The organism is Carboxylicivirga sp. M1479, assembly GCF_007097485.1.
Classification (GTDB): domain Bacteria; phylum Bacteroidota; class Bacteroidia; order Bacteroidales; family Marinilabiliaceae; genus Carboxylicivirga.
Genome location: NZ_VKDE01000004.1, coordinates 230,685 through 346,027, shown reverse-complemented (window position 1 = coordinate 346,027; position 115,343 = coordinate 230,685). Strand labels below are relative to the sequence as shown.

Genomic DNA, 115,343 nt, shown 5'->3' with positions numbered 1-115,343 from the left:
TATTAAATATTCACATAACGGAGGGAATATATATTGCAATTGCCTTCAAAAAGAAAATGAACTCGAAATATCAATTGCTGATGAAGGTGTTGGCATGGCAAAAGAACAGATAGAGCAGCTATTTGAACTAAATAATACCACATCCATCAAAGGTACAGCAGGTGAAGTAGGTAGCGGCCTTGGCCTTCAGATAGCAAAGGAATATGTGGAGAAACACGGTGGTAAACTATGGGCAGAAAGTGAGCCTGACAAAGGATCTGTATTTAAATTCAATATTCCTTTGAACCCGAAATAGACATTTAAACTTAGTAATGATGAGTGAAGATGCAGACGCACAAGAATATCACGATAAACATAACAACACAATAATGAGTTGAAACAATTTACTAGCTAAATAAAACCTGCGAATTCTTACTTTTATGTCTAAAAAAGTACCTACTAAGCATCAAAGCCAATGTCTGCCGCAAACTTTTAGCTCATTCAACACACTAAAAAGTAGTTCTGAAGTACTTTTTAATACTCGTATAACAACTAATTAATACCATGCCAGCTCAGTTCAAGTCACTAATAATATTTAAGCCAATGTTCTAGAAGTGAAATTAGTTGCTTGGTGGTACCTTTAAATAGTTAGAGAAAAGTAATTAATAGTTATTAACTACTTTATTAGATTTCAAACCCCAGAAGAGATAAATTGGGCACAGTTATATAAAAGCTACCTATAGTTCAATTACAATTGGGGTGAATAAAAAATCCGGAGGTCTGCATCCGGATTATCAGCTTTATTCTGCTACTTCTTTCTTTTTAGGTCGTCCGGGAAATCGGCTTCTTAGATCGTCATAGATTTCTTTGGCTCCCGGCACACTATTTTTGGCGGCCAACTTAGCATTGTTGTAAAATAACAGTGCTTGCGTGTACGCTTCACTTCCTGCTAACATAGATGTATCATTAATCTGACTGGCCAACTTAGTCAATAAGCTTTCAGCCGGCAGTAAGTTAGTTGCATCAGCCACATCAATATCAAAATCTTCCTGCGTTGAAAATGATGGGCGTAACTCGGGATGCTGCTGACTGTAATCGTGAGCCTTGGTGACAAAAGCCAACGTCTTCTCTCCCATTTTCGGTAGCGTTTGACGCTCCTCTTTTGTTAGGGTAAACAAATGTGTTTCTAGCAAGGTGTTTACCTCTTTTAATTTGCTTACCACCTCGTTAAGCACCTCATTCGGGATACTGGTAGAATGATTATTCTTCATAAATTATTATTTTTGAACCATTAAACATGTGCGGAACACATAAGCCGGAAAGTTTGCAGACCCAAGGCCTATTGTGCTCCGCATTTTTATTTAGCGATTGAATTAACAATAAATATTTATAGCAACAATAGTACTATTGACGAACAAGCAATAAAACATGATTAACAAACCTCAATCTTTGACAAAGGGCTTTTACCACAAAATTTCGACCAAGACAATAACCTTAATGTGTTAAATACGCGCCCATTAATAAACTCAAATAAAGGCACATACACAAACCTGAATTAATGATTTTAGTCAGCATCATCCACGAATTTTACATCTTAAAAGGAATTGAGAATACTCAGCACACCCAAGCCCTGAAGGTCTGATTAACGACCATTATGTTGCATAATTCACTACGTCACAAAAACATTTCCACCAATAACTTGTTGCAAAATCAACAAGACAAGTATAAAAATGAAAATAGTCCTTATTAATTCCATCTTACTACTGGCTTTTTCAACATTTACTTATTCACAGGTTGAAAATGACACGATTAAATCGAATGATTTAATAAGAGCAGAGTGGCATGACGAGGCTGGGAATGCATACCTTACACTCAACCTTATTAATGGCATTCCAATTGCCGACTTTTCATCGCGTTATTCAAAAAAGAACTTGTGGGGTTTCGGTACCGACCTGGTTATTAGTCCAATTATAAGTGCTCTTTTTTGGCAACCTGGTATACAATACCAATACTACCATGGAGGAAAAGATTGGGCTGATTGGCATGGTTTAGAATTGGCTACCAGCGTACATTTCCATCAACTCAATTTCATAAACCGCTTCCGATTTGCATCTCGAAAGAAGTTTTCGCCCTACCTTGAAATTGGGATGGGCAAAACATGGAGTAAAGCAAGATCATGGTATACCATTGTAGATGAAGCAACATTTTTTGAACAGCTTTTTTTTAACGCAGAGGACGAGGTAGAAACGCATCAAATGAAGAAGTATACTGACAACGTTTCTAACCTATCTTTGGGGGTAGGCTTTATGTTGTATAACTGGGTAAATATTCAGATTAAATATGTTTCCAGTCAGGAAATAACCTATGTACAAAAAGGAGACATAAGAGTTTCTGCCCCAGACATTACCTATATAAATAGCAACTCAACAATTGAGATGATTGTATTAAGCCTGGGAGTAAGTACGGAGTTGTTGTATCGCTATTAACAGACAGGCAAGATATAAGCTGAGATTTGCACAATACCATTCGACTCATCACTATAAAACCTGAACTAAAAAAATAGCATTTACTAAGCAAAGTGCTTCCAAAGCCTTTTCTATTATAAGGTCACACTTTTATCTAACCATTCCCATTCATTTAGACATAAAAACGTTTCAAACTTATTTTTCTGACAAATGGAGTTTCTTCAATAACTTCCATAACTTTATATAATTCGGCATACCATCAGTGATAAATGAAAGTTGTTAGCGTAAATATTTTCCAATGAAAAAGCTACAAAAATCTGATCAATTAGCTCTTCAGATGAGGCATAAGGTATATAACTATTTATTAGAAACCAGAGCCTGGAAGTACCGAAGTTTCCTAATTTATTTGCGTTTATTTAAATATATATCATTTAGTCCTTCCAGAGGAAATTTTCTGGAATCGTATTATACATTGATGCGTTATATTGATGATATTGTTGATGGCGATGCACCTGTACCAAAAGGTTATAAAGATTCAGAAGAATATATCCGTTCGAAGCAGGCATTTTCCAAGTTATTGATCAATCCTGCAGATGAGGTAGACTATTTAATGATATACTGCATGGAGCTGGCCAACAAAATTGGTGAGGACTTTACAGGTGAAACAGATGATATATTGTCCAGCCTTTTGTTTGATGCTAAAAGAAGGGGAAAGTATATTATTTTTCCTGAGAAAGAATTATTGCATCATTTTCACATCATGGATGTGAGAGGTACTATCAAAGCAACACTCAAATTATTTAAAGAAGAACCGGATAAATATACACTTCTTCAGCCGCTTGGATTAGCTACCAGAATTCATTACGACCTACAGGATTACGAGTCCGATTTGGAAGCTGGCTATGTCAATATAAGCAAAGAAGATTGCGAGCGTTTTGGCATCAGGCCAGATTATATTAGAGATCGTTCACACCCTTCAGTCCAAGCTTGGTTCGTTCATCAGGCAAATAAGGGTTTAAAATTAATTAATGAGCACCATGAGAATATGAAAAAAGCCGATTTTTCATACTTAACCAAGTGCACTTTGCCAGTTGTGTATGAATGGCCGGCTAAAAAGTTCCTCATGGATGTACTTAATAAAAGGTCAACACAATCATTAGAGATTAAAGACTATGATGAAGTCAATAAACAAACATACCACTAATCAAGCCAACACAGAGTTTAGCGTTTCTAAATGGTTTATGGATTGTGTATCTGAAGAAGGCACTTGTATTATTGCCTATGCTGCTGAAATGAGAAAAAAGGGAATTGTTATACCCTACAAAAGTCTGTTAATTTCAGAACCAGGCAAGGAAGCTGTCATAAAAACAAAATTTAAAACTAGTAAATGGCCTCAGCTTAAAGGAGAATGTATCCAATGGGATGATGAAAGCCTGGGCATAAAAGGCCATTGGAAACAAAAAGGAAGTAGTTTAAAATCCAGGCTGTATGATTCAGAAAAAGGAAAGCTTGACTGGCATTGTTACCAAAGCAGTTCGTCAGCTAATATAGGCTTAAACAATCAACTTGATTTGAAAGGCTATGGATATATTGAACATCTTTCACTAACAATTGAGCCATGGAAACTTAAGATTAAAAAATTACGCTGGGGTCGGTTTATTTCTGATAACATAAACCTTGTTTGGATTGACTTTACCGGAGCCCAAGCTCAACGCTGGGTATGGCACAATGGTGATTATGTGGTGGCCAGTGTGTTAAATGATGAGGAAATAATTATTCCCACAATGGAACTAAAGCTAAAATTGAAGCTGGAAAGAATACTGGAAAGGGGGCATAAAATGCTTAAAGTAGCAAGAGGTATCCTACAATTTATTTCCGGTTTTAATAAACAGATACCCGATTTGTTTCTAAAAACGAATGAAACAAAGTGGCTAAGCAAAGGTACACTCTACCATCAAGAGAAAGTAATATCTGAAGGGTGGGCAATACATGAATTGGTTGATTTTAATTAGACATATTTTGAGGCAATGCTTAAGGCAGAAAATATTAAAAAATCATTCGGTAAAAAAACGGTTTTAAACAGGATAAATCTGGATATAGGTCCTGCTCAACTAAAAGCGATCGTGGGCGAAAATGGCGCAGGCAAATCTACACTTGTCAAAATTATTGTTGGATATTGGAAAGCTGACGAAGGGAAGTTAAGCACAAAATGCTCAATTGGTTACTGCCCGCAACAAACTTTGGTATTTAAGCAACTAACGATAGAGGAGAACTATCGGTATTTTGCTGCAGCTTATGGTCTCCAACCGGACGAACGAATCAATCAAGAGCACTTTAATTACCTGATGAAACTGTTTAAGTTTGAACAATACAAGAACCAAAAAGTGATCCAATTGAGTGGTGGCACGATACAGAAACTCAATCTGGCGCTTGCTTTAATTCATCAACCAAATTTATTAATACTTGATGAGCCATATAATGGTTTTGATTGGGAGACATACCATTCTTTCTGGGAGTTTATAAGCTTATATAAGGATATTGGCAACAGTGTACTACTAGTCTCACATTTGATAACTGACAAGTCTTTGTTTGATAGAGTGTATCAACTTAATAATGGAAAATTTGATGCGTAAAATACGTTTATATATAAGCAGTGGCATGGTACTGAGAATGATTCTACGAAAAAGAATTATTCCATTACTATTGATTGTAATACCCAGTGCTTTCTTCTATATGGTATACCTAACCACGTCGGAGAGAATCATGCCTTTTGAAGTAGCATCTATTGCTGATAAATTAATTCTGCAGGTTTCAGAACGCAATAGTTCATTCGTCTTTTTTGCAGTTGCTACGGTGGGTTTCTTATCATCGTATATTGGTCTGAGTCTTATTCAGGAAATGGTTGACGTGAATAAACGGCTGATTATATGTGGCTATCATCCAATAGAGTTAATGGGCAGTAGCTTTTTAGTTCTTCTTGTTGTCATTATTTTTGTTTCCACCTACATCAGCTTATCCATGCTTTTGTTTTTTACACCTGTTAGTTTTGCTGGCTTTTTTATATCCATGGTGATGTCTGGCTTAACCTACGGCTGCTATGGTTTACTGATTGGCAGTGTATTTAAAGGAGAACTGGAGGGAATATTGCTGATTGTTTTACTGGCCAATATTGATGCCGGATGGCTACAAAATCCATTGTTCTATTCTGGGGCGCAAAACAAAATGATTATACAAGTATTGCCGGCATATTACCCTTCGCAAATGGCTATTGTTTCGGCCTTTAGTAGTTATTCAACTACTAAAATATTATTCGGATCCATCGCTTACTTCTGCTCTTTCGGAGCATTAGCTGCAACAATCTATTATCAAAAAATGAAGAAAAAATAACACAGGACATTATGGTTAATATTAAGAGTGTGTATAAAAAAATTATTTATAGCGCCTTTTTCACCATCGTTTTACCAGTAGCACTATTCTATTGGAGTAAAACAATTGATACCTTAAGTGATTGGTCGGTTATTTACTCAGTAAAATGGGGTGTAGCGTTATTTGCATTGGGCTCGATAATGCTTCTTTGGGGAATGATTGCAATAATGTACTTTGGCAAAGGCCTACCACTCAATGCGTATCCACCAGAAACATATGTAAAAAAGGGGCCCTACTATTTATTAAGGCATCCTATCTATTGGGGTTTTGGCTCAATGTTATTCGGTGCATCCATATACTTTGGTTCTTCTGGGGGATTTTGGCTTGTTTCACCAATACTTATTTTAAGTATGACAGCTTTGGTGTGGGGTTATGAGAGAATACAACTTAAAGAACGATTCTCTGATTACGATGAGCCAGTTTTCTTTTCCTGGCCGGCCAATAATAATCAAAAACCATATTGGAATCATCGCTTGAATGCGGCATTATTGCCATTACTATTAATACTGATAACCAAGATGATATTTTTGACATTTGATCCAATTGGTGACAGTACCAATACTACCAATTGGATATTTAAAAACATTCCTGAAATAGTACGCATTGACTATGTTGCGATACTTCTTATCCTTTTAACGCCCATCTTACCACTAACTCAAAAAGAATTACGGGATTGGATTAAGTCAGTCACTCTATTAAACATACTGGTAGTCTACACCACTTTAGTCTGTCTTCCGTTTGCAGAAATAAATCTGTATAACTCGGTTTCTTTTTCATGGCAAAATATCTTTTGGGCTGATGCCTTGTCAGACACGAATCGATGGCTATTTAATGGTTGTTGGTTACTGCTTATTGGAAACACATATGCCCATGCTTACCCCCGATGGCGATATTTCATTGGCTTACTATCACTATTGCTATTAATCATTATTGTGGGTTCAACTAAACAGCCGCCCGTTAACTTACTTACCTCCTTAGTGCTATATGGTTTAATTGTAAAGAGCAAAAGAATTTGGAATGTTTTGAGAAGTACATCGGAGAAAATCGCTAATTCATGGAAAGAGTGGGAATTTGGTTCGATACGTATTATTAACCATGGATTTTATGTTGGAGCAGGAGCTTTCTTAGGGGTTGCATTATCGGGTTGGTTAGTCGGAGTAGAATATGTGTGGGCCATCGTGATTTTTGGCATTATTGTCATCGTATTCTCCGCCTTGTGGGCACAATTTATTGAAGGATCTGAAAAACTTAAAAGACCATATGGCTACTATGGTGCACTCGTCGGAATTATATTCTCAGCATGGGCAATGCACTTAATTGGATACCAGGTTTGGGTAGTTATTGGAGTGATCTCGGTTTTCATGCCATGGATTCAGGCAATTGGTCGATTAAGATGCCTAATTAACGGTTGCTGTCATGGAAGCAAGGTAAAGACTACAGACATAGGTATACGCTACTTTCATCCACGATCAAGGGTTTGTGGCTTATCGCATATGAAAGGAGAAGCACTCCACCCGACCCCCCTATATGCAATCATTTGGTTATTCTTTGTCGGTTTTGCTCTTCTTTCAATGTGGTTCAACAATGTATCATATTCTATGATATTTGGGGTCTATCTTTTGCTTTCAGGAATCGGTCGTTTTGTTGAGGAAGCCTACCGTGGTGAGGTTCAAACACCCTTCTTATATGGATTGAGACTTTACCAATGGACAGCCATGATATCGATGTTAATTGGAGCAATAATAACTCTTATACCGGTTGAACGTGAATTGCATGCTCCTGTATATACTTGGGATATCCTATATAGTGCTTTTACATTAGGGATGTTTACATTCTTTGCAATGGGAGTTGACTTTCCAAAGTCTAATAAACGCTTTTCGCGTTTAGTTTAACCATTTTAATTTGAAATCATGAGTGAGGTTTCCAAATATCAAAAGTTCAATACACCTGTATACATCTACTCAAAGGATCAGCTCTCAGCTAATTACAAGTTACTTGAGGCATCATTCCCTTATCAGCATATGCAAATTCATTATGCGGTTATGTGTAACAACAACAAAGATGTATTAAGGGAAATCAGAAAGCTTGGGGGCTCAGTTCAGGTCAACTCACTTAATGAGCTTGAGTTAGTTAAAGATATTGGCTTTGATAAAAGGTGTATTTCATTTACTTCTATTGGTCTTGATAAAGATTCTCTAAGACATTTGATAAACGAAGGTGTACAGCTAAACCTTGATTCGATAGAAGAAGTTGAGAAACTATGCCAACTGACTTCTAATTACTCTTTTGGCATTAGAGTAAATATAAAGGATGATATCATACTAAACAAAGATCATACAAATTCGTACAAACATTCTGATGTTGGAATTAAAGAAGAAGACTTTAAAAGAGTTACACAAATTGCCCGCCAGGCATCTTGCAAAATTAACGGTGTACATGGCTACTTAGCATCTAACATACTCGATACTGTTCCCTGTATGAAATTTGGAGATTACTTAGGACGTTGTGCCAGTTCTTTTAAAGATTTGGAATATCTAAATTTCGGCAGTGGCTTTGGTGTATTTTGCGAGTGCAAAACCAAACACTTTGATTTTGAAACAATAGGGCGACACTATGCAAATATTACTGAAGATTTAAGTACCAATTTCAACAGAGATATTCAACTTAAAATTGAACCGGGTCGATCAATTGTAGCAAGTGCCGGCATACTATTGGCAAAAGTCACAAATATCAAACAACTGCAGGATAAAAAACAGGTTGCTATTGACGTTGGCTTTGGCGGCTTTGCAAGACCTATACTATATAATGCATGCCATTTAATTGAAGTATTAGGTAAAGAAAACGGTGCAGAACATTATGATGTAAGAGCTGCCACGGTTTTACAATCTGATTTTATCGGAAGAGACCGGTACCTTCCCTTAATTGAAGAGAATGACATTGTAGTGATACATAATGCAGGTGCTTACGGAATGGTTATGGCGTCTGGCTTTCCCGGACGTAAAAAACCGGAAGAAATCATGATTACTTCCTTTGCAGACTTGCTATAAATATTTTATGTCCAGGTCTATTATTGAAAATGAGAAACTGATAACCTTAGTTCGATATCAGCTTTAAGATTCTGTTTATTAATCTCAGTTCGACATAAAATTAATAGCTCAGACCGCTTGTAAATAATTGGTTTCAAGGAATCTTTGCGAAGGCATAGCGGGCTATGGTAAGCAATTATGACGAAGAAAACAGTTGTTTACAAGTGGAAATCCATGCTTTTTATTAAATAACAGATCTACTTCTCTAAATTTTATCACCATAGCTAGCTATGCTTCAAAAATTTATATTGTATATCAGTCATTTAATAAAACCTGAGCTGTTTAATTTTAATCGAACTGAGGTTATTACAAAAAAGCTGATTAGTAATTCTAATTTGAAATGAGACTTAAATTATTTTGAATATTCTGGACTTATGTGAGGCAAAAAATGATGCATAGCCATAGTTATGCCGATATATTTCAACAAAACACATGTTCAAAAGAACAAAAAAAATAAGGCGCGTTTCAATGTAGTATTGGTATAAGATCAACATTATAAAACACAAATTAGCTTGCTATCGTTAGGGTAAAAAAATCCCTGAATCGGCCTAAAGACTTCATCAGGGATGTATTGTTTATATCGCTATATCAATTACTTATGGCAACTTACTCACATCAACATCGGGTTGTTGTCCTATTGCGCTACGTGTATGCTCACTATCAATTGCTGTTGTGTGGTTAAAAAAGCCACAGTTCTGCATAAAAAAGCTACCCTCTTCAACACCGCCGGCATAATCCATGCGCGACTCCTTACGTGCTGTTGCATCGGCCGTAAAGCGAGCCTTCACCATCTCGTACCACTGCCCGTTGGTAGCTCGAACCCATTGATTGTTATAAAATGCTTTGCGTGTTTGAGCCCCAGTTTCTGTATGAAAATTCTCAAGAAACGAATGCGGTCTCGTCAACCAGGTTTGTGTTTTTGGTCGCTTAAAGCTGGCTATTAATTGCCACTCATTAAATTCCGGTCCGTTAAACCAGGCTGTATACTGGGTATAACCATTATCAACTGGTTCACCTTTTAGTAAAAATTGATAGGTATTACCCGTTATCCAATTGTACTTCCAATAACTTTGGCCACCCGAACCTTCGTTACCAAACTCGCCTGTTGTTACACCATCGCCCTTTCGTACTAATTTAATTCTATCCTCTTCAGGTATAGAACTTGGGTCATCGGTTTGATAAGGACTCCAAACGGAAAACAATATGCGGCGCTCGGTATTTGAATTAACCTGAATACCAAAGTATCCTTCGCCAAAGCCATTGGCCATGTAGTACGATCCTACTTTATCCTGTCCCTCTGGCACTGTTATCTCATTGTAAAAGTATTCCACATCACTTACGGCAGTTGGTACTTCGTATGAGAGATGTACCGATGGACCACGACGTCCCCAATAAAACTCTTCATTAACAAAGTACACTTTACCTTTTGTTGCTTCTCCTCCCAACATCACATCCTTGATCTCGGCAAAGGTTGCTGCTTCTTTTGACAAGCCTTCAATTTCTATACAATAGTACCCAGGTTCGTTAATGGTATACGCCCCCACATAAGTATTACTTATACGCGTCGATTTTAGTTCCACTTCGTTAGACACCCCATTGAGGGTGCATTTCAATTGCGATTTACCACTTATGACTTTGGCATTTAAACCAAGATGCAATTCCCCTGTAGCCGGCAACTTAAAGTAAATACGAAAAACATCTGTCTTTGAAGTCCAATTGGCAACTCCCTGCTCACTTATTAGTTGCGCGCCTTTATCAACATTACCCACCAGCCACGTATTGCCACCTGCAGGCACACGGATATCCAAAGTGGGTATTTTATCATCAGGCGTTGTTTTGCCATCATCACTACAACTGACGCAGCCCATCAAAAGCATGCCAACAGTAATAAATAATGTTAGTCCTATAATTTTCATTTTATATCTTTTATTTTTAATCATCTATTACTATATACTCACTCTAGGACTTCATCCCTAAAGCATAAAAAAAGTTCCCATTCTGTATGCCAATCCGTATAAAAGTAAAAATCGCAAAGCAGATAAATTCATCTTACAATTGCGACTTTCACAATATCATTAAAGAAAGAGCTCACTTACATCCCTACCTTTAGGCCAGCAATACTAAACTAATTGCTTTTAGTGCACATTCAATTGCTTACCAGAATCGGCTTCTTTTAAGTTACGAACACCTGTTGTGCCACCACCTTTTAGGGTTAACTCAACTGGCTTATTCGTCTTCCATTTTCCGCGTGTAAAATCAGGTATATCAATTGGCTTGGAGCCATTCAATATCGACCACTCACTCAAAGGCGTAATACACGACCATGAGGCTGCGTCATACACATCCATGTCCATTGGTAAACCATTACGCAAACAGTCGATCAAGCGCCAATCCATCATAAAGTCCATACCTCCGTGGCCTCCAACCTGCTTAGCCATCTCACCGATACGACGTACAATTTCAGGAGTATATTTCTCTTGCAATTCTTTCATTTTGGCATCATCAGCCTTCGAATGGCCAAATGCTATGTGTTGTAAAGGCCACTTCTGAGCAAAGCACTTAGTACCGCTCAACATGTGTATACGTGAATATGGACGTGGCGAGCTGATGTCATGCTGAATCATCATAGTACGACCTTTGGCCGTACGAATCATTTGCATATCCATGTTACCACGCATTTCCTTACCAATAAACTGCTGCAAATCGGGTCTGTCAGGAGCCAGCTCTTTAATACGATGCTTCAAAGTGAAATCATCCGACATCATGGCCGTTAAGTAATCCATACGGTCGCCACGATTAATATCCATAGCCTGACAGATAGGTCCTAAACCGTGCGTCGGGTATACATTGGCCTTACGGGTATTTTCGTGCAAACGCCACAATTTGTCATAAGCTCCATCGCCACGTGGTTTATCGTCCTTTGGCTTGTTGAAATGCCAATAATCCAAATCGTGGATATAAGCTCCTTCACCGTGCACCAAATCACCAAAAGCACCCTGACGTGCCATATTCAAGGTCAATAACTCAAAGAAATCGTAACAGCAGTTCTCCAATATCACACAGTGTTTTTTGGTCTGCTCCGATACTTCAACCATCTCCCAACATTCGTCCATGGTTTTAGCAGTAGATACCTCAACGGCTGTATGGCTTCCACCTTTCATGGCAGCAATAGCCACTGGCACGTGCCATTCCCAAGGTGTAGCGATGTATACTAAATCAACCAAACCACTCTCACATAACTCTTTAAAGGCAGTATCGCTACCTGTAAATTCTTTGGCTTTTGGCAAACCAGCCTTAGCCAGCGAAGCCTGTGCGCCATCTAGTGCTGCCTGACGGGTATCGCAAATGGCTGTTACCTCAACTCCTTCGATAAAACCCATGCGGTCAACAGCGCCAATGCCTCGGTCGCCGATTCCCACAAAACCTACTCGCACAGTTTCCAATTTGGGAGCAGCGTAGCCACACATGTTAAAACTCATGGCAGGCAAACGCTCTGCCGATTTACGAATATGACCAACAACCTCGTTAGTTTTGGTGTTAGTAGTACATCCTGCCAAAGGAGCCGAAGCGATAACGCCTGTTCCAATAGCCATATTTTTCAAAAACGACCTTCTACTTGATGACATGGTGTTAATATTTTTAGTTTGTTATAAGTTTTTGTCTTCTTTTATTGCTAAATCAGCTTTTTCAGCCAGTTTTAATATCTGCTTAACAATCTTCGGGTGCTGATCAGCCACATCGGTCTTCTCTCCGATGTCATTATCCAAATTAAATAATTGCGCTTGAGCCACATTTCCAGTCCAATGCTTACCCGGCATTATCAATTTCCAGTTTTGATAGCGCACACTCATTAAACCACCTCGTGCTTTAAATCCATAGATAGCTTTATGTGGCGAAACAGCCCCATCCTCTTGCCTCATTAAGGGTAAAATATTCTTCCCATCAATAATTCGATCAGTAGGTATTTGAGCACCTGCTACATGAGCGAATGTTGTAAATAAATCCATGGCTGCCACAGGCTCGTCACAGGTCGTTCCCTGCGGAATATGATTGGGCCAACTCATGATACACGAAACACGAATCCCCCCGTCAAAACGTTCTTGATACTTTCCTTCACGCAAAATATGCTGACGATTTGGATCTGTATACCCAAATTTGCCATAACAATTCTCTAATTCTTCATCCTGATGCACCAAAGGTCCATTGTCCGATGAAAACACGATGATGGTATTATCTTCTATTTTCAAGCGTTTTAAGGTGTTAACAATAATGCCAACCGAACGATCTAAGTATTCCACCGCATCGCCATAAGCCGCTGCTTTACTTTGCCCCTCGAAGCCCTTTGGCACAAACCAAGGGGTGTGCGTTTCAATATTGGCATATTGTAAGTAAAAAGGTGTTTCTGCTTTTACCGATCGAAAGATAAATTTACAAGCCTCACGCGTAAAAAGGGCAGGTAATTCGGCAATGTCATTATTATCGCAACGCTTGATAACTTGTGCTTGCTCAATCAATGGAATGGCCGGATCGCTCACTCCGTTAGGCCTCCAACCACTGTTACCAATACGCTCTGGTCCGTGATCATTGGGGTAAGGAATACCTAAAAACTCATCGAAACCGTGTACACATGGCAAAAATTGAGGCAGATGTCCGAGGTGCCACTTACCGTACAAAGCAGTAGAATAACCCTGTTGCTTTAACAGTTCGGTAATGGTGACTTCTAACTCATCCTCCAAACCAGTTTTCGAATGAGGAAATAAAACATATAAACCCTCGCCATTATTTACTCTGGGAGCATAGCGCCCTGTTAGAAGAGCTGCCCGAGATGGCGTACACGTACCATGTGGAGCGTAAAAGCTGGTAAATTTCATACCCTTGGCTGCTAAAGCATCCAAATTGGGCGTGTTGATATCTTTTGAACCAAAACAACTTAAATCGTCATACCCTACATCGTCGGCTAAAATATGAATGATGTTAGGTTTACTAATTGTTTGTGCTTTGCTAGTAAGAGCACATGCGAATAATACTGTTGAAAGAAAAAGTACTTTGTTAATTCTGTTCATAACCATTCGTTTGTTGTTAATCAGCTTATCACCCAATTAAATCAGATTTCCTTATTATTTCAGTTTAAAAATAAGGCGATAATCGCTTATCGCCTTATTCATTTGTAGGTATTATGGATTTTGAATTAGGTCTGGTTGTGCTTGAATCTCTTTTTCTGGAAGATACTCAACAATGTCAAACGACGTTGGTAGCATCTCATAAAAAGGTTCGTTACCACGTAGGTGTGTACCTGGGTAATGGCGATTCATTGTTCGACCGTTACGGAACACATCAAATTTACGATGCCCTTCATAAGCCAACTCTAAACGACGCTCTTTAAGAACGATATCCAACAATGTCATTTCAGGTGTTATGTCTGAAGAAGTATACTCAGCTTCAGCACCAATTGCACGACGACGCACCTCATTGACATTCATTAAAGCATTGCCAATATCACCTTTTTTAGCATATGCCTCTGCTTTGTTCAGATACATCTCAGCTAAACGCACAACCACTGGTGACCACAAGTGACCTTTCCCCTCTTGACCCGAACACTTTGTAACAAAGTATTTTGGATAGGTTTGACGACTTGCCAATAGCTTATTAATACGCAATTTAACAGGCGCATCGAGCATAGTTGTTGCACCAGTTGATGTATTAACCATGTATGGTGTAACACTATAGTTAGTAACACCTGTTTTAGGATCTACCTGTGCAGTAATAGTTGACTCTTCGATAACAGTTGTTTCGTCTGTTCCATCACCATCCAAATCTATTTCCCATGTTTGTTTTAAAGTGGTCATATCAACTGACACTTCATCTTGGTGAAATAAGTAACTGTTGTATTTCATATTTGCATCAGAATCGTCGTTGTCGTATGCATTTAAACCATACCACTCGCCAAACAAACTCTCGCTACTTTCGTCTAGCACCATGCCAGTAACAAAAGCGCCACGTGCATCATCCGGCCACTCATCAACCAAATTGCGGTAACTCACCGAAGCATATAGCTCACCCCAACCAGCACCAGTTAAAGACGGATAACCCTGTGCATCCACAGAAGCGTACATCCCCGGGAATGTATACCAATCATCCCATTGCCCCTGATTGTCTGCTCCATCAACATAACGCAAAGCAAAAATAGTTTCAGAGTTATCATCTGGCGTAAAACGCGGGTACTTTTTAAAGTCATCTTTCGACAACAAAGCATAACGACCCGAGGTAAATACTTTATCGGCATATTCAATGGCCTTATCATTGTCTTCCATATATAAATACACACGCGACAACAAGGCCTGAGCAGCTTCTTTTGTTCCGTAACTAGCTGTTTTCTCAATGGTCATTAACTCTTCTGCTTTTAATAAATCACGAACGATTTGATCGTAGCAATCTTTCACAGAAGAACGAATTGGCTGATCATCAACATCAGTCGTTAATTTTAATGGCACTCCAAGGTTCGACACTGGGTCTTGATTATAAGGACGACCAAACACATTGGTAAGGTAAAAATAAACCATACCTCTTAAGAAGTAGTTCTGACCAATCATGTGATCAATTTCTTCGGAAGCACCAGCTTCAGCTCGTTCAATAACGGTATTGCATCCTACAATTGTTTTGTACGAAGCAGTCCATAAAGCTTGTTTACGATATCCTGTTGTTTGACGTTTGTAGTTGTAAATAAACATCAGCGGATCGGTTGTACTTCCACTTAAAGCCACATTATCACCTGGATATTCGGCAAAACGATAGAAGTTATTTACCCAAGAATACCCATCGGCAATACCACTACCCTTTAAGATAGCGTAATTACCCAAGGTCAATGCTTCTAATGAATTACTCGATGAGTACACATCGTCTTTTTCGATTGTCTCGAATGGTTTTCTATCTAATTCGCAGCTAAAAAGCCCCAGAATGACGGCAGGAATTAGGAACCATGTATATATTTTCTTATTCATTTGTTTTAACTTTTTTTGTTAGCATTTTAATTACCATAACCGGTGTGCTTAAAAGGACATATTAACACCAAACATAAAACGCTTTGGAATAGCATAATCATCATAGGCATCACCACTACCCTCTTCACCAACTTCGGGGTCGATACCTGAATAATCAGTGAATGTCACTAAATTTTCAGCTGAAACATACACACTTACATTTTTAAGAAAATCAACTTTCTTAATATTACCTAAAGAGTAATTCAACATTACGTTACGCAACCTCAGGTAACTTCCATCTTCCATATAGCGTGAAGACGTTTTGTTCGAAAGGTTGATACCACCATTGTATGGCTGTGGATGTGTTGCATTATCGCCAGGCTTTTCCCAACGACTCCAGCCATCGTGTAACGACATGGCATTAAAGGTTGAGTAGGCGCCATCGTTATCATACAACTCACGTGCATAATGGTAAATATCGATACCAGAAACGTAATCCAAATTCATCGTTAACGTTAGATTCTTATACGACATAGTAGAATTAATACCACCAAAGAAGTCAGGTGTTGAAGCACCTACATTTTGCAAAGCGGCTTTGTTGTAATCAGTCGTCAAACTACGGTTACCATCGTCATCAATCGTTTCCCACTGAGGCATACCATCATCAGGGTTCACGCCCATCCACTTACGCATGTACCATGTATCAATATCTTCGCCAACACTGCGGATTTTATTACCAGAAATAATGTCATTTCCTTCAAATAGTTCAGTAATTTCGTTACGATTAACACCGATATTGGCATCTAAACGCCACTCAAAACCATCAGAAGCAGATGTGATAATATCAGCACCTAGTACCACCTCAAAACCTTTGTTTTTAACAGCTCCAATATTCTCCCAATAACCTTCAAAACCAGAAGTTGCAGGAAGAGTAACGTAGTACAATAAGTCTTTCGTATCCTTAATGTAGTACTCCAAACTTAAATCAATGCGGTTATAAAAACGGGCATCTACAGCAATGTTAGTACTGTATGTTCTTTCCCATGTCAAGTCTTCATTACCTAATTGACTAGCTGATATAACCGGCACTTTGTTATATTGGTTGGTTACCGAGTACAATTCTTTACTTGGGTAATAATTACCAGGTGTATTACCTAATGCTCCATAACTGGCTCTTAACTTCAATACATTGATATTATCAAGTGTGAAAAACTCTTCGTTGTGAATATTCCAACCACCACTAAAAGAGTAGAAATTACCAAACTGTGAGTCTGTACCAAATTTTGAAGAACCATCGCGACGGAAAGAGAATTGTGCCATATAACGCGAACCATACGTATAGTTAGCATTAAATAAATACGACTTAAAGGCATAACCTGCTTTTGTACCCTCAATGCGTTTCATTTCAGAACCTGCGTTTAAAATTTCGGTTCCAGAAACAATCCCCTTTTGCTGAGCAAGTGTTGTTGAGTATTCAAAATCGTTAAACTCATAGGCCACTAAACCTGTGAAATAATGCTCACCAAAACCTTTTTGATAACGCAACAACTGGTTGGTAAAGCGGTTTAAGCTTTTATAATGGTAATTGGTTACCGAACCAACATCATTACGACCTGCTGTTGACTGAGGATCGATGTAACTCGACTGATTATTATGCTGGTAATCAAAACTGTTTGACGACACAAAGGTTAATCCTTCAGCTAATTTAATGTCAAAACCAAAGTATGGAGACAAACGTAATTCCGTTGTTTCTGTGTAATCCCACTGCAAATTATAAATAGAGTTACTCTTATCACGGCCAATCCATCCAGACTCAGGATCTGTTGGATCTATAATGGTACCATTATCATCGCGCGGACGATCGTACGGCATATTTAAAAACATTTCGCCAACACTCTGCTGTTTGTTTAAAATATCGCGGTATGAGAAACCTAATTTTGGATGCAAGGTTAACCAAGGCTTAATGTCATAATCGATGTTCATACGACCTGTATAACGCGTATAATCATAACCTTTAACAGCACCAGTTTCATCATATACATTACCTGATATATACGTTCTCAAACGCTCATTACCTCCAGAAAATGAAATACCATAATCTTGTACAATACCCAATTGAGTTCCTTCATCGAACCAATCAGTATTACGAGCTTGCGCTTCATTCGTAAACCAATCTAAATCGCCATATCCATTGGCAAATGACTTAATATAGTCAGTCATTTCAGTGTTGTTCATCACACCAAAGTTCCCAAGTGATAATTTGGTAACACCTGCCTTAACAGCAACATTAATGTTATCAGTTCCTTCTTTGGCAGAACGGGTTGTTACCAAAATAACACCATTGGCAGCACGTGATCCGTATAAAGCCGTCGCAGAAGCATCTTTTAAAATGGATGTTGACTCAATATCTTCTGGATTTAACTGAGGTGCTTCGGCCTGAATAACACCATCAACTACCCAAAGAGGATCAACACTACCACTCAAGGTTGACTTACCACGAATACGGATAGTAGGCGCATCTCCAGGACGACCTGAACTTTGCGATACAAATACACCAGCAGCTTTACCCTGAAGCATGTTACCAACATTAGGTGAAGTAATTCCTTTAAGGTCTTCCGTTTCAAGATTAGCAACAGAACCAGTCAGGTTAGATTTCTTTTGAATACCATAACCCACAACAATTACTTCGTCCATTTCTTCGTATGCCGATAATAAAGTAATATCAATATTACTTTGGCCGGCAAAGGCAACTTCCTGGTTTTCCATGCCGATGAAAGCATAAACGATTGTTTGCGCTCCAGCAGGAATATTAAGCTCATAGCGTCCCTCCACATCTGTGATGGTTCCAATTGTATTATCTTCTTTCAGGTAAACAGCAGCACCTGGTAAGGGATCGCCCGATGCATCAACGATTTTACCTTTAATGGTAACAGCCTCTTGTTGAATATCTTTTGCCATTTTAGGCGCGCTTGGAGTGATGATCACTAAATCGCCCTTTTGCACAGTATAGTAGATATCTGTGTTCTCTAATACCTCTTGCAATACACTTTCTAAATCAACATTACGTTGCTTAATGTCAACCTTTTTACTTAAATCAACTAAATCGGTCTTATACAAGAAACGATATGAACTTTGTTTCTCAATATTAGTGAACACCTCTTCAAGAGAAGCATTCTTTAGCACTACATTCAGCTTTTCTTGCTGACGCGCATGCGTGTGTGTTCCAACCAACAGCATGCTCACGATGAGTAAGCTTGTGACTTTCCACCTGTTAACAGATGTTAAAGCACTTCTCAATCTGTTTTTTTTCATAGATCTGTTATTTGTTATATGAATTATTTGAGCATCTATTCATCCGGCCAGGGATGAGGGTGCTCATTTTTACTTGAAATTTTTCTTGGGGGTAACTATTATTTTTCGGCCGACAGTTTCCACATTAAAAGGTGTGGCAATAGCAAAATGATTCATAACAGCCCACACTGTTTCTTCGTTTATTTCACCTGTATAACGTTCATACTTTAGACTTTCATCTATTTCTATCTCCACATCATAAAGTCGTTCTATCTTTTTAGCAAGCGCTACAAAAGGCAAATCTTTAAACTTAAGTTTTCCATCCTTCCATGCCGAGGCATCATTTTGCTCTTCCGTTTTATGTATTTTAAACAAGCCACTTGATTTATGGTAATGAGCGGTTTGACCTGGCTTCAGGTATCGTCCGTTAACGGTATTATTATTAGCACCAGAAAAACGAACACTGCCCTCATCCAAGGTTGTTGTCACCAATTCATCGTCGCTATAGCACGACAAGTCAAAACTTGTACCTAATACTTCAATGGTGATACTTTCTGTCTCAACTAAAAAAGGATTTTCCACATCATGTACAACAGAAAAATAGGCCTCTCCGTTTAATTCTAAGCGCCTGTTTGTGGCAGAAAAATTTGACGGTATCCGCACGCGTGAATCCGCATTAATAAATAAGTGAGTACCATCTGGCAATAACAATTCAGACTTCTCACCTTTGGGAACATATGTTTCAGTATAAAAAACGGCGGATTGATCATCAACAGCATTTTGCTGCAACAAATACGCTACACTACCTAATAACAGAGCAAACATTACGGCTGCTGCAACTTTGTAGCTATTTAACTTAATACGTAAACGTTGATGACCTTTGTCCAATCCTTTCGCAGTATTAAAACGATATAAAAAGGTATTGACATTACTTTCGCTTGCATGAGTAGATGTTCCAATCGAAGAGCTTACAGCCCACAAATTCTTTTGCTTAATAAACTCCCTCTTCAGATTAACATCGTTTTCTAAGGCTGAATAAAAACGAATCTTTTCGCTTTCTCTCATTCTACCTGACAAATACTGTATGATATTTTCTTGATTCACTCTATTTCAATTGTCGATTCAACAGTATAACACCCAAGTCAAGCTTACCCCCCAAAGAAATTTTACATTTTCTTTCTACTTAGACCAATCTCACATCCCTACACCTTAATATAGTGCACATTAGCATACGTAAAATATTTCTTTTAAAAGCGTCTATATTTAAATTAGCCATGGTATGCACTAAAGAAAATAAGCATCCAACCTTTTTTAACACTACAACAGCCTATAATTCAACTATTCTTTCTAATTTTGCGCCCTGAAAAACGGAGATGTAACATGATTACAGTATCAAACTTAGCCATTCAGTTTGGCAAAAAACCTTTATTCTCAGAAGTTAACCTAAAGTTTACTCCTGGTAATTGTTATGGTTTAATCGGTGCTAATGGCGCCGGAAAATCTACTTTCCTACGCATTTTAGCTGGCGATTTAGATTCGACGCAAGGTGGTATGAAAATGGAACCAGGCGAACGCTTATCTGTTCTTCGTCAGGACCACTATGCCTATGATGAATTTACAGTAATTAATGCTGTAATGATGGGCCATAAAGAGATGTGGGAAGTAATGCAAGCTAAAGATGCTTTATACATGAAGCCTGATTTTAACGAGGAAGACGGCATGAAAGCAGCTAAGCTTGAAGATGAATTTGCTGACATGGGTGGCTGGAATGCCGAAAGTGATGCTGCTGAATTATTAAGTGGCTTAGGCATCAAAGAAAACCTCCATAATCAGGAAATGAAAAACCTGACCGGTAAGGAAAAGGTACGTGTTCTTTTGGCGCAAGCTCTTTTTGGTAATCCAGACAACTTACTACTGGATGAGCCTACCAATGACCTGGATCTTGAAACAGTGCTGTGGTTAGAGAATTATCTGGCTAACTTCCAGAACACTGTAATTGTTGTATCCCATGACCGTCACTTCTTAGATAATGTTTGTACTGACATTGTGGATATTGATTTCGGAAAAATTCGCATGTTCTCAGGTAACTATACTTTCTGGTACGAATCAAGCCAGTTAGCAGCCCGTCAGCAAGCGGCACAGAATAAAAAAGCTGAAGAAAAGAAGAAAGAACTTCAGGAATTTATTTCACGCTTTAGTGCCAATGTGGCCAAGAGTAAGCAGACTACCAGTCGTAAAAAAATGATTGAAAAGTTGAACTTCTCTGAAATTCAACCTTCTACTCGTCGATATCCTGGTATTATCTTTCAACCCTCGCGTCAATCGGGTGATCAAATACTAAAGGTCGAAGACCTTAGTTGCACTATTGATGGTGAGGTTATGTTTAAAGATGTGAGCTTCAACGTTGAAAAAGATGAAAAAGTAGTATTTATATCCAAAAGTAACCGTGCTGTAACAGCATTCTTTCAAATTATAAATGGAGAAAGAGAGCCAGATACAGGTAAATTTGAATGGGGTCAAACCATTACTAGCGCTTATTTGCCAATGGATAACACCTCTTACTTTCAAAAAGAGATTAAACTTTATGATTGGTTAGGCCAATTTGCAAAAGACACATCGGAAGATTACATGCGAAGTTTCTTAGGAAAAATGCTTTTTTCAAATGATGATATCGAGAAGAAAGCATCTGTACTTTCAGGTGGTGAGAAAATGCGTTGTATGATTGCTCGTATGATGATGGAAGAACCAAATGTTTTGATTTTAGATCACCCAACAAACCATTTGGATCTGGAATCAATTCAAGCATTTAATAACAACATGAAAACATTCCCAGGGCAAATATTAATGGCATCTCATGACCATGAATTCATTCGCACAACCTGTAGCCGTGTAATTGAATTAACGCCTAAAGGGATTGTTGATAAATTAATGGATTTTGAAGAGTACCTGGCTGATGAAAATATCAAAGCCGTGCGTGCTGGCAAGTACGAATAAGCACACAATAAACCACTATATTTACACAAAAAGGGATAAGCTACATCAGTTTATCCCTTTTGTTTTTTCACTCTATTCTTCAATTTGCTTGAGCTCCCTAACTGTGTTAAGTACAACAGTTGTATCACTGGGAACAATCGTTACATCACTCCTTACGTTGGTAAAGTAAACATACGTACCGTTATCTAAGAAACGGTAAACTTTACATCCATCATGCTCAAATAGATATGCAACCTGGTAGTCCTTATTGTTCTCGGCTATGTTGGTACTAACTGGTTGTTGAAGAGCACATGAAGTAAGCATGAGAGCGAATAGTAAAAATGAATACATCTTCTTCATAACAAATTATTTAGGGGTTAAAACTTAAGCAAGACAAGACGTTTAGAGGTTGCCGTCACATTTAAGACGACTATATACATTTAAATCAACAAAACGATCATTCGAAAATCGCTCTCCTTGCCTTTCAACTCCTTCAAGCGCAAAGTTCAAACGAACTGGTACCTGTTGACTTTTAACGTTCTGCGTGGCACATTTAATTTGAATACGATTCATCCCCATTAAATTAAATGCATGATTACATAAATACTTGGTACAAGTAGTTGCTATGCCGTTTTTCTGATAAAGTTCGGATAACCAATACCCTAATTCAGCACGACTATTGGAGCGATCAATTTCTTTAAAACCGATCAAGCCAGCAAAATTATCATCGTATAAAATGGTATAAACAATTGAGGACGGTTGTTGATATTGAACTGAAATAGATCGAATAAACTCCTCTGTATCTTGCTGTGTTTTGGTGAATGCAACAAAGGGTAGCCATTCTCCAAGGTAGACTCGCTGGGAATCAATAGTTTGGAAAATAAGAGGAGCATCTTCCAGACCAATCGGTTTCAGCTGTAGCCTGTTATTTACTTTCAATAGCATAAGTAATCGTGTTAAGGGTTTACAATATAAGAAAACAACTGTTACTCACGTTTCTTCAGTGTTATTAAAATTGACATTAAAGCTAAAAGCATATTAATTGCAATTTATTTATCGCATTTGCCCTTTCTGAATATCAACTTTAGCCGATTTTTTTGTTTTTTTGTGCTTTTAAATTGATAACAAGAATAATACAATGAAATCAGTACTCGGTTTTTTATTAACACCAATTTTTCATCTTTACTATGGATTAGTGTTAGTTATTTTCCACCCAATTCAGGTTTTATCCAATCTATTAATTGGCGATGGTGCACGGCGTAAATCAGTTGATGCGCTAAACTTCTTTCTAGTAAACGGTCTGTATATTATGGGTTGTCGAATTAAGTTTAAAGGATTTGGCCAACTTCCTGAGGGACGTCCAATCATCATTGTAGCGAACCACCAAAGCCTATTTGACATACCAGCTGTAGTGTACAAGTTCCATAAATACTATCCTAAATTTATTTCTAAAATTGAGCTAGCTAAAAACTTGCCAAGTATATCATACAACCTTAAGCATGGTAAGTCAGCCTTAATTGACCGCAAAAATGGTTCACAATCCATTAAAGAAATTTTTAAATTAGGTCGACTAATTCAGGCTAATAACTATGCGGCCTGTATTTTTCCCGAGGGTACCAGAAGTAAAAATGGCAAGGTTAAAAAATTTATGAGTGCAGGACTCAACACATTATTACGAGCGGCTCCCGATGCCTTAATTATCCCTTTTGCGATAGATGGGCACAGCCGAATGATGGAAAAGGGCATGTTTCCACTTAAATTTGGTGAGAAAATTACCTACACCGCATTGGATCCAATCGAACCTAAAGGCAAAGACATTGAGCAGTTGGTAGCTGATATTCAGCTAATAATTAAAAAAGAACTGAATCAGTAAAATCGAACTTAGCAAAATAATATTCTAAATTATTGAAATATAATAAGAAACGACCCTCGGGTCGTTTTTTTTGTCTCATATAATAACGTATCTTCGTGCTTATAATTTAACAGGATTAATCAATGGATTTTTTGAAAAAACACACTTTTCATATTCCCGTTTTGGGACTTGGATATACCTTGGACACGCCAATTAATGTGGCACCCTATGGCATATCATCGGTAATATCTTTGGTGGATGATAAACTAATGGAACAAATGCGCGAGTTCTATTGTCAAAAATTCGACCTCCCATTTAAAGCCATTTCAGATAAAGTAGAGGATTTTAGAGCCAAGCGAATTACATCATATCTTAACATGGTGGATGACATCGTTAGTTCTAAGGTTACAGAACTGAAGCAATCAGCCATTGAAAAAGGCAGTGAGTTAGAGAAGTATTTTAGCATGCTACCTGATTTATCAGCAATCAAAGAAAAACTTAATCTTGCTGAAAAAAGTCGTCAGTTAAAGGATGATTTAAGCAATTGGATTAGCGAACATCTTCCTGTTGGCGAAATTGATGTTAACATCATGACGAAATTGGACAAGGTGAACTATAAAGATGGTGAACAAATGCCTATCGAATTTAATGATGCTCACGCTGCTGTACGAGGTTTCGCTAATAGTAAGCTGACTTCGTCATTGGTTCTTTCTGCTGGCATGAGCCCTCGCTTATACAGCTACCTTGAGAAATTCAAAGATTTCTTTCCAGACATGAACGGTGAGTTGAAAAAGAAAATCGTACTAAAAGTTAGCGATTTCCGTTCTGCTCTTGTACAAGGCAAAATGCTAGCAGCAAAAGGGATATGGGTTTCTGAGTATCGCATTGAAAGCGGTGTTAACTGTGGAGGACATGCATTCCCAACCAATGGTATTTTATTTGGGCCAATATTGGATGAGTTTAAAAAGAACCGCGATAGACTGATTGACACTTGCATGGCAGCTTATGAAGCAGGTCTTTCTAAAAAAGAACTGAATATACCTGCTGAAACACCTGCTATTAAAGTAACAGCACAAGGTGGTGTAGGTTCTAACGAGGAGCACAACTTTTTAATGGATCATTACCAGATGGATGCAGTAGGATGGGGAACACCATTTATGCTTGTTCCAGAAGCTGTAAGCATCGATACTGAAACCTTAGATTTATTAAAGCAAGCAAAAGAGGAACAACTATATTTTAGTGGTTTATCTCCTCTTGGCGTTCCATTTAACAGCGTTAAGTGGGCATCAATGAGCGAACAACGTATTGCAAATGCTGAAGCTGGAAAACATGGTATGCCTTGTACTAAGCAGTTTTTACAGTACAATACCGAGTATACCGATAAACCAATTTGTACAGCATCTAAGCAATATCAAAAAAAGAAGCTAGCTGAAATTGATGAGCAAAACTTATCAAAGGAAGCATATCAGGCAGCCTATAACACCATTATGGAAAAAGAGTGCCTGTGTGTAGGTTTGGGCATTTCTTTGCTTGAGTCGAAGAACATTGCAGTGGGTAAAACAGATAAGGTAACTGTATGCCCTGGTCCAAATTTAGCTTACTTCTCTAAGGAAGCAAGTTTAAAGGAAATGGTAGATCACATCTACGGCCGCACTAACCTGCTGGATAATCGTCATCGTCCGCACATGTTCTTAAAAGAGTTGGGTATGTACCTCGAAATTTTTAAAGAACGAATGGATAAATTTTTAGGCCAGCCTGATGATGCGAAAGAGAAGAAGCAACTTAAAGCTTTTCAAAAAAACATTGCTGATGGTGTAAACTATTACAGAGAATTATTTATCGAGAAGAAAAAGGAAATTGTTGAAGAGTTGGAAACAATGATCAGCAAATATCCATTGCTCAATAAAGAATTATAAAACACATCTAAAGACCTTAAGAAAATAACCTTAAGGTCTTTTTTTACTTCAGCTCTATCTCTAAAATACGCTTCGTACGTTTAGTTACTTTAAAACGATCATCGATACGACAGCCTGCAAGCCAAATCACATCTTCTCCACTTATCACCAACCAGGCATCTTCCTTATCCTTTAAACTATACTTTTTATCGATAAAAAAGTCGCTTAATTTCTTAAAGCCTTTCATACCTAGTGGCATAAACGAATCACCTTTCTGCCACTTACGAACTAAGAGCGGCAAATCCAGGAGTTCAGCATCTAAATGGATGCGTTGTGGATCACGAGAAAACTGAAAATCTTCTGGCTTACTATAAATCGATATATCCATAGGTAGCTCAACATTATTAAAGCCTTCCTCAACCCAGAAGTGAGGCACCTGAATCTCCTCAATAGGCATAACAAGTAGGTTATGACGATCTTTTATAAGGCGATGTGTTGCACTAAAAAACTGCTTCCCAGATAAGCCATGCAAGTGAGTGCTTACCTCCTTTACTACTGTAGTATTAAATCCATATGGTCTCAACACTTCAAACAATAGGGATTGATGATGTGGGTAATTTTCCAATTTAGAAATCGGAATTATCATCTTACCATGTTCATCCACAACTTCATCCTTCATAAAACGCTTCACTTCCACTTCCAACATCAGCTCCGCATCCATAAGGTGGGCCATATTAGCTAGCATGGTATCAAAAAAAGCGGGGTTAATCGACTCCAACACAGGAATCACTTCGTGCCTAATTTTATTACGAATGAATTTAGTATCGTCATTAGAGGCATCGTGGCAGAAAGAAATTTCTTCCTTTTTGCAGTAAGCTTCAAGCTCTGAACGCTTAAAGCCTAGTAAAGGGCGTACAACATTTCCGTTTCGAAAGCTAATTCCAGTAAGCCCTTTCACACCCGTTCCTCGAACCAGGTTTAAAAAGAATGTTTCAATGGAATCGTTGCCATGATGACCAGTGACAATGGAGCTAAAACCATATTTATTTAATAGTTCACTAAACCACTCATAACGCAGCTGACGAGCTGCCATTTCAATGGATACTTTACGGTTTTTAGCATATTCCTCGGTTGCAAAACTAGTGGTCAGTAATTCAATTTCGTGCTCACGACAAAAGTGAAGCACCAACTGCTCATCTCTATCAGATTCTTCTCCACGTAAGTTAAAATTACAATGTGCAGCCGCCAGCTCAAAGCCTAATTTGTTAAGAATATCCAAAAGTGCCATAGAATCAGCACCGCCACTTACAGCCACTAACAACTTATCGGAGGATACAACATTGCACATCTCCTCCAATATTGTGTAAACTTTACTCTTTGTTAGTTGACTCATATTGATGATTTAAGCACCTCCCCACTTCATTCGTGAAGTGAAGATTAGTACATATTTTAATTCTTAATATTAAAAACTTTCATAATAGCAGAAGCCTTTAATAAACACTCATCATACTCCTGTTGAGGATCCGACTGATTAGTAATAGCTCCACCCACCATAAAGGAAGCACATTGCTTTTTACGGTTATACAATATACTTCGTATGACCACATTAAAATCAAAGTCACCCTCAGGACTTACATATCCTACTGCGCCGCTATAAACACCCCTTTTGCTACACTCAAACTCCTCAATCAACTCCATGGCACTTAACTTGGGCGCACCAGTCATTGATCCCATAGGAAAGGACGTTTTGATAGCATCCATCCAGTTTCGTTCATCGGAAAGCTGGCATGAGACTGTAGAAATCATTTGATGAACCTGCTCAAAAGAATAGATACCACATAATTCATCAACCTTAACCGTACCCCGCTTAGCTACTCTCGATAGGTCGTTACGCACCAAGTCGGTAATCATGATATTTTCGGCTTGTTCCTTTTCCGACTTCCTGAGATATTGCTTGTTAGAGTTATCAATAAACCAATTCGAATCGCGCGGCGAAGTACCTTTTATGGGTTGAGAAATTAATTGGCTCCCCTCCTTCTTTAAATAGCGCTCGGGCGATGCGCCCATTAAAAATTTATCGTGGTATTTTATAAATGACGAGAACGGCGTTGGCGATACCTCTTTTAATCGTTGATAAATAAACTGTGGCATTAAATCCACATCATGAATAAAAAACTCCATGCAATAATTCAGCTCATAAATATCGCCTCGCTGAATGTGCCAAAGTACTTTTTCAATGGCTTGCAAATACTCCTGGTGCGAAACCTGATGATTTAATTTAATGTTTTCCAATGGCTCTTCAACAAGACAAATATGATTTAGATCCTGGATATAGTTCAACACATCATCCTTGGTATCCATTTCATCTAAATAGCCGACTTTCCAAGACTTACCATCATTTAAAAACAAATAACGAGGCCTAAAAAAATGCATATCAGGCATGCCTATCCTATCTGGATTATTCGAAACCAAATCCTCTAGTTGATTCTTAACATCATAGGCTAAAAAGCCCAATAGCCAGTCTTGGCATTCATCATGAAAAGCACCTAATTTTTCAATATCATCACTACAGCTATCAACACTTTGTAAGCCAGCAATAAAATCGTAATTGTTAGTTGTTTCGATGCAATCGGATGCTTTGAATCCATTACCATCTAGGATAACAGCTGTTCCTTCATTTCGTGAAGCCTGACACAGTTGCTGCTTGAATAATTGCTCATCATTCGGATGAATCTCAAAATATTGACGCATGCTACAAAAGTAAGAAAAAACAACTGTTTGCCATTTTGTCAAGGCTTGATTGTTATCAATAAAAAAAGCACCTCCAAAGAATGGAAGTGCTTTTTAGCTCAGTATATATCTTAATTATTTAGCTCCTAAATAATCGGCAATACCATCTTGTGTAGCTGTTAAGCCTTTGTCACCTTTGTGCCAGTCAGCTGGACACACTTCACCATTTTCTTCGAAGAACTGTAAAGCATCAACAATTCGGATAGCTTCTTCAACACTACGTCCCAATGGCATATCATTTACCACCTGATGGCGCACTAAACCTTCTTTGTCGATTAAAAATAATCCACGATAAGCCATTGGCGTTCCGTTAAAAACGATCTGACCATCGTCATTATAATCATACTCACCTGCAAGCACATCGTAGTTTTCTGAAATAGTTTTGCTATTATCAGCAACTAGTGGATATTTAACACCCTTAATACCACCATCTTTTGGCTCAGTCTGTAGCCATTTCCAGTGCGAAAATTCTGAATCAACAGAAACTCCAACCACCTCAACATTACGCGCTTCAAATTCTTTCATTTTATCCTGAAAAGCGATAATCTCTGTTGGACAAACAAAAGTAAAGTCAGCTGGGTAAAAATAAAGTATTACATACTTTTTTCCTTTATACTGCTCCAATGAGAAATTCTCAACAATTTCTCCGCCATTTACAACAGCGCTAGCGCTAAATGAAGGGGCCTGTTTTCCTACTAATACAGCCATAATCTTATTTTATTTAATCGTTAAACTTATTTCCTTAGTATCTTAAATCAACAGTCAAACAAAGATGCTCAAGGGATGTTCAAGCAATTAGTGTTTTTTTGCAACTAATTCAGAAATTTTAAGAATTACCTCAACTGCCTTTTGCATACTCTGCACGGGAACAAATTCAAAACGCCCATGGAAATTATGGCCACCAGCAAAAATATTTGGACATGGCAATCCCATATATGACAAACGCGAGCCATCTGTACCTCCTCTAATTGGCTTAACAATTGGCTTAACGCCAACCTCTTCCATCGCTTGCTTGGCAAAATCAACAACATGCATCACAGGCTCCACCTTTTCACGCATATTATAATACTGATCATTTATTTCAACAGCGGCGGTACCAGCACCATATTCAGCATTAATTTTGTTGATTAAATGCTGCATTTCGCGCTTACGATCCTCAAAACGATCACGCTTAAAATCGCGAATAATATAAACCATTTCTGTCTTCTCCACATCGCCATTGAAGGACATAAGGTGGTAGAAACCCTCATACCCATCGGTATGCTCTGGCGTTTCGTGACGAGGCAACATGGTCATGATTTGATTGGCGATACGAATTGAATTGCGCATTTTGTTTTTAGCATATCCAGGGTGCACCATTCTTCCGTTAACCGTTACTTGGGCTCCAGCAGCATTAAAATTTTCGTATTCAAGCTCTCCAATCTCAGATCCATCGAGTGTATAGGCAAATTCAGCCCCGAACTTTTCAACATCAAAATGATCAGCACCAGCTCCAATCTCCTCATCTGGAGTAAAACCGATACGAATTTTACCATGTTTAATTTCAGGATGATTTACCAAATACTCGGCTGCTGTAACAATCTCGGCAACTCCAGCCTTGTCGTCGGCACCAAGTAAAGTCGTTCCGTCTGTTACGACTAGGTCTTGATGAATATATTTCTCTATCTCAGGGAAGTCATCGGTTTTCAAAACGATGTCTTGCTCCTCATTTAAGACCACATTTCCACCCGCGTAATTTTCAATCACACGAGGTTTCACATTACGCCCCGAGAAATCGGGACTTGTATCCATGTGCGCTACAAAACCAATAACAGGCACTTCTTCGTCAATAGTAGCAGGCACAGTTGCCATTACATATCCATTTTTATCTAACGATACATCTTCAAGTCCGATGGATCTTAACTCTTCCGCTAAAGATTCTGCAAAAGCCATTTGACCAGGTGTTGATGGCGTTAATCCAGTATCAGTATCCGACTCAGTATCAACCACCACATATTTCAAAAATCTATTTAATACTTGTTCCATAAGAAAACTATTCGCTAAAAGCAGCTTGCTGATAGCTTATTATTATTTAGTTATTTTTTATTTATCTTCTTCGTCACTTGCAATTATTGCTGCACATCATCAGCATTATAAACAAAACCCAAACGCTTACCTGTTTGCATTTTCGAGCTTAAAATCTCACCATTCATTTGCATCATCGAAATGATTTTAACATCATCGTATGGGGGCACCAACAAATCAAACTCCAAAGAGTACAAAATGGCTGTTTCAATAATGTTTTGCCAACTATCAGGCTTCAATATCGAGGTTCCAAAATGATTAATGCCAGTCCCTTTCTGTCGTTTTCCCTCAACAAAATAGTGGCCTTCTTTATTTATAAAAATGCGTGCAATTAAATAACCTGCATCATTCTCTCGATTATACCGAAAGGAATCGTGCAGGAAATTGTAAATATTAACAACACCACAATACGAGTTGTTCTCATCGCTTTTAACATACTCGTTTTTCCACACCTCATGATCGCGATCAAATTCAAATGTATTGGTATGCATATGAAATACCAATACATCACCTGCTACCTTTAATTGAGCTACAAATTCACCTTTATCTTCAAACAATAAATGAATGCGTTTGTCATCAGCACCCAATTGCGTATTGTATTCTTTCTCAACTTTCTGAAGCACCGTTTTCAACAGGTCAAAATTTGCCTTTGTTGACTCAAATACATCCTGCTTTACCACTGCTTTGGTCTGCAAAATTCCAACAATCCCTTTCTTTATTGTGTCGTTATTCATGAAGAGTGTTTTTAAGATGAAACGAAATTACAAGGCTACAATTTAAACTTTTTCGCATAAAAAAAGAGAGATCAATATCATTGTCTCTCTTTTCTCACTCTTAAATTAAGTATTTTTAATAGGCTCTGGCAAACATCACTCGTTTTGACGATGGTTTACCTGACACCATACAAACGCCTTCTTCATCTGGCTGATCCAAAGGAATACATCTAATAGTAGCCTTTGTTTCATCTTTAATTCGCTGCTCTGTCTCGGGCGTACCATCCCAGTGAGCCATTATCAACCCACCTTCTTCCAAACGCTCCTTAAATTCATCGTAAGTATCAACCGACACTGTGCTCTCCGCTCTAAAGTCTAATGCTTTCTGGAATATATTTTCCTGAATCTTATCAAGTAAGTCCGTGATATGCTCTACTACTCCATCAATTGCCACAACTTCCTTACTTAATGTATCTCGTCGCGCAACCTCAACAGTTCCGTTCTCCAAATCGCGTGGTCCCATAGCCAAACGCACTGGTACACCTTTTAGCTCGTACTGAGCAAATTTCCAACCTGGTTTACGGTTATCATTATCATCAAACTTAACATCAATACCTTTATCGCGTAATTGAGAAATAATACCGCTAGAAGCTTCCTTTATCTTAGCCAATTCTTCTGGCTTGCGAAAAATAGGAACAATCACAACTTGTATCGGAGCTAATTTTGGAGGAAGTACCAAACCATTGTCATCTGAGTGAGCCATAATTAATGCTCCCATTAAGCGAGTTGAAACACCCCATGAAGTAGCCCACACATAATCTTCTTTCCCCTCTTTACTGGCGAACTTAACGTCAAATGCTTTCGCAAAATTCTGCCCTAAAAAGTGTGAGGTTCCAGATTGCAATGCTTTACCATCCTGCATCAATGCTTCAATGGTATAAGTTTCCAAAGCTCCTGCAAAACGCTCATTAGCCGATTTGATACCTTTGACTACAGGCACAGCCATAAACCTTTCTGCAAAATCACCATAAACATTAATCATTGTTTCGGTTTCTTCAATGGCCTCTTGTTTAGTTGCATGAGCTGTATGCCCTTCCTGCCACAAAAACTCTGCTGTTCGCAAAAACAAACGTGTACGCATCTCCCAACGAACAACATTAGCCCATTGGTTACATTTAATTGGCAGATCTCTATACGACTGAATCCAGTTTTTATAAGTATTCCAAATAATTGTTTCCGAAGTAGGTCGAACAATCAATTCCTCTTCCAACTTAGCCTCTGGATCAACAACAACACCATCACCATTCGGGTCATTCATTAAACGGTAATGCGTAACAACCGCACATTCTTTTGCAAATCCCTCAACGTGATCAGCTTCTTTACTAAAAAAAGACTTGGGAATAAAAATCGGAAAATAGGCATTTTCATGTCCCGTATCTTTAAACATACGATCCAATACATTTTGCATTTTTTCCCATATGGCATAACCGTAAGGCTTAATAACCATACATCCACGTACTGCTGAATTTTCTGCTAAATCTGCTTTTAGTACAAGATCATTGTACCATTGTGAATAACTTTCACTCCTAGGCGTTAAAACTTTTGCCATCTTCTAATTCTTTATTAGTATCCGTTTCTTTACAAGAGGCACAAAAATAATAAAAATAACGCCAAATCATTAGGCTAGATGTGCTGTTTTATTAATATTGCACACATCTAGTGGTAGATGAGAAGCCTATTAAAGAAATTAACATTTATTTGAAAATAATTTACATTTTTTAATACTACGGCATGTTTTTTGCTTATTTCACCACGTATTTAAACCATCAAAATCCGGAGGATTAGTAATGAAAACATATACATTATTTGGCTTATTTATCACACTCCTTTTAAGCGGATGTAGCTCTTCGCAGTGGGCGGACAACAGTTATTACGATGATGACTTGTATCACAAACCAAAGAGTAAACCAATGGTGGTTGATAATGCCTATGCTCCTATTCAAGAAAATAAGGATCTTAAAAAAGAAGATAACAAGGATCTTCAGCAACTTCAGAATGACTATAACAAATCTGAATTAGCAGTTGAAGACAATCGAAACTTCTCTCAGATACAAGCCGATTATTTAAGCCTGTTGGAAAGTGACTCAATTACTCAAATGGATACCTTGGTTTATTTCAATGAAGAAACCGGCTATTGGGTAGATGAATTTAATGGTTCAAATATGGATCAGGATTATGCTGAACGACTCATTAAATTCCATGGCCCTTTTAACGGTATTCCATACTGGTCTCCTTTGTACAATGACATGGTTTACTTCAATAATTGGGACTGGAATGTATATGTTGATGGCAATTATGCCTACGCATTTCCAACTTGGACCAACCCCATGTACAACAACTACATGTTTAACTATGGCTATAATTCATCATGGCATTGGAACTATTCTATGAGTTGGGGATGGGGTTATCCTGGTTATGGTTTCTATGACCCATGGCACAGTCCATGGTGGAGCCCCTATTACAGTTACCATCATTGCTACCCATATTATGGAGGCGGAGGTTACTATCCACCTTATTATCCACCAAGTGGAGGTGGAGGCATTGGGTATGCAACTGATTATAGACCAAGAGGTGGACAAGCGACATCGGTTCGTCCCGGCGGAAGTAGAGTTGCCCCAACAGACCGCACATCTGGAGGAAGAACAGGTTCTGTTCAAAACCCCTACATATCAACATCTAACAACAAAGAAGCTTATTCTGTAGGTAATAGCAATATATCGTACAATAACAACAAACAACGAACGATTACCAATTCCAATACCGGTAGAACTTACACTTACAGCAATCAACAAAACAATAAGGTAAGTAATACATCGAATAATAAAACAAACGTTAGTAGCACAAGTAATAGAACCGGAACCAGCCGAAGGGCATACACACCAAGCTATTCTAATTCAAGAAGTTCATCGAGCAGATCGAGTTATAACAAAAATGCAAGCTATACACGGCCATCTTCAAGTTCAAGAAGCAGTACAAGTAGAAGCAGCAATAACTCATCTAGCTCCCGTTCAACATATACACCTAGCAGATCCTCAGGGAGTAGCACTAAAAGCACCTATTCGCCTAGTCGATCGAGCAGTTCGAGTAAAAGTTCTTATACACCCAGCCGATCATCCGGCAGCTCAAGCAGCAGTAGAAGTTCTTCAACTAGCTCAGGCTCCTCCCGGTCATCAGGTTCTTCCGGTTCATCAAGTGGAAGTAGCCGAAGCGGTGGTGGGCGTAGATAAGCACCTAACCTTTTTCACCCTATAAAAACTTGTACAATGAAAAAAGCTCTATATACTCTATTGATAGCATTTGCTATTATCAACATAGGTCATTCACAAAATCTGGATGATGTAATACGATTTAACAAGAAAGAACTAAGTGGTACATCACGCTCTTTAGCAATGGCCAACGCATTTGGTGCACTTGGTGGTGACTTGAGCGCCATCAGTATCAATCCAGCAGGTATTGCTGTGTATCGAACTTCTGAATTTGCATTTACGCCTTCGATTTCATTTAACCAGTCAAAGGCTAACTATCAAAATTATAACAGCCAGGATGATAAATACTCGTTTATTTTTAACCAAGCGGGTGCCGTCACAACCAATCGTCCACTGAGAGAAAAGGACAAGGGCATGATTAGCACACACTTTGGTTTTACCTACAACAGAACAGCTGATTTTAACGAGAATACATCCATGCTAATCGGTACAGGCGTGAAAGATGGCCTTTACAACGAAGATGGTCAGATTACAGATGTGCGTACATTACTAAGTACCATCAGAAATGAAGCACATGGATACTACGATCAAAATGGCAACTTCGTGCCCATTAATGCAACTCCGGGGAATTTAGAAGGCAGAGCCCACTGGGCTTATGAAACATACTTGTTGGATCCTCTTTTTGATGGGAGCACACAATATTTTAGTCAGTACGAAGATGTAATAGACTATGACGACGGAACCAGTGAAGTTTATAATAGAAATGTGAATGGTATAACTCAATACAACATTATTGAAAGAGATGGTTATTCGGGTGAATACGGACTAACATTTGGAGCAAACATCAGCCACATACTATTAATTGGAACATCTTTAAACTTTCAAACATTTCGATACGAACAGAAAGAAAGTTTTAGAGAAATTAATGTTAATAGCTTTGATCCATCAGGGCCATTGGATGTTGACTATTTCGATGCCTACAATAAATTAGAGCAAAAAGGATTTGGCATTAACGGTAAGTTTGGTCTAATCCTTAACCTCCACCCCATACGATTAGGAGGATCTGTTCACACACCTACTTTTATGGAAGTAGAAGAGGAGTATTATTCTGGCATTACATCATACCTTGTTAACTACGATCAATACAATCAACCATCAAACAGAGGAGAATACAAGTATAAATACAGAACCCCTTATCGGGTACAAGGCAGTTTAGCCATTGTATTAGGAAAATTCGCTTTACTGTCTGCCGATTATGAAATGACTGACCACACATCAGCCAAGTTCACTTCTAATAGTAGCTATGCCACCTTATTCAATCAAATAAATACAGATATTAAAAACCAAATGAAAATATCACATGACCTTAGGGCTGGTATTGAAATAAAACCTGTACCATACCTGGCTTTTAGAGCTGGTGCTGCCTATTTCGATACGCCAATTAAGGAAGAATACACAGATGTTGAACTTGTTAAGTGGATGGCCACAACAGGTATTGGCATTCGTAATAAAAGCTTCTTTTTTGACGTTGCCTATGCCTATAAGTTCAATGAAGATAATTACTACCCGAATACAAGTGACGGCTCAATGCTTGAAGGATTAAGTTTTGCTGATCCAATTTCATTAGAGTATCGTAACCATCAGGCTAGTTTTACCTTTGGTTGGAAGTTTTAACCTTCTCCAACCTATTCTTAACCGTCCGAAGGAGCCTCTAACCAAGGCTCCTTTTTTTTTTGCAATGAAGAGCGACTCCTCAAACAACTTTTTTAAGCGTTTACAGGTTTGGTAGTGGACTATCATTAAACTAAGTCGCAAGTTACATCCTATCAATTAGTACCTCCATGCCCAGTAAAGTCGGTTAGAACTGAAATCACAACTTAGTTTTAAATTCAGTCCATAAAAAAAAGATGTTCGAGACTACACGCTACCATCATCGTCCCAACAATGAGCTTACATTGGTTCAAGCTCGCTAGGAGCGTGGTTGAACCGATGCAGGTACGATGCAAACCCGAAGAAGATACGACGACACCCCAAAGAGGATACGAAGAAACTTTAACAGAAAGTGTTGAGCATGCGAATAAAATGGACACTCAACCATACCTTACGCACTCAAATCGTAGTTACCTAAAGCTTAAAAACAGAAAGGCCGCTTCTCAATATGAAAAGCGGCCTTTTATATGTGATATAATTCTATTCTTAAATAATCATACCAGCAGCAACAGTTTCATTGGTAGCCTCATCGACCAAAATAATACTACCAGTAATACGGTTACGATTGTATGAATCAAAAAACAATGGTTTAGTTGAACGAATTTTAATTCGAGCTATATCATTCATGTTTACATCATTGTTTTCTTCGTCTTTTTCAAGGGTATTGATATTCATTTTATATTGAATCTCAGTAACCATACAACGTGCTTCTGATGATGTATGACGAATAACGTATTTACCTCTCGGCATTAATTTACGCTCGTTAAACCAACAAACCATCGCCTCAATATCCTGACTGTTTTTAGGCTCTGTTCCGTTGTTTTTCTTCACCAACATATCGCCACGACTAATATCTATTTCATCTTCCAACGTAATAGATACCGACTGAGGTGCAAAACCAATCTCTAATGGTTCTTCCATCATATCAATGGTTTTCACCTTAGAAGTAAAACCACTTGGCAATACGCTCACTTCGTCGCCTACCTGAATAGCGCCACTTGCAATACGACCACCATAACCTCTGTAATCAGGCCATTCGGCTGATTGAGGACGAATTACATTCTGTACTGGAAAACGGAAATCATCATGATTAATATCGCTACTAATATGAATATTTTCCAACAAATACATTAAGGTAGGACCATCGTACCATGCCATTGGCTCTGAACGATCAACCACGTTATCACCTTTCAAGGCACTAATCGGCACAAAACGGATATCTTTTACAGATAACTTAGACGATACAGCATCGATATCAGCTTTAATTTGCTCAAAACGCTCCTGGCTATAGTCCACCAAGTCCATTTTGTTAATACAAAAAATAACGTGCGGAATCTGCAATAGAGATGCAATATAGGCGTGGCGCAATGTCTGCTCAAGCACACCATGACGTGCATCAACCAATATTAAAGCCACATTAGCCGTACTGGCACCAGTAACCATATTACGGGTATATTGAATGTGTCCTGGGGTATCGGCAATAATGAATTTACGTTTTGGTGTAGCAAAGTAACGATAAGCAACATCAATGGTAATTCCCTGCTCGCGCTCTGATCGTAAACCATCGGTAAGAAGAGCTAAATTAACTTCTTCGTGCCCCGATCGCTCACTCACACGCTCAATAGCCTCCATCTGATCTTCAAAGATGGCTTTGCTATCATACAGCAAGCGACCAATCAATGTACTTTTACCATCATCTACACTTCCTGCTGTGGTGAAGCGTAAAAGCTCCATATCTAAATATCCTGATTCTTTTCCGGACATATTATTGATTTTTCTGATTTGACAAAAGTTTAAAAATAGCCTTCGCGTTTACGATCTTCCATGGCTGACTCAGATCTTTTATCATCTGCTCTTCCGCCACGCTCGGTTGTGCGTGTAGCTGCTACTTCGTGTATAATATCTTCTAAAGTGTTGGCTTTTGAAAGCGTTAAGCCCGTACATGTAACATCACCAATTGTACGGCAACGCACATCTAAAGTCTCTAACTTTTCGTTCTCTTTCAATTGCATAAATGGTAGTTTAGCCATCCATACACCATCACGATTGAAAACCTCGCGCTTGTGTGTAAAATACAAACTTGGTAGTTCAATCTGCTCCATGTAGATGTATTGCCAAACATCCATCTCTGTCCAGTTACTGATTGGGAATACACGAAAATGCTCTCCCATATTCTTACGACCGTTGAAGATGTTCCAAAGTTCAGGACGTTGATTCTTAGGATCCCACTGCCCAAACTCATCTCTATGTGAGAAAAAACGTTCTTTGGCACGTGCTTTTTCTTCATCACGACGTCCGCCACCCATGGCAGCATCAAACTTATTGCCCTCAATAGCATCGAGCAAAGTTGTTGTTTGCAATTTATTACGGCTAGCAGTAATACCTTTTTCTTCTACTACCCTACCTTGATCGATGGAATCCTGAACCATTGCCACAATGCATTTTGTTCCGGTTTCTTCCATTACACGGTCACGGTATTCTATTGCTTCAGGAAAATTATGCCCTGTATCGATATGCATCAAAGGGAATGGCACTTTAGCAGGCCAAAAAGCCTTACGGGCCAAGTGAAACATAACAATCGAGTCTTTTCCTCCAGAGAATAACATCACCGGATTTTCAAATTGAGCAGCAACCTCTCGAATAACATAGATAGACTCTGCTTCTAGTTCCTTAAGGTGATTTATTCGGTATTGATCCATGATTACTTTATTTGTCAACAATATATTTCGGCATTACGTTAAAACTGCCATATTCTCAATAAAAACGTGGCCAAATTTAATGATTAAAACACGACAATAAAAATATTTAGAGCAGTGCTTTTAAGTTAATTAAACCTATCAAAAAAGGGTGCTTTCAGCACCCTTTCTCAATTTTAGTATTTTGTTTCCAAGTCATCTTGGTCAAAACTCTTATTATACTGAGTCATGGCCCTTAAACTCATTCCCACATTAGAGAACCCACCATCGTGAAACAGATTCTGCATGGTTACTTTTTTCGTAAGATCGGAGAACATTGTAATACAATAGTCGGCACAATCAGCAGCATCAGCATTACCCAAGGGCGACATACGATCAGAAAAGTCAATTAAGCCATCGATACCTTTTACACCACTACCAGCTGTTGTTACAGTTGGTGATTGTGAAATAGTATTGATTCTTACTTTACGTTCGCGACCATAAATATATCCAAAGCTACGCGCGATAGACTCTAATAATGCTTTCGCATCTGCCATATCGTTATATCCGTAAAGGGTACGTTGGGCAGCAATATAGCTTAAACCTAAAACAGATCCCCATTCACTAACAGCGTCCTTTTTGAAAGCTACCTGTAACATTTTATGAAAAGAAACTGCAGAAATATCTAAAGTTTTGTTTAGATAATTGTAGTCCAAGTCATGATAAACCCTCTTTTTACGAACATTTAATGACATTCCGATTGAATGCAAAACGAAATCCACTTTTCCGCCAAGCACCTCCATTGATTTATCGAAAACATTCTCCAGGTCGGCTACATTTGTAGCGTCAGCAGGAATAATTTCAGCCTCACACTTCTTACCCAGTTCAACTACCTCACCCATACGGCAAGCAACCGGCGTATTAGACAATGTAAATCGGGCCCCTTCTTCGTAAGCTCTTTCAGCTACTTTCCATGCAATAGACATGTCATTAAGGGCTCCAAAAATAATCCCTCTTTTTCCTTTTAAAAGATCAAATCCCATATCAATTTATTTTTGAGCGCACAAATATACATCATATGTTGCACAACACAAGTTTCAACATTAATATTATATACCTAACCTATTACAACAAGCAATAGGCAAAAAGGTTTTGTAAGTTATAAATACCTGATTAGTTATTCAATAGCGACCTTGCATTCTCGATAGCAGCTTCTGATAAAGTTGAGCCACTTAGCATCTTTGCAACCTCTACAACACGATCTTCGTGGTTTAATTTCCGGATATTTGAGATTGTTTTATCCGCATCATCTGTTTTATACACTTTAAAATGATGATCCCCCTTAACCGCAATTTGTGGCAAATGTGAAATGCTGATTACTTGCATAGAACTACTCATGTGAGCCATTATTCCACCCATTTGATCGGCCACTTCACCAGAAACACCCGTATCAATTTCATCAAAAATTATGGTTGGCAAACCTTTACTTGACGATAACAACGATTTAATTGACAACATCACTCTAGAAATTTCGCCACCAGATGCTACTTTATTAATAGAAGATGGCTGACCTCCTTTATTACCCGAGAATAGAAATTCTATCTCGTCTTTACCATTGACACCATACTCATCACTTATATGATGTTGTATAACAAAATTGGCATGGGGAATTCCCAGCACCTGTAATTGTTTTTCAATATTACTCTTAACCTTGCTAAAAACCTTGCTTCGTGTTTTACTTAAATCAGCACATGCCTTAGCCAGCTTTTTTTCGATGCCTATTAAGTTTTTTTGTTTTAGTTGCAGTTCATCGTCAAAGAAATTGACCTTATGAATACGTTGCTCAAAATCATTCCTTAATTCAATTAATTCTTCAACAGACGAAACACGGTGTTTCTGCTGAAGACTGTATATATCATTTAGCTTTTGCTGCATCTTAGAAACCACCTCTGGATTATACTCCAAATTCTCAGAACGCGCTTCTAAATCCTCAGCCAAATCCTTAAGATCAATGCGAGCTGACTCTATTCGTTGAATCAACTCTTCACCACCATCTATAAAACCACTGATTCGTTCTAACTTATTAACCGAATCAACTAAGAGCTCTAGAACAGGCGATGGTTCGTGATTTAGATTATTTACCACATCTACTAAGGATGTTTTTATTTCCTCGGCATGCGTTAATTGCTCTAATTCCTGCTCTAATTCTGCCTGTTGCCCCTCTTTTAAATTAGCATCTTTGAGTTGCTCATATTGAAATTGCATATAATCAAGATCTGCTTTTTGCTTATCATTTTCAGCAATCATAATCTCAATTTCTTTACTCAAAGATTTATAATTCTTATACTCATTTTTGTATTGATCCCGAAGCTTATTATTGTCGGCTAGGGTGTCAATAACGGTCATATGAAAACCACTATCGTCAAGCAATAAGTTTTGATGTTGCGAGTGAACATCGATTAACTGGGCACTGATACCTTTAAGAAAGCCCAAATTCACGGGCGTATCATTAACAAAAGCTCTTGACTTCCCCGATGGCAATAATTCACGTCTGATGATTGTTACCTCTTCGTAATCAACATCATTTGCTTCGAAAAAATCAATCAAACCATAATTACCAATAAAAAACTCTCCTTCTACAATGCACTTCTGTTCTTTACTAAGCAATGCATTAACATCGCTGCGCTGACCTAAAATTAAGGACATAGCACCAAGCAAAACCGACTTTCCAGCCCCTGTTTCTCCAGTAATAACAGTTAAACCACCTTCAAAGGCAACTTCTACCTTATCAATTAAAGCGTAATTAGATATAGATAATGACTTGAGCATATTATTTTGACGATAAAATCTTTTCGTATTTCTTACTATTTGGAGGATCCACCTCCAGTAAAATTTCAACTACACGACCTTTTTCCATAGAAAAAGACTCCTCAAATATCTTGACTAGCTCATCGGCTTTGGCAGTAAAAAAAACTTGAGTGAAAAATGAACTCGGTCGCTGCCTATGCACCTTTCGAGTCAACTCCAATGCCTTGACGACTTCCGCACGTCCTTCTTCTACTTTATCACCCATGCGATCTAAACCTTTTCGATGATACTGATACATGCATTGACGTAGCGGACGGTGGTACTCATTTAAAATATTCTCGACTAACCAATACCTATTCCTTTGGCCCTCAAATGACTTCCAGCCACCCTCACGAGCACTCTGCGCCCTATTTACAATTCTTTCTGCTTCTTGGAAATAAGGTGTACCTCCATTATTTTTAAAGGAGTCGTAATCTAAACCCAGTACGATATTAGCATAGTAGGCTAATACAGCAATAAGATTAGAATCAAAGTTATTAGGATTATAAATCAATGGTTCGAACTCCACGTACTTAAAATGAAAATCCTGATCTTGATGATTGAACAATACCGTATAGTAGTTAGTGTTATATACCGGACGACGTGCCTGTATTTGAAACGTTCCTCTAAACTCATCAATGGAAATCATTTCAGAGATGTTGATCATTATATTACAATCAATTCTCTCTTCAGGCGCAAACTTATCATTTGTCCATTTCTGATTATTCATAAACTCCATAATAGATGTTTGAAGAGTTTCGAACACCTTTTTATTAGAACTTTGAATTTGTGAAGAAACAACCTGCACAGCACACTGAAACTCTTGCGCTTGAGCTCTCATCCCCAAAAAAACAAATAGAATAATCAATACGTATTTCATAGCGATCTTGTAAGGTTATGGTGCGACACCATTTATGCGAGTAAGCAATTCATTAACAATATCCTTGGCTACTTCCACTTTACTCTTTAACGGAAAATTCTGCGTCTTATTATCCTTATCGATAATTGTGATTTTATTAGTATCAGAATTAAAACCTGCACCTGCATCTTCCAGACTGTTTAAAACAATAAAATCTAGATTTTTCTTTTCTAATTTCTTACGTGCATTCTCTTCAGCATTTTGCGTTTCCAAAGCAAAACCAACAAGTAACTGATTCTTTGTTTTTGTGGCACCAAGCGTCGCAGCAATATCAACTGTTGCCTTCAATTCTATGGATACTTTGGGCGCCTTTCGCTTTACTTTTTGCCCTTCCACAATTTCAGGCGTATAATCTGCTACTGCAGCCGACATAATGGCAGCATCGGCACCTTCGTACTCCTTAACACAAGCATCGTGCATTTCCGCCGAACTTTGCACATCAATGCGTTTAATATTTTTATGAATAACACTCAATTGACTTGGACCACTTACCAACGACACTTCTGCTCCACGCTCCGCTAATTCTTCTGCAATAGCATATCCCATTTTACCCGATGAGTAGTTACCAATAAACCTTACCGGATCAATTTTTTCGTGTGTTGGACCAGCGGATACTAGTACTTTCTTCCCTAGTAACTCTTGTTTATCCTGATTTTGAAAAAAATTCTTTAACTCACCAACGATCTCTTCCGGTTCTGCCATTCTACCCTTTCCAACTAAACCACTCGCCAATTCTCCAGCATTGGGTTCAATTAAATGGTTACCGTATGATAGAAGTGTTTGCATATTGCGCTGGGTAGACGGATGCTGATACATATCCAAATCCATAGTTGGCGCAACAAATACAGGACAACGAGCAGACAAATAAGTTGTGATCAATAAATTATCTGCTACACCATTGGCCATTTTGCCCATGGTATTAGCTGTAGCTGGAGCAACAATCATAGCATCGGCCCAAAGGCCACTATCAACATGACTGTTCCAATCGCCATTTTCAGGATTAAAAAACTCAACTAAAATAGGACGCTTCGATAAAGTTGCCATGGTTAAGGGAGTTATAAACTCCTTGGCCAACTTAGTCATAATCACCTGCACCTCTGCCCCTTCTTTAACCAGCAAACGAGTTAGTTGAGCACATTTATAAGCTGCAATACCACCAGCTATTCCAAGTATAAACTTTTTTCCTTTTAGCATATCCCAAAAATAAAAAAAGATAAAAGAGAATACACCATTCCCCTTTACCTTTATATTTTTAAATCAGAAAGGTTTTATTAAAATAATAGAAACCTAACCTTTTTACTCTTCAGAACCTTCTCTATCAGGATTACGGTGGTAAACCTTACCCTCAACAAATTCTTGGGTTGCAATACAAACCGATTTTGGCAAACGCTCATAAAAGCGCGAAATCTCAATCTGCTCACGGTTTTCAAAAACTTCCTCTAAATTATCCGTGTAAGAAGCGAATTCTTGTAGCTTCTTATTCAACTCTTCCTTCATTTCTGAACTTATCTGATTGGCTCTTTTACCCATCACAACAAGTGATTCATAAAGATTCCCGGTTGGTTCAGATAATTCGTTCTTATCCCAAGTTACTGTTGAAACCGGTGCATTTGTTTTCTTGTAGTCGATTGACATATGATAATTTTTAATTTACTGCAACTTCTTTATTATACTCTTTAAGCATTCGATCTGAATCTTCGAAAATACGCTCTGCTTTGCGTCTCATTTTCCCTTCAGGAAACTCATTAACAAAGGAGTAATATTCATCTAATGTATCACGAACACGCTCTTCTTTTTTCTCCTCCACACTGTTTACAGCCTGGATATATTTTGATTCCAAAATCAAAAATGATAATTCTTCTCGATATTTGGTGTCTGGAAAATCACGCAAACTGTTTTGAGCAGCGATAACCGCTGACTTGTAGTTATTACCTAAATAATCACCCAGGTTGTAATACAACTTAGCACTTAGGTATGACTTATAAACCAACTTATCCCTCAATTCATCCATCAATCGTGTTGATTCCTCAACCCGCGCACTATTGGGGTACATATTAATAAACAACTGAAACTCCTGAATTGCTTCCTCAGTTGTCGTTTGGTCAAGACGTGGCTTTGGCGATCGCATATAATAGCAATACGCACTCATGTACTGACATTCCTCAGCATAATCCCCAGCTGGAAAACTTTTTACATACTCACGATAAAAATGACCTGCAGTCATAAAATCATTTAATCCATACAAACAGTTAGCATAAACATAGTTCACTTCTTCGGCCTTATCTGTACCACGATATATGTTAACCAATTGATTTAATAAAGTTGCTGCACGTGTGTAGTCTTCCTTTTCGTAATACCTCATTGCTTCGGTATACCACTGCTCATAATCCTGACTCTTAAGCAGTTTTTGATATTTACTACAGCCAGAAAAAACAAGCCCTATTAAGGCAAAAACAAAAACCAAGTGCTTCAACTTCATATATTTAATCTTAACAAGATTCAATTATTAAATAAAAACAGCACTAATTACCACCATTTTTACAACATGCAAAGATAAACTTTAGTATTCAACCTCACAACACCCAATTTGATATATTCAACAAGCACAATAATTTGCATCTATCATCGTCAGTAATTTATCAATCAAAAAATCACGAGTATTAGCATATTTTAAGAACAGGTACTACATCAAGCCAAGCTACGAACACAAGCGCTACTTAGCAATCAACCACACACTCTACCAGACACTTACACCCATCCTTAACTCAAGCTACATTCTTTTTTAATAAGGTTTCCTTTATAAAGATAAGTAAAAACACTACATTTGCACGGAAAATTTTAAAAGCTCAGTATAGTGGACATTTTCGATAGAATAAAAGAACATATGGGTCCTTTAGGACAATATGGCAAAGAGGCTCATGGATATTTCACATTCCCAAAATTAGAAGGTGAAATTAGCCCAAAAATGAAATTCCGTGGTAAAGAAGTTTTGACCTGGAGTTTAAATAACTACCTAGGATTGGCTAACCATCCTGACGTAAGAAAAGCAGATGCTGATGCCGCTGCCGATTACGGTATGGCGTACCCTATGGGTGCTCGTATGATGTCAGGACAGACTAGTAAGCACGAAGAGCTAGAAGCTAAACTTGCTGAATTTGTTGGAAAAGAAGATTCTTACCTACTAAACTTCGGCTATCAGGGAATGGTTTCTATCATTGATGCATTAGCAACTAGAAATGATGTTATCGTTTATGATTCTGAGTCACATGCTTGTATCATGGATGGTATTTTCATTCACAAAGCTAAAGGTGGTAAAAGCTTCGTTTTTGCTCACAATGAAATGGACAAGTGTGAAAAGATGCTTCAGTTCGCCACTAAGCGCGTGAAAGAAACTGGCGGAGGTATCCTTTTGATTACTGAAGGTGTATTTGGCATGGCTGGAGACCTTGGAAACTTAAAAGACATTGTTGCTTTAAAGGAGAAATACGATTTCCGTATTTTGGTTGACGATGCACACGGATTTGGTACAATGGGTAAAACTGGTGCTGGTGTTGCAGAACATTTTGATGTAGCCGACCAGATTGATGTTGTATTTAACACATTTGCAAAATCAATGGCAGGCATTGGTGGCTTTGTAGCCAGTAATGAGGAAGTTGTTAGCTTCTTACGATACAACCTACGTTCACAAATCTTCGCGAAGTCTCTTCCAATGCCGATGGTATTTGGTGCTCTTAAACGACTAGAGATGTTACGCGACCAACCTGAACACAAAGAAAACCTTTGGAAAGTTGTTAACGCGCTTCAGAAAGGCTTGAAAGATGCAGGTTTTAACTTAGGAAAAACGGAATCGCCAGTTACACCAGTATTCTTAGAGGGTAATGTTGGTGAAGCAACTCAGTTAACAATGGATTTACGTGAAAATTATAATATTTTCTGTTCTATTGTCATCTATCCTGTTATACCTAAAGATCAAATTATGCTTCGTATAATACCAACAGCAGTTCACACAATGGAAGATGTGGATTATACGATTAAAGCATTCCGTGAGGTTCAAGAAAAACTAAAAGAAGGAAAATACAAGAGTGATAAAATTGCTAGTGTAATTTAATCCATTTCAGAATATTATAAAAGAGGGTAATCCATAACGGATTACCCTCTTTTTATATAATAAACTCAACACTAATAATCACTCAACTTTAATACTGCGTCGACGCAATATTAAACCAATTAATAAAAAGCCCAGACTAAAGTACTTTAACTCAATCCAACGATCGAAAACCAGATCAATATCCACAAGATCATCTGCAACACTTCCGTAGTATTGAGTCTGGGATAACGCAATAACCCAACCTTTTATCTTAAAATTATTATCCAGACTTAATTCCACATCCTCAAAGTCTTCAACGGTATTAAAAACCCTCACACTCGCTTTACTAATCTGCGATTCAATAGACTCATCCACAATACTAGTAATCAACTTAACAGCAAATGGCAGTTGGTAATATTCGTCTCCGTCGACCTCATTAGCTTCAAAAATAGCACGTTCAGAACCAATTCTCATCGCTAATTGATAGTAGTCGTTTTTTCCCACAACAGTTCCAAAAATAAAAACAAGAGACACAAGCGATAAAACAATACTCGACCACCTATTTTTGAAGGATGAAACATTTAATGCCACATAAATACCACTACTCAAAAAAACATATACAGCAGCTAAAAAAGCAGGCACCTGAAGCAATGGACTAAGCCACTCCTTACCAACAGCATCGGGATGAAGCATTAACCATGCACCAATGACCATTAAAAACATTAGCGTTGGCAATATGAAAGCAACACTTTTAAAAAACCATAATCGTTGAGAATTAGCAATAAAACCAATACATAAACCAAGGACCAAGGCAATAGAAATCACGATTAAGTTTTGAGGCCATAACATTTTCACAAATCCAAACAGGCCAATCGTAGAGTTTAAAAACAAACCTAGCAACACAATCGCCACCAGAATGAGAGTACCTTTTAAGTACTCTCTTTTAATCGATATTTCTTCCATATTTAATGAGATTCGTGATATCCGTTAATAATACTTTTAAAATTAGAGCTAAAACTGGCACCCATCGTTGCAAAATACAGGTGGATTACCAAAAATAGACTAGCAAAAAATCCGGCACTGGCATGCACGAGCGCAGTTAATAAGGTACCTCCTATTCCGAAAAAATCATCGATGATTACTTCTGGAAACATCAAAGGCAAACCAGTAAATATCAATACAGGAAACAGCACGAACAGTACGCCAACATAAGTAACTTTCTGAAGTGGATTAAACTTACTCTCTTCAGTAGAGGGATATGGCGATTCTTCGCCTTTAAAAACACCAAATAGGTAATACCTCATTTGTGTTATCAATTGACCTATTAAGCCTTTGCATTCGATCTTGTAATGCTTTTTATTGCTAGTAAATACAAATCCAATCAAATAAATAAAATAAGCAATGGATATGCCAATTCCAGCCACATTATGACTTGTTACTGCAACATCAAAAGGCATTAACATAAAATCAGGACTTGCGTATTGCATACTTATACCTGACAATAATAACACAAGAAAGAAAACGGCATTAAAAATATGCCAAATACGAATCCATACTGGATATAAATATAATTTATCACTCATCTTATTTCTTTTTTATCAGGATAAAACGTAAAATCAAATGAACCAATAAACCCAAAATCATTAATGAGAATATTCCAATACTAATATTATTGAGGGTTTGATTACGATTGGCTCCAATCATATAGCCCTCATTAAGTATAACGGCATTTAAAAATCCTGAAGACTCCCTACTTTCTTTAGCACGATACGCATACAATGACTCCATTAAAACAGAATTAGCACTATGGCATTGCACACAATTTTTTAAAGCTTTTTCTTTTGGCAAGATGTTGTGTGATACCAACACATCCTTCTGAACGTTTGTGTGGCAGTCAACACAACGAACCTTTTTAAAGTGACTATCCTGATTAGGTAACCAAGCGTGTATTTCGTTGATCTGCTTTGGTTGATCATCGGAAATTAAGCCATATTTAAACTTATTATCGTGGCAGCTTAAGCACATATTATTGCTTAATTCAACAACCTCAACAATGCTTTTATCATTTCGCAATGCTAATTCATAACCATGTGCATCATGACAGCTCCAACAGTTAAAGCGCTCTTCTGAGGCTTGAAAATGCACACTTTCCATAAAAGCTTCTTCAATACCCTCAAAATTATATTTAGCATAGGTATCGTCTCCTCCATGGCAATCCATACACGTGTATTTAGCTTCTAACCTTAACTCTCCATCGTGCGGAAACGTTTCATAATCCATCGAATGACAATCGATACATGCAAACATCTTATGAACAGACTGATGCATCTTCACACTGTCAATATGATGAAATGGATTTAGTGGTTTACGATCTACTTGACCGGTCCATTCATTATCATACTCGTAAAACACCTGACCATGACACTTCAGGCATTTGCCATTATCGGCAACATCTTGAGCTATACTTTGAGAACCACCTAAAAACAAGCAGGCAAAAAGACATAGAATTACTAATTTGTATTTATTTACCATTGTAATATGTTTGAAAATAGAACAAAAAAACTGCCGGCAGAAAAGAATCAATTCTTTTTCACGGGCAGTTTTTTAATAATGGTTATTTCTTTACTTCTTAAGAGTACGCATATACGTCACTATTGCCCAACGATCTTCATCATCAGGAATTTTCTTTTCAAAGTTCGGCATCTCATCACGTCCAATAAAAGACTGATAATAAATCACACCATCTTTTTGAGCTTGGAATTCAGCTGTTGTAAAATCGCCTAAATCAGCATCAATACTGCGCGCCTTTGGACCATTACCCTGACCAATGTTACCATGGCATGATTTACAGTGGCGAGAGTAATTCATCTTACCAATTTTAATCATGTCTGCATCATCAGCCGATTGAGGATTAGTCATCGCCTTATACTTAGCAGGTATATCCCACGGCTTCTTTTCTTGCGTAAACGACATTAAAACAATACTAAGCATTAGCATTGCGCAACTCATAAAAACTGTCATTTTTAACTTTCTCATAATACCAGATTTACTTTAATCAATTAGAAATTCCACAATCGAGTTATATTAAATCCGAAGCGTATACTCTTCGCATCGAACTCGCTCAAGTTAAACATATATAACTCTTGAGGCAATATTCCTAAACCATTTGTTACAAAAATTTGAAATGCGTGTGTACTTGTCGAAACTTCATAACCAATAGAAAAATGTGGCTTTGGGTGATCTGTAAAAGACGAGTACTGAGACAAACTCTCAATTTTAAGTGGCACACCAACTTCCAAAGTTAGTGATGATTGTGGACTGAACTTGACACGTCCGCCAAAACCAAGTCCCATCTTATCATTATCCAACAAAGTATCGACAGCGTTATAATGTGTAAAGTTAGCACTTGCCTGTACCGACAGCCAATCATTTACCTTACGACCAACTATTACTTCTGAGAAGTACGATAGACGATCAGTAAATTCATAATTAACGCCAAAAGTTTCCTCAGCACGTGCATCAATAGCTGCATTACCATAAATAGTTAAGCTAACAGGTATTGTATTTTCTCTTGTTTGTTGAAAAGGCGTATACTTAGCCTGAAAATCCTGATATTTTTTTTGACTATTAGTACCAAAACCAACACTCAAATCATCAAGAATAGTATAGTTAAATCCGATTCGAATATTAGCTCCTGGAGCCATAATTCCAAAAACATCACTAATACCATTTTCAACCGGTCCAAAACGGTGACTAATCACCATTTCTAATGTATTTTTATATTGCGTTACACTTGTTTGGTGATTAACCAGTGTACCAGATTCCCATGGTGAGCGAACCGGCTTATCAACTTTCTTTTCTACTGGTGCTTCTTCCTGAGCCCAAATTAATTGACCAGAAAACAGAACCAAAACAATCAGATATATTATTTTTTTCATGTTAATCGTTTTTAGTTATCCTCTGCCCCTTGATCAATCCAAGTAGTAATTATAAGCTCTTGATTACCAGAATACGTATAACCACTATGCAATCCACTGGATCCCGGAACTGTAACAATCTTACTATTTGCAGAATTTTCCAAATCCAATAAACTATTGTCTATTAATGATTGATAAGCTTCACCTTGTTTTAAGCTAAATAGACCATTTCCGCTATGGCAGTTTACACAACTTTGACTTGTCCATATTGGTTCTACTTCAGCAGAGAAACTAATTGGATCATCAGGATCTACTGGAGCGCCTGTATCGGGCGTTATATACTTATAATCGCAACCTATTGCCAAAACGAGCAATAAACTAACGATTACTGTTTGTAATGCTTTCATATGACTTAATTAGTTAGTTGAACAAAAAAGGGTGACTATAAAACAAGCCACCCATTAGACTTTTTTTAGTTTGTTCCTAAATACGTTCTTGCAGCATTAATTAAATCTTGAGTATACTGCTCGTTATGAATACCATAACTATGATCATTTTTAACTAAGGCATAATTCCAGTATGCTGACAATTGTTTGTGAGTCCAAGTACCACCTAATAAGTGTCCATCAGCATCAATAATTTGCAATCCTAATAAATCAGCATGTAATGCATCAATTAAGATCTTATTCGAAGCCATTTTACCAGGTAAATCTATTGTGGCACCTCTATCAGTATGACACTCGTCACAAGCAGTAAATACAGGCTCTCCATCGCTACCTGACATATTCATTGAGTGGCCACCTACATAAGATCCATAGTTTCCAGTTAATGAATTAAAAGACATATGACAACTCTTACAACTATGGTGCCCTTTCGTTCCTGACGGCGCAGTTGGATCTGTTGTACCTATATAACCACCAACGCCTCCGAAAATAGCACCTTGTGCACCATAATGAGGCCCCCAGTGAGCAGCGGCTCCATCTGATATAACAATAGTTCCATCCAATGATGGATCAGGCTGTGTCGTACCTCTATGTCGTGGTTGGTGACATTTGATACATGTATTACTCATTCCTTCAGGATCACTATACTGACTAGTGGCATCTACTTCTAAACCGGTAAATACACCATTATCATTTTCATTCAAATAAAAGTTCACTGCATCTGTATAGTGCATTCCATAATCTTCTCGAGTGTAACTTGTGTGAATTTCGTGACATGTATAACAAGACATGGCTGCAGCCTCAGGATGTAAACCTCCAGAGTTAGTACCGTCTTCAACAGCTTGCATAAATCCATTGTGTGAGTGACACATTGAACATGATCCACCGGCATAATTGGCGTATCCTACGTGTTCAGCTCCTCCTGTATAGTGTAAAGACTTCTTAAATTGTGTAGTCTTCATTGCCAGATCAGTATCATTTGTATGACAAGTAATACAACCTGATGTTCCATCAATACCATTAGTACCATCTAAACCGTTGGTACCATCAGCTCCAGGAGGGCCTTGAGGACCTTCTTTTGTACAGCTAGATAACACCGTAGCAACAGCTACAACTATAAGTAAAAGAACTTGATTAATTTTTTTCATAACGTATGGACTTAAAAACATTACTGCTAATTCTTCATTTTAATTATCAATACAATTTTAAACATTTACAAGTGAACTAACACGATGTAAGTTATACTCACAAAAATTGACAAATATCAATACAAAACACTTATACTCCTCACTATGTGGAACTTATGAATTAATAATATTTAAAGAAGTAATTCCTTATTTAAATTCAATCCAACTAAGCTTTATGCTGACACACTGTATGCCTGAACATTAAACCAACTCCACACAAAACTAACATATACCCGGCGACGTTAGAAGCTTTGGTTATATCACTTATTCTTACTATTTTTAATTTTACACGCATCTCAAAAAACCAAATGAGTATAACAAGAGATATTTCAAACGATTGCAGTTTATGCCATGTAAAATTCAATGGCTTTGACACCTTAAGTGAAGATGAATTAACTTCATTTAAGAAGTCACATTGCAAGGTCATTTACCAAAAGGGCGAGACTATTATTAAGGAAGGTACTAGATGCACTAGTATCATTTGCATTAAAAAAGGTTTTGCAAAACTTTACATCAATGGGCTAGAAAACAAAAAAATAATTATAAAAATACTAAAGGAAGGTGATTTCATTGTTAGTCCAGGGCTATTCACAGACGATCTTAATCATTTCTCAGTTAGCGCCATAACGGAGGTTGACACCTGCTTGATTAGTATTGAGGCCTTTACTTCAGCCTTTCGCAACAACAATCGTTTTGCAGAACAAATCCTTCAGCTTAATCATCATATTACACAAGATTTGTATAATCAATTAATAAATTTTTCACATAAAAAAATGACTGGTAGAATTGCTAGTACCATCATTTATTTGTCTGAAAAGATATACAACTCCAAAAATTTCCACACCACATTAAGCCGTCAAGATATAGCTGATTTATCAAGCGTTTCAAAGGAAAGCCTAATCCGTGTATTAAAAGATTTTAAGGAAAGTAACATCATTGCAATTAACGGAAACCACATTGAAATAAACTCATCAAAAACCTTACATGACATATGTCGGGTAGGTTAACAGGCCTTTTTAACAACCTCAAAAAATCACCTCACATATTCTAGCACATGGGTGGCCTTGGCTTTGGCATGTAATTACAAGCTTATATCTTTTACCACTAATGATACCAGTTTCAATAATTTCTTAGTGTGTTTTGGAATTGGCTTTATTGGGTATAATTATATTTATTGGTCAGTATACTTTATATCATCGAGTAATTTACAATACGAACGCTACTTATGGATGAGAAAAAACAAAGTAATAATGCTCATAGTTACTGGCCTAATAAGCTTTGCAACTATTACTTTTATTATACATAGCCAACTTTACCTTAATCTAAAGTTTATAATCCTTGCTCTACTTTCGCTGTTCTATATTCTCCCAATAAAAAAAGAATTTGGCCTAAGATGGATCCCCTCGATTAAAATATTCATCATTTGTACTTCATGGTCACTATTATGTTTGTCGTTAATTGAGACTCCGCTTGATTACCCAATTACACCACTTATAATCTGGCTATTTGTTTTTGCCATTACCTTGCCTTTTGATATAAGGGATTTAGAATCAGATGGATTAGATTTAAGAACAATACCACAATTGATTGGCTCAATACAATCAATTAGGCTTGCACAGTTATGTCTACTTCTATCAGTTATAGCATACACTACCATCAAGCCTAATACTGTCATCGCATCCACCATATTTGCGCTTGTTGGATTGATAGCACTCGAAAAAGTTAAGAAAAACAAAACCCAAGCATACATCAACTTTTATATTGAAGGTTTACCAATTTTATGGATCATACTTATCTGTACTTCATATATGTTTTAAAATGCAAACTCCAAACCCAACTTAAATGCCCAATTATCCATTGCATCAGGCAACTGATAAGCTCCATATCGATAGTGCACTGACAAGCCATATTGGAAAATAAAATTAGAAAACAGATTCTTAAGGTATAAACCCGACTCATAATAACCATTTTCAAGCCCTGAAATACCATCGGGAGCCTCTCCATAAACCACATTGGTTCCTAATACTATTTCTGGCTTTATACGCTTATCCGTATTTAAAGACAAAGGAATACCATGTGATAAATACAAAGCTCCAAATCGCTCCAAACCAAACTCATTCAAGCGCATGGTTCCAAAGGTATAGGGCACCAAAATAGTGAAAGATTTATAACTCCCTAGTGCACTATATAACATTGTATTGCTATACTTTCCACTTAAAATACCACCCTCTACCCTCAATGTTGTATACATCGAATTAGAATAATTAAAGCGCTTATGCAAGCGAGTTTCAAAACTACTGTAGCGAAACATCTCCTCAAACTCTTGCTGTCCAACTGCTGCATTAACCCATACTGTCGGCCAATTCGTTCCATTGGAAATCATTCCCAATGGTGTATGATTAAACGTTTCTTTATGAGCCCATTTTAGTTTTACACCTGTTTCTTGCAAATCAAACATTGGCGCAAGCACATCGCTCCCCTCAAATAAATATGGTTTTAAAGGCTCAATAGAGTGCTTTTTAAAATAAAGACCTGCTTTGAAGTATTTCAAGAATTTAAAATTAACACCAGTTGTTACACCCGCACTCAAATCCATTGTTTCGGTTAGAAATCGACTAAAACGCTCGCTTGACATTTCTTTAACGCCGTCAAGAAATTCGAAAGATCCAGTTGCAAATACATCATCTTTATAATTGATATAAAAACGATTGTACTTTTCGTCGAAAGGTGTAACAGATAAGTTAAAGCCGTACTTGCTGGCTTTGTCACCAAAACCATAGGTATAATAACCACCAGCTGTAAATTTATTCGAAAGCTGATTTCCAGTATAAAGCCCAGCCCCTAACTTTAATCCTTCGTAGTCGTTATAGTCTATCAATTTAGATAAATCAAATTGTAGCACACCAATAGGCACATAACCCTTAATTAATGATACTTGTGTTTTTATCAAGGCATCTAAATGATTTTTACGCCCTATACTATCCAACAATTGATAGGTTAAAGAATCCTTAGCCGTCAATGGCTCATACCTATACACGCCAACATCAGGCGACGATTTGGAAATAGCCACATCTTCCATAACAACATTATCAAAATCTTTAGGATTGAACTGCGCTTGGGTGTTTATCGCAGTTACATAACTCTTCCCTTTGCCTATCATGGGCAATGGAAACTGGCGAGCTACACCAATCCTCCCAAACTCTAAGCTACTTTCTAACTGTTTTGGAAACCAAAGGCCATTCTGCAATGGTTGATATTTTTGCTTAATAAATAAACGCATGCCATTTTCAGTACCCGTTGTAGTAGCCGAAACAGTTTGAATAGCCAATGAACTACCGTGAATATGAAAAGCGCCAGTAAGCCCTCTAAAGTTTTTACCTTTACCTGGGCGGTAAGAAATATAATAAACAGAGTCACCTTCTAAATTAACATAGGTATCTTCTAAAATAAATTGATACGCCGATAAACCTGGTTTTGATGCAGGATTCAAATAGGCATATCCCAGTAATTTAATATACTGATCGTAAAATGAGAATGGCTGCAACATGGCTGGAAATGAAGCCAACATCGGATCTTTCAAGCCACTAACTCTTCCAGAAATTACTTTTTCCTTTTCAACTCCTTTTTTCAAATGCTTTTTTTCTGAAACCGACTCAAATAGAAATAAATAACTATCATCTTTTAATCCTAAGGAATCCTTTAATTCTCTTCTTTCTTCGGCATTTAAATCGGCGGGCCAATCAAAATCTAATGTCATTTTATGATAAATAATACAACTAAATGGATTGTAATGACTTGGATCGTGTTTAACTTTTTGATCCACTACCCTTTTCATAATGGCTACGGCTGGGTTTTCACTGGGCAGTACATTTACAGTTGGCAATCTATATTTTAATGGATGTAACAGAACTTTACCACCAACAAAATTATCTATAGCAAGCGCTTGCGACTCGTAGCCTAAGCAACTAAAGCGCAACTCTTGAATGGCAACATTTGTACGTATTTCAAACTTGCCATCAATATCAGTTACGGTACCAGCTCCTTCGCTATAAACCACGTTCACAAAAGCAATCGGAAGTAATGTTTCAGCATCAACAACTTGCCCTTTTACATTCTGCGCTTTTACATGCGACAGACTCACAAAACAAATTAGTATTATAAAAAAGAAGCGAGACATAAAGTTCATTTGATATTAGGTTAAGCTTGATTCGCTCTTCGAAATTAAGAAACACCATGTAATATAAAAAGAAATCCCTTGTCATCTTTTAAGTTTGACAAGGGATTACATAATATCATTTGAGCATCTTACTTAAGCATTCCTGCTTTTAGACGCGTTACTTCTTTATCCGAAAGATATCTCCATTTACCACGAGGAACATTTCGTTTGGTTAAACCCGCAAAGAAAACGCGGTCTAACTTCATCACCTTATAACCAAAATGTTCAAACATACGTCGAACGATTCGGTTACGGCCTGAGTGAATTTCTATGCCGACTTGCGTTTTATCGTCTTTCTCAACATAGCTAACAGCATCGGCATGAATAGGTCCATCTTCAAGTGTTATACCGGAAGCAAGTTGATCTACATGATTCGCAAAAACAGGTTTATCAGTAAAGACGTGATAGATTTTTTTTGCATTGTATTTAGGATGCGTTAACTGCTTGGTTAAATCCCCATCGTTAGTTAACAACAATAAACCCGTAGTTTGCTTATCCAAACGTCCTACCGGATAAATTCGTTCATCACACGCATCTTGCACCAAATCCATTACGGTTTGCTTGGCATGCTTATCCTCAACTGTCGTTACGTAGCCTTTGGGTTTATTAAGCAATACATAAACTTTTGTTTCAGGATTAAGACGCTTACCATTAAAACTAACATTATCTGTTAATTCAACACTTGTACCAAGCTGGGTTACAACTTTACCATTTACACTTACCTCACCCTTTTCAATTAACTTGTCGGCCTCTCGGCGACTGCAAACACCGGCATTTGCGACATATTTATTAAGTCGAATTTTACCTGATGAATCAGCAATATCTTTGCTTTTTTCTGTTTTCTTAACTGTTTTCCTATTCGGAAAATCAGATTCACGCTCCTCAGCCCTTTTGTTACCAAAAGATTTCTTTTCCTTGTTATTGAACGGGGCGTCTTCACGACGTTGTCTTCCGCCTCTTTTATTTTGTTCTCGTTTCATTGTCGTACAATCACTATACTCACTTGCAAGCACTTGCAAGTAATAATAAATATTTTTGCAAAGTTGATAAAAAAGAGTTTAAAAAAGGCCTAATACACAAACTAAATATTCTTTAAAGGATAATAACTTATTCTTCATAACGCAATATTGCAATTCGTAAGGATACGCAACCAAATTAAATGAATATTGCATCAATATAAAATGTTTCGTAAGAAACTGTTGGCTTTTAAAAAAATTACCACCAATTTTGCACATTCATCATTAAACGCAATTTAATATGACCTTAATTAAATCCATTTCAGGAATTAGAGGAACTATCGGAGGTAAAGTAGGAGAAGGTCTTTCTCCCTTAGATGTTGTTAAATTTTCATCGGCATATGGCCAATGGGCTAAACATCGTCATCAAGGACGGTTAAAAATAGTTGTTGGCCGCGACGCTCGCATATCGGGTGACATGGTTAAAAACCTAGTAATTGGCAGTCTTCAAGGCTTGGGCATTGATGTTATAAATATTGGCCTTGCCACTACTCCAACTACTGAAATTGCTGTTACAGAAGGAAAAGCTCACGGTGGAATAATACTAACGGCAAGTCATAACCCAAAGCAATGGAATGCACTTAAGCTTTTGAATGAAAATGGTGAATTTTTAACAGCTGCAGACGGAGCTGAAGTTCTGAAAATTGCTGAAGACGAAAGTTTTCAATTTGCTGAGGTAGACGATTTAGGTACTGTTACCGAAAAAGACAACTATACCGATTTGCATGTTGAGCATGTACTAAACCTAAAAATGGTAGATGTAGAAGCAATTAAGAAAGCCAACTTTACGGTTGCGATTGATTGTGTAAATAGCGTTGGTGGTATTGCCATACCTGCTTTATTAAATAAACTAGGTGTAAAAAACACTTTAGAATTATACTGTGAGCCAAATGGACACTTCCCACACAACCCTGAACCATTACCTGAGAATCTTACTGAAATCTCGCAACTTATAAAAGATAAGAAAGCTGACGTTGGTTTTGTCGTTGATCCGGATGTGGATCGCTTGGCAATCATCAATGAAGATGGCTCTATGTTTGGCGAGGAATACACTCTAGTAGCGGTAGCAGATTATTTATTATCTAACAAAGTGGGTAATACGGTTTCTAACCTTTCATCGTCGAGAGCTTTGGCAGATGTAACCCATAGCTTTGGTGGCAAATATGAACCTGCAGCAGTAGGCGAGGTAAATGTTGTTGCTAAAATGAAAGAGACCAACGCTGTGATAGGTGGTGAAGGAAATGGCGGCGTTATATATCCTGAAAGCCATTATGGACGCGACTCACTGGTTGGCATTGGACTGTTCTTAAGCCATTTGGCAAAAAGTGGAATGAAGTGTTCTGAATTACGAGCCAAGTACCCTGAATATCATATCTCAAAAAACAAAATAGAACTAACTGCCGGAATTGATGTAGATGGCATTTTAAAAAGCATCGAAGAGAAGTACAAAAACGAGAACATCAACACTATTGATGGTTTAAAAATTGACTTCCCGGAAAAGTGGGTACAGCTACGAAAATCTAATACTGAACCAATCATCCGTATATATGCAGAAGCACAATCTATGGATGAGGCAAGTCAACTTGCACAAACAATAATTGAGGATATTAAAGCGCTTATTTAACATCGTCACTTAACAATATTTAACAAATGGCTCGTTTAAATAAACGAGCCATTTTTATTTATATCTACAAGATTTTAAGTAATATCGTGCTATCTAAACCCCACTAAGAAAGCATGAATAGAAAGATTATTATCATTACAAGTTGCGTATTAGTAGCTATTGTATTACTTGTCATCCTAATACCGCAAACCCAGCAAACCAAAACCTACCTTACCACCAAAGTTCAAAATGGCCCTTTTTCATCGATGGTTTATTCAACCGGGCAATTGCAAACTGAAAACTCGGAACTTATTGTACTACCCAAAGAAATGTCGAGTCGTAACATAGACTTGTATGAAATTAAGGTAAGCCATATTATTGAGGAAGGCAGCGTTGTTGATTCGGGGAGTTATGTGGCGAGTCTGGATCATGCTGCGGTTGAAGAACTCAAAACGAAGGCATCTGACGAACTAGAAACAGCCCTTAACGCCTATGAAGATGCTAAAATTGATACTAACCTTAATTTAAGCACTCTACGCGATGAGTTATTAAATGCCGATGTTGATTTAGAAGAAAAAATGCTCATTCTTGATCAATCGCTATACGAATCTCCTGCTGTAAAAAGGCAGGCCAACCTAGATGTAGAAAGAGCGAAACGCGACTTGGAGCAAAAAAAACGCAACTATACCTTAAAGCAAAAACAAGACGAACACCAGGTATACAGAGCTTGGGAAAAGGTTAAAAAGCGACAAAGTAAAGTTGACGATATAGAAAAGTTATTTAAAGTATTAGAGGTTAAAGCGCCAAAACCCGGTTTGGTCATTTACAGTTACGATCGATATGGTAAAAAAATAAAAGCCGGATCAACCATTAGCCGCTGGCGACCCAAAATTGCAGAATTGCCAGACTTAACTTCAATGATTTCGAAGACTTTTATAAACGAAATTGACATATCCAGAATCAAAGCTGGACAAAAGGTAACGGTAGGCATTGATGCCTTTCCGGAAAAGCAATTTAATGGAGAGGTAATTTCCGTTGCCAACATAGGGCAAGTCATTCCTAATGGTGACGCCAAGGTTTTTGAAGTAATTGTTAAAATTAACGGTACAGACAAAGACCTGCGCCCAGCCATGACCACCAGTAATATTATCAGCACAGCAGTTTTGAATGAAGCTCTTTTCATTCCTTTGGAGGCCATGTTTACAAATGATTCCTTAAGCTTTGTATTTATTGAGGATGGAAGTAAATATGTCAAACAAATTATAAAACCAGGCATTAGCAACGAAAATCACATTCAGGTTATGGATGGAGTTGAAGAAGGAGATATTCTTTTATTGAATAAACCCACCGATGCTGATAAAGTGAATTTTGATGGAATAGACATCTATAATCAGATGAAAACAATGGAGTCAGACAGCACCAGTACCAATTAATTTTAGGCAGCAACATACGTATACATGAGAAAATCACCACACCAATTATATTTACGTTACGCGCACAATATTACAATTGCTATTGAAGCCATTTTATCCAATAAGGTTAAATCATTTTTAACGGCCCTGGGTATAATGTTTGGAGTTGCAGCCGTTATTAGCATGCTGGCAATAGGAAAAGGAGCGCAACAGGAAGTACTTGAGCAAATAAAACTAGTAGGAGTTAATAACATTATTGTTACGCCAGTAGACCAAGCCATTGAAGCCAATGGCAATAGCGCGAGTAATGGCGACACTAAAAAAAAGAAATTCTCAAGAGGACTTCATCTTTTAGATGCACAAGCCATATTACAAACCCTTGAATCGGTTAAAAAAGTTAGTCCTGTGGTGTCGCTTAATTACCATGCTATCAAACAAGGGAAAAGTTATCCGGTTACCTTGGAAGGTGTTTCGAGCGATTATTTTGACATGCTTAACATGGGCATCGATAATGGTAAAATTTTCAGTCCCCAACAATCAGAAAAAGGCGTTCCCGTTTGTGTGATTGGCGATAATATACGCCATCAATTTTTCAATCAGCTTGATCCGATTGGTCAATACATCAAATGTGGGCAGGTGTGGCTGCAGGTAATTGGAGTTATTGAAAAACGAGACTTCACAACTTCTGCCTCAGACGAAATGGGTATCAGTTCCAGTGATAATAAAATTATCATCCCGATTAAAACCATGCTTATGCGTTTTAAAGACAAAGGGGCTATTAAGCCTGAAGTGATGGACAATATGGCAGGCGGTGGCTTTGTCTTTTTTATGGGTGGTAACGATGAGGAGGAAGCACCCAAAGAAAGCAATCCCACCTTACACCAGTTGGACAAAATAATTGTACAAGTTGAAGATACTGAGCAACTATCTGCCACTGCAGATGTTATCAATCGAATGATACTGCGCCGTCACTCTAACACCTATGATTTTGAGGTTACAGTACCTGAGTTATTATTAAAACAACAGCAGAAAACCAACGAAATTTTCAACATTGTTTTGGGAGCTATTGCCGGTATCTCGTTAATTGTTGGAGGAATTGGCATTATGAATATTATGCTGGCTTCGGTTTGGGAACGTATACGAGAGATTGGTACCCGACAAGCCATTGGCGCATCGCGTATAGATATTATTGTCCAGTTTTTGGCTGAATCGACACTCATTAGCATATCAGGTGGCTTAATTGGTATAGTATTAGGCGTTGTATTAGCGCATATTATTCATCTAACAGCTGATATTAAAACAATCGTTTCTATGTTTTCGGTACTTATAGCTTTTAGTGTATCGGCAACGGTAGGAATAGTCTTTGGGTATATTCCAGCAAAAAGAGCGGCTAGTCAAGACCCTGTTGAATCATTAAGACATTAAACCATGCACCAAATAAAAATCACTATCCTCTTTTGCTTTTTTAGCCTGATTAGTCAAGCTCAGTCTGTCCCTGATTCGTCAAAGCAAATAATACGTCTTAATTTAAAAGAGGCTATTCAAATGGCTAAGCTTCAATCGCTATCCAGCTTTCGATCAAAGAACATGTACATTGCAAGCTATTGGGACTTTAGAAGCTACAAAGCATCGCAACTGCCTGGTATGCGACTAAGTACCACTCCAATCAACTATAATCGCTCAATTTCAAGAGAATACAATTCCAACACCAATACCTACGAATTCATTAGTAATGAAACGCTTTCGTCCAACTTAGGTGTATCAGTTGATCAAAATCTAACAATAACAGGTGGTCAATTAAGTGTAGCATCCAACATACGACGCCTGGAAAACATGGGTTCAGATAACATTAGCTTTACAACAGTTCCCATTAGTATACGCTTGAGTCAGCCCTTAAATGGTTACAACAAGTTCAAGTGGCAATCAAAACTTAAACCTTTAGAATTTGAAAAAGCCAAGAAAACGTTCTTAGCTGAAATGGAAGCCCTGTCGGAACAAGCTGTACGCATATTTTTCAATTCAATTGGTGCCGAAATTGACTTGAAAATTGCTGAGACCAACCTTGCTAATGCTGATACACTATTCAACATAGGGAAAGGCCGCTTTCAAATAGGTACAGTTACGCAAGATGAATTACTTGATTTGGAGCTAACCTATCTCAATGCCAAAATGGCAAAAACCAAATCGCAAGTGAACCTACAACAGGCACGCAACCTGCTTAACTCATTCCTAGGATTTGATAAAGACATTGTGATTATCCCATTAATTCCTGATGAGATACCTGAACTAAAAGTTAATTCTGACAAGGCATTAGAACTTGCCAAGTCAAACAACCCACAAGTGCTGGAGTTAGAATCAAAAATGATAAGGGCAAACGAGAACATTGCCAAAACGAAATCAACAAGTGGACTCAGTGCCGACTTAAATGCCAATTTAGGTATCAATAAGCAATCGGATGAATTGCAAAATGTGTATGCTCCTCCTTTTGGCGACGACAGAGGGTTGGGTGTAACGCTTAATGCGCCAATTATTGACTGGGGCACACGACGAGGCCAAATTCAAATGGCTAAATCAAATAAACAGGTTGCTGAAGCAGAAGTAAAACAGGCTATGATAGATTTTGAGCAAGATATCATCATGCAAGTTCTACAATTTAATTTGCAGGAAGAGCAAGTGCTTATATCATCGAAAGCCGACAACGTAGCTCAACTAGGCTATAATGTGACTAAGCAACGTTTTATGATTGACAAAGTAGATGTAATCAGGTTAAATGCTGCCCGTAACTCATTGGATGGAGCTAAAAGAAGGTACATCGATGCCTTATCGGAATACTGGCGTGGTTACTATAACATTAGACAGATTACCCTATTCGACTTCGAACAAAATCAATCCTTAATTAAATCGCTGGACTACCTGCTTGAACAATAGTGCTATGAACAAAACTAAACTAGGCATATCGGCTACAGTTATCATTGTTATCCTACTCATCTGGCAGCCTTGGAGTTTCATCTTTCAGAAAAACCCGACTACGACAGTTATAAGCAGCGAGTTTGAGACAACAATTAGTGTAACAGGCGAGTTAAAAGCAGAAAAAGCGGTGGATATAATGGTGCCTGAAGTGAGCTTTAATGAGGAAGTTGATATTTGGGCCATGAAAATATTGAGTCTGGTTGAGGAAGGTAAAATTGTAAAGAAAGGTGATGAAATTGCACAACTTGAACCAACTGAAGTAGAAGAAAACCTGAACTCTGTAAACGATCGTTTAAACGAGCAATACACCATTGTTGAAGATGCTAAAATAGATTCGAGCCTGGCTCTATCAGCTCAACGCGAATCAATTGAAAAGGTACGCGACAGGTTATTAGATGCGAATATTAAAGTCGAACAATCTTCATATGAGTCAAAAGCGGTACAAAGGCAAGCAACCATAGAGCTTGATAAAGCAAAACGCGCACTATCCAAGGCTCAACGCGATTTAATTACCAAAACCCAGAAACACAAAAGTAAAATTGCCAGAGGTCAAAGACGTGTTGACCGCTATGAGTATAAAAAAGCACTCTTGGAACAGCTACGTAGCGAATTAATTGTTAAATCTCCTGCCGATGGCATGGTTATTTATGGCAATGGATATAGTAGTCAGAAAATAAAAGTTGGTTCGCGCGTCGGTCGTTGGTCGCCACTTATTGCTACTCTACCCGACCTGAGCACCCTTATCTCTGAAATGCATGTTAAAGAAATTGACATTGCTAAAATTAAGGTTGGCCAAGTGGTTAAGATAAAAATTGATGCATTTCCAAAAGTAGCATTTGATGGCACCATCATCTCCATTGCCAATATTGGGCAGGAAATACCTGGCGAATTCCAAAATGGCTTTAAAGTAAAAGTAGAGCTGTTAGATTATAAAGAAACTCTTCTCCCTGGCATGACCACAAACAACTCCATCATTACAAATCGCATAGAAACAACATTGATGGTGGATAAATCTGCTATATTCAACCAAGATTCCATCAACTATGTTATTAAAAAGGATGGTTTCAAATTAATTAAACAGGAGGTTAAGTTGGGCCTTGAAAATGATAAGTTTTTTCAGGTTACAAAAGGTTTAATGGAGAATGACAAAGTATTATCTCATCTACCTGACAATGCTGACAAACTAGAAATCATCAAATTGTAGTCATCCATATTTTGAAATTTGTCAACTAACTTCAAATTCTTCTTGCTACAGTTGTCATTCTGTCATTAAACATGACATCTTCTTCAGTAATTTCTTCACTATGCTGTCAATTTTGCACAAATTTCAGCTCATATACTATTGGCACACCATTTGATTAATAGCTCATCGTTAAAAATGAATATTAATTAAGAACAACAAGATAATAATATAGCAATGGGAAAAATTATTGGTATCGACTTAGGAACAACCAACTCATGTGTTTCTGTAATGGAAGGAAACGAACCGGTTGTGATTCCAAACAGTGAAGGTAAAAGAACTACGCCATCAATCGTAGCTTTTGTTGAAGGTGGAGAACGCAAAGTAGGTGACCCTGCAAAACGTCAGGCAATCACAAATCCACAAAAAACGATTTATTCAATTAAACGTTTTATGGGTTCTATGTACGACGAGATTCCTAACGAAGTAACTCGTGTACCTTACGAAGTGGTAAAAGGAGACAACAACACACCTCGTGTTAAGATCGATGACCGCATGTATTCGGCTCAGGAAATTTCAGCAATGACACTTCAGAAAATGAAGAAAACAGCTGAAGATTATTTGGGTCAGGAAGTAACTGAGGCTGTAGTAACAGTACCTGCTTACTTTAACGATGCTCAGCGTCAGGCTACTAAAGAAGCAGGTGAAATTGCAGGACTTAAAGTGAGCCGTATCATTAACGAGCCAACTGCAGCTTCATTAGCTTATGGTTTAGACAAAATGGACCGCGACATGAAAGTGGCTGTTTTTGACCTTGGTGGTGGTACTTTTGACATCTCTGTGTTAGAATTAGGAGACGGCGTATTTGAGGTAAAATCGACTAACGGTGATACTCACTTAGGTGGTGATGACTTTGATGATGCAATCATTAACTGGTTGGCTGATGAGTTTATCAAAGACGAAAACATTGACTTACGCAAAGATCCAATGGCTCTTCAGCGTTTAAAAGATGCTGCTGAAAAAGCGAAGATTGAGTTATCATCTTCAACAAATACTGAAATCAACTTGCCATACATTATGCCAGTTGACGGTATTCCAAAACACTTGGTTCGCACTTTATCACGTGCTCAATTCGAGCAAATTTGTGACCGCTTAATCCAACGTACTTTGGAGCCTTGTAAAGTAGCTCTTAACGATGCTGGCTTAACACCGTCAGATATTGATGAAGTAATTTTAGTTGGTGGTTCTACTCGTATCCCGGCTATCCAAAATATAGTTAAAGATTTCTTCGGAAAAGCACCATCAAAAGGTGTTAACCCTGATGAAGTAGTAGCTGTTGGAGCTGCTATCCAAGGTGGTGTTTTAACTGGTGAAGTAAAAGACGTTCTTCTTTTAGATGTTACGCCTCTTTCTTTAGGTATTGAAACAATGGGTAGTGTAATGACTAAGTTGATCGAAGCTAATACGACGATTCCAACTAAAAAGTCAGAGACATTTACAACTGCTGTAGATAACCAGCCATCGGTTGAGATTCACGTATTGCAAGGTGAGCGTTCAATGGCAAAAGATAACAAAACCATTGGTCGTTTCCACTTAGATGGTATTCCACCAGCACCACGTGCAACGCCTCAAATTGAAGTTACATTTGACATTGATGCCAATGGTATTCTTCATGTAACAGCTAAAGATAAAGCAACTAACAAAGAGCAAAGCATTCGTATTGAAGCTTCTTCAGGTTTATCTGACGAAGAAATCAAGCGCATGAAAGATGAAGCTGAAGCTAATGCTGATGCTGATAAAGCTGAAAAAGAGAAGATTGATAAGTTGAATGGTGCTGATAGTTTGATTTTCCAAACTGAGAAGCAGTTGAAAGAGTTTGGTGACAAATTGCCAGCAGACAAAAAACAACCTATCGAAGCGGCTCTTGAGAAGTTGAAAGAAGCTCACAAAGCTCAAGATCTTGAAGCAATTGAAGCTGCAACAACTGAGTTAAACACAGTATTCCAGGCTGCATCTCAAGAGATGTACAACGCCAGCCAGCAGGCAGGTGGTCAGCCAGGACCTGATGCTGGTGCACAACCAGGACCAGACGCTGGAGCTCAGCAAGGTGGTAAAGACGACGAAGTGACTGATGTTGACTTTGAAGAAGTGAAGTAAGCTACTATCCTAGGATAGTCCACGATAAAGAAATCCCGGTAAGTTTTTTACCGGGATTTTTAGCATTATACAGTTCCTAAAAATTAGATATCAATTGAGTTTCACTATCTATTTATACAAAAAAGTGTAACGAAACATGAGTATTGCAATCACGTAGTTAACTCGCATTTCTGCAATGTATGTAAAGTGGTTTTGCCGATTTCTAAGCAAAGCTTTTACTTCAACTCTAATTGCTTAATCTTAGTATAGTCTCCGCCTCTAATGATTTCAAATGCAGCTTTCATTTCATTTAACTTATCTGGATTACTTTCTGCTAGATTATTCGTTTGACCAATATCATGCTTCAAATTATACAACTGATAATCGGAATGATTACCTAATTCAATATTTACCAGCGTATTACTTTCAGGACCTTTGTAAGGAGGAATCAATGCCCAATCCCCCTTTCTAAAAGCTGTTCGCGAAGTAGCTTCAATAACCAGTTCTTCACGTCCTATTGGTGAATGACCTAATAATGCAGGCATTACATTTTCACTATCTTGTACTTTCTTATCACTACCTGTTAATGCCGCTAAAGATGCGAATAAATCCATCTGACACACCAAAGCATCTGATATTCCAGGTTCAATTATTCCTTTCCAATAAGTAATAAAAGGCACACGTGTTCCTGCTTCGAACAAACTATACTTACCACCGCGAAGTTTTCCTGCTGGCATATGTTTACCTAGTTTATCAACAGCATCATCATAATAACCGTCATTTAATACAGGACCATTATCACTCGATAGAATGATAAGTGTATTCTCCATTAAACCCTCTTTCTCAAGGGTTTCAAAAAACTCACCGATACACCAATCGGCCTCTACGATTACATCTCCTCGTGGTCCCATACCCGATGCACCTTCAAAACGCGGATGCGGAGTGCGAGGCACATGTGGTTGCTGAAGTGCATAATACAAGAAAAATGGTTTTTTCCGGTTAGCACTCCTTTTTACATAGCTCTTAGCTTTTGACAAGAAATGATCGGCCATATCCACATCACTCCACTTAGCAGATTCGCCACCTTTCATAAACCCAATGCGCGGAATGCCATTAACAATGCTATTGTTATGCCCATGATGCCAATTCATCGTTAACAATTCCGGATTTTCTTTGCCTGTTGGTTCTCCTTCAAAATTATTTTGATAGCTAATCTCAATTGGATCATTTTTATCCAATCCATCAACATAGCCATTATCAATGTATACAGTTGGTACTCTATCCTGAGTGGCTGCCATAATATAAGCATAATCAAATCCCACCTCATTAGGTCCTGGTGATACGCGTTCGTTCCAGTTAACAATTCCTGCTCCAAGTCCTAAGTGCCATTTGCCAACAACAGCCGTTTCATACCCTTGCTCCTTAAGCATTTTTGGCACTGTCATTTGCTCAGTTCCAATAATCAAAGGAGCTGTACCTGGTAAAATTGCAGCATCTTTATTGCGCCATGGATAAACACCTGTCAACAAGGCATAACGACTTGGTGTGCAAGTTGCCGAAGTTGCATATCCATTTGTAAAACGGACACCACCATTCGCTAATTCATCCATTGCTGGTGTATTTAACTCGGTGGCACCATAGGCACCAATATCGCCATAGCCCAAATCATCCAAATAGATGAAAATAATGTTTGGCTTAGCATTCAGTTTTTTTTCTCCCTTAAGACAACTCACTAACGTTGCCAAAAGAAGAATCATTCCAATTGCTTGTAATAGTATTTTCTTCATATTATATATTCTTGTGATAGTTTCAAACTTTGGTAAGAGGGCGTCCAACTAGCAGACACCCTCTTTTAACCTGTAAAAATAATCGGACTATGTATTTGGGAATACTGAGTTCTATTAACTGGGTTTACTTTGTGTAATTTTAGCTATGCTTTTACAAAGCGGACAAACTCCTTTTTATTCTTATAGTTCACCTGTAAAACATACATACCTGGCTTTAATACGCCAACATATATGGGCTCGTTGGGCTCACAATGTAGCATTGACTGACCATCGAGTGATAAAACCGACACGCTACTTGCACCTACAACCTGGTTATAATTTAAATAATCGGAAACAGGGTTAGGATAAACATTTATTCTACTACCTGTTGAATCATCTTCTCCAGCAAGCGTTGCAGAGGTGTTCTTTTGCAAATTAATATCAATGGCTAATCCATGGATGGCAGTAAACTCGAGAATAGTTGTATTATTGATGTTATCAATAACTCGACAATTACTGGCCGGATTAGATAAAGAGAAGTTACCGTTGAGTGTCACTTGCACCAAACGCTCTTTTACCTCATCATCACTAATTAAACCATCGGGCACGGGCATGTTGATCGATGGATCGGCAAAACTAAGCTTGAGCTCACCATTGGCATCATTTTTAACCATTATAATGCAAGGGAAATTGCTGCTTGCTATGTACTGAGATGAAAGAGGCGTGTTGGCTTCAAAAATGACATGTGCAGTAGTAGAGGTAGCGTGGTCTTTAACTACATGTGCCACACGGTCTTTCTGAATCACTTCGTATGGTGCATTGTCAGAGTCCATATCGTTCTTAAACTGTGTCAATTCTGCATTGTTCGTTTGCACTAGTATGGCAAACTCATAGCCGGCATTTCCCGGTGCTTTACCATGATCAATCCAAGCTGTGGCAAAGTCACCATTATTAATGCTCCTGTTTTTGTCATTTCTCGACTCTTGATTGCTTTTACTAATTTTAAGCGTTCCCTCGGGCACATAATAACCCTGCCCCTTCGTATCCATTACTGTTATTGGATTATTGATATGGTATGTTTGACTAAAAGGAAACTGAGTAATGGTATTGGCATCAATTACTATGCTCTCCGATGTATTTGTTAGGGCAGCCTGAAAAAGTGTTGTTTCAGTGTTATAAGTTGCATTACTGTTGGTAATATTGCTACCCAGGCAAATAATGCATTTATCGAAAGCAAATACTGATTTACGAGCCACAAAGTCATCTGTATAATTAGTATGACCATTCTCATTGAGAAGCATGCCAAAGGCCCCATTCCCATCTTGAGAACACGCACCTGCAAAATCAGACTCTAATGAACGTTCATTAATTTTACTACTTGCCAAATCCAATAAATCATATGGCAGGTGAATTGTTGTGGCGCCAGGAAAACGGCTCCAGTCCCACCCTTCCATAACAAAACCACTCTTAACAGCGCTCACTGTACTGCCTGATGCTAATATTTGTACAGTTCCGTAGCTTTGGTAGCGCCCATAGCGGTTGTTTGATGAATAGATTTCTGTTCCTGTCACTATTTTATTAAAGCCTTTGATAGCTACCAGCCAGTTATCGCGACGGTGTAAGTTAAGCGCGCCATAATTAATACTCATATTACCTGTTGGTGCACTTGCGGCTTTTATGCCCAGGGCATTAAACTCATTGTACAAGTCTTTTTTATACTTGGTAAGGCGCATGTATTGAGACGCGGCATCGGCATCAATTGGATCTGTTGCTTTTGCCAGGTAGGCATAGCCATTGATGGCACCCGTGCCCAATTCCTGATCCATGGGCTTGCGGCCGCACACACTATTCACTATTGAACGATGATTGGCATACCAGGCGTGCACATCGAGTGCCTGCCTGAAGTTAGCTCGTGCTTCATCCGACAAATTATAAATTGTATTCCCAACATAACTGAGCAGTTCACTTAAACCACCGTAACCACCATTCATATATCCGGCATATATCATACCATGATGGAAACCAGCCCCATCGGGTTTAAAACCACCCATCACACCAACACTGTGCTGCATACTGGCGTTCATCCACCGAGCAAAAGATTGCATGTCACGCAACAATTCAGGCGAATTATCACGCAGCATAATGGCCATTAAGCGACCATTTATAATGGTATTCCAGGCATCTACAATACCCTGGAAATTTGAGGCATCAGGAGCTTGTCTTATTTCTGGCACACCCGTCCAATATTGAATCATCTCAAAGGCCTCATTGAATTTTCCTGCATCCTTAAGAGCATCTTGCATTAACCAAATAGCCTTTGGAAAACCACGAAACTGGTATCCATAATGATGGTTGGTTCCCAATCCACTTCCTACTGTCAGCCCTTGATCATATAACCAATCGAGTATATTAATAAATAGTTGATCAAAACCCACCTCCTGATTGTGGTGCCATGCTTTGGCTATATCATATAGTAAATCATCAATCTCATCGAAATACCTGTCGTTGTTACTTGCTTCGTGCTCATCTTCCGAAACAAACGCCGTTCCTACTATGCCATATTCTGTTCTTTGAATCTGCAAATCGTCGTATTCATCGCGTAGTTGGTTAATGCGGGTAGATGTGGGTGCGCTTCCTTCAATAGCAACAGTAATACGCTGCCTAATATCATCTAAGTCGGATATTTCTTCGGCACTTAATGAAGCAGGTAAGGGCATATCATATTGGTAGTTTGCTTGCCAGTACCACAATGCCGCCCAATGGTTATGGTTCATATCGGGGTTGATATAATCCAACTGAGCATCGGGTGTTACACGGTCATTGACACGTTCATCCGGAAACTTCATACGATCGAAAAATAAAGTACCGCCACCATGTCCTTCAGGAGCCGTTATGCTTATCCTAGTCAGGTCTTTATCAGCCTTGCTACCAAACATATCTTCATCAAAACGGAGCCAACAAGCGCGCCAACCGGTAAAATTGATGTGGTAATTAAAATGGTAATGTACCTGCCCTGCTGCATTTTTAAATTGAAACTGTAAATCGGCGTTTTTAGCATCCTCATTATATACCCACAACATCATACCACCCTTATACTCTTGAAGAGCATTGGTCATGCCTGCTGGTGATTCAATATTTATCTGAGCTCCCTCACTCCAGTTCCACATAACAGAACTAGAGCCCAATTTATAATGGCGAGAAGAGATACTTAAACCATTATCGGTAGCCGACCAGTTATTTGGTACACTCGCTTCAAGTCCCAAGTAGTTTTGAGCCTTTATGCTGCATGAGGCAATAATAAAAAGAAAGATTAATCCTAAACGCATCCAGTTAGTATTTACAGTTATTGTATATGAAGAACGATCCTCATCGTGCATACTCACGCTAAGAATCGTTCTGTAAATTTTTAGCAGTTTAATAATTACCTGCTATTATTTTATAATTACTTTACTTGATTTCACTTCCTTAGAGTCTAACACCATGCGCACCAAATAAACACCTGGTGAGCAATATGATACGTCAACACGTGAGCCACCATTATAGTTAACATTTACTTTCTGACCACCTAGATTAAATAGCTCTACCTGCTGCACATCGTTACGTAACATTAAATAATCTTGTGCCGGGTTAGGGTAAAATAAAGGTGCTTGTGACTCAGGTATAGCTTCACCTGCAATACTGGTTGCCTTCGGATCAATAGACGCTTTTATATCCCCTATTTTCCATGTAGACGCTCTTAAAGAAGAATTCGTACCATTAACATCGGCATAAGTATCTGAACAGGTATAAACAAATGCGAATGAAATGTTTGGGTTTAAAGGATCAACATCCACTTCACCAATACTGTTAACCCATGTTTGGTCATAGCCCAGAGATTCATCTAAATTAAAAGCATCTGTAATATCAACCCATGTGGCGGCGGATAAAGCACCTAATTGATCAGCCTGATTAATGGTATAATTCGTTGACATTTTAATTCTTAGTTCAGAATCACCACCTTTTTTGTATTGACTAATTCCCCAAAACGATAAATAGGCTTTTGAATAACCAGTAAAGTCTACTGCATTTAAAACAGTCCATGCTTCTGTTGGTGATACATCTTTCTCACTTCCATTGCCGTATACAGCACTGGCCTGAATTGACTTATAATCTTCTCCCTGTGGTTCTACTAGGTCAGTTCTAAGGTTCTCTGTTCTTTTCCAACCCTGCGTATTGGTGCTGACAACATCAACCATTTCAAATAAATTAAAATTATCGAATTGCCACTCAGCTACAGGCGTTAAATCTTTGGCCGTGGTCGTAAAGCGTACTTCGCAAACGCGCCATGCTCCAGGACGATCTACTTCAGGTGTCACATCTGTTTCCTTATCAACGACACCAGCCTTTAGGACCTGGTAACGAAATGCTAAAACTAAATTTGCAGCTCCCCGCCAGGCATTTAAATTTAATGTCGACTTGGTCCATTTACCATTGTAATTAACCTCATCATCAATTTGGTCTAATTGAGACGTTACATCCTCCCAAACTGTTGTTGTGGGGTCATCGGTATAATTATCAGAAATAAGGACGGAGAACTTAGAAAAGTTAGCCAAACCATATTCTGCTAAATTGAAGAAAGTCACTTGGAAATCCTGATGCTGAGGGTAAGCCGACAAATCAACACCATCAATAACTGCATAGGTATCTGTAACACCATAAGCATCTCCAACACCATCATACCCCTTGGCTGTTATACTTGTTGCTTCAGCATTTCGGGTATATCCCAGTTCTGCGTCTTCAGGTAATTTAGCTAGGTTGGTTGTTCTGCTCCAGAGATTACTCTCAACCGAACCAACTGTAATGTTGTGCTTGGTAAATCCTCTATTTGAGTCATATCTAAAATCGGGATAAAAAATAACTGTTTCTTGAGCTGAAACTTTAAAAACTACAGCTAAAAACAAGGCTGTAATTAAGAGTAATTGTTTTTTCATAATACGATAGATTTATTGTTGATTTAATAGCTGCTAAACTACTGGACATCAAGAATAGTTAAGGGTTGATTTGTACAAACTAGGGTAACATATTGTACAGTCAACATTCCACAACTACCTTAGAGCATGACTATTACAAAATAGTACATAAAAAAACCGAAGCTTATACACATAAGCTTCGGTTCGTTTATCAATCAAATAACAATATTACCAGTTGTCCTTTTGGTCGAGCAAGTTATTAATACTCACTTCTTGCAATGGATATGGTAATGTGTTGTGTTTCGTTTCATCGTAATTCAAACCGGCGCGCATGTAACTTACGTGCTGCTCATTCTTAGCATCAAAATTAGGATCTCCCTCTATGGTGGCATTTAAAAACTCTAAACGCTTGCCTAATAAACCCCAGCGAATTAGGTCTTGCTTACGTAGGCCCTCGAAACAGAACTCGCGCAAACGTTCATTTTGCAACTCGGTCAGAAAGGCCTCCTTAGTGGCGATAGCCTCTGGTGAAGCAATCTCAATTAACTCAAGTCCCGCTCTTAAGCGTACCTTATTCAGGTTGGCAATTCCCTCTGTGGTTGGCATTCCATTTACTTCATTACTGGCTTCTGCATGCATTAATAAGACATCGGAATAACGCAGAATTGGAAAATTAATCCCCGTATAGTTTTTATTAGGTGAGGCGATTGGCTCTAAGACCACATACGATTCGATCTGTCCATTATCAGGCTTCGTGTTTAACACACTCCAGTCGGTAGGTTCCCAACGGCGGAACTTAGTTGGACAATAAGCGGCATCCATGGTTGTTTTTACCGTGTCGATATTTCCACCTTTATTACGATAAGCTCTCACGTTCCATTGAGCGCGGGCATCTTCAGCTGCATAGCTATTTTTCACCACTGGTGAGGCATTAAGCATGGCATAGGCAAAAGGGTAACCCTCACCACCATAATTCCAGGCTACGCCATTGATATTTCCTACTTTACCACCTACTTGCAAGCCTAAATCGCGAAGATTCGTAAATGAGATTTCAAAAATAGACTCTTCCAAATCATAGGTATTTTGAATATATGTCATGAACACGTCGCGGTATCCCTGATCATCAGACGACACGTTTAATGCATGCCAATCATCTAAAATAACAGAGTCGCAATGCGCTTTCGCCAATTCAAACTTCTCGGTGTCTAATAGAGGATAGCCGGCCATTTTCAGGTAAACACGCGCTAATAAACCATGTGCCGCCATTTTGTTGGCATGCCCTGGTACATAATCGGCATCTTGCGCATGTGGTAATTTCTCGTAGGCATAAGTAAAATCTTTGATTATTTGCTCATACACCTGCGCTTCGGTTGAAGCCGCCACATGGTTGGATGTTTGATCCCTAGAATAGGTTAAACGCAAAGGAATAGGCCCATACCAGCTCACAAGCTGTGAATAAGCAAAGGCGCGCAAAAATCTAGCCTCAGCAATGTAGCGGTTATAAGCATCCTCTTCAAAAGCCTCTTTATCCAATTTCTCGATAAACATATTAGACGCATTAACACAAGCATAAAGTTGTGTCCATAATTTCTCAACCATTAAGTCAGCTGCCGTATGGCGATAAAGAGCCACTGTCCAGTTTTCATTATAACGGCGGTTATAGTACCCTTCATCAGAACCCGCATCAAAAACGGTAGGGAAATCAGAACCATACACCGCTTTATCACCCAGGTATGAATAGATACCGGCCATGCCTAACTGTGCCTCTGTATCATCAGAATAAAAATCATCCACCATCCAGTTTGAGTCTGGTGTTTTATCCAAAATGTCGGAACAGGCAAAACCCACAAGTACCAGTAAGCCTAATATTACCTTATTTATATTATTTGTTCGCATATCTTTATTTTTAAAGCTATTCATCAATTAAAATACTAACTCAATACCACCTGAAACAGTTGTGCTCTGTGGATAAGCAGAATAATCCAAGTTAGGTGTTAAAGCACCATATTTACCAACAGACACATCAGGATCATAACCCGAGTAATTGGTCCATGTCAACAAATTCTGTCCTGATACAAACACTCTACACTTTTTGAATCCCCAACGAGAAAGAAGTGATTGCGGCAATGTATATCCTAAGGAAACAGTCTTTAATTTCAGGTAACTTCCATCTTCAATATAACGATCATCAACCTGGTTTCCTTTTGGTGGCTTACCATATACTGTTTGGTAACGAATGGTGTTAACATCTGTATCAGTATTGTAAGGTGTCCATAAATCGGCCATCCCTGCTAAACCATTATTGGTTTTGGCTTGTGGCTGTTCAAATTCAATACGGTTGGCATTTAAAATGTCATGACCTACCGACCACTGCAAAAATATTTGACAATCAATATTTTTCCATTTAAAATCGTTGGTTAAACCACCAAAGTGATCTGGGTGAGGGTTACCAATAATCACACGATCTTTCTCATTGATCGTTCCATCGCCATTCTGATCTTTGAACATGATACTACCAGGAGCAACAGGCATGGCACCATTATCGCCAACACCATCTTTTAGTATGTAGGTTTGCGTTTGGTTGTCCCAATTAAAATCTTCGAACTGGTACAAGCGTTCAAACTGAAGTCCATAGATCATACCTACCGGTTCACCAACTCGCGTAATGTATTGATACTCGTTGTAGCTGCTTGACCAATCAGGGTTGGTATAAATGGCGTCTTGCCCACTGTTAAGCTTTACCGTTCTGTTTTTATTGAACGAGATATTGAACGATGTTCTCCATGTAAAATTACGATTCTTAACATTCACCGTGTTCAAGCTTACCTCAAGTCCTTGATTCTCTACTTCACCAACATTCTGTTGCACTCGGTTAAAACCTGTACTTAATGCCATCTCGGCATACAGTAATAAATCACTTGTATTCTTTTTGTAGTAATCAACTACCGCTTGAATACGCTGGTTGAAGAAGCCCATGTCAATACCTACGTTCATTTGTGATGTTGTTTCCCAACGTAAATCAGGCACACCCATGTTGCTTTGGTAGGCACCAGGAATATATTGTTCGTTAAATGTGTATCCACTTGACGAACTAACATCTAGGAGGTTGTAGGCAGCAAAATCACCAATACGGTTGTTACCTGTTAAACCCCAACCACCTCGGACTTTTAAATTAGAGAAGACACCCAGGTTTTTCACGAAACCCTCTTCGCCAATACGCCACGCGGCCGAGAACGATGGAAAGTAACCCCATCTGTTTTCTTTCGTAAATTTGGATGATCCATCGGCACGGAAGTTAGCTGTTAACAAATAACGCTGCTTATAACTATAGTTAACACGTCCGAAATATGATAATAAGCTATTTCCTGATTTGTAGGTTTCCGGGATTGATGGTGCCGTACCAATATTTAATTTATCAATACCAAAGGCATCCGTTGGAATCTGCGAGTTCTTCATTTTGCCATAACCATAAGCACGGTCCTGAATTTCCATTCCGGCAAGTGCTCCAATTTTATGACTTTTATTAAGTGTTTTCTGGTAGTTTAAAGTGTTAGAGGTTGACATGGTTTGGTAACGACGATTAGTAACACTACCGTTAATACCGTCATTTCCTCTTGTTCCCTCACGGGTATCTTTACCAAAGAATAATGTTTCTTTTCTATTGTCAATCTGATAGTTTCCGCTTAAACGCAATGTTAAGTCTTTGGTGATTTTATAATTCAAGTATAAATCACTGCGCACCACATCCTGACGACGACTACGCTCGGTATTGGTCAGTGTTTTAACCGGATTAAAGCGTCTGTCGTTTGGATCAGTTAAATCAACACCACCGTCTAAACCATCGCTTACATTTGGTTCTACTGGACGGAACGTAATGGCATCTTTAATGATACTGGTATAGTTATTACCAGCAATATTAATACCCTCACGGTTATTATAAGAGTATTGCATGGTACCTCCTACTGTGGCCTTCGAATTAATCTTATGGCTAAATTTTAAACGGTTAATCAACTTGGTAAAACCAGTATGGATAAGTGTACCTTCCTGATCAAGAAATTCACCCGAGTAATATAAAGTAGTGGTTTTATTACCGGTACTTAATGACACGTTGTAGTTTTGAATAGTAGAGGCTTGGAATATCTCATCCTGCCAGCTTGTACCTTCCACATCGCGGTATAATTCAGGATCTTCCCAGTGCTTGTAAAATTGCCTCACATTGTCTGATGGGTTATAACCATCTTTGGCATAAGCAACTTCTTTTTGATAATTCACATACTCGTATGGCGACATCACCTCTAAACGTGATGGTATCCACTGAATACCTGCCGAAGCATTAACTGACACATCCGTTTTACCATCGGAACGACCACTTTTAGTGGTGATGATGATAACACCATTGGCACCACGAGAACCGTAAATCGCCGTTGCAGAAGCATCTTTCAGGATATCAAAATCCTGAATATCGTTGGAACTAATACTTGCAGGATCAAAGTCTTCCAAAGGAATACCATCTACCACATACAATGGTGAGTTATCGCCCGTGATGGAGTTACCTCCACGTATCACAATGTTTAAGCCCTCACCGGGTGTACCATCGGCAGCTGACACTTGCACACCTGCTACACGACCAGCTAATGCCTGGTCGTAGTTGGCTGTTGGCGACTTAGTAAGGTCGCTGGGTGTTACTTTAGCAACAGCACCCGTTACATCGCGCTTGGTGGTTGTTCCGTACCCGATTGCCACAACTTCATCTAAGCCTATTGACTCGGGCTCCATCGTTACGAATATCTTACTTTTACCCTCAGCACTTAGCTCAACATCTTTAAAACTGATGAATGAGAAAACGATGATATCGGTATTTTTTACTCCACTCAACACGAACTCACCATCCATATTACTAATGGTACCTGTAGAAGTGTTTTTGATCATGATATTGACCCCTGGCAAAGGTAATCCGGTGTCGTCTAAGACAACACCTGTGATGCGTTTTTGTGCCATTAGCGACATAGAAACGCATAGTATTATTAATATTGAAAGTATATTTTTCATTTTATTCTTCTTTAATTTTTTGACACGCTGGTTCTACCAAGCATCTCCTTTTGAATAATGCAATTGTTGAATTATGAATACTGCTTATTCTTGCGCTTGTTCTTTAGCATCAAAACGAACATCTGAGATGTAATAACGTCCACCTCTACCAGTGGCTCCTACAATTTCACCCTCAAAATAAGAAGCGAATTTGAAAGCAACGGTTAAGTTCTTTTCGTTTTTATAGGCCTCCAAATCAAGTACGTTCTTCACCCATTTGCTATCGGCATTTCTAGTCAAATCCTTTAGCCCATCAGGGTTATCACCTTTTTGATCTCCAGGATATGGAGTACCAATAAATGTGTTACCCGAATTATTAATCTCACATTTCAGCACATCATTCACTTGTGTCCACGTAGCCGCTTCAACATCATTAGTAAAGTCGGTTGATACATATATCTCAAGATTGGTTGGTGTTCGTCCTTCTTTATCTGTCATGTATTCAACGTACTGGTTTTTGGTCCAGAAAGTAGCTGTTAACTCATAACCTTGGTTGTAATTAGCTAAATTTTGAGGATTAATAACCGCCCATGAAGTATGTGGTTGTGACTTTTTACTCACCACAATATTGGTCATAATTGATTTGGCTGAAGCAGCACTTTCTAATCGATCATCTCCAGCTAAGTTACAAGGTGCACCTGCAATCCATGTCGCACTTTCTGAAATAGCTCCTTGCTGAGTGATAAACTTTTGGAATCCGTAAACTGGACTTGGCGCTTCTAAAGTGGCATAAAACAGATTGATGGTTTGCAATTCTAATTCTGCTGGTTCTTCTGAAACCACAATGGCAATGGTGCTTTCTCCTTGATAAGAAACCACTTCTTCACTAATGTTACTAATCACATTAATCTGTGGATAGTAGGTATCCTCGGCCGGTGTAACGCCTGCTACTAACTTAATAATACCTGTAGCAGCATCAATGGTAAAAATATCGGAGTGCGTGCCTAACTCATAACGTATATCAGGATTACTTCCTTGTGATACATACGGTGCAGTTGTTTGCTTTGATCCATCTAACAATAGATTTTGCATTACCGGACGATAGTTTAATGCTGTTACCAATGCTGGACCCACCTTTAAATGAAATCCCTTTTCAAAAGTGGTCTCTCTTTTGTTCACGGCATCATCCGGTGAGGTGATCACTTTTATGTCAAAATAGTAATCGCCAAAAGTAAAAGGATTGTCTCCCTCAATAGTAATAGTTCCTGCATCTTTATATTTTACAATCGGCACTCTATCACCTTCATCGTTCACTGTGATTGTATCATTCTCGGGGTTAGCTATAGAAACAAATTTAAGATGCTCCTCACCTAACTCAGCTCCCTCGGCATTGGTTATTCGCACTAACTCAAAGTAAGGAATTAAACCGCCAGTATTAACCGCTGGTGGAAAAGTGATTACTCGTTGACCATCGCGGGCCTCCAAAACTTCAAGGTATTCTAATTCAGTTGGTGGCAAATAGGCCATCTCCGAATCTTCCATAAACGTGTCTTCTTGGCATGCTAAGAATAAACTTAACGATACTAACAACGACAGGAATGTTACTTTTTTCATTACGCTTAGATTTATTTGTTACGATTAACTGCTTTCTAACCTTGATAATTTTTAACGTCAATTAACAATTATCAACATCACAAAAGTAGAGGTGACATCTTATTCTAAGGTGTTCAATTGTCCGTAATAGGTTTAATATCATACATTGAACAATTGAAACACACGACCACTAATCACTGTAAGTCTATTAGTTACACAAATAAACTCAGATAAATATGCTATAATCTGAAATAACAACATGAACCTTTTGCTTAGAATAGCAGGTGTAGAATCGCAACAATATTACCGGGGATAGGAATGCTCAAACGTACAAAAAAAAACAATATCTACATGGACTGTATTTGGGCTATTTTTCTAAAAATCATGACCGGAGTACAATATTAACCACTCATTGAATTATTAGAGTATGGCTATTTATTGTGTAAACGTATTTTTGCCCCTAGTTCAATCATTGATAAAATTACGCTATCATGCAAACAACAACTAGCTTCATATGTATGGCCTTGCTGCTTCTTATCAGCTCATGTGCCAATCATCAAAAAAAGAACATCCGTTTAGGAAATGATGATTACCATGCCGATCTACTCTACCACGACAATTTCAATAGTAAGCTTGATAACTGGACGGTGGAGCAACGAGAGGGTGGCACTGTACAACTAGTTAATAATAGCATGGACATTGATGATGTCAATGGCTGTACGGTTTGGTTCAACACTAAACTGAAAGGCAACGTTTTAATTGAATATGATGCCATTGTTATTGATAAGGGAGGTGCTAATGACCGAGTGTCAGATCTTAATTGTTTTTGGATGGCCAAGGATCTCAACTCTGTAAATTTCTTTGATAACTCAGAGTTGCGCGGAGGAAAATTCCAAAATTATCATGATATGCAATTATATTATGTAGGCTTGGGTGGACATGACAACAGCAAAACCCGTTTTCGTAAATATGCAGGAGGTGGTGACCGGCCCTGTCTTCCAGAGCATGATCTGAGTGATCAAAAATACCTGATTACCGCCAATCAAACCAATACCATTCGCTTGCTTGTATATAATGGTCAAATACAATATTACCGTAACGAGCAGTTAATCTACAATTATAGGGATGACACGCCTTATACCGAGGGTTACTTTGGTATTCGAACCTATAAGAACCATATGAGTATTGATAATTTCAAAGTATACCAACTAAGCCAATAAATCATGACAAAATCACTATTACTCATATCCATCACCTTACTCTTTTTATCGTTAACAAAGGCCCAAGACAAAGAATCGGTTAAACAACTAGATGAGTGGACATTTTATGGTGAGGGCACCAAACTACTAGAAGGGCATGGACAGTACCTGCTAAAAGAAAATCCGAAGGGTAGCAAAGGCGTAGGTCTTATCAGCCCTGTCAGTTACTCTGAAAATGTGATGATGCGTTACAAAGCTATGGCCTTAACACCTGCCACCGTGCTAGTGGCCATATTATCAGCGTCGGACCATGGTGCATCATCCGACCTAAGAATAGCGGATGACTATGATGGAACCATCAAATTCTGGTCGGGCGGATGCGACAATTACTTTTTTGCTTTTCACAATGCCGCACATAATTATCCTCCCTTTGTACGACGCTTTGACGATGAGCGTATGATGCTTGACATTGCCAAGAATAATGTAATGCATGTGGGCAAGTATTACGCCATAGAAGTTGGGCGAAAGAAGAACACCATCTGGTTAAAAATTGATGGCAAGACAATTCTAAAATATAAAGATCCGAAACCTTATAGCGGAGGTCACCTGGGCTTACGCATAAGAGGTACTGGTGGTGAATATGCAGCCTGCCTGATTAAAGATTTTGAGATTGTTACTGATTAAATACGAATTCATTCCACAGGCATTAGCTGCTATTTTGTCCATCAGACAGCTTATTTCAATACGATAATTAAAAACCTATTTATATGCAACGAAAATACATTAGTCACCTATTTATTTTAAGCTGTTTACTGTTACAGGTATTAAATGGATGCATCCATACCAGCAAAAAGAAAGTCTCTAGACCCAATATATTAATGATTGTCACCGACGATCAGGGATATGCTGATTTCAGCGCATATGGAGGTTCTGAGGATGTACAAACGCCACATTTGGATGAACTGGCATCAAAAGGTACCCGTTTCACGAATGCCTATGTATCCATGTCGGTTTGCAGTCCCTCGCGCATGGCTATGTTAACGGGTCGTCAGCAACAGCGTTGGGGCGTGTATAATTACGGTGCTAACTTTCCTGATAGTGAGATAACGCTGGCCGAACAGCTGCGAGCCAATGGTTACCAAACAGGCATGGTTGGTAAAACACACTATGGCCCTGTTACTGGTCCCGGACATAAAGGATTTCCCACATCGCATGGTTTTGACTATTTCTTTGGTAAAGAGGGTGGCACCATGGATTATAACCGACACAAACAAAGCGATAGGGATGGCTTCACCACAAAAATGGCCAACCACCTGGGCATTGGTCCGTTTTGGGATAACGACCAACAGGTGGATATGGAAGGTTATTCAACAGATATAATATTGGATAAGTCCTTGCAGTATATTGATGAGCACAAAGACAATCCGTTCTTCCTAATGGTATCGTTTAATGCTGTGCATTTATTTACCCACCAAATACCTGAGGATGACTTAACAGCTATGGGCTTAGATAAGGTACCAGACTGGGATCCATCAACTGGTGACTGGGACGAATATCTGGAGTGGTACGTTAATACCGTTGGCCCCAATACGCCTCAAGGACGACCACGTTACTTGTACCACCTCAACAAATTAGATGATGCTATTGGCGCGTTAAACAGTCAATTAAAAGAACTGGGCCTTGACGATAACACCATTGTACTTTTCATCTCTGATAATGGCGGATCACCACGAACCTATGCTGACAATGCGCCTTTAAAAGGAAATAAATACATACTTGAAGAAGGTGGTATTCGTGTGCCATTTGTATTGAGCTGGCCAAATCACCTACCAGAAGGTAAAGTTTATGAGCCAACAGTGAGTGGCATGGACATTTTTCCAACGCTACATGCCGCTTTAAACATTGAGCTGCCTCAAAAACACTTAGATGGTAAAAATATACTTCCGTACATCACTGGTGAAAACACCGATAATCCACACGAATGGCTTTTTTGGACCGGCTTTCATTTAACAGGTAAACCATTGGTTTATGATGATCCGAATGGTGCATTAGCCAGACACGACCGAACCTACAATGGCGATAATACCGGATGGGCAGTACGTTATCAAAACTGGAAATTGCGCTACCAGGGCCGCAGCGATGCATACGAATTATACAATTTGGAAAATGACATCAGCGAACAAGTTAATCTGGCTCAGCAACACCCTGAGTTAGTGACAAAAATGACCAAACGCTTTTTTGAGTGGCACGAAGAAATTAAGAAAGACCATAAGAATTATGAATTACCCGAGTCAAGTGAGTTTTAAATAACAATACCTATCTGCTAAATAAAAGGGCTGGCCAATGCAAATATTGACCAGCCCTTTTTATGTAGATTAAACTTAACAGGACTATTAAATTATTAACAGGAACATCATTGCAGTCAACAGGGAGTATAGATATTGAACAGGAAGTTTGAATTCTCGTGATTTAATGCTCCTGTTCACGATTTGGAGTTCCTGTTCGTGATTTAGAGCTCCTGTTACTAAATCAAGTATTCCTGTTACAATTTAAGTCCTCCTGTCAGCAATACTTATTCTCTGTTCTAAATTTCATTCGCTTTTAGGAGTAATACTCCCAAAGATTAATCATTCCGTATTTTTATCTCGCTAAAAGAAGTACATCACAATGGATTGTCACAAAAAAAGGGCTGACCAAGTGATGTTTGATCAGCCCTGTTAAAAACATTCGATTCAATTACTTCATTTCTTTCAAGCGAACTTGCTCGCTTAAACCATGCTGGCAAACAACACTAAGCCATGTGTTCCCATTCTCCAGTAGTTTCACTTGAACAGCTTTGTCTGTTGTTTTCCACTTACCCACTATCTCAAGTTCTAATACAGTTTCCTGACTTGGACTTGGACGCCATGGACGCGAATAAATACTACGTTCCACCCTTTTGCCATCTTTATAAATTTCATCAGCCGGACCAGAATACAAAGCTAAGTCAGGGTTAACAAGGTTAAGCTCCAGTTCGTCATCAGTTTGCTGCGCCATAGCTATACATGGCAGGTTCGTATTTTTTATAAGGCCATCCGCATTATTTTGGGCTGCTTCATAAAAAACATAACCAGTTTCATTGCTTTCTTTGTTATAAACGATATGCTTGTCAGATGTTTGGTTTATTACCTCATACGATGGGTTTTTCGATCTTTCTCTAAGGGTTTCAACACTCGTTGCTGGTAGCACACAATACTGATAGCTGGCATTTTTAGGTGCTTTACCGTGTTCAATAACCGCAGCAGCAAAACTTCCTTCAGTAGGCTTTTCGCTGCTTTCATCACGCGACTGTTGAAGGCCTTGTTTCACATAAATTGTGCCCTCAGGTAACAAATAACCATTGCCCTTATTATCCATCATCCATGATGATTGTGCCTTAAACTGCTCATCATCTCTTTTGAACACTTCGCCATTAATCAGTATCGCAGGATCATTTTCTGCCATATGATTCTGAAATAAAACAGTTTCAGTTGGGCGCTCAGCGTTGGCATTTTCAATTCCTGAACCTAAACAAACAATTAAATCATCGAAAAAGAAGTAGGACTTGCGTGCTCTTAAACTCCCCTGGTATTTATCGTGTTCGTGCAAAATAAAAGCATAAACACCATTGTTATTTTTGGCATGAACACCACCGGCAAAAGCCTCATCGGAGAATAACATCTCTTCATATCCCGAGAACTGATCAACATTACGAATATCTGCTCTTAAGTCATCAAGAGGTAAATTAATAACGGTAGTACCAGGAAAACGGTTCCAGTCCCAACCTTTTTGCACAAAACCGCTAGAGGTTTGCGTTACAGGGTCGCCAGCACCCATCACCTGCAGCTGTCCATGTGCCAGGTAGCGGCCATATAAGTTGGCCCCTAAGTATTGCTCCGAAGCCCACAGGTACCGCGAATGTCCGCGTACTGATACCGACCAATTGTTACGACGGTGAACAGAAGAACAAGCGTATGGCATGGTAATGTGGCCGGTTGGCGTAGCTTCTGATTCAATTCCTTCTTTTATAAACGCCTTGGCGTATTTACTTTTTTTACCTGCTGATAAACGCAGGAATGCCGATGCCAATTCATGATCGATTGCATCCTGCCCATCGGGAGAACCTGCATTGGCCAATATAGCATAATGATCAGGCACCAATTTTCCTTTTCCCTCGGGATGTCGCCCCGACATGGATGTTGGCCAATGCAATTTATTACAATAAAAACGCATGGTTAAAAGGGCCTTTTTAAGGTTGTCATGTGCCGTTTCACTCACCTGAAAAGGAGTTGAATTCAAAAAATAAACCATGCGAACAGCACCAGTCAATCCGCCTGTTGCATAGGACGGGTAATGATTGGCATGGTGGTAAGCCGAACCATCAATCTTAAAGGCATCATTTAAGCCGGGTGCCGGCATCAGCCCATTATCAATCCATCGTGAAAAGCAATTTAAATATTGAACCTTTTGAGGACTATCATCCATAATTAAAACACTAGCCAAACGCCCCATAACCTGGGTATTAAAAGCATCCATATCCATGCCATAACCTACAGGTTTTTCAAACACTTCACCCAGGGCTGCAAACCACTGCATGCCTTCAACAGCTTCCGATAAGCGTTTATTTCGGGCCAGCACATCGCGCATAATAAATAAGGATCTGTAATAATTTCGCCAGTTATAACCATAATGGTGAATCGTACCGAAACCACTTCCTGCTGCAAAGCCCTGGTCAATCATGTGATCATAAAGATCAATGAACATATTTTCCAATGCTTGCTGTTGATTTACGTCTGAACTATTTGCATGTGCGCTTGCTACTTTCATCATAAAATCGAAGTAGCTTTTAACATTCTGATGCGTGGCATTATAGAATGTTTTTGCCTGTTTATGCGTAATGTAGGGCAGGTAAAGTTCAGCATTACGGCCAAACCAAATTGGCAAACCTATAATGTGTTTCCCTTTACGTTGTATGCCGTAGCTCTCAAATTGCTTTTGCAAAGAAGCGACTGTCTTATCACTCACAGTCTGCTTTTTTAGTATGTCGTCCTGAAAACGCTTCTCGATATTTTTAAAAGCTTTTTGATCTGCCTTGGAAATACCAGATGGCAAGTCCATATCTGGCTCGGCTAAACTGGCAGCCTGCTGAATCAGCCAATTACTGGTGGTACCCTTGTTCACAAATGGCACTTGCTGATCGGGTGTATGATGACGACTATCGATCGCCTGACATAGAAACATGTGATCGATAAACAACTGCCCTTTCTGAATACTCTTAGGCCCTTCGATGCGCATTCTGTTCATTGAACTAACGGGCATTCCCTCCATATCGCGTTCATAAGATACCCAGGCAGCACGCCAGCCTTTATAATTTAGTCCAAATGAGAATTGGCAGTTATCTGTTTCATCGGTACCAAAAACAAAGGTAATATGATCGTCTACAGCTTGCTCGTTGTAAATCCAAACTGCGAATGAGGGGATGGATTTATTCTCACCATCAGGATTAAACGGTTCAAAACCAATTGCCTGATGCAAGGTGATATTGCCATTTTTTTTCCACGACCATCGTAGTGACTTTTCGCCATGTTTGTAATGGGATTCGCTTGATGATATTGTATTTCCTTTTGATAAAGTCCACTGTTTCTGCTTGACATCTTCAAACGACCACAATTTTTCGTGCTCAAACTCTTGAGCTATAATGGACATATTTGTGCCCATCAGAAATACGATTAAAACAAATAGATTTAAACGATTTGCTAGCTGATTAATTTTCATTTTTACGCTTCTTTAATAATTTGGCTTAAAAGTAAGAGCCATCAGGTCAATACATGGTCACATCTGTACATCGAGCAGCTAAATTTATTCAAATAGAACGATGATTAGACATTGTACAAATAAAAAAAGGCCTACCCTTGCGGATAAGCCTTAAATTCGATGGTTTGTATACTGATTTACTTAAACTTCAAATACGCATCGCGCTTGGCTGGCATGCCATTACTCCAAGTTCGTTCTTTTGATACAATCTCAATACTGGTGCGGTTAAAATCATCATTGGCTAATACCAGTGTTAACTTTCCTTTCTTACTCGCTTTCATTAGGTCCATCACTTTTTCCTTCGGCAAGGAAATCGTCATCCACTGGTTATCTTCATTGGCCTCCAAAGTTTGAGTAGCTAACAACTCTCCCTTTTCGGGTTGAGAATTAAAAGTAATGCTCGACTCACTCCACTTGTTATTGTCGCATCCGTAAACATTCAGGGCAAACTGTGTGGCATCATCCTTTTTACTGCGGTAAACTCTTACACATATATTCAAATCAACGCTTTCGAAGCTTTCCACTTTTTTAAGATTAAACTGCAAAAAAGCCGTACGTGCATACTTGGTATCTTCCTTAGAGTTCATTACACGCAAACGTCCATCAGTAGTAGTGCCCATAGCTTCGTCAGCTGATTCTCCTCCCTGAACAAAAGCATCTTGCCATACCTTAACTTTTACTGGCTTATTGGCATAAACACCAGCACTAACGAATAATAAGAGCGTGAATATTGTTAATAACCTCATGATATTATCTTTTATATGTTAATAATGTTGTACTAATTAATTTGGCGCTTCGCCCAAACCCGACTTACTTTTTGTTCTTGATGACAAAAACTAAGGAAAAAACATCAAGGCTGCACCTGCTTCGCTCAAAAAAGCTACACTTGATTGACTGAAATTGATTAAACTCGCTCTTTTTCGTTCCTTCAAAAGGCTCAAACAATAATCAATTTTTAAACGTCAGATCAACCTTGTTTTTTGGCTCACCAGCTGAGGCCATTCAAAATCCAAGTTTTACATACATTCAAGCAAAACGCTTAGGTGCCATTGATACTTAACTATTATTTTTTGATATCAATTAACCACTGTGGCAGCTTACCTAAGCGCAGTTCCAACTGTGCTTCGTAAAGCGATTCAGGATTGACTGGCGTTCCTAAAGATTCCAACACCTTAATCTGATCTTCTTTAAAAGTTGTTCCGGCACCATGAAACCCGACCACAATTGGGGGGATAATTTTCCAAAACCACGTCTTAGATGACCAGAATTCAAAATCGGTTTCAGGCTCGCCTAACTCTTTGTAGTTCCATAAAATAAGATGCTCAAGATGATTGGGTAAGTTATGACGCGCACCGCCTCCACGACCAAGGAAGAATCCACCTTCCACACAGTCGAATAAACTAGCGCGTGGCTGAGAAGCATGGGTTTCAAAACTAGTATCTTCATTGTACTTAACTCGCCAAAATACTGACCCTATGGATGCTCCTGAAACACCCGGTGCATGCCATTGTGATGATTGATCATCTAAAATACCGACCAATACACGTGTTGAACTGGATGAGCTAACCGAATTATGACCTGGGGTACCGGTCACTAAACAATTTAAAACCGACACATTGGACGATAAGCTAACACTTACCACACGGTTAACATCATCGAAACGACAATTACGAATCCAACTATTAGCCAAGCGCGAAAACTTCAATAACGAGTATCCGCCATCGTGAATGTAATCTTTATGGTGAACAAAATCGTCTTGCCAGTTTCCAATAAACGCCAAATCTTCAACACCTACTTCTTCGTAGTGCGCATAACTTAATATGTTCCACTCATGCTTTGCATTAACATGTCGCATCAAAGGCTCTTTCAAAACCAGTTTTTTACCTTTCACTGATTTCACCTGGTGGTATTCATTAACATACACACCTTTATTTAGCAATGAGGTCCATGCCTTATCAACGTGGCATCCACACATTTCATGCTCTATAAGGTCAGGTGCATTATTTTTTACACGCACAACAACCCAATCTCCTGCTTTAATCTTAGATGCATCATTCACCTTTAGTTCAAAACTACCACGATGAGCGCTTTGCGTTACCTCGGCCAATACTTTTTCAGCTCCACCGCCGGTAAACTGAAACATATAAGGGCATGTCCAAAGTTTTTTAGGGTCTTTTGCCGGCAAGTAGTTTTTCATGTAAAGCTCAGTCCCATCCGGTCCAGACCCACTACCCTTAAATACAATGTTATTTCCTTTAATAACAATTGGTTTTTGATCATCATCATCTTCGTTAACCAAAAATCGACCTTTGGGAAAGAAAACGATGCCGGAACCATTTTTAACAGCGGCCGCCACTGTTTTTCGAATGGCTTCTTTATCTGACTTGCCATCATTGGGCACTGCACCATAATCACTCACGTTAAAAACCTGGTGCGTAACATCAGGAATACCTTTTTCGCCATGGTGATATCCGGCATAAGAAAAATCGGGTAACTCTGCTACTTTATTACTTGTTTGTGCAGCTTTAAATTCGTTCCAAAGTGCACTCTCTTGTCCATTTACAACCGAGGTCAGAGCCAATACCCCAGCAGCCAACAAGTATTTTTTAATATTCTTCATAAATTGATTTGTACTGATTTACGCTTGCAAAATGCATATAAACCATCAATTGGAATGTACATATTGTACACATGTCGTTCAATATAATACATTCGGTAACTTTTCTATTTTTTCACCTGCTGATTAAACGTCTTCTTCAGAAGGATCAGCACTCTCCGTAAAGTCAGCATTTTCGGCACCTGAGCTATTGCTTGCGGTATATTTAGACGGCGTTACTCCAAAGTGTTCGCGAAAACATCTACTAAAATAACGTGGTGTACCAAATCCTACAGCATAAGCAATTTCCGACACGTTCATTTCTGGGTTTGACAGCAATAACTCAGCTGACTTCTTCAAGCGTATTGACAAGATAAAATCATTGGGTGTTTGCCCGGTTATTCCTTTTATCTTGGAGTAAAGACGTGTACGTCCTAAACTTAATGCCTTGGCAAAATCATTAACATCAAATTCGGTATCGTCAATGTGCTCTTCAATAATAGACTGTGCTTTTTCCAATAACTTTTGATCAATCGAATTATGTGCTAACTCTTTCACTTCTGCCTTGGGATCCTGCTTAAACTTCTGCTTAACAATGGTTCTGTTCTGAAGCAAGTTTTTAACACGTGCCCGCAACAGCTTCACATTAAATGGTTTGGTTATATAGTCATCGGCACCAGTTTCAACTCCTTCTATCTTGTATTCCATGGCAGTACGAGCTGTCAACAAAACAATAGGAATATGGCAGGTTTGAACATTACGCTTTAATTTGGCACACATCTGCGTTCCTGACATGTTAGGCATCATTACATCTGATATGATTAAATCAGGCTCTTCTTCTAATGCTTTATTTAAGCCCACACTGCCATCTTCGGCCTCAATAACCTTGTAGCGCGATGCAAATATATCGTGCAACAAAGCCCTTGCCTCTGTGTTATCCTCAACCAACAACAGTTTGGGAGCATTTTCGGCGGCACCAGGCAACTCCTCATCCTCTTCAAGCATTTTTGTATCCAATACCTGAGGTTGCTCAATTACCAATTGAGGTTTCTCTAGTACCAACTCATCTTCGGTATAGTGTTTATTGCCTTTCTTTAAGCGAACGGTAAATGAAGTTCCTTCGCCCTCAGCACTATCAACTAAAACCTCTCCCTGATGCTCTTTTATAATACCTTTACACAAAGACAAACCAATACCACTGCCCTGTCCACTTGTTTTGCCCGACACTTTATCAATTTGATAGAAGCGATCAAAAATCTTATCAACACCTTCGGGTGGCATGCCTGGACCATTATCCGATATAACAACATCAATAAAAGCAGGCTGTTCAATGACTTCTACAATGACCTTGCCTTTCAACTCATCAACTACTTTAAAAGCATTGGATATAAGGTTGTAAAATACTTTTTCCATTTGCTGCCCATCAAACCAAAGAGCTAGTGATGGCGGTGGTGTTTTAAAGTCGTACTCAACCTGATGGTAATGCGCATACTCAACAAAAGATTGGAAAATCTCATCGAGAAAGCCTGCCACCTTATATTCCGAGACCTTAAGCTTTAAGTAGCCCTGCTCCATCTTTCTAAAGTCCAGAAGTTCGGTAATCAGGTTATTTAAACGAACGGCATTGTTGTTAATAGTCAATAACTTTTTATAATTACGCGCCGATGTTTTGGTATCTTCCAGTATAGCTTCCAGCGTACCGGTAATAAGCGTCAGAGGCGTTCTGAACTCATGCGATATATTGGTGAAAAAGCGAAGTTTTGATTGGTTCATCTCTTTGATTTGCTCCTTCTCTCGTTTTTCTCCTTTCAGGCTATCCTCCAAACGTACACGACTTAAATATATTTGATTGAGCCAAAGGATGATACCAATCATCACCAGTACATAAAAAACATAGGCATACCACGTTTGGTAATAAGGTGGATTAACAATGATTTCTAAGCTCTTACTATCTACCACACTGTCGTCAACACTATTGAGCACTCTCACTTTTAAAGTATACGTTCCCGGATCGAGGTTCGTATAGGTAACAGAGGTTTGGTTGTCTGCCTTTACCCAATCTTTATTAAAATTCTCCAACTGATATTCGTAGCGACTTTGGTTGGTGGATATATAATTACAAGCAGCATAATCAATTGTGAACACATCTTGCTCAGGCTCCAACTCTATTCTATCAGTAAAAACTAAATCGTGCTTTAATATGCGTGTTTCATCATTTGGCTTAACCTCCTTATTATTGACATACAAGCTTGTAAACAACACACTAAAATCACTCGATTTCTTTAATAAATCCTCTTCCTTAAATGATACCAAACCATTGATACCTCCAACAAACACTTCCCCGTCGCTGGTTAAGTACAAGGATCCATCATTCAGCTCCTCAATGGGAAAGCCATTGCTGGACTCATAGCTATAAAACCTATTTTTCTCAATTTCGAAGCGTACTAAACCCTTACTGGTGGCTACCCACAGGTTACCATAGCGCGACTCCTGAATCCCATAGACAAAATCGCTTGGTAACTGATTGGACAAGCGTGAATAGTTCACAAAATGATCTTCAGCCCGGATGTACTGATTCAGCCCTCCTCCTAAGGTACCAACCCACAACCTGAATTGATGATCCTCAAAAATACAATTGATGGTATTAGCACTTAGTGAATTGGGCTCACCATTGTTAACGTAACGCTTCAGCTTCTTCGTTTTGGCATCATATACACACAGACCATTCCGTTCTGTTCCTATCCATAGTTTACCGAAACTATCTTCAAACAAACAGAAAATAACATCTCCAATAAGTGCATTGGCTTCTTTATCGGTAATAAATGGCTCAAAGGTTTGTTCGACTGCATCATACTTAACAATTCCATCATGTGTACCTAGTAGATAATAATTATCGTAAGGGATAATGGAATTTACAACATTAGATGGCAATGAGGTACTATCCTCTGGGTTATGCACGTAGTTAATAAACTTGCCGGTTTTAATATCTAAACGGTTAAGTCCTCCCAGGTGCATTCCAATTAAAAGGTGCTCATTTTCAATCATACACAAAGACTTCACATTATTATGTGACAAGCCTTGCTTACCTTCAATTCGTAAATAATGCTTAAACAGGTTCTTATCCCTATCCAAGTAGTCCAGGCCGCCTCCCTCGGTGCCAATCCACAAATTGTTATCCCCATCTTCCAGCATTTTACCAACCACATGGTAGTTGACACCTTGAGGATGATTGGGCCGTGCAGAAAAATGCCTGTAGACATGAAAATCAGGATTGTAATAACTAATCCCTCCAAAATAAGTTCCTACCCACATGGTTCCTTGTTGGTCGTGCAATATGGAGTAAACACTATTATGCGATAAAGCATCATGCTGTTCGTCTGATTGTTGGTAGTTTTCAAGTTCCAATGATCGACCATCGATTATGCTTAAACCAAGAAAGGTGCCGACCCAAATATTACCTTTCGAATCCTCACCAATAGCACGTATGATGTTATTAACAAGGCTATTAGGGTGATTATCATTCTTAAAATGCTTGATAACATCATGTTGACGGTTGAGCAAAACAACACCTTCGTGCTCGGTACCCACCCATATTCGTTTCTGTGAGTCGGTATAAACCGTATTAACTTTCTCACTCCATATTTCGGTCGTTACCTGGCTATTGGCATTATATTTATACAAGCCAACATCACTACAGATCCATAACATGCCGGCGTTATCGGTTTTCAAGGCACGTATAGCACAGTTGTTTGCAAAAACATCACCTTTTAGTACAAAGGCTTTATTGTCGGGATTAAGCTCAAATAATCCCCGGCTTGTACCTAATAATAGTCGACCTTTATAGGGTAATAAGGATAAAGCACCATCAAAAGGAAATTGCTCAAACTCCAGTGTTTTGGTATTTAAGCGTGACACACCATTATTGGTAGCAGCCCAAATGTATTTACCATCTAACTTTAATGCTCTAATATTATGTCCAAGAATAGAGGTTTTATCTCCTTGTACTGGTCTGAATGTTTTAACCCGATTACCATCATAAACATTTAAACCATCCCGTGTTCCAATCCAAATTCGTCCACTCTCATCTTGCATTAATGAAGTAACAGAAACTTGAGATATGCCATCCTTTAATCCTAAATACTCAAATGCAACATTTTGAGCAGACACAAGGCCGCAGACACTAATTATCAAACACCATATTAACCACCTTTTCTTTATCATCATCCCACTAAGATTGTACATTCCTATTAAAAAAACATAGCTTTAATTACAACAAGAATTCGCTATTACAAAGGAACAGGCTCCCTCAAAAATAAAACTCCAAAATAATTCATAATAATGACATAATTGTACGCACAAAGGGTCTTTTTAGCATTCTTCTGCACTGATAATCAAATGTTAATATGCAAAATGAACGATTGTAGACAAAATTAGACTCTTAAGCAGGTGTTTTTTAAGCCCTTAGGTTCCTTATTTTTGTATTAATCCCTTTGGGGAAATTTCAATTTAGACATACAGATAGACGATAAAATAATTAACGATGAAAACCTCATTTATTAAAAATCTAGGAGTCATTATCAGCATCGCTTCATTGTGCAGTTGTAATATTAATAATAGCACTGACAGAACGATTGATGATAACTTAGACTTTGCCTGCGAACAAACCAGTTTATTATTAAACGATGCTGAAAAGGCTCAGAAAATACCACGAACAATAACCGCCGATGGCCATATGCACTGGACCAGAGAAGGCTTTGACTGGACGGAAGGCTTTTTTCCGGGTACTTGCTGGTATTTATTTGAATACTCGAATAACGCAAAATGGAAAAAAGCCGCGGACCATTTCCAGGAAAAATATGAATCGCATCGTTTACTACCTTTTTACCACGATTTGGGCTTTGTTTTTAATTGCTCCTATGGTCATGCCTACCGACTAACGGGTGAGGAAGCTTATAAGCAAGTACTTATTGATGCGGGCAACACGCTTATCACTCGTTTTAACCCGCAGGTGGGATGTATTCGCTCATGGGATGTTGATAAAGGGTGGCAATCGAAGAGAGGATGGCAATACCCGGTTATTATCGACAACATGATGAACCTGGAAATGCTTTTTGAGCTTTCGAATATAACAGGCGAGCGAAAATATGCCGATGTGGCTATTTCACATGCCAATGTGACTATGAAAAATCACTTTAGAGAAGACATAAGCTCGTACCATGTAATTGATTACGATAGCATAACTGGTGAGGTGAGAAATAAACACACGGCTCAGGGATTTGCGCATGAATCGGAGTGGGCACGAGGACAGGCTTGGGGCCTTTATGGATACACGATCTGCTACCGATACACCAAAGATCCAAAATATTTGCAGCTGGCCGAGAAAATTGCTGATTACATTATGCAACACCCGGCATTGCCTGCCGATCACATACCGTATTGGGATTACGATGCTCCGAAAGTACCAAATGAACCTCGTGATGCATCTGCAGCAGCCATTACAGCCTCGGCGCTTATTGAACTTAATACCTACTCACAAAAGGATTACATGACAGAAGCCACCACGATTATCAACAGCCTGTCGTCGGACAATTATTTGGCTAAAAAGGGTAAAAACCATCATTTCATACTTAAACACAGTGTCGGCAGTATCCCACATAATAACGAAATTGATGTTCCGCTTAATTATGCCGATTATTACTATGTGGAAGCCTTAATGCGATTAAGAAAAAATGATGACTTATTTTCGCAACACCTTGCAGAATCGAAATAAATTAGCACAATGAAACAATACCAACTCATACTAAATGCCATTATTCTTGTAATGGCATTTACTGCATGTGGCAATAGCCCCAAGAAAGTCGAAAAAAAGCCTAACCTGGTATACGTTTTTCCAGATCAAATGCGCAAGCAAGCTATGAACTTCTGGAACGATCCAGAATTTAAGGGCGCTATACGCACAGAGGCCGATCCGGTTAAAACACCTCAATTGGATAAATTTGCCAAGGAATCTTTAGTATTAACCAATGCTGTTAGTAATTGTCCATTATGCAGCCCTCACCGTGGCAGTTTGTTTACTGGCTTATATCCTGGTTCGTCGGGCGTTCCTTTAAACTGTAATGCCGATCGCCCGGTAAGCTCATTGCGCGAAGATGCCATGTGCATTAGTGATGTATTAAGTTCTGAAGGTTATAATCTGGCCTACTTTGGCAAGTGGCACCTTGATTTCCCGACACCTAATGACCCTGTTAACCCAGGTAACTATGTTGATCCTCGCCGACCGGCCTGGGATACGTATTCACCCAAAGAAAAACGCCATGGTTTTGACTATTGGTACTCTTATGGCACCTGGGACGTACATAAAGATCCACATTACTACGATACAGATGGTAGGCGTTTTGATCCGAAAGAGTGGTCGCCTAAACATGAAGCCGATATGGTAATCTCCTACCTTAAAAATGACCATGGCCAGCGTGATACGGATAAACCATTTGCCCTATTCGTTTCAATGAATCCTCCGCACAACCCTTACAACTCATTGGATGACTGTTTGGTTGAGGACTATAACCTTTATAAGGAAATTCCGATTAATGAACTCTTGCACCGTAAAAATGCGGACACTGAAATGGAAAAAGCACAATCTGCACCATTTTACTTTGCCAATGTAACGGGGGTTGATCGTGAGTTCGGGCGCATTGTAGAACAGCTTAAAGCCATGGGTGAGTATGACAATACCATTGTAGTATTCTCGGCAGATCATGGAGAAACAATGACCAGTCAGGGTGTTAAAGATGCCAAAAACAATATTTTCACCGAAGCTTTTGAGGTACCTTTCTTAATCAGATGGCCACAAATGGCCTTAGCACGTATCGACAACTTATTACTAGGCACTCCAGACATAATGCCAACCATTTTAGGCTTAATGGGTTTTGAAGATAAAATACCCACTGAAGTGCAAGGTAATAACTATAGCAAGGCTTTTAATAACGAACAAGGCGCACTACGTCCATCAGCTGCACTGTACATTAAAAACGTTAACGGTAATAAAAACGAAGATGGCCTGGTAACAGACTATTTTCCTATCGCACGTGGCATTAAAACGCATCAATACACTCTGGAATTGACAATAAATAGAGATTATCAACTTAAAGGCACTCGTTTATACAACGATGATGTTGACCCATACCAACTTAATAATTTGAGTGTTGATAAAAACGACCCAATTGTTGAGCATTTATTGGCTGAATTAGCATCTGAACTAAAGAGAAGCAATGACCCTTGGTATCAAAATAAAGTGCTTGCCGATTGGATTAACTATAAAAAATAGACAAATTCACAGCACATTTAAAATGTTAATCCATCAAGAAGTCATTTATTAATTACCACATCATATTATGAAAAAGCTTGAAGTAGCAAAAGTTCAACACTTAGACAAAGGAGACATACTGTTTCCGAAGGCAACAAATCCTATTAGTCATGATAACTGGAATTATCCTGTAAAAATGGATGTAAAGTTTAGCATTGCCTACGACGATAACAACCTTTATTTGCGTTACGAAGTCATGGAAGATCATCCTAAAGCGCAAAGTACCGTTGTAAATGGACCGGTTTGGGAAGATTCGTGTGTTGAGTTTTTTATTGCTTTTGATAACAAAGGCTATTTCAACCTAGAGTTTAATTGTATTGGTAATAAACTTGTTGGATATGGCACTAGCAATAGCGATCGAAAATGGCTTAATGATGATTTGGTTAAAACAATTACCACCAAACCTAGTTTAGGTACAAATTGCATCGACATAGCCAATACACCAACAAAATGGAGCATGGATATTATTATCCCCAAAGCTATTTTTGGAGAACACAAATCACTGCTTACCAAAGGTCAAGTATTTAATGTGAACTTCTACAAATGTGGGGATAAGCAAAAAGAACCACATTTCCTATCGTGGAATGCGATTGAAAATGAGACACCAAATTTCCATTTACCGGCATTTTTTGGTTCTATGAAACTAATCTAGCACACAACAATCACAGCGATATAGTGCGTTATACGCTTGTTAAATTAACAATAAACGTATGACGCATTTTTTTATTTCCATAATAGCCCAAGCGAATCAATTTTAGAATACATCAGGTGCTTAATTAATTTTTTGAAAACTCTCAGACTCCTCAGTTTTCTATTATCTCATATACTTTTATGTTATCGTACAAACCAATGGCCGGCACCATTAATCGAAAAGCAAAGTAGCCCCCTTTCAACAGCTTAGTTTCATCGGTTTCGACGTATTCAAAAGCTTTTTCTCCATTAATTTGCCAAATAACTGTGTTTTTGTACTTCACCACACGCATATGATGAGTGGCTTTAATGTCTTGCAAGGTCAAGTCCTTTCCTTTCATCAGCACCTGCTTTTCAGGGCTTTTGCGTAAGTGAGTTGTTCCTCTTTCCGGTGCAAAAAAGCTTATACGATAGCCTGACATATCACTCTTGGTATATTGAGCTGCTAAACCATTTCGAGGCTTTAGTTCAGAACTAAAAACAGACTCCCCTTTTAAACCCATATGGCTAAACATAAGCATGTGCAAGGGGTAATCACTTAAATTCTGAAAATCAAATTCCAGAATATAATTATCGGGCGTTGGCATCTTGTTCCAGAAAACAATATGTCCGCCAACAAAATTACCGTCTAAATAATAGCTTTCAACAAGCTGCTTATGATCGTTTTTAACCAACTCCTCAACAAAATTGTAATACCCTACTCCATTATTGGCATCCATGCCGATTTGAGAAAGAAATACAGCCGTTTCTTTGGCATACTTGCTTTGAAGCAAAAGTTGACCAACTACGAGATCAGCTAATCCTGGCCCTTCCATTTGCCAATCGCCCAAAGTCTCTGAGCTGTCAAACGTTTCGGTGTACAATAGCTTTGTTACATATGACTGTTGCGCCACAATCACCGCACTCAACAACAAGGTGTTGAATAAAATTAATAGGCGTTTATTCATTGTCTTTTAGTTTCAGTATTTCGTAAAGACAAAAAGCATCCCAAGCTCCATTTTTAACAGCAATTTGTTCGCTTATAATATGAGACACAATAAGGTCGTAAACTTCGGGTCTATAGGCAGCATACCATATAAAACCATCGTATGAAATTGGTGTGGCAAATCGTTTCATTTTGGCACTCCCGTTCATGCGTTCCGAAAACCTACCATTTCCATCCGCAACTTTCTCAACCAAAGTATTGGCCATTGCTTTAATTATTTTTTCATCAAAACCATACCTGCCGCTAGCATAAAAAAGCTGAAAATCACGTGAGTCAAAAGAACCATGCATAAAATCTTCTACCTGTTCTTTATCCGGATTTTTCTCTTGTGCTGCCTGACTATAAGGATATTTCACATACTGTCCTGCATCACCAAAGTAAGTCATATCTTTTATCAGGTAGTTGACCATGGCCTGATTAACCTTATCCATTTGCGCTACTTTCTCGGGATATAGCTTCAATTTTTCAAGCGCTTCAATTAACGGAATACTGCCTGTTAACACCGGAAATACACGATTATAGATATATACTTTTCCATGCCACGCTGTGCGCATTAATGTTTCAGGATATCTAATTAAATAATCATCACCCACAAACACATCGTAAGTATAATCAATGGTTTTTAAAGCCTCATCAATAAGTCGAAGAGCTACTTCATAATAGGTTTCTCCATTAATTTTATCTTGCCAAACAGATGGGTTATTAGCAATCATGCGAATTGGAACCGTAATACTTGGCAGGCCAGCAAATGTAGATGCGCCAGGAACCAATCCAACTGTACCATCATCATATACCTCTACCTCTTTATAATTTGGCCATAATGGAGCTGGCGTGCGGGAGTAACTAATCGGATATTTGCCAAAATTATCGTTTCGATAACGAATCGCGCATTTGGCTACATCAACGGCTTTGTCAAGCAATGCTTTATCTTCTTTTTTACCATACACCCATTCCATCATGTAACTATTCATTCGTTTCCTGAAATAGTAATTCATGTAATTGTGTGTTGGCAGCTGATAGGCTAATAAGTACTTGTGCATCCCATCAAGTTCAGCATCACTTAACGTTCTGCTACTCTTGTCATAAACCAGCTGTTTAGCTGCAGGCTCATCCCAATCATATTTACTTACAGCCGTGCTTTCATATTTAAGCAATGGGTGTAACTCAGCCTCATCAAACTCAGGCATTCGTTCTTTCCCAATTTGTGATTGCGCTACAAAATAAGCTTGATCCTTACCTTTTACGGGTGTGTATACAAACTTAACACCTGTAACTGCCTCCTTCTTCTTGCTTATTTTTCCACCCCAGGTTTTAATTGGCGTTTCGGCAGCCCAAGTAAAACCATTGTTGTTTTTCTGTATGTGTACCTTAACACTAATATCCTCCGCAAAACGATTTAACACATAATATGGCGCTTTTTCAAGGCCGCCGTAACCGGCATAAATACGCAAATCTTTCTTATTGTTTTGAATGATAAAAGAGCATCCATCAACTATAAAGCCGGCATCAGCCACACAGCTTCGACTTTCAGTTTGAGATTTAGAAACCTTGGTCACTTTAAAGATAAAAGACAACTGTTGCCCTTCTTTAATTTTTATGCCTGCCAATTTATTTTTAACCGTACTTTTTGCTTTACTACCAGCAATTGGTAATTGATACCCCATTTCATTATTAATTGGTTCCAAAGGCAGCTTTAATGTCACATTCTGCGCACCTGCCAGCGACACTAATAATAAGCTTAGTAAGCCAAATAAGGTAATCGTCTTCAGTTGTATTGTTTTCATATAAAAATGGATGCTAAATAATTAAAACTTTAAAAGCATAAAGTTGATATAAACCAACAACTAACAGGTATAGAATTGTATCATTTGAATACACCAAACATACAAAAGCAATTAAAAAAAAGCGATATTAACCTTAGTTCGATTGGATAGATACAGAAGTACTATTGTTTCCAAAAGATGAACGAAATTAGCCATTCTAAAATACCTGTTAAGTTACTTTTGCATTTCAACAAATTCATTCCCAATGGTCAGATCACACATATCATTTTTAATAGTTGGAATTATCAGCTTATTACTAAGTATCGGATTTCAAACACAAGCCACGAATAAAAAGGTCAACTCGGTAGAAACACTTGAAAAAGCAACAAATGATCTGCTGCCAGGCGACACGTTATTATTAGCAGATGGTGTGTACATGGATGTACAGTTAATTTTAAACAACTCAGGAAAGGAAAATAAACCCATTGTTGTGCTTGCCCAAAATCGAGGGAAGGTTTTTTTTAGTGGAGATGTAAAAGTAGAAATACGAGGTGCTTATATTGTTTTAGATGGTATTTATTTCACCAATGGCAATAGAAACCAAGAAGAATGGAGTACCCATGGCCCTGGTTTAGTAGCCATTTACGGCAGTCATAACCGAATAACTCAATGTGCCTTTCATGCTTTCGACCAAGCCAATTCGGCTTATATAACTACCTCATTAACCGAAGATGGTCAAGTACCTCAATATTGCCGCATTGATCACTGCTCTTTTACCGAAAAAATTACTTTCGATCAGGTAATTAATCTAAACAACGTGGCAAAAAAGGATATAAAGAAAGGGACAAAAGGGATACCAATGTACCACCGCATTGATCATTGCTATTTTTCAAATCCTAAAAAACCCGGTAATGCCGGAGGGGGTATTCGAGTTGGTTATTGGCGCAGTGATTATGGTCGTTGCTTAGTTGATCACAACCTCTTTGAGAGACAAGATTCAGAGCCAGAAATTATCACGAGTAAATCCATGGAAAACGTGTATTTTAACAATACCTATAAAAACTGCGCAGGCACCATGAACTTCAGGCATGGCGATAAACAAGTGGCCATAAATAATTTCTTTATTGGAACTGATACGATGCATGAGTACGGAGGAATGTTTGTATGGGGAAGTAATCATATTATTGCCAATAATTACTTTAGTCTTCCAACTACGCTTAAGTCGAGGGGTAATGCAGCCTTGTTTCTTAACTGTGGTGCTGTTGCCGACGAGCATGCCTTAGCTTTCGACATTAAAATACTCAATAATTATTTTGATCGCAATAATGGCTATACCATTAACTTAAGTGCATTACACGAACGCAGGATAGAATATTGTGCCAAGAAAGGAGTGAAATTTGAACTACCTAGAGATTTATTAATTGCAAATAATTTGTTTGTTTCTGATACTAATAACATGTTTCCCTTATTTTATAGACTCAACAAAAGAGGACGTAATATCGCCTGGCAACACAACATCGCAATAAATAGTCACAATGAGTTCAAAATTAAGACAGGTATACGCTTTGATAAAGCTTTAATAGATGATGATTGGCAAGAGACATATGCTGGGCATTTTGATAAAAATAAGATTGATTATACAGATGTTTTATATAATATTGATGGGATTGATCTGGATATTCCTGCCCTTGTTTCGATGGGCTTACAAGGTAAGCCTTTAAGCTATGAACAGGTGGGCCCAAGTTGGTTAACAGACGCACCGGGCACCTATGCTAAAACAGGCAAACTATCTAAAACACTTCAAAAGAAATTTAAGGAAGTGATTAATAAACGCAAAAAGTAAAATCATGCATAAACTCTCGCTCTTAAGTAACTCAATATATTACGTCTGTACACTCTACCTACTCGCAATGGTTGCTGGGTGTGGAGATAAATCGAAAGAGCTTAGCCAAGATACTAATCAGCCTAATGTGTTATTTATTTCGGTTGATGATTTAAATGATTGGATAGGTCTACTAGGAGATCAAGGACATTCAGATGTTAAAACACCTAACCTTGACCGCCTGGCTCGCCGAGGTGTGTATTTTTCAAATAATCATGCCAATGTGCCAGTTTGCACCCCTTCTCGCTTAGGTGTAATGACTGGGCTTAGTGCTGTTTCAACAGGATGCTACTCAAATACGAGCGGCGTGCAAAACAAGAATTTATGGAATGAAACACTTGCTCTACCAGCATTATTTAGGCTGAATGGTTATCATACCATGGCGTGTGGAAAAATTGAAGGACATGCATGTTACGACATTGAGATTGACCATCCCGAGCAAAAAATGTGGGATGAAAGAGCACCTCGTAGTTTTAATATGACCGATGATTTGATGAAAGATGGAGATGGTTATAACGGTGTCTATTTTTATCCATTCCCCAAAGGAGGGTCACCAATAAAAAAACTCAATCCAAAATACAAAGGTCACTCCTTATGTGCCGGGCCAATAGATCGAAAAGATTTACCAACAGGAAAAATGCCTGACGAATTATCAGCAGACTGGGCAATTGAGCGTTTAAATCGTGATTACGAAAAGCCTTTTATACTTGGAGTAGGATTTGTACGACCGCATGTACCATACACTGCTCCACAGGAGTTTTTTGATTTGTATCCCATCAACAAAATTAATATTCCAAGTGAGCCCAAAGGAGAGCTAGATGATATACCTATGTACGGAAAAGCTATGGCTTATGGTGCTTTTGAGCCAAGCAACGAAATGCTTGTTCGAGATTTAGGGCCTGATTACAGAAAGCATCTGGTACAAGGTTACCTGGCATGCGTTTCTTTTCTAGATGCTCAAGTTGGTAAGGTTTTGAGTGCTTTGGAAGAAAGTAAATATGCTGATAATACCATCATTGTGCTTTGGTCAGACCACGGTCAGCATTTAGGCGAAAAACGTAGCTGGCGCAAGAACACGCTTTGGGAAGAATCAACTAATAGCCCAATGATTTGGGTTGTGCCTGGATTAACTAAAGCAGACGGGATATGTTCGCAAGCAACAAGTTTGATGGACATATATCCAACTCTTGATCAACTTTGCAACCTACAGAACACTAATAATGTAGATGGAATTAGTTTAGTTCCCCAGTTAAAAAATGTAGAAACAAAACGTAGCACCCCAGCAATCACGTCCTACTCATATGGAAGTCATTCTGTACGAGAAGAACGTTGGCATTACATTCGTTATTACAACGGGGAAGAAGAGTTATACGATGGTGATTCGGATCAGGGGGAGCATTATAACTTAGCCAATGATCCAAAATACAAGGACATTATTGAGCAAATGAAAGGGCATCTGCCTAAAGATATTCATCATTCAGCACAAAAAAGTAAAACATTTAAAACCTATAATACGCGAGCTGACTTATGGAAAATTGATGCATCATTGATACCAGAATGGTTACAATAGACAAAAAAGATAAGTCTATATCTATCTGCAAATCAGAATGTACTGAAAATTACATGGTATTGTATAACAATGGTAATCCTTTTATTTGCAAGCAAACCTACCCAAGTTGGCACCACATCTGCATTAAAAGCCTTAGTCAACTAATAATCAGTGCGCTTACTTTAAAGAAGTGAAGTAATAATCACTCCATAATACGATTAAAGAAAGTCTCCTGTTTAGGGGACTTTTTTTTTGTATTTTTGAAACCTGTTTTTAAAATGTCAGTAACAGCAAAAGGGCATTGTTTTTGCCTTAGGAAAATCTTTGTTTAAAGAATTATATTATGAATATGAAGTTGGCTCTTCTGCTACTAGTTATGATTTTAATGAGCTTTAATAGCTCTGCTCAAATGGATGTTTTTGGTAATCGCGTACCAGCAAAAAAGAAAACCATTGCACCTATCCCTCCAAACTACAACCAAACAGACGCCAGTGGATTAAAACAAGGCCCCTGGGAAAAACGATACACCGATGGTACTCCACTTTATAAAGCGACATTCAAAAACAATAAACCAGTTGGTAAATACACTCGCTTTTATCCTAATGGCAAAAAGAGCTTAGAAATTGTGTACGACGAAAATGGTGTTATTGGCGATGCCAAATTATTCAACGACGAAGGCAAACTTAGCTCCGAAGGACAGTACAAAGGCAAACTGAAAATAGGTCAGTGGACGTATTACACTGAAAAAGAAACAAAGCTAGCCACCGAGGAGTTTGAAGAAGGGAAGGCTCACGGCGAATACAAAGTATATTATGCCAATGGTGCCGTTTCAGAAGTGGTCACTTGGAAAGAAGGAAAGAAGCATGGAGATTGGTTAAAGTTTTTTGAAAATGGATCGCCACTCTTAAAGGCAAACCATTCCGAAGGGCAGTTACAGGGGAAGTACCTATACTATTTTAAAAAAGGTCAATTAGAAATTGATGCTCAATATAAAAATGGTAAAGAAGATGGAACATGGACTTTTTTCTATGCCGATGGCAAAGTGAATTATGAATTAAAATACAAAAATGGAACGCTCTTAAATCCTGAAGTGCTAGAGAAGAGAAGAGCAGAAGAACAAGCCGAGTTTGAAAAGCGTAAAGACAGCTTAAAAGACCCTGAAAAGATGCAAAATAACCCGGAACAGTTCATGAGATAAGAAGAACATTCACAATGTTATCCACCGAAACGAGCCAAGAAGAATTCTTCACTCAGGAGCATTATTAATTTTGGCGAGTTCCATGTGGCAAATGATAATAAATTCAAATAGATGAAAAAACAAATAACCATACTCACTTTTATTCTAATTGCATTAGTCTCTAAAGCGCAGGATGGCTATTTCGTTTCATTTACTGATAAAAATAACTCCCCGTTTTCGCTTGATAAGCCTGGCGACTATCTGTCACAAAGAGCTATTGATCGCCGAAGCCGACAAAACATTGCTATTCTGGAAGAAGATTTACCAGTAAATCAGAGCTATGTAGACAGTTTAATAAAAGCGGGAATTGATGTACGCCATACAAGTAAGTGGCTCAATGGTGCCATTGTTTTTTCAAACAACACAGAGTTGATGGATACGTTAATGCGAGTATCGTTCATAAATTCAGTTGAAAAAACAAACCCGAGCACTAGTTATTCAACAAGGTCTAAATTTGAAAAAGACTATCCCTTACTTAAAAACTCATCAAACAATGAGTATGGCGAATCACAAACTCAAATAGAAACAGTTAATGGCCACAAGCTTCACGAGCGTGACTTTAAAGGCCATGATTTATTAATTGCGGTTATTGATGCTGGTTTTTACAAAGTAGATGAGCTACCACTTTTTCAACACTTGTGGGACAATGAGCGCATTATCGGCACAAAGGATTTTGTTAACCCACAATCTAACATATTTGATGAACATACCCATGGCATGAATGTGTTGTCAATCATTGGTGGTTATACTGAACAGGAATACATAGGCTCGGCTCCCGATGCATCATTTTGGCTTCTACGTTCCGAAGATGTTTCTTCTGAGCACCCAATAGAGCCCGATTATTGGATTTGTGCAGCTGAATTTGCCGATAGTGCAGGCGTTGATATCATTAATACATCATTGGGTTATTACGAATTTGACTCGCCTTCTACGAGCTATTCCTATGCGGATATGAATGGATCAACGCGCATTTCAAGAGCATCAGACATTGCGGCTTCAAAAGGCATGCTAATCGTAACAAGTGCTGGCAACGAAGGCAATGGTAACTGGCAATACATTGGTGCTCCAGCCGATGCAAAAAACTGTCTGGCTGTTGGCGCAATGAATGCCGATAGTACCAAAGCCAATTTTTCATCCATTGGCCCATCCGCAGACTTTCGTATTAAACCAGAAATAAGTGCAATGGGTGTGGCCGTAGCCTACCAAGGGCCTTATGCAAGTATACGTAAAGGTAATGGCACTTCATTTTCCGCACCAATTATAAGTGGTTTAGCCGCCTGCCTTTGGCAATCAATGCCATATAAGACTGCCGATGAGATACGAGATTTAATAATACAAGGTGCTCATCAAACCGACAATCCGGATAATGAATTTGGCTATGGGATTGCCAATTTTGATGAAGCCTACCACGTTGATGTGCCCAATTTAAAAAATGACAAAGTTAAATGCCAAGTATCTCCCAACCCCTTCTCTAATCAATTAAAGATTAGAAGCAATATTGCTCAGTCATTCACTGTATCAATTGTTGATGTAATTGGTAATTTAAAATACCAACAAACTCATCATCAAAGCAAAGTAATTGTGATTAATACATTAGGACACCTTCCGCGTGGATTGTATATTATCACTATTGAAAACAAAAGCTTTAAGCAGCACGTTAAAGTGATTAAAAGCCATTAAAACCATGCCGCCAAAGCACCAAAGCTTATTTGAGCTCAATCAAAATATCAAAGATCAACTTAGCCAGTCCTTTCCTACCAGCTATTGGGTTGTGGCCGAAATAAGTGAAATCCGAACGGTTAGAAGTGGTCATTGCTACCTGGAACTAATTGAAAAAGAAGATGATTCGGACCAGGTAAAAGCAAAAGCACGCGCGACTATTTGGGCTTATACCTACCGAATGATTAAGCCCTACTTCGAAACAACAACAAAGCAAGCCTTAACAGCAGGACTTAAAATATTAATTAAGGTTAGTGTTGAGTTTCAAGAAGTATATGGTTTTAGTCTTAATATCAAAGACATTGACCCAACCTTTACATTAGGAGATATTGCCAGGCGCAAATTGGAAGTGATTAAGCAGCTTGAGGAAGATGGCGTAATGGACATGAATAAGGAAGTTGAATTATCAACAGTTCCACAAACCATTGCCGTTATTTCTTCGCCAACAGCAGCTGGTTACGAAGACTTTGTTAAACAACTCGAAAATAATCCTGACGGTTACAAAGTTCATCATCATTTATTTCCTGCAACAATGCAGGGCGATGATGCGGAACAATCGATTATTAACAGCCTTGATCGCATCTATCAATACGAACATATTTTTGATGCAGTGGCCTTGATTAGAGGCGGTGGGTCAACAGCCGACCTAATGTGTTTCGACTCTTACGAATTAGCATTAAACATTGCTCAGTTCCCCTTGCCTATTCTAACTGGTATTGGTCATGAACGTGATGAATCAGTAGCTGACATGGTGGCCCACACACGCCTTAAAACACCCACAGCTGTAGCCGAATTTATTATAGAAAACATTAGTAGTTTTGATGGGTATTTAATGGATTTACAAGAGCAATTTGTGAACAATACCAAACAACTATTAAATGAAAAAAAGCATCGTTTAGACATAGCGGCGCTTAGCATTCAACCACAGCTTAACAAGGCGCTATCGCAAAAAAAACAATATCAATCAGAAGCTGCTCAGCGTCTTGACTTCATTACGCGTAATTACTTCCATAAGCAAGAATCTTTCTTCTCACACGTTAAAGAATCGGTTCACTATTTAACTAAGAAACAAGTAAGAAGTGGCCTGCAAAAACAAGCGTTTCTATCGACCAGGCTAAAGCTCGAAGTATCTGCGCTTATGAAAAACCAACACCAAAAAATACAACTATCGCAGCGCACAATAGAACTTCGCGATCCTAAAAACATTATAGCCAAAGGTTATTCAATTACCTACAAAGACAATAAACCTGTTAAAAACCTGAATGCAATTAAGGCAGGCGATGAAATTCAAACGCTTACAAATGGAGGTAAAATACTTAGCCGTGTAGAAAAAATAACACCCGAAAAATAACATTTTGTGCCCCCCTTTTTATATTTTGTGCTCAGATTATTAAGCCTATTCTCATTCTGATGACGACCAAACTCTCAAAGCACAATACCAGAGCACGCATATTTTATGTATTTGTTTTATTCATTCCTTTTCTCTGCCTGAGCGCACAGCAAGCCGATACTGACCTTCAGCATGAAGCATACAAACTTGTTGAGAAAGCCAAAACTGATGTTACTAAGGAAGAAAAAATATCACTTTGTAAGAAGGCAATAAACAGCATCCAAAAAAGCGATAATATGTCGTTTAAGTTTGATATTAATTATCAAGCAGCAATTATTCTCTATCAAACAAAGCAATTCAGCGAAGCTAAAAAAGCTTTTGATTATGCCTTATCTGTAAAATCATATGCTTCAGATATTGTATTAGAAGGGGATATACAAGAATACCTTGGCTGGATAAGTAAAGAAAATAACAACTACGATGAGGCAATTTTACACTTTAATTCAGCTATCAATGTTTTTACATTGAATAAGCAATACGAAAAGTTGGCGAACACCTACAATAGTATCGGTGCAATGTATTGGTACCTCAGAGACTACCCACAAGCTCTTGAAAACTTCAGTAAGGTTCTTAGTATTGGCGAAGAAATAGATAACACACCATTAATTAGAAAAGGACTTACCAACAAAGGGGTTGTACTAAACACCTTAGCGCATTACAATCAAGCATTAATTTGTTTCGAGAGAGCCCTTGAAATTAACCAATACGACAACGATTTATATACGCGAGCGGTACTCTTAAACAACATTGGTAATATCAATACTGAACTAAAGCATTACGACCATGCCATTAATAATTTTACAGAGGCGCTTGAAATTCATTCAAAACTGGAAAATAAGGAAGGCTTAAGCGATTGCTATAATAACCTTGGAGAGGTTTATTTAGATCTCGGTAATATTATACTTGCTCTTGAAAACTATCAAATATCACTTAGCTTATTTAAAGAAGAGGGCGATAGCGGAAAAATTGCTGCTTCCTACTTAAACATAGGCCGGGCGCACCAACATGGCAAACAGTATAGCAAAGCAATTTCATACTTTGAGAAAACACTTAAAATAATTTTAAACCTCGAAGACCCATCGATAAAAGCCGAAACATACCTGCATTTAGGTCAAACACTAATGATCAATCAGCATTATGAACAAGCAAAAGATTATTTGGACCAAGCTCTTGAACTTTCAAACTCATTACAGGAACAGGCTTTAAAGGTTCAAACGCTCAATAGTCTTTCGGAGTGGTGTAGTTTACAAGGCAGATACAAGGAAGCTTTGCATTACAAAACACAATATTCTGAGCTAAAAGATGATATTACAGATGAACAAGCTTTGCAAAGTAGCGCTCGTATGGAAGCCGTATACAAATCACTGCGTAAAGACGAACAAATTTCATTATTACAACAAGATAACATTGACACCTTGGCAAGCTTGGAATTAGCAAGAAACAGCCATGTTGTATACCTTGTAATTACAGGCTTACTTCTTCTACTCGTTATTGTTCTTTTCTTGGCATTCCGGATGAAGCGCAAGACTGAGCGTTTGTTAAAGGATAAAAACAGAGAACTTAAGGAGCTGAATTCAACCAAGGATAAATTCTTCTCAATTATAGCCCATGACTTAAAAAGCCCCTTTAGCTCCCTCATGGGTTTTGCCGAAATGCTAACGTTAAATGCAGAATCGAAAAACACCAAAGAGGTAATTGAGTATTCGCAAATCATCCACAACTCGACTAAACGTTTGTTAGGCCTAGTCGAGAATCTACTTCAATGGTCACGCACACAAATTGGAACAACTGAATTTCGCCCCTCTCAACTCGATATATCCATTCAAACGCATAATATTGTATCCTTACTTCGATTAAATGCTGAAGAAAAAGACATTGTGATTAGTCCTAAAATAGAGCGTAATTTGGTTGCCTGGGCCGACGAAAACTTATACAATACAGTACTAAGAAACCTCATTAGTAATGCCATCAAATTTTCGCGCATTGGAAGCGTTATTTATGTTAGAGCAGGCATAAAAAATGACATGATTCAGATATCCGTAGCTGATTCAGGAGTTGGTATTCGTCAGGAAAACCTGGAAAAGTTATTTATGGTTGACTCTACATTCAGCACAAAGGGTACCTTAAACGAAAAAGGCACGGGCCTTGGATTAGTATTGTGTAAAGAATTTGTTGAAATTAACCAAGGTCAAATATGGGCAGAAAGCTCTCTTGAAAAAGGGAGTACATTTTATTTTACATTACCTTTGTTTAACAAACAATAAAACGTTTGAAAAATGACTAAAAAGAAACTTACCTATAACGAAGCCGTTAGCGAAATAGAAGAGATTCTCCAACTAATAGAAAACGAAGAGTTAGATGTTGATGACTTATCAACCAAGGTCAAACGAGTAAGTGCACTTATTAAAATGTGTAAAGATAAACTACACAAAACCGAACAAGAAGTTGAGAAAATTCTCAATGAAATAGATAATTAATTTAAGTACTGCATCTAACTAATTTAAAAACCATTACCTCCAATTCGGCTATCAAAAAAGATACTTACAAAATTTATTAATCAACAAGCATCCATTAACATATCATCTACATCATTTTTGTTTCTTGCAAATATTGATAATAATCATGTATCTTTGTCTGTAATCAAAAAAACATGTAAAGATGAGAGTAGAATACGACATTAAGTTAGGATTCAAAGATGTCATGTTCAGACCCAAACGTTCTACATTAAAAAGTAGATCTCAAGTTAGTTTGCAACGTACATTTAAATTCATGCACACCACAATTGAATGGACTGGCGTACCAATTATGGCAGCCAACATGGATACTGTGGGTACATTTGAAATGGCCAAAAAACTAGCCGAGAAAGATATGTTTACAGCCATTCATAAACATTACACACTTGATGAATGGAATGCTTTTTTGAAAGATGCTCCTCAAGGCATCGAAAACAACTTAGCTGTTAGTACTGGTACGGGAGAAAAGGATTTGGAAAAAGTCAGCGCTATCTTCAGCACTAATCCACACCTTAAGTTCATTTGCATTGATGTTGCCAATGGCTATTCAGAGCATTTTGTAGCCTTTGTTAAGCAAGCACGTCAATTATTTCCTGATAAAGTAATTATAGCAGGTAATGTTGTAACCGGAGAAATGGTTGAAGAATTACTTTTAGCCGGAGCTGATATCATCAAAGTGGGTATTGGTCCGGGTTCAGTATGTACTACTCGTGTTAAAACAGGAGTAGGTTACCCGCAATTATCTGCTATTGTTGAATGTGCCGACGCAGCACATGGTTTGGGTGGTCAAATCATTAGCGATGGTGGTTGCTCTGTTCCTGGCGATGTTTCCAAAGCATTTGGCGCTGGTGCCGATTTTGTAATGCTTGGCGGCATGCTAGCTGGTCATGATGAAAGTGGTGGTCAGGTTGTCGAAAAAGATGGAAAGAAATACAAGCAGTTTTATGGCATGAGCTCAGCTACAGCAATGGATAAACATGCTGGTGGCGTTGCTGAATACCGTGCAAGCGAGGGTAAAACCGTAGAAGTTGAATACCGTGGAGCAGTTGAAAACACTGTTCAGGATATACTAGGAGGTGTTAGAAGCACTTGTACTTATGTTGGAGCCTCTCAACTTAAGGAATTAACAAAACGTACCACATTCATTCGTGTTGCCGAACAAGAAAATCGTGTTTATACCAAGTAACACGAATATCTAAAAAATAAGAAAGCCGCTAAAACTAGCGGCTTTCTTGTATATGATGGTTTCTAATGCTTAACCAAGCAATTGCTTCACAACTACAGAAATATCTTTACCATCGGCTTTTCCAGCCAATTCTTTAGATGCAACACCCATCACTTTTCCCATCTCTTTCATCGAACTAGCACCTACACGCTCAATTATAGCCTGTACAATTGGTTTTAATTCTTCCTGTGACAGTTGTTGTGGCAAATAAACTTCAATAGCTTTCACTTCTTCCAGTTCCTTTTCTGCTAAATCCTCACGATTTTGCGAACTGAATAATGCGGCAGCATCCTTACGCTGCTTCACCATCTTTTGAACAATTTTCATCACGTCAGCGTCAGTCAACTCTTCTGCTGCACCTTTTGATGTTTTTGCCTCAATAACTTCTTTCTTAATACCACGCAAAGCCTCCAGACGAACTTTGTCTTTCGCTTTCATGGCTTCTTTTATATCGCTATTAACCTGTAACTCTAAACTCATAACTACCTAACTTAAATATTATACATTTACTAATTCTGTAACAGAATTAGTCTACATTATCGTGTAAATAGGGATTATCTTTACTTATCTGCGGTCCATTTTTAGGATCATCTGACAATGAAAAACGACTAACTTTTTTCTCTTGGCTTATTCTAGTATTAGCTTGTTGATCACCAACAGGCATTTGTCGACGTTTATAAGCAGGTACATTCTCAATCTGCTCAATATAACGCTCATCTTCCATCTCCTCCTGGCTCATTTTCGCTTTGTAATAGCTCGCTCCTGCCGCTTCAAAACCCTCATCAATAAAGTTATCGGCACTAGGATTAAAATGATCCACTTCTGATTTTCTACTTTGTGGAACTACGGGCTGATAAAAAGAATCCATTCGTTCCTGTTTCTTTTGATCTACCGTATCAAAATCAATAACACGTCCTCTTTCTTCATTAATTTCAGATGATAGTTCAGGAACAGAATCCTCAACAGAACTTGGGCCAGCCGTTATTTCACCCTCTTCATCCAACGAAAAGCGAGTAACCTTATCTTGATTCTTTTTTACACGATGTTCAATCAATTGCTCTGATACAAAGCCAGTAGCTATTATGGTTACACAAACTTGTTTACCAAGTGTTTCATCGGTTCCTGTACCCCAAATAATGGAAGCATTATCGCCAACAACCTCTTGAACGTAATCAGTTACTTCTCCCACTTCATCCATGGTAACTTCATCAATTCCTGAAGTAATATTTAATAAGATATTTCGGGCGCCTTGAATTTCGTTATTATTTAATAATGGAGACTCCAACGATGCTTGTATCGCATCTAAAGCACGTGTTTCGCCTTCTGCATAAGCAGATCCCATAACCGCAACACCACTTTCTTTCATCACCGTTTCAACATCGGCGAAATCAACATTTATATATCCATGAACCGTTATAATCTCAGCAATTCCTTTGGCTGCTGTTGCTAACACATCATCTGCCTTGGAGAAAGCATTGGACAGTTTTAAATCACCAAACATCTCCCTTAGTCGCTCATTATTAATGATTAATAACGAATCGACATTCTTTTCCATTTCGGCAATACCGTCTAATGCTTGATTGATACGAAGTTTTCCTTCAAATCGAAAGGGAATGGTAACGATTCCCACTGTAAGAATCCCCATCTCTTTGGCCGTTTTTGCAATTATAGGTGCTGCACCAGTACCTGTACCACCACCCATTCCAGCAGTTACAAATACCATTTTGGTATTTTCATTCAGTACACTTACCACATCCTCCAGGTTCTCGATGGCTGACTCTCTACCTTTATCAGGTTTATTTCCAGCCCCTCTACCTTCGGTCAACGATTCGCCAAGCTGTATTTTAACAGGCACAGGACTACTTTCTAATGCCTGAGCATCCGTATTACAAACAACAAAGTTTACATCTTTAATACCTAAGCCATACATGTAATTGACGGCATTACTTCCACCACCACCAACACCAATCACTTTTATGATCGAAGACTCAGATTGTGGCATATCAAAATTCATCAATTCCTCACTCATATCCGTCCAGATTTACCTACACTACATTTCAACATCCTTCTCATCGAAGATGTTAACTATACCATTTTTTATACCACTAAAGAGGTTTCCTGTTTTATAATTTGATTTTTCCTTTTTAGGTTTCTCACGCTTAACAGATGCTCTTTGTTGCTCTTCCCATTTAGGCTCCACTTCGCCAAATAATTCAGGCTCTACAATTGAACGTTTAGGACGCTCCATCGCACTTAAAACTAAGCCAATACTTGTGGAGTAGTTTGGTAAATGAGCCTTTGGTGGAACATCTCCTTCAAGACATTGATCAGGCAAGCCTATTCTAACATCTAATCCACTTCTATATTTGATTAATTGCGGTAAGTTCTTTAATAAGGCGCCACCTCCAGTTAATACAATTCCAGCTCCAACTTTATCGTAACAACCCGAGTTTTCAACCTGAAACATGACATAATCTATTATTTCCTCCATGCGCGCCTGAATAATATAGGCAAGGCTTTTGAAAGAAATCTCTTTTGGCTCCCATCCTGCAATTCCAGGAATGGTTACTACCATATCTTCACGGGCTGCATCACCCATGGCTGAACCAAACTGCACTTTTAAGGATTCGGCTTGTTTATACAACACCGAACATCCCTCTTTAATATCAGATGTAACAACATTTCCACCAAAAGGAATAACCGCTGTATGACGAATAATTCCATCGTAGAAAACGGCCACATCAGTCGTGCCTCCGCCTATATCCACCAATACTACACCTGCTTCTTTCTCCTCTTCGGTTAATACACTTTTGGATGATGCAAGCGGTTCTAGAATTAAGTCATTTAAATGAAGAGCTACACGTCGAATACATTTCTCAATGTTTTTAACTGAAGCAATACGCCCCAACACAATGTGGAAATTACCTTCAAGCCGACGACCTGACATGCCAACAGGGTTTTTCACACCC

General features: G+C 38.4%; 82 protein-coding genes (2 of these 82 cut by a window edge). 35 read left to right on the top strand and 47 right to left on the bottom strand.

Annotation, left to right across the window (positions count from 1 at the left end; translation table 11 throughout):
- Positions 1 to 295, top strand: partial view of a PAS domain S-box protein gene (locus tag FNN09_RS04835; RefSeq protein ID WP_143300352.1) — the final stretch only. It extends 3,578 nt beyond the left edge of the window; the window shows 295 of its 3,873 coding nt (coding positions 3,579-3,873); the start codon falls outside the window, past its left edge; it ends in the stop codon at positions 293 to 295.
- Positions 296 to 779: 484 nt separating this feature from the next.
- Here FNN09_RS04835 and FNN09_RS04830 read toward each other — a convergent pair whose 3' ends face one another.
- On the bottom strand, positions 780 to 1,250 hold the full coding sequence (locus FNN09_RS04830) for a hypothetical protein (RefSeq protein WP_143300351.1): 471 nt from the start codon (positions 1,248 to 1,250) through the stop codon (positions 780 to 782).
- 459 nt (positions 1,251 to 1,709) lie between these two features.
- Between FNN09_RS04830 and FNN09_RS04825 the strand changes: the two genes are divergently transcribed.
- The 7 genes from FNN09_RS04825 (at position 1,710) to FNN09_RS04795 (ending at position 8,917) form a co-directional block, all read left to right on the top strand.
- Positions 1,710 to 2,465, top strand: a complete 756-nt coding sequence (locus FNN09_RS04825) for a hypothetical protein (RefSeq protein WP_143300350.1) — start codon at positions 1,710 to 1,712, stop codon at positions 2,463 to 2,465.
- A 277-nt stretch (positions 2,466 to 2,742) separates the two neighbouring features.
- Positions 2,743 to 3,648, top strand: coding sequence for a hypothetical protein (locus FNN09_RS04820; RefSeq protein WP_143300349.1), 906 nt, complete (start codon positions 2,743 to 2,745; stop codon positions 3,646 to 3,648).
- Positions 3,617 to 4,456, top strand: a complete 840-nt coding sequence (locus FNN09_RS04815) for a hypothetical protein (RefSeq protein ID WP_143300348.1) — start codon at positions 3,617 to 3,619, stop codon at positions 4,454 to 4,456. Before FNN09_RS04820 ends, FNN09_RS04815 begins: the two co-directional genes overlap by 32 nt.
- 15 nt (positions 4,457 to 4,471) lie before the next feature.
- A complete protein-coding gene (locus tag FNN09_RS04810) occupies positions 4,472 to 5,077 on the top strand; it encodes an ABC transporter ATP-binding protein (RefSeq protein WP_143300347.1) in 606 nt (201 codons plus the stop codon).
- Positions 5,058 to 5,831 (top strand): hypothetical protein, encoded by a 774-nt coding sequence (locus FNN09_RS04805; RefSeq protein WP_143300346.1) that lies wholly within the window; start codon positions 5,058 to 5,060, stop codon positions 5,829 to 5,831. Before FNN09_RS04810 ends, FNN09_RS04805 begins: the two co-directional genes overlap by 20 nt.
- An 11-nt stretch (positions 5,832 to 5,842) precedes the next feature.
- The gene (locus FNN09_RS04800; RefSeq protein ID WP_143300345.1) at positions 5,843 to 7,762 is read left to right on the top strand and encodes a prolipoprotein diacylglyceryl transferase family protein; all 1,920 of its coding nucleotides are present in this window, start codon (positions 5,843 to 5,845) and stop codon (positions 7,760 to 7,762) included.
- 18 nt (positions 7,763 to 7,780) lie between these two features.
- Positions 7,781 to 8,917, top strand: a complete 1,137-nt coding sequence (locus FNN09_RS04795) for a hypothetical protein (RefSeq protein WP_143300344.1) — start codon at positions 7,781 to 7,783, stop codon at positions 8,915 to 8,917.
- Positions 8,918 to 9,552: 635 nt separating this feature from the next.
- On the opposite strand, the gene FNN09_RS04790 is transcribed toward FNN09_RS04795, so the two are convergent.
- From FNN09_RS04790 to FNN09_RS04765, 6 genes are all read right to left on the bottom strand, one after another.
- Positions 9,553 to 10,872: a DUF3472 domain-containing protein gene (locus FNN09_RS04790; RefSeq protein ID WP_143300343.1), complete on the bottom strand. Its 1,320-nt coding sequence runs from the start codon at positions 10,870 to 10,872 to the stop codon at positions 9,553 to 9,555.
- 219 nt (positions 10,873 to 11,091) lie between these two features.
- Positions 11,092 to 12,582, bottom strand: a complete 1,491-nt coding sequence (locus FNN09_RS04785) for a Gfo/Idh/MocA family protein (RefSeq protein ID WP_143300342.1) — start codon at positions 12,580 to 12,582, stop codon at positions 11,092 to 11,094.
- A gap of 21 nt (positions 12,583 to 12,603) precedes the next feature.
- Positions 12,604 to 14,019, bottom strand: coding sequence for a sulfatase (locus tag FNN09_RS04780; protein ID WP_185968871.1), 1,416 nt, complete (start codon positions 14,017 to 14,019; stop codon positions 12,604 to 12,606).
- A 111-nt stretch (positions 14,020 to 14,130) separates the two neighbouring features.
- Positions 14,131 to 15,954: a RagB/SusD family nutrient uptake outer membrane protein gene (locus FNN09_RS04775; RefSeq protein ID WP_143300340.1), complete on the bottom strand. Its 1,824-nt coding sequence runs from the start codon at positions 15,952 to 15,954 to the stop codon at positions 14,131 to 14,133.
- Between the two features lie 48 nt (positions 15,955 to 16,002).
- Positions 16,003 to 19,245 (bottom strand): SusC/RagA family TonB-linked outer membrane protein, encoded by a 3,243-nt coding sequence (locus tag FNN09_RS04770; RefSeq protein ID WP_143300339.1) that lies wholly within the window; start codon positions 19,243 to 19,245, stop codon positions 16,003 to 16,005.
- A 69-nt stretch (positions 19,246 to 19,314) separates the two neighbouring features.
- The gene (locus FNN09_RS04765) at positions 19,315 to 20,328 is read right to left on the bottom strand and encodes a FecR family protein (protein WP_143300338.1); all 1,014 of its coding nucleotides are present in this window, start codon (positions 20,326 to 20,328) and stop codon (positions 19,315 to 19,317) included.
- A 276-nt stretch (positions 20,329 to 20,604) separates the two neighbouring features.
- On the opposite strand from FNN09_RS04765, the gene FNN09_RS04760 reads away from it, so the two are divergent.
- The gene (locus FNN09_RS04760) at positions 20,605 to 22,218 is read left to right on the top strand and encodes an ABC-F family ATP-binding cassette domain-containing protein (RefSeq protein ID WP_143300337.1); all 1,614 of its coding nucleotides are present in this window, start codon (positions 20,605 to 20,607) and stop codon (positions 22,216 to 22,218) included.
- 72 nt (positions 22,219 to 22,290) lie between these two features.
- Here the strand turns inward: FNN09_RS04760 and FNN09_RS04755 are convergent, their stop codons facing one another.
- Both FNN09_RS04755 and FNN09_RS04750 read right to left on the bottom strand, forming a co-directional pair.
- On the bottom strand, positions 22,291 to 22,557 hold the full coding sequence (locus FNN09_RS04755; protein ID WP_143300336.1) for a DUF4884 domain-containing protein: 267 nt from the start codon (positions 22,555 to 22,557) through the stop codon (positions 22,291 to 22,293).
- Positions 22,558 to 22,599: 42 nt separating this feature from the next.
- Positions 22,600 to 23,142, bottom strand: coding sequence for a GNAT family N-acetyltransferase (locus FNN09_RS04750; protein WP_143300335.1), 543 nt, complete (start codon positions 23,140 to 23,142; stop codon positions 22,600 to 22,602).
- Positions 23,143 to 23,335: 193 nt separating this feature from the next.
- Here FNN09_RS04750 and FNN09_RS04745 point away from each other — a divergent pair, with 193 nt between their 5' ends.
- Entirely contained in the window at positions 23,336 to 24,070 is a 735-nt protein-coding gene (locus FNN09_RS04745) for a 1-acyl-sn-glycerol-3-phosphate acyltransferase (RefSeq protein WP_143300334.1), read from the top strand.
- A 122-nt stretch (positions 24,071 to 24,192) separates the two neighbouring features.
- Entirely contained in the window at positions 24,193 to 25,965 is a 1,773-nt protein-coding gene (locus FNN09_RS04740; RefSeq protein ID WP_143300333.1) for a hypothetical protein, read from the top strand.
- 43 nt (positions 25,966 to 26,008) lie between these two features.
- On the opposite strand, the gene tilS is transcribed toward FNN09_RS04740, so the two are convergent.
- From tilS to proS, 6 genes are all read right to left on the bottom strand, one after another.
- Complete coding sequence (gene tilS, locus FNN09_RS04735) at positions 26,009 to 27,337, bottom strand: tRNA lysidine(34) synthetase TilS (protein ID WP_143300332.1); 1,329 nt, start codon at positions 27,335 to 27,337, stop codon at positions 26,009 to 26,011.
- 56 nt (positions 27,338 to 27,393) lie between these two features.
- Positions 27,394 to 28,695, bottom strand: coding sequence for an anthranilate synthase component I family protein (locus FNN09_RS04730; RefSeq protein WP_143300331.1), 1,302 nt, complete (start codon positions 28,693 to 28,695; stop codon positions 27,394 to 27,396).
- A gap of 114 nt (positions 28,696 to 28,809) precedes the next feature.
- Complete coding sequence (locus FNN09_RS04725) at positions 28,810 to 29,442, bottom strand: peroxiredoxin (RefSeq protein WP_143300330.1); 633 nt, start codon at positions 29,440 to 29,442, stop codon at positions 28,810 to 28,812.
- An 87-nt stretch (positions 29,443 to 29,529) separates the two neighbouring features.
- Complete coding sequence (gene pepT, locus FNN09_RS04720; protein ID WP_143300329.1) at positions 29,530 to 30,759, bottom strand: peptidase T; 1,230 nt, start codon at positions 30,757 to 30,759, stop codon at positions 29,530 to 29,532.
- 83 nt (positions 30,760 to 30,842) lie between these two features.
- Positions 30,843 to 31,532 (bottom strand): hypothetical protein, encoded by a 690-nt coding sequence (locus FNN09_RS04715; RefSeq protein ID WP_143300328.1) that lies wholly within the window; start codon positions 31,530 to 31,532, stop codon positions 30,843 to 30,845.
- Positions 31,533 to 31,647: 115 nt separating this feature from the next.
- Positions 31,648 to 33,120, bottom strand: a complete 1,473-nt coding sequence (gene proS, locus FNN09_RS04710; RefSeq protein WP_143300327.1) for a proline--tRNA ligase — start codon at positions 33,118 to 33,120, stop codon at positions 31,648 to 31,650.
- A gap of 238 nt (positions 33,121 to 33,358) precedes the next feature.
- Between proS and FNN09_RS04705 the strand changes: the two genes are divergently transcribed.
- Together FNN09_RS04705 and FNN09_RS04700 are read left to right on the top strand one after the other, a co-directional pair.
- Positions 33,359 to 34,798: a hypothetical protein gene (locus tag FNN09_RS04705; protein ID WP_143300326.1), complete on the top strand. Its 1,440-nt coding sequence runs from the start codon at positions 33,359 to 33,361 to the stop codon at positions 34,796 to 34,798.
- Between the two features lie 36 nt (positions 34,799 to 34,834).
- Positions 34,835 to 36,451: an OmpP1/FadL family transporter gene (locus FNN09_RS04700; protein WP_143300325.1), complete on the top strand. Its 1,617-nt coding sequence runs from the start codon at positions 34,835 to 34,837 to the stop codon at positions 36,449 to 36,451.
- Between the two features lie 522 nt (positions 36,452 to 36,973).
- On the opposite strand, the gene FNN09_RS04695 is transcribed toward FNN09_RS04700, so the two are convergent.
- The 8 genes from FNN09_RS04695 to FNN09_RS04660 all read right to left on the bottom strand — a co-directional run bounded on the left by FNN09_RS04695 (position 36,974) and on the right by FNN09_RS04660 (position 45,407).
- Positions 36,974 to 38,251: a sulfate adenylyltransferase subunit 1 gene (locus tag FNN09_RS04695; RefSeq protein WP_255434017.1), complete on the bottom strand. Its 1,278-nt coding sequence runs from the start codon at positions 38,249 to 38,251 to the stop codon at positions 36,974 to 36,976.
- 29 nt (positions 38,252 to 38,280) lie between these two features.
- A complete protein-coding gene (gene cysD / locus FNN09_RS04690) occupies positions 38,281 to 39,186 on the bottom strand; it encodes a sulfate adenylyltransferase subunit CysD (RefSeq protein ID WP_143300324.1) in 906 nt (301 codons plus the stop codon).
- A gap of 173 nt (positions 39,187 to 39,359) precedes the next feature.
- Positions 39,360 to 40,205, bottom strand: coding sequence for an enoyl-ACP reductase (locus FNN09_RS04685; protein ID WP_143300323.1), 846 nt, complete (start codon positions 40,203 to 40,205; stop codon positions 39,360 to 39,362).
- 130 nt (positions 40,206 to 40,335) lie between these two features.
- Positions 40,336 to 41,991, bottom strand: a complete 1,656-nt coding sequence (recN, locus tag FNN09_RS04680; RefSeq protein WP_143300322.1) for a DNA repair protein RecN — start codon at positions 41,989 to 41,991, stop codon at positions 40,336 to 40,338.
- 1 nt (position 41,992) lies between these two features.
- Positions 41,993 to 42,889, bottom strand: coding sequence for a DUF4835 family protein (locus FNN09_RS04675; RefSeq protein WP_143300321.1), 897 nt, complete (start codon positions 42,887 to 42,889; stop codon positions 41,993 to 41,995).
- Between the two features lie 15 nt (positions 42,890 to 42,904).
- Positions 42,905 to 44,122, bottom strand: a complete 1,218-nt coding sequence (gene coaBC, locus FNN09_RS04670; RefSeq protein ID WP_143300320.1) for a bifunctional phosphopantothenoylcysteine decarboxylase/phosphopantothenate--cysteine ligase CoaBC — start codon at positions 44,120 to 44,122, stop codon at positions 42,905 to 42,907.
- 102 nt (positions 44,123 to 44,224) lie between these two features.
- A complete protein-coding gene (locus tag FNN09_RS04665; protein ID WP_255434016.1) occupies positions 44,225 to 44,563 on the bottom strand; it encodes a DNA-directed RNA polymerase subunit omega in 339 nt (112 codons plus the stop codon).
- Positions 44,564 to 44,573: 10 nt separating this feature from the next.
- Positions 44,574 to 45,407 (bottom strand): outer membrane protein assembly factor BamD, encoded by an 834-nt coding sequence (locus FNN09_RS04660; RefSeq protein WP_143300319.1) that lies wholly within the window; start codon positions 45,405 to 45,407, stop codon positions 44,574 to 44,576.
- Positions 45,408 to 45,782: 375 nt separating this feature from the next.
- On the opposite strand from FNN09_RS04660, the gene FNN09_RS04655 reads away from it, so the two are divergent.
- Positions 45,783 to 47,036, top strand: coding sequence for an aminotransferase class I/II-fold pyridoxal phosphate-dependent enzyme (locus tag FNN09_RS04655; RefSeq protein WP_143300318.1), 1,254 nt, complete (start codon positions 45,783 to 45,785; stop codon positions 47,034 to 47,036).
- A 78-nt stretch (positions 47,037 to 47,114) separates the two neighbouring features.
- On the opposite strand, the gene FNN09_RS04650 is transcribed toward FNN09_RS04655, so the two are convergent.
- The 7 genes from FNN09_RS04650 to FNN09_RS04620 all read right to left on the bottom strand — a co-directional run bounded on the left by FNN09_RS04650 (position 47,115) and on the right by FNN09_RS04620 (position 52,523).
- Complete coding sequence (locus FNN09_RS04650; protein ID WP_143300317.1) at positions 47,115 to 47,978, bottom strand: hypothetical protein; 864 nt, start codon at positions 47,976 to 47,978, stop codon at positions 47,115 to 47,117.
- 2 nt (positions 47,979 to 47,980) lie between these two features.
- A complete protein-coding gene (locus FNN09_RS04645) occupies positions 47,981 to 48,598 on the bottom strand; it encodes a cytochrome b/b6 domain-containing protein (RefSeq protein ID WP_143300316.1) in 618 nt (205 codons plus the stop codon).
- A gap of 1 nt (position 48,599) precedes the next feature.
- The gene (locus FNN09_RS04640) at positions 48,600 to 49,547 is read right to left on the bottom strand and encodes a cytochrome c3 family protein (protein WP_143300315.1); all 948 of its coding nucleotides are present in this window, start codon (positions 49,545 to 49,547) and stop codon (positions 48,600 to 48,602) included.
- Between the two features lie 90 nt (positions 49,548 to 49,637).
- Positions 49,638 to 50,051 (bottom strand): c-type cytochrome, encoded by a 414-nt coding sequence (locus FNN09_RS04635; RefSeq protein ID WP_221932416.1) that lies wholly within the window; start codon positions 50,049 to 50,051, stop codon positions 49,638 to 49,640.
- 23 nt (positions 50,052 to 50,074) lie between these two features.
- Positions 50,075 to 50,953: a DUF5777 family beta-barrel protein gene (locus FNN09_RS04630; RefSeq protein WP_143300314.1), complete on the bottom strand. Its 879-nt coding sequence runs from the start codon at positions 50,951 to 50,953 to the stop codon at positions 50,075 to 50,077.
- 11 nt (positions 50,954 to 50,964) lie between these two features.
- Positions 50,965 to 51,339, bottom strand: coding sequence for a hypothetical protein (locus FNN09_RS04625; protein WP_143300313.1), 375 nt, complete (start codon positions 51,337 to 51,339; stop codon positions 50,965 to 50,967).
- A gap of 65 nt (positions 51,340 to 51,404) precedes the next feature.
- Entirely contained in the window at positions 51,405 to 52,523 is a 1,119-nt protein-coding gene (locus FNN09_RS04620; RefSeq protein ID WP_143300312.1) for a collagen-like protein, read from the bottom strand.
- 347 nt (positions 52,524 to 52,870) lie between these two features.
- Here FNN09_RS04620 and FNN09_RS04615 point away from each other — a divergent pair, with 347 nt between their 5' ends.
- Positions 52,871 to 53,569 (top strand): Crp/Fnr family transcriptional regulator, encoded by a 699-nt coding sequence (locus FNN09_RS04615; protein ID WP_143300311.1) that lies wholly within the window; start codon positions 52,871 to 52,873, stop codon positions 53,567 to 53,569.
- A gap of 806 nt (positions 53,570 to 54,375) precedes the next feature.
- On the opposite strand, the gene FNN09_RS04610 is transcribed toward FNN09_RS04615, so the two are convergent.
- The gene (locus tag FNN09_RS04610) at positions 54,376 to 56,748 is read right to left on the bottom strand and encodes a DUF5686 family protein (protein WP_143300310.1); all 2,373 of its coding nucleotides are present in this window, start codon (positions 56,746 to 56,748) and stop codon (positions 54,376 to 54,378) included.
- Between the two features lie 119 nt (positions 56,749 to 56,867).
- On the bottom strand, positions 56,868 to 57,758 hold the full coding sequence (locus FNN09_RS04605; RefSeq protein WP_143300309.1) for a pseudouridine synthase: 891 nt from the start codon (positions 57,756 to 57,758) through the stop codon (positions 56,868 to 56,870).
- A gap of 277 nt (positions 57,759 to 58,035) precedes the next feature.
- Here FNN09_RS04605 and glmM point away from each other — a divergent pair, with 277 nt between their 5' ends.
- The 6 genes from glmM to dnaK all read left to right on the top strand — a co-directional run bounded on the left by glmM (position 58,036) and on the right by dnaK (position 67,116).
- Positions 58,036 to 59,418 carry a phosphoglucosamine mutase gene (gene glmM, locus FNN09_RS04600; protein ID WP_143300308.1) on the top strand — a complete coding sequence of 461 codons (1,383 nt, stop codon included), beginning with the start codon at positions 58,036 to 58,038 and terminating at the stop codon, positions 59,416 to 59,418.
- A gap of 113 nt (positions 59,419 to 59,531) precedes the next feature.
- Positions 59,532 to 60,830: an efflux RND transporter periplasmic adaptor subunit gene (locus tag FNN09_RS04595; RefSeq protein ID WP_143300307.1), complete on the top strand. Its 1,299-nt coding sequence runs from the start codon at positions 59,532 to 59,534 to the stop codon at positions 60,828 to 60,830.
- Between the two features lie 24 nt (positions 60,831 to 60,854).
- Positions 60,855 to 62,234, top strand: coding sequence for an ABC transporter permease (locus FNN09_RS04590; protein WP_143300306.1), 1,380 nt, complete (start codon positions 60,855 to 60,857; stop codon positions 62,232 to 62,234).
- 3 nt (positions 62,235 to 62,237) lie between these two features.
- Positions 62,238 to 63,737, top strand: coding sequence for a TolC family protein (locus tag FNN09_RS04585; RefSeq protein ID WP_143300305.1), 1,500 nt, complete (start codon positions 62,238 to 62,240; stop codon positions 63,735 to 63,737).
- Between the two features lie 4 nt (positions 63,738 to 63,741).
- The gene (locus FNN09_RS04580) at positions 63,742 to 64,983 is read left to right on the top strand and encodes an efflux RND transporter periplasmic adaptor subunit (RefSeq protein ID WP_143300304.1); all 1,242 of its coding nucleotides are present in this window, start codon (positions 63,742 to 63,744) and stop codon (positions 64,981 to 64,983) included.
- A gap of 213 nt (positions 64,984 to 65,196) precedes the next feature.
- Entirely contained in the window at positions 65,197 to 67,116 is a 1,920-nt protein-coding gene (dnaK, locus tag FNN09_RS04575) for a molecular chaperone DnaK (protein WP_143300303.1), read from the top strand.
- A gap of 215 nt (positions 67,117 to 67,331) precedes the next feature.
- Here the strand turns inward: dnaK and FNN09_RS04570 are convergent, their stop codons facing one another.
- From FNN09_RS04570 to FNN09_RS04545, 6 genes are all read right to left on the bottom strand, one after another.
- Positions 67,332 to 68,882: an arylsulfatase gene (locus FNN09_RS04570; protein WP_143300302.1), complete on the bottom strand. Its 1,551-nt coding sequence runs from the start codon at positions 68,880 to 68,882 to the stop codon at positions 67,332 to 67,334.
- A gap of 143 nt (positions 68,883 to 69,025) precedes the next feature.
- Positions 69,026 to 72,187: a chondroitinase family polysaccharide lyase gene (locus FNN09_RS04565; RefSeq protein WP_185968870.1), complete on the bottom strand. Its 3,162-nt coding sequence runs from the start codon at positions 72,185 to 72,187 to the stop codon at positions 69,026 to 69,028.
- 105 nt (positions 72,188 to 72,292) lie between these two features.
- Positions 72,293 to 73,831: a T9SS type A sorting domain-containing protein gene (locus FNN09_RS04560; RefSeq protein WP_143300300.1), complete on the bottom strand. Its 1,539-nt coding sequence runs from the start codon at positions 73,829 to 73,831 to the stop codon at positions 72,293 to 72,295.
- A gap of 207 nt (positions 73,832 to 74,038) precedes the next feature.
- Positions 74,039 to 75,706 (bottom strand): RagB/SusD family nutrient uptake outer membrane protein, encoded by a 1,668-nt coding sequence (locus FNN09_RS04555; protein WP_185968869.1) that lies wholly within the window; start codon positions 75,704 to 75,706, stop codon positions 74,039 to 74,041.
- Between the two features lie 27 nt (positions 75,707 to 75,733).
- Positions 75,734 to 78,859: a TonB-dependent receptor gene (locus FNN09_RS04550; RefSeq protein WP_143300298.1), complete on the bottom strand. Its 3,126-nt coding sequence runs from the start codon at positions 78,857 to 78,859 to the stop codon at positions 75,734 to 75,736.
- A gap of 84 nt (positions 78,860 to 78,943) precedes the next feature.
- On the bottom strand, positions 78,944 to 80,452 hold the full coding sequence (locus FNN09_RS04545) for a hypothetical protein (RefSeq protein WP_143300297.1): 1,509 nt from the start codon (positions 80,450 to 80,452) through the stop codon (positions 78,944 to 78,946).
- Positions 80,453 to 80,922: 470 nt separating this feature from the next.
- On the opposite strand from FNN09_RS04545, the gene FNN09_RS04540 reads away from it, so the two are divergent.
- From FNN09_RS04540 to FNN09_RS04530, 3 genes are all read left to right on the top strand, one after another.
- Entirely contained in the window at positions 80,923 to 81,651 is a 729-nt protein-coding gene (locus FNN09_RS04540) for a DUF6250 domain-containing protein (protein WP_143300296.1), read from the top strand.
- Between the two features lie 3 nt (positions 81,652 to 81,654).
- Positions 81,655 to 82,314: a hypothetical protein gene (locus FNN09_RS04535; RefSeq protein ID WP_143300295.1), complete on the top strand. Its 660-nt coding sequence runs from the start codon at positions 81,655 to 81,657 to the stop codon at positions 82,312 to 82,314.
- A gap of 83 nt (positions 82,315 to 82,397) precedes the next feature.
- Positions 82,398 to 83,936, top strand: coding sequence for a sulfatase (locus tag FNN09_RS04530; protein ID WP_143300294.1), 1,539 nt, complete (start codon positions 82,398 to 82,400; stop codon positions 83,934 to 83,936).
- Between the two features lie 430 nt (positions 83,937 to 84,366).
- On the opposite strand, the gene FNN09_RS04525 is transcribed toward FNN09_RS04530, so the two are convergent.
- The 4 genes from FNN09_RS04525 to FNN09_RS04510 all read right to left on the bottom strand — a co-directional run bounded on the left by FNN09_RS04525 (position 84,367) and on the right by FNN09_RS04510 (position 94,282).
- The gene (locus FNN09_RS04525) at positions 84,367 to 87,423 is read right to left on the bottom strand and encodes a chondroitinase family polysaccharide lyase (RefSeq protein ID WP_143300293.1); all 3,057 of its coding nucleotides are present in this window, start codon (positions 87,421 to 87,423) and stop codon (positions 84,367 to 84,369) included.
- 176 nt (positions 87,424 to 87,599) lie between these two features.
- Positions 87,600 to 88,208 carry a DNRLRE domain-containing protein gene (locus FNN09_RS04520; protein WP_143300292.1) on the bottom strand — a complete coding sequence of 203 codons (609 nt, stop codon included), beginning with the start codon at positions 88,206 to 88,208 and terminating at the stop codon, positions 87,600 to 87,602.
- A 317-nt stretch (positions 88,209 to 88,525) separates the two neighbouring features.
- Positions 88,526 to 90,082, bottom strand: coding sequence for a DUF4955 domain-containing protein (locus FNN09_RS04515; protein WP_143300291.1), 1,557 nt, complete (start codon positions 90,080 to 90,082; stop codon positions 88,526 to 88,528).
- Between the two features lie 123 nt (positions 90,083 to 90,205).
- Complete coding sequence (locus FNN09_RS04510) at positions 90,206 to 94,282, bottom strand: hybrid sensor histidine kinase/response regulator transcription factor (RefSeq protein WP_185968868.1); 4,077 nt, start codon at positions 94,280 to 94,282, stop codon at positions 90,206 to 90,208.
- A 316-nt stretch (positions 94,283 to 94,598) separates the two neighbouring features.
- On the opposite strand from FNN09_RS04510, the gene FNN09_RS04505 reads away from it, so the two are divergent.
- The 3 genes from FNN09_RS04505 (at position 94,599) to FNN09_RS04495 (ending at position 98,073) form a co-directional block, all read left to right on the top strand.
- Positions 94,599 to 95,828 (top strand): glycoside hydrolase family 88 protein, encoded by a 1,230-nt coding sequence (locus tag FNN09_RS04505; protein WP_143300289.1) that lies wholly within the window; start codon positions 94,599 to 94,601, stop codon positions 95,826 to 95,828.
- A 9-nt stretch (positions 95,829 to 95,837) separates the two neighbouring features.
- On the top strand, positions 95,838 to 97,382 hold the full coding sequence (locus tag FNN09_RS04500; RefSeq protein ID WP_143300288.1) for a sulfatase: 1,545 nt from the start codon (positions 95,838 to 95,840) through the stop codon (positions 97,380 to 97,382).
- Between the two features lie 67 nt (positions 97,383 to 97,449).
- Complete coding sequence (locus FNN09_RS04495; protein ID WP_143300287.1) at positions 97,450 to 98,073, top strand: carbohydrate-binding family 9-like protein; 624 nt, start codon at positions 97,450 to 97,452, stop codon at positions 98,071 to 98,073.
- Between the two features lie 151 nt (positions 98,074 to 98,224).
- On the opposite strand, the gene FNN09_RS04490 is transcribed toward FNN09_RS04495, so the two are convergent.
- Positions 98,225 to 99,058 carry a DUF1961 family protein gene (locus FNN09_RS04490; RefSeq protein WP_143300286.1) on the bottom strand — a complete coding sequence of 278 codons (834 nt, stop codon included), beginning with the start codon at positions 99,056 to 99,058 and terminating at the stop codon, positions 98,225 to 98,227.
- On the bottom strand, positions 99,051 to 100,880 hold the full coding sequence (locus tag FNN09_RS04485; protein ID WP_143300285.1) for a hypothetical protein: 1,830 nt from the start codon (positions 100,878 to 100,880) through the stop codon (positions 99,051 to 99,053). The genes FNN09_RS04490 and FNN09_RS04485 overlap by 8 nt, the downstream gene beginning before the upstream one ends.
- 244 nt (positions 100,881 to 101,124) lie before the next feature.
- On the opposite strand from FNN09_RS04485, the gene FNN09_RS04480 reads away from it, so the two are divergent.
- From FNN09_RS04480 to FNN09_RS04445, 8 genes are all read left to right on the top strand, one after another.
- Positions 101,125 to 102,702 (top strand): chondroitinase-B domain-containing protein, encoded by a 1,578-nt coding sequence (locus FNN09_RS04480; protein WP_143300284.1) that lies wholly within the window; start codon positions 101,125 to 101,127, stop codon positions 102,700 to 102,702.
- A 4-nt stretch (positions 102,703 to 102,706) separates the two neighbouring features.
- A complete protein-coding gene (locus tag FNN09_RS04475; RefSeq protein WP_143300283.1) occupies positions 102,707 to 104,311 on the top strand; it encodes a sulfatase in 1,605 nt (534 codons plus the stop codon).
- Between the two features lie 322 nt (positions 104,312 to 104,633).
- Positions 104,634 to 105,488: a toxin-antitoxin system YwqK family antitoxin gene (locus tag FNN09_RS04470; RefSeq protein ID WP_143300282.1), complete on the top strand. Its 855-nt coding sequence runs from the start codon at positions 104,634 to 104,636 to the stop codon at positions 105,486 to 105,488.
- Between the two features lie 111 nt (positions 105,489 to 105,599).
- Entirely contained in the window at positions 105,600 to 107,207 is a 1,608-nt protein-coding gene (locus FNN09_RS04465; protein WP_143300281.1) for a S8 family serine peptidase, read from the top strand.
- A gap of 4 nt (positions 107,208 to 107,211) precedes the next feature.
- A complete protein-coding gene (gene xseA / locus FNN09_RS04460) occupies positions 107,212 to 108,597 on the top strand; it encodes an exodeoxyribonuclease VII large subunit (protein ID WP_143300280.1) in 1,386 nt (461 codons plus the stop codon).
- A gap of 59 nt (positions 108,598 to 108,656) precedes the next feature.
- Positions 108,657 to 110,900: a tetratricopeptide repeat protein gene (locus FNN09_RS04455; protein ID WP_143300279.1), complete on the top strand. Its 2,244-nt coding sequence runs from the start codon at positions 108,657 to 108,659 to the stop codon at positions 110,898 to 110,900.
- A 12-nt stretch (positions 110,901 to 110,912) separates the two neighbouring features.
- Positions 110,913 to 111,113, top strand: coding sequence for an exodeoxyribonuclease VII small subunit (xseB, locus tag FNN09_RS04450; RefSeq protein WP_143300278.1), 201 nt, complete (start codon positions 110,913 to 110,915; stop codon positions 111,111 to 111,113).
- A 181-nt stretch (positions 111,114 to 111,294) separates the two neighbouring features.
- Entirely contained in the window at positions 111,295 to 112,335 is a 1,041-nt protein-coding gene (locus FNN09_RS04445) for a GMP reductase (protein WP_143300277.1), read from the top strand.
- Positions 112,336 to 112,404: 69 nt separating this feature from the next.
- On the opposite strand, the gene FNN09_RS04440 is transcribed toward FNN09_RS04445, so the two are convergent.
- The 3 genes in view from FNN09_RS04440 to ftsA are tightly spaced (at most 46 nt apart) and all read right to left on the bottom strand, a layout consistent with a single transcriptional unit that may run on beyond the window.
- On the bottom strand, positions 112,405 to 112,854 hold the full coding sequence (locus FNN09_RS04440; RefSeq protein WP_143300276.1) for a GatB/YqeY domain-containing protein: 450 nt from the start codon (positions 112,852 to 112,854) through the stop codon (positions 112,405 to 112,407).
- A gap of 46 nt (positions 112,855 to 112,900) precedes the next feature.
- Positions 112,901 to 114,403 carry a cell division protein FtsZ gene (gene ftsZ / locus FNN09_RS04435; RefSeq protein ID WP_143300275.1) on the bottom strand — a complete coding sequence of 501 codons (1,503 nt, stop codon included), beginning with the start codon at positions 114,401 to 114,403 and terminating at the stop codon, positions 112,901 to 112,903.
- A 21-nt stretch (positions 114,404 to 114,424) separates the two neighbouring features.
- Positions 114,425 to 115,343: the 3' portion of a cell division protein FtsA gene (gene ftsA, locus FNN09_RS04430; protein ID WP_143300274.1), read on the bottom strand. It continues 419 nt past the right edge of the window; the window shows 919 of its 1,338 coding nt (coding positions 420-1,338); its start codon lies off the right edge, out of view; it ends in the stop codon at positions 114,425 to 114,427.

What these genes read in the sequence shown, in the direction of transcription:
- FNN09_RS04830 (WP_143300351.1), bottom strand. Translation starts at nt 1,250, where the DNA reads ATGAAGAATAATCATTCTACCAGTATCCCGAATGAGGTGCTTAACGAG.
- FNN09_RS04825 (WP_143300350.1), top strand. Translation starts at nt 1,710, where the DNA reads ATGAAAATAGTCCTTATTAATTCCATCTTACTACTGGCTTTTTCAACA.
- FNN09_RS04820 (WP_143300349.1), top strand. Translation starts at nt 2,743, where the DNA reads ATGAAAAAGCTACAAAAATCTGATCAATTAGCTCTTCAGATGAGGCAT.
- FNN09_RS04815 (WP_143300348.1), top strand. Translation starts at nt 3,617, where the DNA reads ATGATGAAGTCAATAAACAAACATACCACTAATCAAGCCAACACAGAG.
- FNN09_RS04810 (WP_143300347.1), top strand. Translation starts at nt 4,472, where the DNA reads ATGCTTAAGGCAGAAAATATTAAAAAATCATTCGGTAAAAAAACGGTT.
- FNN09_RS04805 (WP_143300346.1), top strand. Translation starts at nt 5,058, where the DNA reads ATGGAAAATTTGATGCGTAAAATACGTTTATATATAAGCAGTGGCATG.
- FNN09_RS04800 (WP_143300345.1), top strand. Translation starts at nt 5,843, where the DNA reads ATGGTTAATATTAAGAGTGTGTATAAAAAAATTATTTATAGCGCCTTT.
- FNN09_RS04795 (WP_143300344.1), top strand. Translation starts at nt 7,781, where the DNA reads ATGAGTGAGGTTTCCAAATATCAAAAGTTCAATACACCTGTATACATC.
- FNN09_RS04790 (WP_143300343.1), bottom strand. Translation starts at nt 10,872, where the DNA reads ATGAAAATTATAGGACTAACATTATTTATTACTGTTGGCATGCTTTTG.
- FNN09_RS04785 (WP_143300342.1), bottom strand. Translation starts at nt 12,582, where the DNA reads ATGTCATCAAGTAGAAGGTCGTTTTTGAAAAATATGGCTATTGGAACA.
- FNN09_RS04780 (WP_185968871.1), bottom strand. Translation starts at nt 14,019, where the DNA reads ATGAACAGAATTAACAAAGTACTTTTTCTTTCAACAGTATTATTCGCA.
- FNN09_RS04775 (WP_143300340.1), bottom strand. Translation starts at nt 15,954, where the DNA reads ATGAATAAGAAAATATATACATGGTTCCTAATTCCTGCCGTCATTCTG.
- FNN09_RS04770 (WP_143300339.1), bottom strand. Translation starts at nt 19,245, where the DNA reads ATGAAAAAAAACAGATTGAGAAGTGCTTTAACATCTGTTAACAGGTGG.
- FNN09_RS04760 (WP_143300337.1), top strand. Translation starts at nt 20,605, where the DNA reads ATGATTACAGTATCAAACTTAGCCATTCAGTTTGGCAAAAAACCTTTA.
- FNN09_RS04755 (WP_143300336.1), bottom strand. Translation starts at nt 22,557, where the DNA reads ATGAAGAAGATGTATTCATTTTTACTATTCGCTCTCATGCTTACTTCA.
- FNN09_RS04750 (WP_143300335.1), bottom strand. Translation starts at nt 23,142, where the DNA reads ATGCTATTGAAAGTAAATAACAGGCTACAGCTGAAACCGATTGGTCTG.
- FNN09_RS04745 (WP_143300334.1), top strand. Translation starts at nt 23,336, where the DNA reads ATGAAATCAGTACTCGGTTTTTTATTAACACCAATTTTTCATCTTTAC.
- FNN09_RS04740 (WP_143300333.1), top strand. Translation starts at nt 24,193, where the DNA reads ATGGATTTTTTGAAAAAACACACTTTTCATATTCCCGTTTTGGGACTT.
- tilS (WP_143300332.1), bottom strand. Translation starts at nt 27,337, where the DNA reads ATGAGTCAACTAACAAAGAGTAAAGTTTACACAATATTGGAGGAGATG.
- FNN09_RS04730 (WP_143300331.1), bottom strand. Translation starts at nt 28,695, where the DNA reads ATGCGTCAATATTTTGAGATTCATCCGAATGATGAGCAATTATTCAAG.
- FNN09_RS04725 (WP_143300330.1), bottom strand. Translation starts at nt 29,442, where the DNA reads ATGGCTGTATTAGTAGGAAAACAGGCCCCTTCATTTAGCGCTAGCGCT.
- pepT (WP_143300329.1), bottom strand. Translation starts at nt 30,759, where the DNA reads ATGGAACAAGTATTAAATAGATTTTTGAAATATGTGGTGGTTGATACT.
- FNN09_RS04715 (WP_143300328.1), bottom strand. Translation starts at nt 31,532, where the DNA reads ATGAATAACGACACAATAAAGAAAGGGATTGTTGGAATTTTGCAGACC.
- proS (WP_143300327.1), bottom strand. Translation starts at nt 33,120, where the DNA reads ATGGCAAAAGTTTTAACGCCTAGGAGTGAAAGTTATTCACAATGGTAC.
- FNN09_RS04705 (WP_143300326.1), top strand. Translation starts at nt 33,359, where the DNA reads ATGAAAACATATACATTATTTGGCTTATTTATCACACTCCTTTTAAGC.
- FNN09_RS04700 (WP_143300325.1), top strand. Translation starts at nt 34,835, where the DNA reads ATGAAAAAAGCTCTATATACTCTATTGATAGCATTTGCTATTATCAAC.
- FNN09_RS04695 (WP_255434017.1), bottom strand. Translation starts at nt 38,251, where the DNA reads ATGTCCGGAAAAGAATCAGGATATTTAGATATGGAGCTTTTACGCTTC.
- cysD (WP_143300324.1), bottom strand. Translation starts at nt 39,186, where the DNA reads ATGGATCAATACCGAATAAATCACCTTAAGGAACTAGAAGCAGAGTCT.
- FNN09_RS04685 (WP_143300323.1), bottom strand. Translation starts at nt 40,205, where the DNA reads ATGGGATTTGATCTTTTAAAAGGAAAAAGAGGGATTATTTTTGGAGCC.
- recN (WP_143300322.1), bottom strand. Translation starts at nt 41,991, where the DNA reads ATGCTCAAGTCATTATCTATATCTAATTACGCTTTAATTGATAAGGTA.
- FNN09_RS04675 (WP_143300321.1), bottom strand. Translation starts at nt 42,889, where the DNA reads ATGAAATACGTATTGATTATTCTATTTGTTTTTTTGGGGATGAGAGCT.
- coaBC (WP_143300320.1), bottom strand. Translation starts at nt 44,122, where the DNA reads ATGCTAAAAGGAAAAAAGTTTATACTTGGAATAGCTGGTGGTATTGCA.
- FNN09_RS04665 (WP_255434016.1), bottom strand. Translation starts at nt 44,563, where the DNA reads ATGTCAATCGACTACAAGAAAACAAATGCACCGGTTTCAACAGTAACT.
- FNN09_RS04660 (WP_143300319.1), bottom strand. Translation starts at nt 45,407, where the DNA reads ATGAAGTTGAAGCACTTGGTTTTTGTTTTTGCCTTAATAGGGCTTGTT.
- FNN09_RS04650 (WP_143300317.1), bottom strand. Translation starts at nt 47,978, where the DNA reads ATGGAAGAAATATCGATTAAAAGAGAGTACTTAAAAGGTACTCTCATT.
- FNN09_RS04645 (WP_143300316.1), bottom strand. Translation starts at nt 48,598, where the DNA reads ATGAGTGATAAATTATATTTATATCCAGTATGGATTCGTATTTGGCAT.
- FNN09_RS04640 (WP_143300315.1), bottom strand. Translation starts at nt 49,547, where the DNA reads ATGGTAAATAAATACAAATTAGTAATTCTATGTCTTTTTGCCTGCTTG.
- FNN09_RS04635 (WP_221932416.1), bottom strand. Translation starts at nt 50,051, where the DNA reads ATGAGAAAGTTAAAAATGACAGTTTTTATGAGTTGCGCAATGCTAATG.
- FNN09_RS04630 (WP_143300314.1), bottom strand. Translation starts at nt 50,953, where the DNA reads ATGAAAAAAATAATATATCTGATTGTTTTGGTTCTGTTTTCTGGTCAA.
- FNN09_RS04625 (WP_143300313.1), bottom strand. Translation starts at nt 51,339, where the DNA reads ATGAAAGCATTACAAACAGTAATCGTTAGTTTATTGCTCGTTTTGGCA.
- FNN09_RS04620 (WP_143300312.1), bottom strand. Translation starts at nt 52,523, where the DNA reads ATGAAAAAAATTAATCAAGTTCTTTTACTTATAGTTGTAGCTGTTGCT.
- FNN09_RS04615 (WP_143300311.1), top strand. Translation starts at nt 52,871, where the DNA reads ATGAGTATAACAAGAGATATTTCAAACGATTGCAGTTTATGCCATGTA.
- FNN09_RS04610 (WP_143300310.1), bottom strand. Translation starts at nt 56,748, where the DNA reads ATGAACTTTATGTCTCGCTTCTTTTTTATAATACTAATTTGTTTTGTG.
- FNN09_RS04605 (WP_143300309.1), bottom strand. Translation starts at nt 57,758, where the DNA reads ATGAAACGAGAACAAAATAAAAGAGGCGGAAGACAACGTCGTGAAGAC.
- glmM (WP_143300308.1), top strand. Translation starts at nt 58,036, where the DNA reads ATGACCTTAATTAAATCCATTTCAGGAATTAGAGGAACTATCGGAGGT.
- FNN09_RS04595 (WP_143300307.1), top strand. Translation starts at nt 59,532, where the DNA reads ATGAATAGAAAGATTATTATCATTACAAGTTGCGTATTAGTAGCTATT.
- FNN09_RS04590 (WP_143300306.1), top strand. Translation starts at nt 60,855, where the DNA reads ATGAGAAAATCACCACACCAATTATATTTACGTTACGCGCACAATATT.
- FNN09_RS04585 (WP_143300305.1), top strand. Translation starts at nt 62,238, where the DNA reads ATGCACCAAATAAAAATCACTATCCTCTTTTGCTTTTTTAGCCTGATT.
- FNN09_RS04580 (WP_143300304.1), top strand. Translation starts at nt 63,742, where the DNA reads ATGAACAAAACTAAACTAGGCATATCGGCTACAGTTATCATTGTTATC.
- dnaK (WP_143300303.1), top strand. Translation starts at nt 65,197, where the DNA reads ATGGGAAAAATTATTGGTATCGACTTAGGAACAACCAACTCATGTGTT.
- FNN09_RS04570 (WP_143300302.1), bottom strand. Translation starts at nt 68,882, where the DNA reads ATGAAGAAAATACTATTACAAGCAATTGGAATGATTCTTCTTTTGGCA.
- FNN09_RS04565 (WP_185968870.1), bottom strand. Translation starts at nt 72,187, where the DNA reads ATGCGTTTAGGATTAATCTTTCTTTTTATTATTGCCTCATGCAGCATA.
- FNN09_RS04560 (WP_143300300.1), bottom strand. Translation starts at nt 73,831, where the DNA reads ATGAAAAAACAATTACTCTTAATTACAGCCTTGTTTTTAGCTGTAGTT.
- FNN09_RS04555 (WP_185968869.1), bottom strand. Translation starts at nt 75,706, where the DNA reads ATGCGAACAAATAATATAAATAAGGTAATATTAGGCTTACTGGTACTT.
- FNN09_RS04550 (WP_143300298.1), bottom strand. Translation starts at nt 78,859, where the DNA reads ATGAAAAATATACTTTCAATATTAATAATACTATGCGTTTCTATGTCG.
- FNN09_RS04545 (WP_143300297.1), bottom strand. Translation starts at nt 80,452, where the DNA reads ATGAAAAAAGTAACATTCCTGTCGTTGTTAGTATCGTTAAGTTTATTC.
- FNN09_RS04540 (WP_143300296.1), top strand. Translation starts at nt 80,923, where the DNA reads ATGCAAACAACAACTAGCTTCATATGTATGGCCTTGCTGCTTCTTATC.
- FNN09_RS04535 (WP_143300295.1), top strand. Translation starts at nt 81,655, where the DNA reads ATGACAAAATCACTATTACTCATATCCATCACCTTACTCTTTTTATCG.
- FNN09_RS04530 (WP_143300294.1), top strand. Translation starts at nt 82,398, where the DNA reads ATGCAACGAAAATACATTAGTCACCTATTTATTTTAAGCTGTTTACTG.
- FNN09_RS04525 (WP_143300293.1), bottom strand. Translation starts at nt 87,423, where the DNA reads ATGAAAATTAATCAGCTAGCAAATCGTTTAAATCTATTTGTTTTAATC.
- FNN09_RS04520 (WP_143300292.1), bottom strand. Translation starts at nt 88,208, where the DNA reads ATGAGGTTATTAACAATATTCACGCTCTTATTATTCGTTAGTGCTGGT.
- FNN09_RS04515 (WP_143300291.1), bottom strand. Translation starts at nt 90,082, where the DNA reads ATGAAGAATATTAAAAAATACTTGTTGGCTGCTGGGGTATTGGCTCTG.
- FNN09_RS04510 (WP_185968868.1), bottom strand. Translation starts at nt 94,282, where the DNA reads ATGATGATAAAGAAAAGGTGGTTAATATGGTGTTTGATAATTAGTGTC.
- FNN09_RS04505 (WP_143300289.1), top strand. Translation starts at nt 94,599, where the DNA reads ATGAAAACCTCATTTATTAAAAATCTAGGAGTCATTATCAGCATCGCT.
- FNN09_RS04500 (WP_143300288.1), top strand. Translation starts at nt 95,838, where the DNA reads ATGAAACAATACCAACTCATACTAAATGCCATTATTCTTGTAATGGCA.
- FNN09_RS04495 (WP_143300287.1), top strand. Translation starts at nt 97,450, where the DNA reads ATGAAAAAGCTTGAAGTAGCAAAAGTTCAACACTTAGACAAAGGAGAC.
- FNN09_RS04490 (WP_143300286.1), bottom strand. Translation starts at nt 99,058, where the DNA reads ATGAATAAACGCCTATTAATTTTATTCAACACCTTGTTGTTGAGTGCG.
- FNN09_RS04485 (WP_143300285.1), bottom strand. Translation starts at nt 100,880, where the DNA reads ATGAAAACAATACAACTGAAGACGATTACCTTATTTGGCTTACTAAGC.
- FNN09_RS04480 (WP_143300284.1), top strand. Translation starts at nt 101,125, where the DNA reads ATGGTCAGATCACACATATCATTTTTAATAGTTGGAATTATCAGCTTA.
- FNN09_RS04475 (WP_143300283.1), top strand. Translation starts at nt 102,707, where the DNA reads ATGCATAAACTCTCGCTCTTAAGTAACTCAATATATTACGTCTGTACA.
- FNN09_RS04470 (WP_143300282.1), top strand. Translation starts at nt 104,634, where the DNA reads ATGAATATGAAGTTGGCTCTTCTGCTACTAGTTATGATTTTAATGAGC.
- FNN09_RS04465 (WP_143300281.1), top strand. Translation starts at nt 105,600, where the DNA reads ATGAAAAAACAAATAACCATACTCACTTTTATTCTAATTGCATTAGTC.
- xseA (WP_143300280.1), top strand. Translation starts at nt 107,212, where the DNA reads ATGCCGCCAAAGCACCAAAGCTTATTTGAGCTCAATCAAAATATCAAA.
- FNN09_RS04455 (WP_143300279.1), top strand. Translation starts at nt 108,657, where the DNA reads ATGACGACCAAACTCTCAAAGCACAATACCAGAGCACGCATATTTTAT.
- xseB (WP_143300278.1), top strand. Translation starts at nt 110,913, where the DNA reads ATGACTAAAAAGAAACTTACCTATAACGAAGCCGTTAGCGAAATAGAA.
- FNN09_RS04445 (WP_143300277.1), top strand. Translation starts at nt 111,295, where the DNA reads ATGAGAGTAGAATACGACATTAAGTTAGGATTCAAAGATGTCATGTTC.
- FNN09_RS04440 (WP_143300276.1), bottom strand. Translation starts at nt 112,854, where the DNA reads ATGAGTTTAGAGTTACAGGTTAATAGCGATATAAAAGAAGCCATGAAA.
- ftsZ (WP_143300275.1), bottom strand. Translation starts at nt 114,403, where the DNA reads ATGAGTGAGGAATTGATGAATTTTGATATGCCACAATCTGAGTCTTCG.